General features: G+C 62.3%; 105 protein-coding genes, 1 tRNA gene and 3 rRNA genes (2 of these 109 cut by a window edge). 26 read left to right on the top strand and 83 right to left on the bottom strand.

The annotated features are described in order from the left end of the window. Positions 1–677, top strand: partial view of a ParA family protein gene (locus ACNAOT_RS08570; RefSeq protein WP_420180733.1) — the 3' portion only. Its footprint begins 133 nt before the window's first position; only the last 677 of its 810 coding nucleotides appear in the window; the start codon falls outside the window, past its left edge; the stop codon is at positions 675–677. 90 nt (positions 678–767) lie between these two features. Here ACNAOT_RS08570 and ACNAOT_RS08565 read toward each other — a convergent pair whose 3' ends face one another. The 5 genes from ACNAOT_RS08565 to gcvH form a co-directional block, all read right to left on the bottom strand. Then, on the bottom strand, positions 768–1361 hold the full coding sequence (locus ACNAOT_RS08565) for a MerR family transcriptional regulator (RefSeq protein WP_017200818.1): 594 nt from the start codon (positions 1359–1361) through the stop codon (positions 768–770). Positions 1362–1596: 235 nt separating this feature from the next. After that, positions 1597–2100: a bifunctional nuclease family protein gene (locus tag ACNAOT_RS08560; RefSeq protein ID WP_017200817.1), complete on the bottom strand. Its 504-nt coding sequence runs from the start codon at positions 2098–2100 to the stop codon at positions 1597–1599. Then, positions 2100–2816, bottom strand: coding sequence for a MerR family transcriptional regulator (locus ACNAOT_RS08555; RefSeq protein WP_420180732.1), 717 nt, complete (start codon positions 2814–2816; stop codon positions 2100–2102). Before ACNAOT_RS08555 ends, ACNAOT_RS08560 begins: the two co-directional genes overlap by 1 nt. Before the next feature lie 20 nt (positions 2817–2836). Further along, the gene (locus ACNAOT_RS08550) at positions 2837–3313 is read right to left on the bottom strand and encodes an FHA domain-containing protein (protein WP_420180731.1); all 477 of its coding nucleotides are present in this window, start codon (positions 3311–3313) and stop codon (positions 2837–2839) included. 138 nt (positions 3314–3451) lie between these two features. Beyond that, on the bottom strand, positions 3452–3838 hold the full coding sequence (gene gcvH / locus ACNAOT_RS08545; protein ID WP_017200815.1) for a glycine cleavage system protein GcvH: 387 nt from the start codon (positions 3836–3838) through the stop codon (positions 3452–3454). A 185-nt stretch (positions 3839–4023) separates the two neighbouring features. On the opposite strand from gcvH, the gene ACNAOT_RS08540 reads away from it, so the two are divergent. Then, complete coding sequence (locus tag ACNAOT_RS08540) at positions 4024–4536, top strand: hypothetical protein (protein ID WP_420180730.1); 513 nt, start codon at positions 4024–4026, stop codon at positions 4534–4536. Between the two features lie 72 nt (positions 4537–4608). On the opposite strand, the gene ACNAOT_RS08535 is transcribed toward ACNAOT_RS08540, so the two are convergent. Next, positions 4609–5817 carry an MFS transporter gene (locus tag ACNAOT_RS08535; protein WP_420180729.1) on the bottom strand — a complete coding sequence of 403 codons (1209 nt, stop codon included), beginning with the start codon at positions 5815–5817 and terminating at the stop codon, positions 4609–4611. Between the two features lie 169 nt (positions 5818–5986). Here ACNAOT_RS08535 and ACNAOT_RS08530 point away from each other — a divergent pair, with 169 nt between their 5' ends. Further along, positions 5987–6433: a MarR family winged helix-turn-helix transcriptional regulator gene (locus tag ACNAOT_RS08530; protein ID WP_420180728.1), complete on the top strand. Its 447-nt coding sequence runs from the start codon at positions 5987–5989 to the stop codon at positions 6431–6433. 127 nt (positions 6434–6560) lie between these two features. Here ACNAOT_RS08530 and ACNAOT_RS08525 read toward each other — a convergent pair. From ACNAOT_RS08525 to ACNAOT_RS08480, 10 genes are all read right to left on the bottom strand, one after another. Then, a tRNA-Pro gene (locus ACNAOT_RS08525) sits at positions 6561–6637 on the bottom strand. A 141-nt stretch (positions 6638–6778) separates the two neighbouring features. After that, entirely contained in the window at positions 6779–8329 is a 1551-nt protein-coding gene (gene der, locus ACNAOT_RS08520) for a ribosome biogenesis GTPase Der (protein WP_091466594.1), read from the bottom strand. Between the two features lie 10 nt (positions 8330–8339). Then, positions 8340–9035, bottom strand: a complete 696-nt coding sequence (locus ACNAOT_RS08515; RefSeq protein ID WP_420181143.1) for a lysophospholipid acyltransferase family protein — start codon at positions 9033–9035, stop codon at positions 8340–8342. 28 nt (positions 9036–9063) lie between these two features. After that, the gene (cmk, locus tag ACNAOT_RS08510; protein WP_420180727.1) at positions 9064–9777 is read right to left on the bottom strand and encodes a (d)CMP kinase; all 714 of its coding nucleotides are present in this window, start codon (positions 9775–9777) and stop codon (positions 9064–9066) included. Then, positions 9777–10883, bottom strand: a complete 1107-nt coding sequence (locus ACNAOT_RS08505) for a prephenate dehydrogenase (protein ID WP_178995013.1) — start codon at positions 10881–10883, stop codon at positions 9777–9779. Before ACNAOT_RS08505 ends, cmk begins: the two co-directional genes overlap by 1 nt. 3 nt (positions 10884–10886) lie before the next feature. Further along, positions 10887–12098 carry a pseudouridine synthase gene (locus tag ACNAOT_RS08500; RefSeq protein WP_091466587.1) on the bottom strand — a complete coding sequence of 404 codons (1212 nt, stop codon included), beginning with the start codon at positions 12096–12098 and terminating at the stop codon, positions 10887–10889. A 151-nt stretch (positions 12099–12249) separates the two neighbouring features. Further along, positions 12250–12906: an SMC-Scp complex subunit ScpB gene (gene scpB / locus ACNAOT_RS08495; RefSeq protein ID WP_420180726.1), complete on the bottom strand. Its 657-nt coding sequence runs from the start codon at positions 12904–12906 to the stop codon at positions 12250–12252. Continuing rightward, positions 12899–13816: a segregation and condensation protein A gene (locus tag ACNAOT_RS08490; RefSeq protein WP_091466584.1), complete on the bottom strand. Its 918-nt coding sequence runs from the start codon at positions 13814–13816 to the stop codon at positions 12899–12901. Before ACNAOT_RS08490 ends, scpB begins: the two co-directional genes overlap by 8 nt. A 6-nt stretch (positions 13817–13822) precedes the next feature. After that, complete coding sequence (locus ACNAOT_RS08485; protein WP_024820433.1) at positions 13823–14722, bottom strand: ParA family protein; 900 nt, start codon at positions 14720–14722, stop codon at positions 13823–13825. 252 nt (positions 14723–14974) lie between these two features. Next, on the bottom strand, positions 14975–16321 hold the full coding sequence (locus ACNAOT_RS08480) for a cation:dicarboxylate symporter family transporter (RefSeq protein WP_420180725.1): 1347 nt from the start codon (positions 16319–16321) through the stop codon (positions 14975–14977). A 139-nt stretch (positions 16322–16460) separates the two neighbouring features. Between ACNAOT_RS08480 and ACNAOT_RS08475 the strand changes: the two genes are divergently transcribed. The 8 genes from ACNAOT_RS08475 (at position 16461) to ACNAOT_RS08440 (ending at position 26142) form a co-directional block, all read left to right on the top strand. Continuing rightward, complete coding sequence (locus ACNAOT_RS08475) at positions 16461–18107, top strand: ATP-binding protein (RefSeq protein ID WP_420180724.1); 1647 nt, start codon at positions 16461–16463, stop codon at positions 18105–18107. Beyond that, complete coding sequence (locus ACNAOT_RS08470) at positions 18104–18817, top strand: response regulator (protein WP_091466581.1); 714 nt, start codon at positions 18104–18106, stop codon at positions 18815–18817. The genes ACNAOT_RS08475 and ACNAOT_RS08470 overlap by 4 nt, the downstream gene beginning before the upstream one ends. 57 nt (positions 18818–18874) lie before the next feature. Further along, complete coding sequence (locus tag ACNAOT_RS08465) at positions 18875–20530, top strand: LuxR C-terminal-related transcriptional regulator (protein ID WP_420180723.1); 1656 nt, start codon at positions 18875–18877, stop codon at positions 20528–20530. Between the two features lie 134 nt (positions 20531–20664). Further along, positions 20665–21750 (top strand): class I SAM-dependent methyltransferase, encoded by a 1086-nt coding sequence (locus ACNAOT_RS08460; RefSeq protein WP_420180722.1) that lies wholly within the window; start codon positions 20665–20667, stop codon positions 21748–21750. Positions 21751–21819: 69 nt separating this feature from the next. Continuing rightward, on the top strand, positions 21820–22473 hold the full coding sequence (locus tag ACNAOT_RS08455) for a GntR family transcriptional regulator (RefSeq protein ID WP_420180721.1): 654 nt from the start codon (positions 21820–21822) through the stop codon (positions 22471–22473). A gap of 26 nt (positions 22474–22499) precedes the next feature. Beyond that, entirely contained in the window at positions 22500–24020 is a 1521-nt protein-coding gene (locus tag ACNAOT_RS08450; RefSeq protein WP_420180720.1) for an MmgE/PrpD family protein, read from the top strand. Next, positions 24021–24926, top strand: coding sequence for a methylisocitrate lyase (gene prpB, locus ACNAOT_RS08445; protein WP_420180719.1), 906 nt, complete (start codon positions 24021–24023; stop codon positions 24924–24926). A 76-nt stretch (positions 24927–25002) separates the two neighbouring features. Continuing rightward, positions 25003–26142 (top strand): bifunctional 2-methylcitrate synthase/citrate synthase, encoded by a 1140-nt coding sequence (locus ACNAOT_RS08440; RefSeq protein ID WP_420180718.1) that lies wholly within the window; start codon positions 25003–25005, stop codon positions 26140–26142. 85 nt (positions 26143–26227) lie between these two features. On the opposite strand, the gene ACNAOT_RS08435 is transcribed toward ACNAOT_RS08440, so the two are convergent. Continuing rightward, entirely contained in the window at positions 26228–26725 is a 498-nt protein-coding gene (locus ACNAOT_RS08435; protein ID WP_420180717.1) for an 8-oxo-dGTP diphosphatase, read from the bottom strand. A gap of 56 nt (positions 26726–26781) precedes the next feature. Between ACNAOT_RS08435 and ACNAOT_RS08430 the strand changes: the two genes are divergently transcribed. Next, positions 26782–27540, top strand: coding sequence for a hypothetical protein (locus ACNAOT_RS08430; protein WP_420180716.1), 759 nt, complete (start codon positions 26782–26784; stop codon positions 27538–27540). Between the two features lie 43 nt (positions 27541–27583). Here the strand turns inward: ACNAOT_RS08430 and xerD are convergent, their stop codons facing one another. The 15 genes from xerD to ACNAOT_RS08355 form a co-directional block, all read right to left on the bottom strand. Beyond that, positions 27584–28543, bottom strand: coding sequence for a site-specific tyrosine recombinase XerD (gene xerD / locus ACNAOT_RS08425; RefSeq protein WP_420181142.1), 960 nt, complete (start codon positions 28541–28543; stop codon positions 27584–27586). Positions 28544–28545: 2 nt separating this feature from the next. Continuing rightward, entirely contained in the window at positions 28546–29208 is a 663-nt protein-coding gene (locus ACNAOT_RS08420) for an NUDIX domain-containing protein (RefSeq protein ID WP_091466564.1), read from the bottom strand. A 27-nt stretch (positions 29209–29235) separates the two neighbouring features. Further along, positions 29236–30981, bottom strand: coding sequence for a CTP synthase (locus ACNAOT_RS08415; RefSeq protein WP_091466563.1), 1746 nt, complete (start codon positions 30979–30981; stop codon positions 29236–29238). A gap of 144 nt (positions 30982–31125) precedes the next feature. Beyond that, positions 31126–32865, bottom strand: coding sequence for a DNA repair protein RecN (gene recN, locus ACNAOT_RS08410; protein WP_420180715.1), 1740 nt, complete (start codon positions 32863–32865; stop codon positions 31126–31128). A gap of 3 nt (positions 32866–32868) precedes the next feature. Next, on the bottom strand, positions 32869–33909 hold the full coding sequence (locus ACNAOT_RS08405) for an NAD kinase (protein WP_091466559.1): 1041 nt from the start codon (positions 33907–33909) through the stop codon (positions 32869–32871). 12 nt (positions 33910–33921) lie between these two features. Continuing rightward, a complete protein-coding gene (locus tag ACNAOT_RS08400; RefSeq protein WP_054809331.1) occupies positions 33922–34734 on the bottom strand; it encodes a TlyA family RNA methyltransferase in 813 nt (270 codons plus the stop codon). Between the two features lie 3 nt (positions 34735–34737). Beyond that, positions 34738–35022, bottom strand: coding sequence for a hypothetical protein (locus ACNAOT_RS08395; RefSeq protein WP_420180714.1), 285 nt, complete (start codon positions 35020–35022; stop codon positions 34738–34740). A gap of 9 nt (positions 35023–35031) precedes the next feature. Then, entirely contained in the window at positions 35032–36018 is a 987-nt protein-coding gene (locus ACNAOT_RS08390; RefSeq protein WP_091466556.1) for an HAD-IIA family hydrolase, read from the bottom strand. Continuing rightward, positions 36011–37963, bottom strand: coding sequence for a hypothetical protein (locus ACNAOT_RS08385; RefSeq protein WP_420180713.1), 1953 nt, complete (start codon positions 37961–37963; stop codon positions 36011–36013). The genes ACNAOT_RS08390 and ACNAOT_RS08385 overlap by 8 nt, the downstream gene beginning before the upstream one ends. 332 nt (positions 37964–38295) lie before the next feature. Then, positions 38296–38412: ribosomal RNA gene (rrf, locus tag ACNAOT_RS08380) — 5S ribosomal RNA — on the bottom strand. Positions 38413–38576: 164 nt separating this feature from the next. After that, a 23S ribosomal RNA gene (locus tag ACNAOT_RS08375) occupies positions 38577–41719 on the bottom strand. A 530-nt stretch (positions 41720–42249) separates the two neighbouring features. After that, positions 42250–43770 (bottom strand): 16S ribosomal RNA (locus tag ACNAOT_RS08370). Together the 16S, 23S and 5S rRNA genes form the textbook arrangement of a ribosomal RNA operon. Before the next feature lie 701 nt (positions 43771–44471). Continuing rightward, entirely contained in the window at positions 44472–45782 is a 1311-nt protein-coding gene (gene tyrS / locus ACNAOT_RS08365; protein WP_420180712.1) for a tyrosine--tRNA ligase, read from the bottom strand. A 37-nt stretch (positions 45783–45819) separates the two neighbouring features. Further along, positions 45820–48048, bottom strand: a complete 2229-nt coding sequence (locus ACNAOT_RS08360; protein WP_420180711.1) for an ATP-binding domain-containing protein — start codon at positions 48046–48048, stop codon at positions 45820–45822. Positions 48049–48180: 132 nt separating this feature from the next. Next, a complete protein-coding gene (locus tag ACNAOT_RS08355) occupies positions 48181–48837 on the bottom strand; it encodes a DNA-3-methyladenine glycosylase (protein WP_420181141.1) in 657 nt (218 codons plus the stop codon). Between the two features lie 95 nt (positions 48838–48932). On the opposite strand from ACNAOT_RS08355, the gene ACNAOT_RS08350 reads away from it, so the two are divergent. Further along, on the top strand, positions 48933–50501 hold the full coding sequence (locus ACNAOT_RS08350; RefSeq protein WP_420180710.1) for an AlkA N-terminal domain-containing protein: 1569 nt from the start codon (positions 48933–48935) through the stop codon (positions 50499–50501). A gap of 79 nt (positions 50502–50580) precedes the next feature. On the opposite strand, the gene ACNAOT_RS08345 is transcribed toward ACNAOT_RS08350, so the two are convergent. The 9 genes from ACNAOT_RS08345 to argC form a co-directional block, all read right to left on the bottom strand. Next, positions 50581–51318 carry a maleylpyruvate isomerase family mycothiol-dependent enzyme gene (locus tag ACNAOT_RS08345; RefSeq protein WP_420180709.1) on the bottom strand — a complete coding sequence of 246 codons (738 nt, stop codon included), beginning with the start codon at positions 51316–51318 and terminating at the stop codon, positions 50581–50583. A gap of 82 nt (positions 51319–51400) precedes the next feature. Then, positions 51401–52816: an argininosuccinate lyase gene (gene argH / locus ACNAOT_RS08340; RefSeq protein ID WP_420180708.1), complete on the bottom strand. Its 1416-nt coding sequence runs from the start codon at positions 52814–52816 to the stop codon at positions 51401–51403. After that, on the bottom strand, positions 52816–54021 hold the full coding sequence (locus ACNAOT_RS08335) for an argininosuccinate synthase (RefSeq protein ID WP_091466547.1): 1206 nt from the start codon (positions 54019–54021) through the stop codon (positions 52816–52818). Before ACNAOT_RS08335 ends, argH begins: the two co-directional genes overlap by 1 nt. Positions 54022–54092: 71 nt before the next feature. Then, a complete protein-coding gene (locus tag ACNAOT_RS08330; protein ID WP_011774347.1) occupies positions 54093–54629 on the bottom strand; it encodes an arginine repressor in 537 nt (178 codons plus the stop codon). Next, positions 54629–55636 carry an ornithine carbamoyltransferase gene (gene argF, locus ACNAOT_RS08325; protein ID WP_420180707.1) on the bottom strand — a complete coding sequence of 336 codons (1008 nt, stop codon included), beginning with the start codon at positions 55634–55636 and terminating at the stop codon, positions 54629–54631. The genes ACNAOT_RS08330 and argF overlap by 1 nt, the downstream gene beginning before the upstream one ends. Continuing rightward, positions 55633–57024, bottom strand: coding sequence for an acetylornithine transaminase (locus ACNAOT_RS08320; RefSeq protein ID WP_420180706.1), 1392 nt, complete (start codon positions 57022–57024; stop codon positions 55633–55635). The genes argF and ACNAOT_RS08320 overlap by 4 nt, the downstream gene beginning before the upstream one ends. Then, positions 57021–57965, bottom strand: a complete 945-nt coding sequence (argB, locus tag ACNAOT_RS08315) for an acetylglutamate kinase (RefSeq protein WP_420180705.1) — start codon at positions 57963–57965, stop codon at positions 57021–57023. Before argB ends, ACNAOT_RS08320 begins: the two co-directional genes overlap by 4 nt. Before the next feature lie 10 nt (positions 57966–57975). Beyond that, entirely contained in the window at positions 57976–59142 is a 1167-nt protein-coding gene (gene argJ / locus ACNAOT_RS08310; protein WP_420180704.1) for a bifunctional glutamate N-acetyltransferase/amino-acid acetyltransferase ArgJ, read from the bottom strand. Continuing rightward, positions 59139–60182 (bottom strand): N-acetyl-gamma-glutamyl-phosphate reductase, encoded by a 1044-nt coding sequence (argC, locus tag ACNAOT_RS08305; protein ID WP_420180703.1) that lies wholly within the window; start codon positions 60180–60182, stop codon positions 59139–59141. Before argC ends, argJ begins: the two co-directional genes overlap by 4 nt. 167 nt (positions 60183–60349) lie before the next feature. Between argC and ACNAOT_RS08300 the strand changes: the two genes are divergently transcribed. The 4 genes from ACNAOT_RS08300 to ACNAOT_RS08285 all read left to right on the top strand — a co-directional run bounded on the left by ACNAOT_RS08300 (position 60350) and on the right by ACNAOT_RS08285 (position 67911). Further along, complete coding sequence (locus ACNAOT_RS08300) at positions 60350–61438, top strand: fatty acid desaturase family protein (RefSeq protein ID WP_091466541.1); 1089 nt, start codon at positions 60350–60352, stop codon at positions 61436–61438. An 85-nt stretch (positions 61439–61523) separates the two neighbouring features. After that, on the top strand, positions 61524–62489 hold the full coding sequence (locus ACNAOT_RS08295) for a quinone oxidoreductase family protein (RefSeq protein ID WP_420180702.1): 966 nt from the start codon (positions 61524–61526) through the stop codon (positions 62487–62489). 154 nt (positions 62490–62643) lie between these two features. Further along, entirely contained in the window at positions 62644–66555 is a 3912-nt protein-coding gene (locus ACNAOT_RS08290) for a Pls/PosA family non-ribosomal peptide synthetase (protein ID WP_420181140.1), read from the top strand. Between the two features lie 12 nt (positions 66556–66567). Continuing rightward, positions 66568–67911, top strand: a complete 1344-nt coding sequence (locus tag ACNAOT_RS08285) for a M1 family metallopeptidase (protein ID WP_420180701.1) — start codon at positions 66568–66570, stop codon at positions 67909–67911. Here the strand turns inward: ACNAOT_RS08285 and ACNAOT_RS08280 are convergent. The 6 genes from ACNAOT_RS08280 to ACNAOT_RS08255 all read right to left on the bottom strand — a co-directional run bounded on the left by ACNAOT_RS08280 (position 67908) and on the right by ACNAOT_RS08255 (position 75020). Further along, a complete protein-coding gene (locus ACNAOT_RS08280; RefSeq protein WP_420180700.1) occupies positions 67908–68546 on the bottom strand; it encodes a 4'-phosphopantetheinyl transferase family protein in 639 nt (212 codons plus the stop codon). The two genes, ACNAOT_RS08285 and ACNAOT_RS08280, sit on opposite strands and share 4 nt — an antisense overlap. Before the next feature lie 27 nt (positions 68547–68573). Then, the gene (locus tag ACNAOT_RS08275) at positions 68574–69233 is read right to left on the bottom strand and encodes a hypothetical protein (protein WP_420180699.1); all 660 of its coding nucleotides are present in this window, start codon (positions 69231–69233) and stop codon (positions 68574–68576) included. 138 nt (positions 69234–69371) lie between these two features. Beyond that, entirely contained in the window at positions 69372–70238 is an 867-nt protein-coding gene (locus ACNAOT_RS08270; protein ID WP_420180698.1) for a trypsin-like serine peptidase, read from the bottom strand. Between the two features lie 186 nt (positions 70239–70424). After that, positions 70425–72968 (bottom strand): phenylalanine--tRNA ligase subunit beta, encoded by a 2544-nt coding sequence (gene pheT, locus ACNAOT_RS08265; RefSeq protein WP_420180697.1) that lies wholly within the window; start codon positions 72966–72968, stop codon positions 70425–70427. A 2-nt stretch (positions 72969–72970) separates the two neighbouring features. Continuing rightward, entirely contained in the window at positions 72971–74032 is a 1062-nt protein-coding gene (gene pheS, locus ACNAOT_RS08260) for a phenylalanine--tRNA ligase subunit alpha (protein WP_420180696.1), read from the bottom strand. A 109-nt stretch (positions 74033–74141) separates the two neighbouring features. After that, the gene (locus tag ACNAOT_RS08255; protein ID WP_420180695.1) at positions 74142–75020 is read right to left on the bottom strand and encodes an LppM family (lipo)protein; all 879 of its coding nucleotides are present in this window, start codon (positions 75018–75020) and stop codon (positions 74142–74144) included. A gap of 98 nt (positions 75021–75118) precedes the next feature. Here ACNAOT_RS08255 and ACNAOT_RS08250 point away from each other — a divergent pair, with 98 nt between their 5' ends. Together ACNAOT_RS08250 and ACNAOT_RS08245 are read left to right on the top strand one after the other, a co-directional pair. Continuing rightward, on the top strand, positions 75119–75565 hold the full coding sequence (locus ACNAOT_RS08250) for a hypothetical protein (protein WP_420180694.1): 447 nt from the start codon (positions 75119–75121) through the stop codon (positions 75563–75565). A 2-nt stretch (positions 75566–75567) separates the two neighbouring features. Beyond that, a complete protein-coding gene (locus ACNAOT_RS08245) occupies positions 75568–76197 on the top strand; it encodes an SIMPL domain-containing protein (protein ID WP_420180693.1) in 630 nt (209 codons plus the stop codon). Here the strand turns inward: ACNAOT_RS08245 and pcp are convergent. After that, positions 76194–76835 carry a pyroglutamyl-peptidase I gene (gene pcp, locus ACNAOT_RS08240; RefSeq protein ID WP_420180692.1) on the bottom strand — a complete coding sequence of 214 codons (642 nt, stop codon included), beginning with the start codon at positions 76833–76835 and terminating at the stop codon, positions 76194–76196. The two genes, ACNAOT_RS08245 and pcp, sit on opposite strands and share 4 nt — an antisense overlap. Positions 76836–76926: 91 nt before the next feature. On the opposite strand from pcp, the gene ACNAOT_RS08235 reads away from it, so the two are divergent. Next, complete coding sequence (locus tag ACNAOT_RS08235) at positions 76927–78018, top strand: Rv2578c family radical SAM protein (RefSeq protein ID WP_420180691.1); 1092 nt, start codon at positions 76927–76929, stop codon at positions 78016–78018. Positions 78019–78074: 56 nt separating this feature from the next. Here the strand turns inward: ACNAOT_RS08235 and ACNAOT_RS08230 are convergent, their stop codons facing one another. Beyond that, positions 78075–78509 carry a (deoxy)nucleoside triphosphate pyrophosphohydrolase gene (locus ACNAOT_RS08230; RefSeq protein WP_420180690.1) on the bottom strand — a complete coding sequence of 145 codons (435 nt, stop codon included), beginning with the start codon at positions 78507–78509 and terminating at the stop codon, positions 78075–78077. A 133-nt stretch (positions 78510–78642) separates the two neighbouring features. Here ACNAOT_RS08230 and ACNAOT_RS08225 point away from each other — a divergent pair, with 133 nt between their 5' ends. After that, positions 78643–79851 (top strand): MFS transporter, encoded by a 1209-nt coding sequence (locus ACNAOT_RS08225; RefSeq protein ID WP_179018959.1) that lies wholly within the window; start codon positions 78643–78645, stop codon positions 79849–79851. A 126-nt stretch (positions 79852–79977) separates the two neighbouring features. Here the strand turns inward: ACNAOT_RS08225 and ACNAOT_RS08220 are convergent, their stop codons facing one another. From ACNAOT_RS08220 to infC, 5 genes are all read right to left on the bottom strand, one after another. Continuing rightward, positions 79978–80904: a cation diffusion facilitator family transporter gene (locus tag ACNAOT_RS08220; protein ID WP_420180689.1), complete on the bottom strand. Its 927-nt coding sequence runs from the start codon at positions 80902–80904 to the stop codon at positions 79978–79980. A 101-nt stretch (positions 80905–81005) separates the two neighbouring features. Beyond that, complete coding sequence (locus ACNAOT_RS08215; RefSeq protein WP_420180688.1) at positions 81006–81917, bottom strand: TrmH family RNA methyltransferase; 912 nt, start codon at positions 81915–81917, stop codon at positions 81006–81008. Between the two features lie 26 nt (positions 81918–81943). Then, on the bottom strand, positions 81944–82612 hold the full coding sequence (rplT, locus tag ACNAOT_RS08210; RefSeq protein ID WP_011774325.1) for a 50S ribosomal protein L20: 669 nt from the start codon (positions 82610–82612) through the stop codon (positions 81944–81946). A gap of 119 nt (positions 82613–82731) precedes the next feature. Then, the gene (gene rpmI / locus ACNAOT_RS08205) at positions 82732–82926 is read right to left on the bottom strand and encodes a 50S ribosomal protein L35 (RefSeq protein ID WP_011774324.1); all 195 of its coding nucleotides are present in this window, start codon (positions 82924–82926) and stop codon (positions 82732–82734) included. A gap of 116 nt (positions 82927–83042) precedes the next feature. Further along, positions 83043–84095, bottom strand: coding sequence for a translation initiation factor IF-3 (infC, locus tag ACNAOT_RS08200; RefSeq protein WP_420180687.1), 1053 nt, complete (start codon positions 84093–84095; stop codon positions 83043–83045). Between the two features lie 393 nt (positions 84096–84488). Here infC and ACNAOT_RS08195 point away from each other — a divergent pair, with 393 nt between their 5' ends. After that, positions 84489–84887 (top strand): DUF1844 domain-containing protein, encoded by a 399-nt coding sequence (locus ACNAOT_RS08195; protein WP_091467627.1) that lies wholly within the window; start codon positions 84489–84491, stop codon positions 84885–84887. Between the two features lie 101 nt (positions 84888–84988). Here ACNAOT_RS08195 and ACNAOT_RS08190 read toward each other — a convergent pair whose 3' ends face one another. The 8 genes from ACNAOT_RS08190 to ACNAOT_RS08155 form a co-directional block, all read right to left on the bottom strand. Beyond that, positions 84989–86293 (bottom strand): MFS transporter, encoded by a 1305-nt coding sequence (locus ACNAOT_RS08190; protein ID WP_420180686.1) that lies wholly within the window; start codon positions 86291–86293, stop codon positions 84989–84991. 51 nt (positions 86294–86344) lie between these two features. Then, the gene (locus tag ACNAOT_RS08185; RefSeq protein WP_420180685.1) at positions 86345–87274 is read right to left on the bottom strand and encodes an SseB family protein; all 930 of its coding nucleotides are present in this window, start codon (positions 87272–87274) and stop codon (positions 86345–86347) included. After that, the gene (gene priA / locus ACNAOT_RS08180; protein ID WP_091466508.1) at positions 87274–88017 is read right to left on the bottom strand and encodes a bifunctional 1-(5-phosphoribosyl)-5-((5-phosphoribosylamino)methylideneamino)imidazole-4-carboxamide isomerase/phosphoribosylanthranilate isomerase PriA; all 744 of its coding nucleotides are present in this window, start codon (positions 88015–88017) and stop codon (positions 87274–87276) included. Before priA ends, ACNAOT_RS08185 begins: the two co-directional genes overlap by 1 nt. A 47-nt stretch (positions 88018–88064) precedes the next feature. Then, positions 88065–88223: a hypothetical protein gene (locus ACNAOT_RS08175; RefSeq protein ID WP_420180684.1), complete on the bottom strand. Its 159-nt coding sequence runs from the start codon at positions 88221–88223 to the stop codon at positions 88065–88067. Further along, positions 88224–88967, bottom strand: a complete 744-nt coding sequence (gene hisH / locus ACNAOT_RS08170) for an imidazole glycerol phosphate synthase subunit HisH (protein WP_091466507.1) — start codon at positions 88965–88967, stop codon at positions 88224–88226. Continuing rightward, positions 88964–89590, bottom strand: coding sequence for an imidazoleglycerol-phosphate dehydratase HisB (gene hisB, locus ACNAOT_RS08165; protein ID WP_420180683.1), 627 nt, complete (start codon positions 89588–89590; stop codon positions 88964–88966). Before hisB ends, hisH begins: the two co-directional genes overlap by 4 nt. Positions 89591–89636: 46 nt before the next feature. After that, positions 89637–90755: a histidinol-phosphate transaminase gene (locus ACNAOT_RS08160; protein ID WP_420180682.1), complete on the bottom strand. Its 1119-nt coding sequence runs from the start codon at positions 90753–90755 to the stop codon at positions 89637–89639. Between the two features lie 78 nt (positions 90756–90833). Continuing rightward, positions 90834–91193: a LysM peptidoglycan-binding domain-containing protein gene (locus ACNAOT_RS08155; protein ID WP_420180681.1), complete on the bottom strand. Its 360-nt coding sequence runs from the start codon at positions 91191–91193 to the stop codon at positions 90834–90836. 348 nt (positions 91194–91541) lie between these two features. On the opposite strand from ACNAOT_RS08155, the gene lexA reads away from it, so the two are divergent. Next, positions 91542–92285 (top strand): transcriptional repressor LexA, encoded by a 744-nt coding sequence (gene lexA / locus ACNAOT_RS08150; RefSeq protein WP_026005367.1) that lies wholly within the window; start codon positions 91542–91544, stop codon positions 92283–92285. Between the two features lie 5 nt (positions 92286–92290). On the opposite strand, the gene ACNAOT_RS08145 is transcribed toward lexA, so the two are convergent. Both ACNAOT_RS08145 and hflX read right to left on the bottom strand, forming a co-directional pair. Next, complete coding sequence (locus tag ACNAOT_RS08145; protein WP_420180680.1) at positions 92291–94351, bottom strand: ATP-dependent DNA helicase; 2061 nt, start codon at positions 94349–94351, stop codon at positions 92291–92293. Then, on the bottom strand, positions 94344–95906 hold the full coding sequence (gene hflX / locus ACNAOT_RS08140; RefSeq protein ID WP_091466499.1) for a GTPase HflX: 1563 nt from the start codon (positions 95904–95906) through the stop codon (positions 94344–94346). Before hflX ends, ACNAOT_RS08145 begins: the two co-directional genes overlap by 8 nt. Positions 95907–96423: 517 nt before the next feature. On the opposite strand from hflX, the gene ACNAOT_RS08135 reads away from it, so the two are divergent. After that, complete coding sequence (locus tag ACNAOT_RS08135) at positions 96424–97038, top strand: class I SAM-dependent methyltransferase (RefSeq protein ID WP_178996291.1); 615 nt, start codon at positions 96424–96426, stop codon at positions 97036–97038. On the opposite strand, the gene dapF is transcribed toward ACNAOT_RS08135, so the two are convergent. From dapF to ACNAOT_RS08105, 6 genes are all read right to left on the bottom strand, one after another. Continuing rightward, positions 97019–97987 carry a diaminopimelate epimerase gene (gene dapF / locus ACNAOT_RS08130; protein WP_420180679.1) on the bottom strand — a complete coding sequence of 323 codons (969 nt, stop codon included), beginning with the start codon at positions 97985–97987 and terminating at the stop codon, positions 97019–97021. The two genes, ACNAOT_RS08135 and dapF, sit on opposite strands and share 20 nt — an antisense overlap. Positions 97988–98033: 46 nt before the next feature. Next, the gene (miaA, locus tag ACNAOT_RS08125; RefSeq protein WP_420181139.1) at positions 98034–98969 is read right to left on the bottom strand and encodes a tRNA (adenosine(37)-N6)-dimethylallyltransferase MiaA; all 936 of its coding nucleotides are present in this window, start codon (positions 98967–98969) and stop codon (positions 98034–98036) included. Between the two features lie 19 nt (positions 98970–98988). Continuing rightward, positions 98989–100518: a tRNA (N6-isopentenyl adenosine(37)-C2)-methylthiotransferase MiaB gene (gene miaB, locus ACNAOT_RS08120; protein ID WP_420180678.1), complete on the bottom strand. Its 1530-nt coding sequence runs from the start codon at positions 100516–100518 to the stop codon at positions 98989–98991. After that, the gene (locus ACNAOT_RS08115; RefSeq protein WP_091466491.1) at positions 100518–101060 is read right to left on the bottom strand and encodes a regulatory protein RecX; all 543 of its coding nucleotides are present in this window, start codon (positions 101058–101060) and stop codon (positions 100518–100520) included. Before ACNAOT_RS08115 ends, miaB begins: the two co-directional genes overlap by 1 nt. Continuing rightward, positions 101050–102093 (bottom strand): recombinase RecA, encoded by a 1044-nt coding sequence (gene recA, locus ACNAOT_RS08110; protein ID WP_011774305.1) that lies wholly within the window; start codon positions 102091–102093, stop codon positions 101050–101052. Before recA ends, ACNAOT_RS08115 begins: the two co-directional genes overlap by 11 nt. Before the next feature lie 259 nt (positions 102094–102352). Continuing rightward, entirely contained in the window at positions 102353–102577 is a 225-nt protein-coding gene (locus ACNAOT_RS08105) for a DUF3046 domain-containing protein (RefSeq protein WP_420180677.1), read from the bottom strand. A 41-nt stretch (positions 102578–102618) separates the two neighbouring features. On the opposite strand from ACNAOT_RS08105, the gene ACNAOT_RS08100 reads away from it, so the two are divergent. Further along, positions 102619–103158, top strand: coding sequence for a MarR family winged helix-turn-helix transcriptional regulator (locus ACNAOT_RS08100; protein ID WP_420180676.1), 540 nt, complete (start codon positions 102619–102621; stop codon positions 103156–103158). Positions 103159–103248: 90 nt separating this feature from the next. On the opposite strand, the gene ACNAOT_RS08095 is transcribed toward ACNAOT_RS08100, so the two are convergent. The 7 genes from ACNAOT_RS08095 to ACNAOT_RS08065 all read right to left on the bottom strand — a co-directional run bounded on the left by ACNAOT_RS08095 (position 103249) and on the right by ACNAOT_RS08065 (position 110991). Then, positions 103249–103683 (bottom strand): helix-turn-helix domain-containing protein, encoded by a 435-nt coding sequence (locus ACNAOT_RS08095; RefSeq protein ID WP_014921288.1) that lies wholly within the window; start codon positions 103681–103683, stop codon positions 103249–103251. Positions 103684–103820: 137 nt separating this feature from the next. Beyond that, a complete protein-coding gene (locus ACNAOT_RS08090) occupies positions 103821–104333 on the bottom strand; it encodes a CinA family protein (RefSeq protein ID WP_420180675.1) in 513 nt (170 codons plus the stop codon). After that, on the bottom strand, positions 104330–104932 hold the full coding sequence (gene pgsA, locus ACNAOT_RS08085; RefSeq protein ID WP_420180674.1) for a CDP-diacylglycerol--glycerol-3-phosphate 3-phosphatidyltransferase: 603 nt from the start codon (positions 104930–104932) through the stop codon (positions 104330–104332). Before pgsA ends, ACNAOT_RS08090 begins: the two co-directional genes overlap by 4 nt. A 23-nt stretch (positions 104933–104955) precedes the next feature. Further along, complete coding sequence (locus ACNAOT_RS08080) at positions 104956–107844, bottom strand: DNA translocase FtsK (protein WP_420180673.1); 2889 nt, start codon at positions 107842–107844, stop codon at positions 104956–104958. Between the two features lie 75 nt (positions 107845–107919). Then, positions 107920–109611 carry a ribonuclease J gene (locus tag ACNAOT_RS08075; RefSeq protein WP_091466481.1) on the bottom strand — a complete coding sequence of 564 codons (1692 nt, stop codon included), beginning with the start codon at positions 109609–109611 and terminating at the stop codon, positions 107920–107922. Positions 109612–109617: 6 nt separating this feature from the next. Further along, positions 109618–110550 carry a 4-hydroxy-tetrahydrodipicolinate synthase gene (gene dapA / locus ACNAOT_RS08070; RefSeq protein WP_091466479.1) on the bottom strand — a complete coding sequence of 311 codons (933 nt, stop codon included), beginning with the start codon at positions 110548–110550 and terminating at the stop codon, positions 109618–109620. 105 nt (positions 110551–110655) lie between these two features. Continuing rightward, positions 110656–110991 carry a hypothetical protein gene (locus tag ACNAOT_RS08065; RefSeq protein WP_420180672.1) on the bottom strand — a complete coding sequence of 112 codons (336 nt, stop codon included), beginning with the start codon at positions 110989–110991 and terminating at the stop codon, positions 110656–110658. Between the two features lie 89 nt (positions 110992–111080). On the opposite strand from ACNAOT_RS08065, the gene ACNAOT_RS08060 reads away from it, so the two are divergent. Continuing rightward, positions 111081–112316 carry a heparan-alpha-glucosaminide N-acetyltransferase domain-containing protein gene (locus ACNAOT_RS08060; protein WP_420180671.1) on the top strand — a complete coding sequence of 412 codons (1236 nt, stop codon included), beginning with the start codon at positions 111081–111083 and terminating at the stop codon, positions 112314–112316. Here ACNAOT_RS08060 and ACNAOT_RS08055 read toward each other — a convergent pair. The 6 genes in view from ACNAOT_RS08055 to glp are tightly spaced (at most 51 nt apart) and all read right to left on the bottom strand, a layout consistent with a single transcriptional unit that may run on beyond the window. Further along, positions 112292–112780 (bottom strand): hypothetical protein, encoded by a 489-nt coding sequence (locus tag ACNAOT_RS08055; RefSeq protein ID WP_178996311.1) that lies wholly within the window; start codon positions 112778–112780, stop codon positions 112292–112294. The two genes, ACNAOT_RS08060 and ACNAOT_RS08055, sit on opposite strands and share 25 nt — an antisense overlap. Positions 112781–112784: 4 nt before the next feature. Beyond that, the gene (gene dapB, locus ACNAOT_RS08050) at positions 112785–113543 is read right to left on the bottom strand and encodes a 4-hydroxy-tetrahydrodipicolinate reductase (RefSeq protein WP_091466475.1); all 759 of its coding nucleotides are present in this window, start codon (positions 113541–113543) and stop codon (positions 112785–112787) included. A 51-nt stretch (positions 113544–113594) separates the two neighbouring features. Further along, positions 113595–114050: a molybdenum cofactor biosynthesis protein MoaE gene (locus ACNAOT_RS08045; protein ID WP_364305542.1), complete on the bottom strand. Its 456-nt coding sequence runs from the start codon at positions 114048–114050 to the stop codon at positions 113595–113597. Beyond that, positions 114040–114537: a MogA/MoaB family molybdenum cofactor biosynthesis protein gene (locus ACNAOT_RS08040; protein WP_420180670.1), complete on the bottom strand. Its 498-nt coding sequence runs from the start codon at positions 114535–114537 to the stop codon at positions 114040–114042. The genes ACNAOT_RS08045 and ACNAOT_RS08040 overlap by 11 nt, the downstream gene beginning before the upstream one ends. Further along, complete coding sequence (gene moaC / locus ACNAOT_RS08035; protein WP_420180669.1) at positions 114534–115073, bottom strand: cyclic pyranopterin monophosphate synthase MoaC; 540 nt, start codon at positions 115071–115073, stop codon at positions 114534–114536. Before moaC ends, ACNAOT_RS08040 begins: the two co-directional genes overlap by 4 nt. Beyond that, a protein-coding gene (gene glp / locus ACNAOT_RS08030; protein WP_420180668.1) for a gephyrin-like molybdotransferase Glp crosses the window boundary here: on the bottom strand, positions 115061–115343 show its final stretch. The gene runs 944 nt beyond the window's last position; the window shows 283 of its 1227 coding nt (coding positions 945–1227); its start codon lies beyond the right edge, outside the window; its stop codon occupies positions 115061–115063. The genes moaC and glp overlap by 13 nt, the downstream gene beginning before the upstream one ends.

Raw genomic sequence — 115343 nt, 5'->3', positions numbered from 1 at the left:
CCACGGCACTTGGCGTCCAGCCGGGCGGGCAACTCGACATCGGCCGAATGCTGAAAAGCCCCCGAAAAGCCAACCTCGCCGGCAATGTGGCCGGCAGCTCCTGGGTATCCAATGGGTCCAGCAACGGCACCTTGGACGTCGCAGTGGGATCAGCCTTCACCGGAATCTATGATCGGCCGGATCTGGGCCGACGCGACCTTCGCAGGCTTTCAGCCGTACTGGCAGGCACCACTAACTACGAACTTGTCCTGGTGGACTGCCCCCCGTCCCTCAACGGCCTGACGCGCATGGCTTGGAGTGCAAGCGATCGCGTAGTCCTCGTTGCAGAGCCCGGGCTCTTCTCGGTGGCCGGCACGGAACGCACCATGCGTGCTATCCAGTTGTTCCGGCAGGAGTTCGCGCCCAACCTGGCCCCGGCAGGGATCGTGGCCAACCGGGTGCGCACCGGATCCGCGGAGCACACCTTCCGCTTGGCTGAAATGGAATCCATGTTCGGCGAGCTGCTCCTGACGCCCCATATTCCGGAGCAGGCCAATTGGCAGCAGATCCAGGGTGCAGCACACTCGGTCCACCACTGGCCCGGAGACTCTGCCAAGAACGCTGCCAAACTCTTTGATGACCTCCTCGGGAGCCTCCTGGCGGGACAGTCCCCGACGCGGGACCGCCGGCAGCGCTGAGCGCCTCCGCTTCAGCACGTTAGACACGAAGAAGGCCTCGTCCCCCTAGCGACGAGGCCTTCTTTTGGCTCGAGTTCAGTGGACCGGTGTTTAGCCGATGCGGCGCGCTACGCGCCTCTTGCTCAATTCGTCGTCGGGAAAGGACTGCTCCGCGGCATGCTCGCTCGGAAGCGCGGCCAAGCTTCCCTCAACTTCCCGCCATACGCGCCCAACGGCGATGCCGAAGACGCCCTGCCCGCCCTGCACGAGGTCGATGACCTCATCAGCGGAAGTACATTCGTAGACACTCGCACCGTCGCTCATCAGCGTGATCTGCGCCAGGTCCTCGACGCCCCGTTCGCGAAGGTGTTCCACGGCACTGCGGATCTGCTGGAGGGATACGCCAGTATCGAGGAGACGCTTGACTACCTTCAGGACAAGAATGTCCCGGAAGCCGTACAGACGCTGGGAACCGGAGCCCGCAGCGCCACGGACAGCAGGCTCAACCAAGCCTGTACGTGCCCAGTAGTCGAGCTGGCGGTACGTGATGCCTGCAGCTTTGCATGCGGTAGGACCGCGGTAACCCGCGTCCTCGTCCAGCACGGGAAGGTCCTCCGTGAAGAGCAAACCTTGGGCGCCGGATGCGGGCGCAGCAATACCGGCAGAGGACTGCTTCAGCTCGCCTGCTTCGCCTTTCGGACTCACGTGACCTCCTTGTTCTCAGTTCCCTTGGGGACGGTGCATACTCTGATACAACGGCGAAATGCAGCAGTGTAATTCCCGCAAGTCCGCACCTTCCAGTGTGACTTGCGCCGGCAGTGTATGCAACGGGAACTTGATAACTTCGACGTTAGGCCCGTGAGGCGTCGAGGTCAAAGACCTTGGCTCCAAAATCCCGTCGTGTCGAAAGTTTCACCCTCAACTTTAGGCTTAGGCTGAGTCAGCCTTCGAAATCTTCCGGTTCCACGTCGTCCAGGAACTCGCGGAATCGACGCATCTCGCGCTCTTCGTCCACTGCGGGATCCGGCTCCGAGTCTTCGCCTTCATCATGCTCGGTGATGCGGACACCGGCTTCTTCCATGACCGCATCGGCGCACCAGATGCGGCATTTGGCTCTCAGCGCCAGGGCCAATGCATCCGAGGCCCTCGAGCTTACTACCGTGCCGTCGTCGAACTGCAGCTGCCCGTAAAAGATGTTGTCCTCAACAGCCACAATGTTCACGCTGATGATGGAATGGCCCAGGGATTCAACAACATCAACCAGGAGATCGTGCGTCATAGGCCGGGGCGGGACAACGCCCTGCTGTGCCAACGCGATCGCGCTGGCTTCAGGAGTGCCGATCCAGATCGGAACATGCCTCTCACCGTTGATCTCCCGAAGGAGTACCAGCGGCTGATTAGACGGCAATTCGATCCGGACGCCGACGATTTCGACTTCGATCATCAGCTATCCATCCGGGAGATACGGTCATGCACCAGGGCCCTGTGCAGGGTGAGGCAGAGATCGCTGATCTCACGGGCAGCCTCGGCGGCACGAGCCTGCGAAGCAGCGTCCCGCCGCGACGTCAACGGGGCAACGGCGCGTTCCACCAGGCCGAACTCCCGCTCAGCTGCAGCTTGGAAGGGACGAAGGTGGCGGGGCTCGAGGCCGTGTCCTTCCAATTGGACACAAGCCCGGGCCACTTGGAGTGCGTGTTCGTCGAACTTGCCGCCCACATGGGTGATTAGGCCAAAGCTCAGGAGGGATTCAAGCAGGGAGACACTGGCGCCCGACTCGGCGCGTAATTGCTCTTCGGTGAGCGCGCGGGCCCGCCCTTGCACTTCGGCTGCCATTTCCGCCGAGACCACCCTGGGCGACACGGTGACACCCGGCGGGAGGTTCTCCGGCCTCTCACCGCGATCAATGGCATCGAGATAATCCTTGATGACCTTCAGTGGCAGGTACTGATCACGCTGAAGGGCGAGGACGAAACGGAGCCGCTCAACATCACTGTCCGAATACTGCCGGTAACCCGCAGGAGTCCTCTTCGGGTTAATGAGGCCTTTTTCCTCCAGGAAACGGATCTTGGACGCTGTCATACCGGGAAAGTCATCGCTCAGCTGGGCAAGGACTTCCCCGATATTCAGGACCTGCGGTCCGCGACGGTCCTGCTGGGCCATAGCCACAGGCAGATACCCCGTCAGACTTGGCCTGCTGCGCGAACAGGGCTCAGGTAGTAGGTCAACCGGAACTTGCCGATCTGAACCTCATTGCCGCTCTTCAGCTGCACGCGGTCCACGCGGTCGTGGTTGACGTACGTACCGTTGAGGCTTCCCATGTCCACCAGCTCGAAGCCGGACGCCGTCCGGATGAACTGAACATGCTTGCGGGAAACCGTGACGTCATCCAGGAAGATGTCGGCATCCGGGTGCCGGCCCGCCGTGGTGGTGTCCGCGTCCAGCAGGAAACGAGCGCCTGCGTTGGGACCACTGTGCGCAATGAGCAATGCCGAGTTCGGCGGAAGTGCGTCTACGGATGCACGCTCTTCAGGAGCCAACTTGGGCGCAATGCTCGGCTCGTCCCACGTTGGCGTGATGCTGATCGAGGTGGTCTCCGACGTCGGCTGTTCGTCCGCGCCGTTCCCGACATTGGCTTGATTCTGTTCGCCGCCAACCATGGAATTTCCTCCTCATCCGCCGGCAGTTCCAAACCCTGCCGGCCACTTCCGCCTCCCGGTACCGCCGGGCAAATCGGTTGCTGGCCCGCCGTCCCGCTTTCCCGGTTATGGGATTGCGGCCTGACGGGCCAGATAACTTTAGCCTACCTGTTGTTCGTACTCCGATGCACTGAGCAGGGAATCCACTGCATCAGCTTCTGCAAGCTTTACTTCAATTAACCATCCCTCGCCGTACGGGTCCGAGTTAATGAGGGCCGGATCAGTGTCCAGGGCGTCATTTCGATTGGTGACTTCACCAGTCACCGGGGCGTAGATATCACTGACACTTTTTGTGGACTCCACTTCGCCAACAACTTCATTGCCGGTGACTTTCGTGCCCGGCTCAGGCATCTGGGCGTAGACAACGTCACCCAAGGCGTCCTGCGCGAAGTCGGTGATGCCAATGCGCACTACGCCATCGGCATCCGGAGCGGTAACCCATTCGTGTTCTGCGGTGTAGGAAAGTTCTTCCGGAATATTGCTCACTGGTGGCCTTTCATCGGGACATTTACGAACCTCGACGGCGGCCTTGCTGATGGCCACCGCTGAAAGTATAGGCACATTTCCCCTGCACCTCATGGGGTCTCTGCCATGATTGACCCATGACCGAATAAGCACAAGTACCAGCTCAGAAAAAGCGCAATTGGGGCGTAAAAATAATCCTGATCCTGGTGGCAGTACTTGTCGCTGTGGCGGCCTACTTCATCCTCGGGGCCATTCTTCCCCGCTGGTGGTCCGACGTCATCGCCGGACAGATCCGGCGCGACCTTGGAGCCAGCGTGCTGGTGGGAATGTTCTACGGTTTCGTTTTCACTTTCATTCCGCTCCTCGTAGCATGGCAGGCCACCCGTAAAGCGGTGTCCTGGCCCTGGAAAATTGCTATTGTCCTGGTGGCCGTCGCCATCGCCACGCCTAACCTGCTTACGGCCGGCATCGTCTTCGGCAGCACGGAGTCAGCCCACGCCGGCCAGCGGACCTTGAGCGTGGATGCAGGATTCTTCACAACCTGGACAGCCATTTCCGCTGTTGCCGCCGTGGTGGTCTTCGCTGCAGTCACAATTCTCTGGGCGCTGTGGCGCCGTAGGGGCAAGCAAATGAAAGTGCTCAAGCAAGCAGAGAACCACCGCATCAGGGCTGCGAAAAATGCCGAAGCACAAGCGCAGGACACCACACCCAGCGCCTAGGACGCAGGAAGCCCGCCATGGGATATCAATGGCGGGCTTCTTCGTGTTGCGGCCTTGCTTTGTAGTCCAGCGTCAGGCGACGGTGGCCTCACGTGGTTCGCGTTCGACGTCGGGAGTTACAGCAGGCGCCGCCACTCCCCTGCGCTTTGCTGCTGCCGCTGCCGCCAGCATCACCAGCAGCGCGGCAACGGTAATTCCGGCTCCAGCCCAGATGGGCGAGGTGTAGCCGAGGCCGGCGGTGATGGTAACGCCACCGAGCCAGGCCCCGAGTGCGTTGCCGAGGTTGAACGCGCCGATGTTCGCACCGGATGCGAGCGTTGGTGCTGTGGAGGCAAAGTGCATCACGCGCATCTGGAGGCCCGGTACGGTGGCGAATCCGAAGCCGCCCATGAGCGCCAGTGACACCAGGGTGGCGATGCTGTTGGACGCGGTGAGGGCGAAGAAGACCAGCACCGCCACCAGTCCGGCAAGGATGACAATGAGGGACTTGTCCAGGGCTTTGTCGGCAGCCTTGCCTCCCAGGAAGTTCCCAACAAACAGGCCGGCACCGAAGAGCACCAGGAGCCACGGCACGGCGCCGGACTCGAATCCGGACACCTCGGTGAGAGTGAAGGCGATATAGGTGAAGGCGCCGAACATGCCGCCGAACCCAAGGATGGTCACCATGATGGAAAGCCATACCTGACCGGACTTGAACGCGCCCAGCTCGCTGCGGAGGCCCTTGGTTGGTTCCGTGCTGGCCTTAGGTACCATCAGGGCAATGCCGATCAGCGCCACGACGCCGATGGCGGTGATCGCCCAGAAAGTAGAGCGCCAACCGAAGTTCTGGCCCAGGAGCGTTCCAAAGGGAACACCCAGGACGTTGGCCGCAGTGAGGCCGGTGAACATGATGGCGATGGCACCGGCTTTCTTATGTGCCGGCACCAGGCTCGCGGCAACTACGGAACCGATGCCGAAGAATGCGCCATGGCAAAGCGCTGCGATGATGCGGCCGATCATCATGGCCGCGTAGCTGTCGGCTATCGCGGAAAGGAAGTTGCCGGCGATGAACAGGACGAGCAACCCAATAAGGACCGGTTTTCGCGGGAGCCTGGTGACTGCGGCCGTCACCAGGAGTGCGCCGACGGCAACGCTGAGGGCATAGCCGGAGATGAACCAACCGGCCGAAGCCTCACTGACCTGGAAGTCGGCGGCAACTTCGGGCAAGAGGCCCATGATCACGAATTCGGTCAGTCCGATGCCGAATCCGCCGAGGGCAAGGGCAATCAACCCTGCGGGCATGTGGAGCTCCTTAAAGTTCGGTTCCGATCAGAAGTGGAAGTGCGCCGCCGGGAACCGTAGAATAATAGTTGCAGACGCTCTATATATAGTTGCACACGCTAGATAGTTGCGCAAACAACTACTTTTTGATGCGTCGCGATCACTACATCGAGGCAGGAGCACAGCAGGCATGGGCATCAAGGACGACGCCGTAGAAGTACGGGCGCAGGGCTGGCGAACCCTGGCCGCCCTTCACGGAAGCATCGAAGCCGAACTGGAGAAGGCACTCCAGGCCTCGAGTGACCTGTCGGTAGTGGAGTACACGGTGCTGGATGCGCTGAGTCGCCAGGACGGCTGGCACATGCGGATGCAGCAGCTGGCCCGCGCCACTGCCCTATCCAGCAGCGCTACCACCCGCCTGGTCAACCGCCTCGAGGACCGCGGCCTGCTGACGCGCATCCTGTGCGCCGATGACCGTCGAGGCATTTACACCGAACTCACAGTGGACGGCCAGAAGCTTCTGGAGGAGGCCAAGCCCGTACATGACGAGACCCTGGCCTCCGCCCTGGAGACCGCCGAGTCCATCCCGGAGCTGGAACCGCTGGTGAGGGCGCTCGGCGCGTTGCAGAAGGTCTAGCCCGATCCCGGTCTTGTTTGTATCCCCCGGCGTTCAACGCAGGGGGATACAAACAAGACCGGGACTAAACGAAGCATTAACGACCAAAGGCCGGAATCACCGTGTTTCCACGTGATTCCGGCCTTTATGGTCGGGCTGACAGGATTTGAACCTGCGACCCCTTGACCCCCAGTCAAGTGCGCTACCAAGCTGCGCTACAGCCCGCTGGTTCCACCGTTCTCCGCCTAAGTTTTCCTCCGAAGAGTCCCACCTAAGCAGTCCGGCCGAACCACCTCCAAAAGCTTACACGAAGTTGGAGGTCGGAGACGCCATCACAGCCAAAGTGGGCTGTGATGCCCGTCTCACTTAGCGCTTCTTGCCACGCTTCTCGCGTACGCGCATGTTGACCTCGATGGGTGTGCCCTCGAAGCCGAACGTTTCGCGGAGGCGACGCGTGATGAAGCGACGGTATCCGGGGTCCAGGAAGCCGGTGGTGAACAGCACGAACTTCGGCGGACGGCTGGATGCCTGGGTGCCAAAGAGGATACGGGGCTGCTTTCCGCCACGAACCGGGTGCGGGTGGGCTGCCACGAGTTCGCCAAGGAACGCGTTGAGGCGTCCGGTGGGGATGCGGCGGTCCCAGCTTTCCAGCGCAATGTCCAGCGCGGGGACCAGGCGGTCCTTGTGCCAGCCGGTCTTGGCCGAGATGTTCACGCGGGGTGCCCATTCCACGTGGGCCAGGTCCTGCTCGATTTCACGCTCCAGGTAACGGCGGCGTTCGTCGTCCAGAAGGTCCCATTTGTTGAACGCGAGCACCAGCGCACGGCCCGACTCAATGGCCAGCTGCAGGATACGGACGTCCTGCTCGCTGAGGACCTCGTCGACGGCAAGAAGCACGACGGCGACCTCCGCCTTTTCGAGGGCGGCCTGCGTACGCAGGGAAGCGTAGAAGTCGGCGCCCTGTGCCATGTGCTGGCGGCGGCGGATACCTGCGGTGTCCACGAAGCGCCACGTGCGGTCGCCAAGTTCGATGAATTCGTCAACCGGGTCGCGGGTGGTGCCGGCCAGCGGATCCACCACAACGCGCTCGGAGCCTGCGAGCTTGTTCAGCAGGGAGGACTTACCCACGTTCGGGCGACCGATCAGGGCGATACGGCGGGGACCGCCGGAACGCTCAACGCCGTCCACCAGCGAGTACTCGGGCAGGGTGTCCATGACGTGGTCCAGGAGGTCGGCAACGCCACGGCCGTGCAGAGCCGAAACCGGGTACGGCTGGCCGAAGCCCAAGCCCCACAGGGCAGCGGAATCGGCTTCCTGTGCGAAGTCGTCCACCTTGTTGGCCACCATGATGACCGGCTTCTTGCTCTTGCGGAGCATCTTCATGACGCCCTCGTCAGTCGCGGTCGCGCCAACGGCGGAGTCAACGACGAAAAGCACGGCGTCTGCAAGCTCAACGGCCATTTCGGCCTGCTCGGCTACGCGGGCGTGGATGCCCTTGGCGTCGTGCTCCCAACCACCGGTATCCACCAGGGTGAAGTTGCGGCCGTTCCAGCGCGCCGAGTACATGACGCGGTCGCGGGTAACGCCCGGGGTGTCCTCCACAACAGCTTCGCGGCGGCCGAGGATGCGGTTGACCAAGGTGGACTTGCCCACGTTGGGGCGTCCGATGATGGCCAGAACCGGATCCAGCTTGAGGGGACCTTCGTCGCCTTCATCGCCGTATTCACCGCTGAGCAGCGCGGCATCTTCTTCGTCGAGTTCGTAGTCCTCCAGGCCTGCCCGGAGGGTGGCCGCGCGGAGCTCGGCTTCGTCGTCGTCGAGGGCCGCCAGGTTTTCCGCCACCTGGTCGGTGCCGGTGGGCGTGTATTCGTCGTCGCCGGCTCCGTGGAGGCCGGATTTTTGAGTCGTATCGCTCATTGCACTTTCCTTAGTGGTGTTCTGCCGGCGTCCCGGCTACTGCTGTATGGCGGTGCTGCGAAGTGGGTTCGCCGGGCGCAGGTTCCAGGGGAAGGCCCTGGCCTGTGGCCCGGATGGCGTCCTGGACGTGTTCGGCCAGGGCTTCACGGATCTCCGCAGCCGCCCTGTCCATTGAAACACGCCCGGGTTCGCCCTTCCGGCGCTTCACCGTGATGGGTTCACCGAAGCTGACATGCAGCTTGCGGCGGGGTTTGGGGATATGGTCTCGATGCTCGTCACCCTGGCGGGTTCCGAGTATGGCCACAGGGATGACGGTAGCTCCCGAGTTGAGGGCGAGCCATGCAACTCCACTACTGATGCTGTCGGCAGAGCCGCTCCCCCGGGTTCCTTCGGGGAGAATCCCTACGCAACGACCGGCGTCGAGCAGTCTCCTGCCGACATGCAGGGCGGTGCGGTCACCGGCGCGGTCTACTGGAATCTGTCCGGATCCCCTCAGGACAGAGCCCAGGAAGCCTTTGAACATCTCCTTTTTAACGAGGATATGCATAGGGCGCGGCGACGCACCGTACATCACGGGCCCATCCAGGAAGCTGATGTGGTTCGCGGCAAATATCACGGGTCCGGCAGCGGGAACGTTGCTTTTGCCCGCCACGACGGTCCGGTAGATGACGTGATTCAGGAACCAACCAACCGGTCGGCTCCACATCTTGCTCCCAACAGAGGGGAGCTGATTCTCAGTCACCATAGATAACCTTGCTCACGATCGCCAAGGCGGTCTGGACGGTTTCCTCAAAGTTCAGTTCCGAAGAATCGAGTGTCACCACGCCGTCGGCCGCCTGGGTGAAGTTCACTACCGTTGAGTCCTTGGCGTCACGCTGGATTACCTGGGCATTGAGCTGTTCTTTGGTCTGCGTGCCGCCCAACTGGATCCCACGACGCCGCATCCTGGCTTCCTCGCTGGCGGTCAAGAGCATGCGGACCTCGGCATTGGGGACGACGACGGTGGTGATGTCGCGCCCCTCCACCACCATGCGGCGGTGGTGCTGATCGATCAGCTCGCGCTGGCGACGGATCAGCTCGGTGCGGGCACCGAGCGTCGTGGCGACAGCACTGACCGACGACGAGATCAAAGGATCCCGGATTTCGTCCGTGATGTCCGTTCCATCAACCGCCACATACTCCGTGGCAGTCGTGGTGCTGATCTCCAGCGGCATGCTTTTGGAAGCCTGTTCCACCGCAGCGCCATCCTGGAGGTCAACGCCGGTCTTGAGGCAGTACCACGTCAGCGCCCGGTACATTGCGCCGGTATCCAGGTATGCCAGTTTCAAGCGCCGGGCAACTTCCTTGCTGACGCTGGACTTGCCGGACCCCGAAGGGCCGTCTATTGCGATCACGAGCGGCTTGCCGGGACGGGCAACTGTTTCCGGGCCAAAAAATTCACGCGTCATTACTGAAGTACCCGCCATCCACGGTCAGTCAAAGCTTCAACAAGGAGGTCATGCTTGCTGGGAAGCACGGAAAGCTCCACCATGCCCACGTTCTGTCCCGACGAATGGTCGAGCCGAAGGTCTTCGAGGTTCACCCCGATCTCGCCGATCTCCGTGAGGAGTTGCGCGATCTGGCCGGGCTTGTCATCCACCAGGATGGTGAGCCACGAGTACGCCTGGGGAGGTCCGCCGTGCTTGCCCGGGATCCGGGCCTGGCCTGCATTCCCCTCGCTGATGAGCTGGGCAAGGTCAAGCCGCGCACCCGGTGCAAGCGGTTCCTCCAAGGTGCCGATCAAACGGTTCAGGTCCTCGCGCACACCGTGCAGGATGGACACCACCTTTTCCGCGTTGCCGCCCAGGATCTGTACCCAGAGGGTGGGATCGCTTGCTGCAATGCGGGTAGTGTCCCTGAGTCCGTTGCCCGCCAAGGAGAGGGCATGCAGCGGCGTGCCTTGCAAACGGCTCGCCAGAAGCGACGACATGATCTGCGGCAGATGCGACACCAACGCCACGGCTTCATCATGCTCGTCCGCGGTGAACTGGGAAACGATCGCTCCCAGATCCCCCGCAAGTGAACGTGCAGCCTGGAGTGCAGCATCCGACGTTTCTTCGGAGGGGCAAAGCACCCAGGGCATGGAGGTGAAAAGCTCTCCCCTGGCCGCAACCGGGCCGGACTTCTCCCTGCCTGCCATGGGGTGGGTACCCACATAGCGGGCAAGGTCCACGCCGCGTTCGCGCAGCTGCGCCTGGATGGTGGCTTTGACGCTGGCAATATCAGCCACGACGGCGGACGGGTAGTCCGCCAGGGCCTTCTGCACGACGTCTGCTGTAACATCCGGCGGAGCCGCGACAACTACCAGCTGGGGTTCTTCATCCAGCTCCCCCAACGGACGTCCCGCACCGATATCCACCGCGACCGCCTGGTTGGTGGGCGAAGGATCGAAAAGGAAAACCGGGACCCCGCGTCCGCGCAGGCCCAGGCCGATGCTGGCTCCAAGCAAGCCTGTACCGAGGACGACGACCGGGCCATCAAGATGACCCCTGCCGTGCGTACCGAATGCCGACATGCCCTAGAGTCCCACCGATGCCAGGAGGTGTCCGACTTCCTGCCTGCCGAGGTTGCGGATGCTGCCCTGGCGCTGGTCGCCCAAGCCAATGGGACCCACCTTGACGCGGACAAGACGCTCCACAGGGAACCCGACGGCGTCGAACATGCGACGCACAATACGGTTCTTGCCCGAGTGCAGGACAACCTCAATCAGGACGTGGCCCGGAGTGGAGTCCACCAAGCGGAAGGAATCCACTGCAGCAACGCCGTCTTCAAGCTCGACGCCGTTCTTCAGCTTCGCGCCCACACCTTGCGGGAACGGGCCACGCACCTGGACCAGGTACGTCTTGGGTACCTCATACGAAGGGTGCGTCAAGCGGTTGGCTAGTTCGCCGTCGTTGGTCAGCAGCAGCAGTCCCTCAGTGGCGACATCGAGGCGGCCGACGTGGAAGAGGCGTTCGCCCTTGTTCTTGTTGTTCTTGAGGAAGTCGCTGATGCAGGGACGACCCTCGGGGTCTTCCATGGTGGAAACGACGCCCTTGGGCTTGTTGAAGACCATGTAGACGAGGGTTTCGTCCAGCTGGATCCGGATGCCATCGACGTGGATCACGGCAGACGTTGGGTCCACCCGCATACCAAGTTCGGTGGTAACCACTCCATCAACTTCGACGCGTCCTTCGAGGATCATTTCCTCGCACACACGGCGTGAAGCCACACCAGCCTGTGCCATGACCTTCTGCAGGCGGACGCCGTCAACGTCGTGAAGGTCGGACTGCGGGACTTCCTGGCGCGGACCGCGGTTGCGACCCGGCTTCCGGATGGGGCCCAGGTTCTGGCCGAAGCGTTCGCTGCCGAAGGCCTTGGAGCCGTACTGCCGTGCAGGTTTCGCCTTGGGCTTCAGGGCGCCCGGAGTGCCCGGGGCTTTGCCGAAGCCGGGCTTGTTGGAGCCTGGCTTGCGGAAGGGCTTTGCCGGCCTGGCTGCCTGGCCGCGATCGTAATCGCCCGCAGTTGTGGGGTTGTCAGGATCGAAAGGGGCCGCTTCGCGCGGCTTCGATGCCTTGAAGGGGCGTCCCTCGCCCTGGGTGAAGTTGCGCTTTCCAGCGCCGGCGCTGCCGCCGCGGCCCGAGAAGCCTCCGGCGTTGGAGCGGCCGGTGCCGCCCTTGGCCTCATTGCGTCCGGAGCTGTTGCGTCCCGAACTGTTACGTGGTGAACTCTGGCGTCCCGCCTGTGTCATGACCCGTCCTTGTGTAGTAATGGCCGGCAATTGGTGTTGGAATCAACACTAGCCAGCCGGGCAGACATCGTCTGCCCCTTGTCGCTGTGCACCTTGGTCAGGTGCCGTGAATCAGTATGAAGTTGTCTTGCAGTGCCGGTGTGGGCCGTGGCTACATCCGGCTTGCGTCGTAGTACTCGTCGATCCCTTCCAAACCCGGAAGGTGCGGCGAGAGCTGTGGCAGTTCAGCCACTGAACCGATGCCCATCCGTTCCAGGAAGTACGAGGTTGTCCGGTAAAGGACAGCTCCCGATTCGGGATCGTTTCCGGAGTCCTCGATCAAACCCCTTTGGGTAAGCGTCCGGACTACGGAATCGACGTTGACGCCGCGAATGGCAGACACCCGGGCCCTAGAGACCGGCTGCCGGTAAGCAATCACCGCCAGGGTCTCAAGCGCTGCCTGAGTAAGCCTGGTGGTCTGGCCCTCGAGGACGAACCTGCCCACGATGTCGGCAAATTCCGACCGTGAATAGATCCGCCACCCACCGGCGACGTTCCGCAATTCAAAACCCCGGGGTGCAGTACTGGCAGCGGCAAAGCCGACAGCATCCACGTCCGGGGCTTTAACAGTATAGCCGCTATACTCCCGCTGCAGGTCCTGCAGCAAATCCTCGACGACGGCCACCGTCACGTTGAGTCCGGCGGCCAGCTCTTCCGAGGTGGCCGGCTCATCAATGACCATAAGGACCGCCTCCAATGCCGCCCGCGCACCGCCGGGCAGGGCATCCAGTTCAGCCAAGCCATCCTCGACTGCTTCCTGCTCACTCACTGGTGCCACCCCCGCTTCGATCCGCTTCTGTTCCTGATTCGTACTCCTCGCTCAGGCTGGAACCGTCCCAGCCGGCATCATCACCTGTCCACCGAACCGTCAGCTCAGCCAACGGGCCGGGCTGTTCAAACGCAACCACGCGGTCGCGGAACATTTCCAGCAACGCGAGGAAACGTGCCACCACCACCAAAGTAGTCTCGGCGTCGGCAATCAGCGACTGGAAGGATAACGGCGCGCCCAGCTTCAAGCGGTAGCCCATGATTTCGGCCTGTTCCTTGACGCTTACCGGCGGAGCATGAAGATGGTCCAAGCCCACCTCGGCAGGGGCGGAATCCTTGGGTTTAAGTGCTTTGGCGGCAAGTTCCGCGAACTGCTCCGGCGTGTGCCGCCACACCAGCTCCGGAAGCAGCGCAGCGAAATGGCCTTCCAAGGCAACCTGCCGCGGATACCTCCGACCTTCCTGTTCCAGTGTCCCGCCCAGGATCCCGGCGATCTGCTTGAAGGCCTTGTACTGGAGCAGACGGGCGAACAGCAGGTCCCTTGCCTCCAGGAGCGCGATGTCCTCGGCGTCCTCCACCTCACCGGCAGGCAGGAGGCGCGCCGCCTTCAAATCCAGCAGCGTTGCAGCGATCACCAGGAACTCACTGGCTTCATCCAGCGCCCAGTCCTCCCCCAGCTCCTGGAGACGCCTGATGTACTTGATGAATTCATCGGTGACCGTGGCCAACGCCACCTCGGTGATATCCAGCTTGTGCTTGGAAATGAGGCCGAGCAAGAGGTCAAAGGGGCCCGTGAAGTTAGCGAGGCGTACCTCAAAGCCGACCTTACGGGCTTCGGAGGTACCGGCGTCGGGCGTTTCCGCTTCAGCGGCTGTTTCCGCTACGGCGGTGGGGGCGATTGACGGTCCCACCGTCCGCTAGGGCGCGCCGCCGCGCGAGATCAGTTCCTTGGCAAGGCGGCGATAAGCGTCGGCGCCGATGTGGTTTCCGGCGTAGCTGGTGATGGGTTCCGCGGCCACGGTGGCATCTGCAAACTTGATGGAACGCTTGATGACAGTCTCGAAGACCTTGTCCCCGAACGCCTCCACCAGGCGCGAAATCACTTCACGGCTGTGCAGGGTGCGGGCGTCATACATGGTGGCCAGGACACCGTCCACCTGCAGGCGCGGGTTGAGGCGGTCCTGCACCTTCTCGATGGTCTCCACCAGAAGCGCAACGGCGCGCAAGGCGAAGAATTCACAGATCAAAGGGATGATGACGCCGTGGGCTGCAGTCAGCGCGTTCACTGTCAGCAAGCCCAGCGACGGCTGGCAGTCGATCAATACGACGTCGTAGTCATCCTCAACGCTTTTGAGTGCGCGGTCCAGGACTTGCTCACGGGCAACCTCGTTGACCAGCTGCACTTCGGCAGCAGAGAGATCAATGTTGGCGGGCAGGAGGTCAACGCCTTCAACACCGGTCTGCTGGATGGCATCGCGGATGTTCACCTTGCGGTCCATCAGGACGTTATAGACGGTGAGGTCGAGCTCGTGCGGGTTGGCCCCAAGGCCGGCGGACAGAGCGCCTTGCGGATCAAAATCCACCAACAGGACGCGACGGCCGTACTCGGCGAGCGCAGCCGCCAAGTTGATGGTGGAGGTGGTTTTACCCACGCCACCCTTTTGATTGACCATGGCGATGACTCTCGCCGGACCATGGGAGGCCAGTGGAGCAGGTTCCGGGAATTCGCGGTAAGGGCGGCCCGTGGGCCCCATGATGGCGTCTTCCAGATCGAGCTCGGTGCCTTCCAGCGTAGCTGTTCCCCGTTCGATGCTCACGTATCTAACCATTCTTTCGACGACGATCTTCCCTGCCGCTGCGCCCCCGGACGACAGCGCTGCTACCCCTTTAGGCTACAGCGCCCGACACGGTTATTTGGGGAACTTGACTTTGGCCGATTGTTGAGCCTTGACCCTCTGGTTGAGGTCGAAGGTTGAGGCGCGTGCCTGGGCTGCCGCGGGAACAGCGAAGGCCGGCACCTGGTGGGGTGCCGGCCTTCGCCAAACTATCTTGCGTTGACGCTGATCCTGCTAGACCGTGGCCTTCTCGCGGTTTTCAGCCTCGGGTGCAGCCTCTTCTTCGCCGCCGTGGGCGATCATGGTCTGCTCATCGAAGGGCTCGCTGCCGGAGAGGACACGCTCTACCTGGCCGTTGTCGATTTCCTTCACCCAGGTGCCGATGAGGACTGTGGCGACTGCGTTGCCGGTGAAGTTGGTCAATGCACGTGCCTCGGACATGAAGCGGTCGATTCCAACGATCATGCCCACGCCGCCCAAGAGCTCAGGCTTGTGTGCCTGGAGGCCGGCCGCAAGGGTGGCAAGTCCGGCACCCGTGACGCCTGCAGCACCCTTGGAAGCGATGATCATGAAGACCAGCAGGGAGATCTGCGCGCCGAGATCCAACGGCGTGCCCATGGCGTTGGCTACGAACAGCGATGCCATGGTCAGGTAGATGGCCGTGCCGTCCAGGTTGAAGGAGTAGCCGGTGGGAACCGTGACGCCGACAACCGGCTTGGAGACTCCCAAGTGCTCCATCTTGGCGATCAGGCGGGGCAGGGCTGCCTCGGAGGAAGAGGTGGAGAAGATCAGGAGGTACTCGCGGGCCAGGTACTTCATGAGCTTGAAGATGTTCACGCCGGCCACTGCGCGGAGCAGCGTACCGAGGATGGCCACGATGAACAGTGCGCACGTTACGTAGAAGGCAAGCATCAGGGTGAACATGCTGAGGATCGCCTGGGCGCCGGTGGCACCAACGACGGCGGCGATGGCACCGAATGCTCCAACCGGGGCCAGCCACATGATCATGATGAGGATGCGGAACACGAGGCGCTGTCCGTGACCGATGGCGGTGAGGATGGGTGCACCCTGCTTTCCCATCTTCTGCAGTGCGAAACCGACCAGAATGGCAGCCAGAAGGGTGGGCAGGACAGGGATGTCGCCGGGGATGATGCCCAGGAGGAAGTCCACTGTGCTGTTGGTATCGGCCTTCTTGGTGGGATCGTACGGGGTCAGCTTGAGCCCCTCGCCCGGGTGGATCAGGTTGCCCACCACCAAGCCGATGGCGAGGGCAAACGTGGACATTGCCACGAAGTAGCCCAGGGCGAGTCCCCCGACCTTGCCAACGGTTGCGGCTTTGGCGATGGAGCCGATGCCCAGGACGATGGTGCAGAAAATGACCGGGGCAATCATCATCTTGATGAGCTTGATGAAGCCGTCACCGAGCGGCTTGAGGGACTTGCCAACCTCGGGGAACATCAGGCCGACCACGGCGCCGAGCACTACGGCCAGGATGACCGCGATGTACAGGTAGTGCGACTTGTCGAGCCCCTTGCGTCCACCTTTGGCGGCTACTGCCGACTCTCCTCGTTGAGAGGTCATGGGATTCTCCTTCTGGATACTGTGTAAGGCGCTGCGGTCCTGCACTGATGTCCAATCCGCTGCCCTTGTGTGATATCCATCATTGAGCCGTTGGTGACACACATCACCGTTGCGGTCATATTGGTCATGGGAGGCCCACGTGTTTCACAGCTGGAGCATCGCCCGCCGCTTGTTCGTGGCGAACCTGTTGTTCGTCCTGGTCCTGACGGCGGTCTTCGGCGCGTTCTCCGTGGTGGAGGCCAGGGACAGGGCCTACGACGAAGCCGGCGGAAGGATGCAGGCGATCGCCACGTCCCTGGCCAACAATCCCCTTGTCCTGGAGGCCTCATCCACGGCAGATCCTTCAGCCATCCTCCAGCCCTACGCGCGGGAAGTCATGGACGACGCCGATGCTGATTTCATCACCATCATGGCTCCGGACAGGACACGCTGGACCCACCCCCGTACAGAGGAACTGGGCAAGCCATATATCGGGACGATTGAGCCGGCCCTCGGCGGTGAAACCTTCACCGAAGTTACTGCAGGAACCTTGGGCCCCTCGGTCCGAACCATCGCTCCCGTCAAGGACGCCGGTGGAAGCGTCAAAGCCTTGGTCGCTGCCGGCATCACGGTCCGCACAGTGGACACCGACGTTGCCGAGAGGCTGGGAGTGATTGGCGTCATCGCGTTGGTGGTCTTGTTCTTCGGATCAGTGGCCTCCTGGCTCTTGGGCCGCTATCTGCGCTCGGTCACAAGGGGATGGGGACCAGAGCAGCTGGCACAACTGTTCGCGTACTACGAGTCCGTCCTCCACTCCGTCCGCGAAGGCGTGATCCTGATTGACACCCACGGCAAGGCGGTGATGTACAACGACCAAGCCGCAGAGCTTCTGGGCCTGGAGCCGTCCGACGCCGACCGGTCCCCTGACGACGCCCCCAAACTCGCCGATCTTCCCTTCGATGGCAGCCTGCGGGCGCTTTTCGAATCGGGTAGGCCCGCACATGACGAAATCCATCTGACTGGTTCGCGGATCCTGGTGGTCAACCAGGCCCCGGCGGTAGGGCAGGTGCCTGAGCGGAGCCGGCAGAAACCCGCCGTCTACGGGACGGTGGCCACTATCCGCGACCGTACCGAAATCGAATCCCTGGGCACGGAGCTCCAGACGATGAAGACCCTCTCCGATGCCCTGCGCGCCCAGACACATGAGCATGCAAACCGGCTCCATATGATCGTTTCCCTGTTGGAGTTGGGCCGCACGCCCCAGGCTTTGGACTTTGCCACCAAGGATCTTGAACTCAGCCAGCAACTCACCGATGACATGGTGGCCTCCGTGGACGAGCCCGTCATGAGCGCCTTGGTGATGGGCAAGGCGGCGGAAGCCCACGAACGCGGGGTGGAATTGGTGGTCCGAACCTCAGGGCGCTCCGGCGTGCGTGGCCTCGAGATCCAGGACCTGGTGACCATTCTCGGGAACCTGCTGGACAACGCGATTGACGCTGCCGCTGCCGGCGACTTTCCCCGGAAGGTGGAGCTGGACGTGGAAGCCGGACCTGCCGCCGTCGAATTTACGGTGCGTGACTCCGGCAGCGGCATCAATCCGGGCTCCATCGACGACGTCCTGCAGTACGGCTTCAGCACCAAGTCTCCGGAAGGAAACCCGCAAGGTGCCCACGGTCGGGGCGTTGGCCTGGCCTTGGTCCGTCAGGCAGTGGAGCGGCTCAACGGTACGATGACCATCAGCAATCCCGGCGGAGCACAGTTCCACGTCATGCTCCCCGCGCCGGTTCCCGAGGAAGAGAAGGCATGACAGAGATCCGTGTCCTGGTGGTGGAGGACGAGCCAATAGCCTCGGACGCCCACTCTGTCTACATTGGCCGCTTGGACGGCTTCACTTTGGTGGGGACGGCACCCGATGGCCAGTCGGCCTTGCGCATCCTCGGAGAATTTGCGGCGTCCGGCTCCCCTGTGGACCTCGTCCTGCTGGACATGAACCTCCCTGACCTCCACGGCCTGGACGTGGCCCGGCGGATGCGTTCCGCGGGAGTCTTTGCCGACATCATCGCCATCACTGCCGTCCGTGAACTGAACATCGTCCGCAGCGCCGTGTCCATCGGCGTCGTGCAGTACCTCATCAAACCCTTCACGTACGCCACCTTTGCCGACAAACTCAGCAGCTACCGGACCTTCCGCGAACAGTTGGCGGGCTCGATGTCCGGCATTTCCAAAGCAGGGGCCTCGCAGAGTGACGTTGACCAGGCTTTCGCGAGTCTTCGCGCACCCACGGAACTGCCGCTGCCCAAGGGACTCTCCGGGTCAACGCTGGAGTCAGTGAAGGACCTGGTGAGGGCGGGGCAGCGGCCGGTGTCCGCAAGTGAGGTCATGGACGCACTGGGGATGTCCCGAGTGACCGCCCGCCGCTATCTGGAATACCTTGCCGACGCCGGAACGGTCACCCGGGCGCCCAGGTATGGCACCCCTGGCCGGCCGGAGAACGAGTACGGCTGGAACCGGGCCTAGGGATCCTCCCGTTACCCGTGCCTCCGCAGTAAGCTGGTGGCGACCCATGGAGAGCCCATGTCCGCACAGCCGCCGCTCCGACAACCAGAATCGCCAGCGCTACCGCAGCTGATGGAAGCCCGCGAGGCGTACGCCCGTGGAGAGTGGGACGCTGCGCTTCGGACCATGGAGAGTGCCGGTGAAGAATCTCCGCTGAGCCTGGAGGACCTGGAAATCCTGGCGCGCTCCAAATGGTGGCTCGGCGACGTTCAGGGTTCCATGGCATTATCCGAGGAAGTATTTCGCGGATTGGTCGCCCGTACACAGTTCCAGGCCGCCGCTAAGGCTGCGCTGACCTTGTCCTTGCAGTGGGGTGTCCGCGGGAACATCGCTGTGTCATCGGCATGGCTGAACCGGGCGCGACGACTCTTGGACAGGCTTCCCGAGTCTCCGGAACACGGATATTTGCTGTATCTGGAGGGCAACGACGCAATCTACCTCGAAGGTGACGCGGACTCTGCCCTTGCTGCTTCCCTGCAGCTGACCGCCATGAATCGTAGGCAGAAAGCTCCCGAGCTGGAGAGTTTCGCGCTCATGTTGTCGGGTCTCGCCGCCGTCCGGAGAGGCCAGGCAGCCCGCGGCTTCGAGGACCTGGATCAAGCACTGCTCCCCGTCATGGCCGGCCAGGTCCCGGCGGAGTGGGGTGGCGATATCTACTGCTCCGTCATCCACCTCTGCTACGAACTGGCCGACTACTCGCGCATGAGGTGGTGGACTGACGCTTTGGCCGCATGGTGCGTCAGCCTGTCCACGTCCTTCATGTACTCGGGGATCGTCCGGGTCCATGAACTGCAGCTGATCAGTGCCGAAGGGGGCTGGAAGCAGGCAGAGGCGGAACTGGCGCACCTCGGCGAGCGTCTTCGGAATGCCCATGCTTGGATCGCGGCCGACTGTTTCAACGAAATGGGCGATATTCGCCGACGGCAGGGAAACAGATCGGGCGCCGCGGCCGCGTATGCCATGGCGCGTGGACTCGGCGTTGATGCCCAGCCCGGCTCGGCCTTGCTTCTTGCTGATGCCGGAAAGGACGAGGAAGCGCTCACGGATCTCCGCGCCGCGTTGGCAGACCGCGGGCGCCTTGGACGGGCCTGGCTGCTGCTGCCGCTCGTGGAGTTGCTTGCACGCCGGGACGCTGACAGTGCTGAGGTGTTTTGCAGCGAGCTGGAAGGAACTGCTGCCTATTACGGGACAGCGGGATTGATTGCGTGGGCGCATCATGCCAGGGGCGCTTTGTTTATGGCCCAAGGCCGCTGGCTCCAGTCGCTGCCCGAGTTCGAAGCGGCTGCACTGGGCTACCGTTCCCAGCATTTACGTTATGAGCTGGCACGGATCCATGAGCGACTATCGTCAGTCCGGGCGGCGCTGGGCGAGGCCGGTGCGGCCGACGCGGAACGCGCCACCGCTGCCGCCATCCGTACACAGCTAGGAGCTGCACCGTTCTCCTTGCCAAATGTTGATGACGCCCTGGGTGGGCTGACGGCCAGGGAAATGGAAGTACTGGGCTGCGTGTTGTCCGGCTCAAGCAACAGGCAGATAGCTCAGACCCTCACCATCTCCGAGAAAACAGCCAGCCGTCACTTGGCGAACATCTTCACCAAGATCGGCGTTAACTCCAGGACTGCTGCGGCCGCTTGGGCGCGTCATCACGGAATAGCAGAGCACCACCGGACTTGAGCCTGCATGATTTGACCCATGGTGCGCCAAAAGATGCAGGTTTTCGCGGACGCGCTGCAAGGCTCCGCGGCCTTACCTTGAAGCTACGGATAACGGGCCGGGCAGGCCGGCCCCCGCATTATTAAGGACCCGCGATGAACAGCTCCCAGGCCGGGCAACGGGAAGCTTCCACGGCGGCGGAAGCCGTCCAGCAGGCCACGGGACGATTGATCGGAATCCTCAACGATTCTTCCATCGCCCTCTTGGTGGTTGTAGGCCACCAAACTGGCCTTTTCGAGACACTGTCGGCCCTCCCTGCGGCCTCTTGCAGGCTTATTGCCGATGCGTCGGGCCTCAATGAGCGCTACGTCAGGGAATGGCTGGGCGGCATGACCTCGGCTGGCTTCGTGGACTACCAACCGGACAGTGGAACGTATCTCCTGCGCCCGGAATTCGTTCCTGTCGTAACAGGTGCAGGTACCGAAAATCTCGCGCGAACACTGCAGTACGTGCCGCTCATGGGCGAGGTGGCCCCGAAGATCGTCCACGCGTTCCGGACGGGCGGCGGAACTAGCTACGAGGATTACCCGCGATTCCATCACATCATGGCTTCTGAAAGCGCTGCAGTGAACGATGCATCACTCCTGGAGACCATCCTTCCCCTGACAGATTGTCTGGAGGCGCTGCGCAGCGGTATCTCCGTCGCTGACATCGGATGCGGCGAGGGCCATGCCTTGAACCTGTTGGGGTCCACCTTCCCTGCCAGCACTTTTACCGGCTACGACTTCTCCGCCGAAGCATTGGCAACCGCCGCTGCCGAGGCCTCCGGCCTGGGACTTTCCAACGTCCGATTCGAACTTCAGGATGTGAGCCGGCTGGACATCTCCGAGGCGTTCGACTTGGTGACAGCGTTTGACGCCATCCACGATCAAGCCCACCCGGCTCAGGTGCTCAAGAACATCCATGCTGCGCTCAAGCCCGGCGGCACCTTCCTGATGGTGGACATCAATGCTTCAAGCCGGTTGGAGGAGAACTTGGACCTCCCGTGGGCCGCCTTCCTGTACACCATTTCCACATTCCACTGCATGGCTGTTTCCTTGGGGCAAGGCGGCGATGGCCTGGGCACGGTATGGGGGAAGGAACGGGCCACGGACATGCTCCGTGAAGCGGGTTTCCGGACCTTGGAGGTGAAGGAAATGGAGGAGGACCCGTTCAATGCGTACTTCATCGCCCGCGCTTGAATGTATACATTATGGGAATATTACCCCTAATTAGCGCTGTAATTGACGATTCGTGTATACACTGAGGGCATGCGTGCTAGTGATCGGGCTTACTCTTCCCTTCGGGAAGACATCATTGAGTGGCGCCTGCGGCCGGGTACTGTCTTGGCGGAAGTGGAGCAGTCCGAACGTCTCGGGGTGTCCCGGACGCCGGTCCGGGAGGCGCTGGGCCGGCTCACCGCGGAGGGATTGACGGCGGCAGGCGGCCGCGGCGTCGTCGTCACCGACATCTCGCTGGAGAGCATCGACGAGTTGTTCGAGTTGCGCGAAACCCTTGAAGTCAGGGCCGCGGCGTTGGCTGCCCAGCGCGGGGAACCCGGGATCTTCGCCGAGTTGCATACCCAGCTGCTGCAAGCCCCCGAACTGCTCAGCGAAAACGACCCCGCACGCCACGAGTATTACGCCTTGGTGAGCCGGCTGGATGACGCCATCGACGCTGCGGTCTCCAATTCCTACCTGGCCCAGGCGATGCGGAGCCTGCGCGTCCATCTGGTCCGGGTCCGCCGCCTGGCCGCCGATGACACTGCCCGGCTCCACGCGGCAGCCGCCGAGCACGCCGCGATTGCTGAGGCCATCGCCGCGGGCAACCCCCGTCTGGCGGAGGCCGCCACCACAGTCCACCTGCACCGCAGCCTCACCCACGTCAAAGCCACCCACACCCCTGCCCTGAAACACCCTGCCTAGCCAAACGCCTCACGAGAAGGAGCACCATGGTCAAGAACCATCACGTCCGCGTCTACAAGTCCGAAGAGAACCTCCCCCGCGAGGAGCAGTTGGCGCATAAGATCGCCGTGGTCGCCGCCGACCCCGTCGAAGTCACCCCCGAGGTCACTGACATGGTGATCAACCGGATCATCGATAACGCCTCGGTGGCCATCGCCTCGTTGAACCGGGCACCGATCGTGGCCGCCCGGGCGCAGGCACTGACCCACGCACCCTCGGCCAATGGCAAGGGCGCCCGCGTGTTCGGCATCGAAGAGCAGGTCTCCCCGGAATGGGCCGCCTGGGCCAACGGCGTGGCCGTAAGGGAACTCGATTACCACGACACGTTCCTGGCTGCGGACTACTCCCACCCCGGGGATAACATCCCGCCGATCCTGGCCGTCGCCCAACACGTTGGCTCCAACGGTGCGGACCTGGTCCGTGCCATCGCCACCGGCTATGAGATCCAGGTGAACCTGGTCAAGGCCATCTGCCTGCACAAACACAAGATCGACCACGTGGCCCACCTCGGCCCCTCCGCTGCGGCCGGTATCGGCACGTTGTTGGGTCTGGATGTTGAGACGATCTTCCAGTCCGTGGGCCAGGCCCTGCACACCACCACCGCCACCCGGCAGTCCCGCAAGGGTGAAATCTCCACGTGGAAGGCCCACGCCCCGGCCTTCGCAGGCAAAATGGCCGTCGAAGCCGTGGACCGCTCCATGCGCGGCCAGACCTCACCCGTGCCGATCTACGAAGGCGAAGACGGCGTGATCGCCTGGATGCTGGACGGCCCGGACGCCTCCTACGAGGTCCCGTTGCCGCTGCCCGGTGAAGCCAAGCGCGCCATCCTGGACACCTACACCAAGGAACACTCCGCCGAGTACCAGGCCCAGGCGTGGATCGACCTCGCCCGCAAACTCCACAAAGAGCACCCCGAAACCACGGACCCGGCCAACGTGGCGTCCGTGCTGATCAAGACCAGCCACCACACCCACTACGTGATCGGCTCCGGCGCGAACGATCCCCAGAAGTACTCCCCCACCGCGTCCCGCGAAACACTGGACCACTCCATCCCGTACATCTTCACCGTCGCGTTGCAGGACGGTGCGTGGCACCACGTGGACTCCTACGCCTCCGAACGCGCCGCCCGTCCGGACACGGTGGAACTCTGGCACAAGGTGACCACCGTGGAAGACCCGGAATGGACCCGCCGGTACCACTCCCTGGACATCGCCGAGAAAGCCTTCGGCGGATCCGTGGAAATCACCCTGACCGACGGCACTGTGATTACCGATGAGATCGCGGTGGCCGACGCCCACCCGCTCGGAGCCCGGCCCTTCGCCCGCGAGCAATACATCAACAAGTTCCGCACCCTCGCAGCAGGACTCGTGGAGGAAGCCGAAATCGACAGGTTCCTCACCGCCGTCGAACGCGTCACCGAACTCGGCGCAGGCGAACTGGACCAGCTGAACATCACCGCAGCACCCGGCGTGATCGACCTCGCCGCAGCACCCAAGGGACTGTTCTAAATGCTGTACTCCAAAGTCACCCCCGAACAGAAACGCCTCAAGCTACGGGAGCTGCTGGCCTCCGGGACCGTTCATCAGTTCCCGGGCGCGTTCAACCCGCTCTCGGCCCGGCTGATCGAGGAAAAAGGCTTCGCCGGCGTCTACATCTCCGGCGCCGTCCTGGCCAACGACCTCGGACTCCCGGACATCGGCTTGACCACCCTCACCGAGGTAGCCACCCGGGCCGGACAGATCGCCCGCATGACGGACCTGCCCTCCCTGGTGGACGCCGACACAGGCTTCGGCGAACCCATGAACGTGGCCCGCACCATCCAGGAACTCGAGAACGCCGGCCTGGCCGGCTGCCACATCGAGGACCAATTCAACCCCAAACGATGCGGCCACCTGGACGGCAAAAACGTCGTCGACATCGACACCGCCACCAAACGCATCCGCGCCGCAGCAGACGCACGCCGCGACCCGAACTTCCTCATAATGGCCCGCACCGACATCCGCGCCGTCGAAGGAATCCAAGCCGCACAAGACCGCGCCAAAGCACTGGTAGACGCCGGCGCCGACGCGATCTTCCCCGAAGCCATGCGTGACTTGAGCGAGTTCCAAGCCATCCGCGACGCCGTGGACGTGCCCATCCTGGCCAACATGACCGAATTCGGCAAAAGCGAACTCTTCACCACCGAGCAGCTCCAAGAAGTCGGCGTGAACATGGTCATCTACCCCGTCACCCTCCTCCGCATTGCCATGGGCGCTGCAGAGCGTACTCTGGAATCGATTAAGGCTGCGGGGACCCAAGAAGCGCAAGTGGAAAACATGCTCACGCGTGCGCGCCTCTACGAACTCGTCGACTACGAGGCATACAACCAATTCGATACCGGCGTTTTCAACTTCCAGGTACCTGGCGTCCGCTAGGTTCCGGATTCATCAAGGGGAACGCAGGCACTCTGGCCTACTCGGAGCGCCTGCACTATGAACGAAGGAGTTCAGCATGGCTGCTGAAGACATCAAAAAAGGCCTTGCCGGCGTCGTGGTGGACTACACCGCGGTCTCAAAGGTCAACCCGGACACCAACTCGCTGCTGTACCGCGGGTATCCGGTCCAGGAACTGGCCGCAAAATGCAGCTTCGAAGAAGTCGCCTACCTGCTGTGGAACGGCGAACTGCCCAACGAAACAGAACTCTCGGCATTCACGGCCCGCGAGCGCGCAGGACGTGCTCTGGACCCCGTGGTGAAGTCAGTGGTGGATACACTGCCCACCACGGCGCACCCTATGGACGTGTGCCGCACGGCAGCGTCGGTGCTGGGCGCCAGGCACGAGCTGGCGGAGGATTCCTCACCTGAAGCGAACATGAAGAAGGCAATTGATCTCTGGGCCGCCATGCCCGCCGTCGTGGCCTATGACCAGCGCCGCCGTCGCGGACAGGAACCCGTTGAACCGCGTGAGGACCTGGACTACTCGGCCAACTTCTTGTGGATGACGTTCGGCGAAGAACAGGTTCCGGAGGTGGTGGAGGCGTTCAACGTCTCCATGATCCTGTACGCCGAGCACTCCTTCAACGCCTCCACCTTCACCGCCCGCGTGGTCACCTCCACGCTCGCTGACCTGCACTCGGCGGTTACCGCCGCGATCGGCGCTCTCAAGGGTCCACTGCACGGCGGAGCGAACGAGGCCGTGATGCACACCTTCGATGAGATCGGCATCCGCAGCGAAGAGTCCCTCGAGGAAGCCGCCACCCGGGCCCGGGCCTGGATGGAAGACGCCCTGGCCCGGAAGAAGAAGGTCATGGGCTTCGGACACCGCGTCTACAAACACGGCGACTCCCGCGTGCCCACCATGAAAGCCGCCCTGGACAAGATGATCGCCCACTACGGCAGGCCTGAGCTCCTGGGCCTCTATAACGGACTCGAGCAGGCCATGGACGAGGCCAAAGCCATCAAGCCCAACCTCGACTACCCCGCCGGCCCCACCTACCACTTGATGGGCTTCGACACCCAGACGTTCACCCCGTTGTTCGTCGCCAGCCGCATCACGGGCTGGACCGCCCACATCATGGAACAGGTAGCATCCAACTCACTGATCCGTCCGCTGAGTGAATACAACGGGCCGGAAGAGCGGCACGTCCCCTAACGCGTCCCGAAATTTGGCGAACTCTACGACGACGGGCCGGTCACCGAAAGGTGACCGGCCCGTCGTCGTACTTGTTTCGGTACTGCTACCGCTGAGGATCCACCCAATCAATGGTGTGGACGTCGGCCACATTCTCGTTGTCTGCCGCCAAGGCCACCCTCACGGCGATGCGCTGGCCGGAAATCATGGCCGGCAGCCAGTGTTCCGCGTCAGCCCACATCCGCTCTACTGGAAGTTGCGCCACTGGGAACCATTCAGGGGCGATTTCGTCGCTTTCCGATGGCTCCCCCTCCCACGCGCGGGTCAGGAACACGGTGGTGGCCATGTTCCACTCCGGCCTCGCAGGGAAAACGAAATCAACTGTACCCGCCGAAATCAGGTCCTTCGCGTGCACCACCACGTTGATCTCTTCCATGACCTCACGGCACGCAGCCTGTGAGGCGGTCTCCCCCAACTCAACGTGCCCGCCGACGCCCACCACCTTGCCCCGACCGAAACCTGTCTTCTTGGTCCCGAGCAGGACATGTTCTCCGTCCGCGCCGTCGCGGAGGAGGAAGCACAAAGTCACATGGGCTGCAGTCATGCTGCCTACCTTAACCTGATCTCCCCTGCCGCTGCCGCCATTGCTACAGTGAGCCCATGACTGAAGGTGGGGGCAACCGGCAAGCCCAGGTGGCAGCCGTCGAATGCGTTGGCGAACCGCCGCCCAACGACGGTTCGGGTGCAGGAGAAACAGTCCCCAAGGCTAAAGCCGAACGGGACGCCTGGTTGCCAGGCTGGCTCGTGGCACACCCGCTCTATGCAGGGTGGGCCTGGACAGTGGTTTGGGCAGGACTGATCGTTTTGGACGAAGTGGTGGACCTGGCCGGATGGACCTGGTACCTGCTGGTCCTCGTGGCCGCGCTACCCACCTTGATCTCTACGCTGGTGGTTCTGCATGCCACGCCGCGAAGCCACCTCAGGGCAGTCGACGCAACCGTCTTGGGCCACTTCTTCGTCCGATTCCTTGCACTGGTAGCAGCCTTCATGGTGTGGGCAGGCTCAGTGGTGATGAGTGCTTCCATCTCCACCACCATCCAGTCCGTGATTGGCGATTCCGAAAAGGAAGTCACGGCTCTGGGTTTCAATCTCATGCTGGCAGCAGTTCCGCTGGTGCTCTCCATCCTGTGGATGGCGTTCATCGTCCGCTGTGCGTGGTTTCTGCGGCGGCTGCGGGGCTGGCGTCAGATACCACTGAAGACACGCGTACCAAAGAAGTTCCTCCGCGGACGCCCCCGGCTCAAGCGCGTGGTGGTAGGGCTGGCACACCCCGGCCTCTTGCTGGTAGCTGGCTTGGGGACCTCGCTGCTGGCATTGTTCGTGGACGCCGTGGAGCTAACGCTTAATGTGCTCGAGTAACCCGGGCGTTATCTTAGTGTCTGGATTTATCCCGGCGCCCTGGCTATCCGAGCGCCCTTGGATGCGCTGCTGCGTAGACCTCACGCAAAGTATCCGCGGTGACCAGCGTATAGACCTGGGTGGTGGTCACGGACGCGTGTCCCAGCAGCTCTTGAACCACCCTGACGTCCGCCCCACCCTCCAAGAGGTGGGTGGCGAAGGAATGGCGCAGCGTGTGTGGAGAGACATCTTTGGTGATATTCGCCTTCTCGGCGGCGGCCTTAAGGATGGTCCACGCACTCTGCCTGCTGATCCGGCCACCCCGGGCGTTGAGGAACAGCGCCGGGGAGCCCTTGCCCTTGGACGCCAGCAACGGCCTGCCGCGAACAACATAGGCCCCGACGGCGCGGGCACCGTAAGAGCCCAGGGGTACCAGGCGTTCCTTGGAACCTTTGCCGAACAGCCGCACGATGGCAGGGTCACCGCCGGTGTCTTCGAGGGAGACGTCATCGACGTCCAACCCCACGGCCTCGCCGATGCGGGCTCCCGTGGAGTACAGGAATTCAAGCAATGCGCGGTCTCGCAGACCGGTAGCACTGTCTGAGCCGGCAGCTTCCAGGATGCGCGTCACTTCGCCAACGCTGATGGCTTTTGGCAGCCGCTTGCCCGGCATTGGTGGGTGCACATCGCTGGCTGGGTCCGCCGTCGTGGTTCCTTCCAGCGCCCAAAACTTGTGGAGGCCACGCACAGCTACCACTGTGCGTGCAGCAGAGCGCACCCCCAGGGCGGCGGCGCCGTCCGAACCGTCAGACAAGGCCTGCACGAAGGCGGTCACGTGATGCCGTGTGATGTTTCCCGGCTGATCCACGCCTTGCGCGGCAAGGAAGTTCGAATACCGGGCGAGGTCCCTTCGGTACGCGGACAGCGTGTTCGCCGCCAAGCCGCGCTCCACGCCGACGTGCTGCAGATAGTCGGTTACTGCACGGTCAACGCCATTGACGGTTCGAGTGGCGGCCTCGGCCATGCTCAGCGCTGGCTCGGGTGAGCCGGCCAAGGCGCGTTGGCTGGACGAAGGCTGGTGAAGCCATCAGCTTTCGCGGCAGCGGCTGCGAGGATCCCCAGCACTGCCGACGGATTATGCAGCCGGCCTTCCAGCACTGCTTGCACGGCGTCCTCGAGCGGCACCCAGTGAAGTTCAATTTCAGCTTCTTCATCGGTGCGGACATGCCGGTCCGCCAACGGTACGTCGCTGAGGCCCCGTGCCAGGTAGATCCGGACTGCCTCGCTGGAGGAACCCGGCGAGTTAAAGAAGTCCACAAGGACGTTCCAGGTAGCCGCTACCAGGTCGGCTTCCTCCGCCAGTTCCCGGGCCGCGCCCACCACGAAGTCCTCGCCTTCAACGTCCAGCAGGCCGGCGGGGATCTCCCACAGATCCATGGCGACCGGATGCCGGTACTGCTTCAGCAACAGAATCTCACCGTCCACGTTCATGGGCAGCACCGCTACTGCGCCGGGGTGGTCGATGTAGTCACGAACCAGGGTGTCCGTGCCGTCGCTGAGTTGGAACGAGTCGCTGACGACGTCCCAAATGCGGCCTTCATATACCTTGCTGGTAGACAAAAGACGGCGCGGGCTCGGCATGTCCGAAACCTGCCTTGATGTGCGGGGGGTTTCAGAAATACCGGGCATCGCGCCGTCCTTCGTTAGTACTTGCGTTTACTTGGCAGCTACCGTGCGGGCACCGGTCTTGGTGGCCACGGGCGCACCTTCACGACGCTCCAAGGCAGCCTTGACCAAACCTGCGAACAGCGGGTGGGGGCGGGTGGGGCGGGAGCTGAGCTCCGGGTGCGCCTGCGTTGCCACGTAGTACGGGTGGACTTCGCGGGGAAGCTCCACATATTCCACGAGCTTGCCGTCCGGGGAAGTACCCGAGAACACCAGGCCCTCGGCAGCGATCTGGTCGCGGTACTTGTTGTTGACCTCGTAGCGGTGGCGGTGCCGTTCGCTGACAGTGGTGGTGCCGTAGGTCTCGGCAATGACCGAACCTTCGTCCAGCTTGGCTTCGTAGAGGCCCAGGCGCATGGTGCCGCCGAGGTCTCCCTTGCCTTCCACGATGTCCAACTGTTCTTCCATGGTGGCAATAACCGGGTACTTCGAGTCGGGCTCGAACTCGCTGGAGGAAGCACCTTCAAGGCCAACCACGTTGCGGGCGTACTCGATCACCATGCACTGCAGGCCCAAGCACAAGCCCAGGACCGGGAGCTTGGTTTCGCGGGCGAACTTCAAAGCGCCAAGCTTGCCTTCGAGGCCACGGATACCGAAGCCGCCGGGAACGCATATGGCGTCCACACCGGCCAAGGACTTGGTGGCACCTGCCAGGGTTTCGCACTCGTCCGAGGGGACCCAGCGGATCTTGACCTTGGCTTCGTTGGCAAAACCTCCGGCGCGGAGAGCCTCAGTGACCGAGAGGTAGGCGTCCGGGAGGTCGATGTACTTGCCCACAAGGGCAACCTCGACCTCGTGCTTGGGGTTGTGGACAGCTTCAAGCAGCTTGTCCCACTTGGTCCAGTCAACATCCTTGAACGGGAGATCCAATGCACGGACGATGTAGGAGTCCAAGCCCTGCGAGTGAAGGGTCTTGGGGATGTCGTAGATGCTGGGTGCGTCAGCGGCGTTAACCACGGCGTCGATGTCGACGTCGCACATGCGGCCGATCTTTTCGCGCATGGCATCGGGCACTTCGCGGTCCGAGCGGATCACGATGGCTTCAGGCTGGATGCCAATGGAGCGGAGGGCAGCCACGGAGTGCTGGGTGGGCTTGGTCTTCAGCTCCTGGGAAGGGCCAATGTACGGCACCAATGAAACGTGCAGGAAGAAGACGTTGTTGCGGCCCACATCCTGGCGGACCTGGCGTGCGGACTCAAGGAACGGCTGCGACTCGATGTCGCCCACCGTGCCACCGATTTCGGTGATGATGACGTCCGGAGCGTTTTTGCCTTCGGCAGGCAGGCGCATACGGCGCTTGATTTCATCCGTGATGTGGGGAATAACCTGAACGGTGTCTCCAAGGTATTCGCCGCGACGTTCCTTGGCGATGACGGTGGAGTAGATCTGGCCCGTTGTGACGTTGGCCGAACCTTCAAGGTTCTCATCGAGGAAGCGCTCGTAGTGTCCGATGTCGAGATCGGTTTCGGCACCGTCATCCGTCACGAATACTTCGCCGTGCTGGAAGGGGTTCATCGTGCCCGGATCCACGTTCAGATAGGGATCGAGCTTCTGCATAGTTACAGACAAACCACGTGCCCGCAGCAGGTGACCGAGGCTTGAAGCCGTCAGACCCTTACCGAGCGAGGACGCCACACCACCGGTGACGAAGATGTGTTTGGTCGTCTTGGACGAGCCCGGGAACCGGGAATTTACACGGGAATTTGATCGCTGCACCACGGAATTCGAGCTTATCATCAATTACGCCTTCCAAGCGTCTGTTCGGATTCCCCAAATGGTCAATAGTTGCTCACCACCGCATTCCAAGCAAGACCTGGGCGGGAAGAAGGGCACCAATGTGATTGTGCTCGCACTAGCCCGCGGCAGCTAAGCCCGGCAACTCTACGCGCGCTGCGGCAGGAGCTTCGCGTCGTCCAGCAATTCCTGGGCATGCGCCTGCGCGCTCTCGGAATCCTCTTGACCGGCCAACATGCGGGCAAGCTCCTTGACCCGCTCGTCGTCGCCAAGAAGCTGAACGTCACTGGACGTGAACCCCGTGGTTGTCTTCCCATCAGCGCCACGCACGGAAGTTTTCGTCACGCGGATATGTTGATCTGCGAAGGCCGCTACCTGTGGCAGGTGTGTGACCACAAGGACCTGGACGTGCCGGGCGAGCATGGCCAGCCTTCGGCCGATTTCGACGGCGGCACGCCCACCCACGCCGGCGTCCACTTCATCGAAGACGAACGTGGGGACGGGATCCACTGCGGCAAGAACTACCTCGATTGCCAACATGACCCTGGACAGTTCACCGCCGGAGGCACCCTTGCCCAGTGGCCTCGCCGGAGCACCGGAGTGAGGCCTGAGGAGGAAGGCGATCTCATCGGTGCCCCACGGCCCCAGCACGCCGCTGCCATCAACCTCGATGACCAACGTGGCGTCGGCCATAGCCAAGGCCTTCAGCTCGGCGCTGACCCGCGCTGAGAGGTCCTTGGCAGCTTTGAGGCGGGCTTTGGTGATGCCCGCGGCCAGCTTGCGCAGGGTTGCCTCCGCGGAACCCACCTCGGCGTCCAAGGCCTCGATGCGGCTGGAGTCATCCTGCAACTCGTCGAGGCGTGTCCTGGCCGCAGCAGCCCACTCAAGCACTTCGTCAATGCTGGGGGCGTACTTTCGAATCAGCTTGGCGAGGGCAGCGCGGCGTTCCTCGATTTCGGAGAGCCGTTCGGGGCCTTCCGTGTCCAGCGCTGCCTGGTAACTGGACAACTCGGCGGCGATGTCATTGAGGAGGAAGCCGACCTCCGCCAGCCGCGTTGCTGCGGAACGAAGTTCCTCGTCGTGCTCCGCCACGTGCTCCAGTGTCCGTTTGGCGGCATCCACCATGGTGGTTGCGTCGCCGGCGTCTCCGAATTCTTCGGCAATGAGGGACTCATGGGCCGCAGCTGCCGCCAAACGCAGTTCTTCCACATTGGCCAGTTTTACGGCCTCGGCCTTGAGGGTTTCGTCTTCACCAGGCTGGGGATCCACCTCATCGATTTCCTTGAGGGCCGCGTCCAGGGATTCAGCCTCCCGCAAACGCTCGCGGGCTTCGCTGCGCAGTGTTTCGAGTTCGGACTGGATGGCCCTCCAGTGGTTGAACAGATCCTGGTACTCCCCCAGCGTCTTGGCGAGGGGTGCTCCGGCAAACCTGTCCAAGGCGTGCCGCTGTGCGGTGGCGCTCTTGAGCCGGATCTGGTCTGACTGGCCGTGGACCACCACCAGGCTCTCGCCCAATTCAGCCAACACACCCACCGGTGCCGCACGTCCGCCAACATAAGCCCGGCTACGCCCGTCGGCACCCACGGTTCGGGCCAGCAGGAGCTCAGCAACGCCGTCGAACTCTTCCGCCTCCCCGCCGGCCTCCTTGGCGCGTTCCACCGCACTGTGCGCTGGATCGAGCTTCAGCACAGCTTCCGCCGACGCAGATTTGGCGCCGCTTCGAACGGCGCCGGCATCCGAACGGGCACCAAGAAGAAGTCCGACGGCGGTCACCACCATGGTCTTGCCTGCACCGGTTTCGCCGGTGACGACGCTGAGGCCGGGGCCCAGCGGCAGGGCGGCGTCGGTTATGACGCCGAGGTCACGGATTCGGAGTTCTTCGAGCATGTTTCACTTCGCATTCGTGGGGTCTGATGGCTCACCGTGCCCCGGGTCCGGGGACGTTCCGGAGTCCCGGGGGCTGGGCAACGGTGCCGGTGACAGTGTGCGGATGACAGGGATGGGTCCGGTGTGCACTTCGCCGCTCCGGGGCGCCGGGCCGCGCCAGCCATGGATGGGAAGTTGGAACTTCCGGACAAGCCGGGCCGAGAACGGTGTCTTGTGCGTCCGGGCCAGCCGCACCGGGGTTGCCGAGCGCGTTACTTCAACGCGTGCTCCAGGCGGGAGATCCACCGAACGACGGCCGTCGCACCAGAGGACCCCCACGGCGTCGGTACGGTTCATGATTTCGACGGCCAACTTGGAACGGGGCGACACCACCAAGGGTTTTGCAAAAAGTGCGTGTGCACTGATCGGGACGATGACCAAAGCCTCAACCTCAGGCCACACGACGGGCCCACCTGAAGAAAAAGCGTAGGCCGTGGAACCCGTGGGCGTCGCGAGGACAACACCATCACAGCCGAACGACGTCAAAGGACGCTCGTCAACTTCGGTGACAACTTCCAACATGCGTTCACGGTTGGCCTTCTCAATGGCAGCCTCGTTCAAAGCCCACGTGTGCCAAATCTTCTGGCCCTTGACCCACACTTGGACATCGATGGTCATGCGTTCTTCCACCGTGTATTGACGGCTGGCTATCCACTCCACTGTTTGGGCCAGATCGGCGCGTTCACTTTCCGCGAGGAAACCCACGTGACCCAGGTTGACGCCCAGCAGCGGGACATCGACTTCACGGACCAGCTCAGCCGCGCGGAGTATGGTGCCATCGCCGCCCAGGACCATCACGAGTTCCACGTCCTCCAGATTGACGTGATCGTTGAGGATCTCGATGGGTGTATCGAGGGCACCGAAGAACCGTTCGATATCTGCAAGTTCGGACTTCTGCAGCACGGGAACCAGACCAGAGGCATGCAGTTGCGTACAGGCATCCCACGCTGCGCGGAGCGATTCCTCCCGCCCGGTGTGGGCAAGGACAAGTACACGCCTGCTCATCGAATCTGCTTTCTAGTGGTTCGGCCAGAGTTTCCTGATCAATGCAGCAACGTCCTCGTCCCGCTCTTCGATCTTAGGCAACACCGAGGACATCCTGCGCGTCATCCACAGGAAGTATTCAACATTTCCGTCCTGCCCGGGAAGCGGACTGGCTGCCAGGTCCTGAAGTTCAAGGCCTGCATCCACTGCTGCGCGGGCCACTTGGGCGACCGCCCGCCGTCGTTCATTCTCTGAGGACACCACGCCGGTTCGGCTCAGACGCTCCTTGCCAACCTCAAACTGCGGTTTGACCATAAGGACTAAATCGCCGCCCGGCTCGGTGCACTGCGCAAGCGGCCACAGGACCAGCGTCAACGAGATAAAGGACAAATCAGCCACCGTCAGCTGTGCCGGACCGCCGATCTGCTCCGCCGTCATATACCTGACGTTCAGGCCTTCGTGGACCTCCACCTTGGGATCCTCCCGGAGGTGCGTGACCAGCTGGCCGTGCCCCACGTCCACGGCCACTACTTCGGCGGCACCTTGCCGCAGAAGGACGTCAGTGAAACCGCCAGTGGAGGCACCGGCGTCGAGGCACCTCTTCCCGGAAACTACGACGGCGGGAAACGCCTTCAGCGCGCCGGCCAGCTTATGCCCGGCGCGGCTGACGTAGATGTCCTCCAGGTGGGACTCGACATCCAACCCGGTCGTAGCATCCACTTGGTGCGAGGCTTTGACGAGGACGTTGCCGCCCGAGCTGACCTTGCCGTCACTAATGAGCTTGGCGGCATGGGTACGGGACCTCGCCAGCCCGCGGGTGACGAGTTCCTGATCAAGTCTTGGCATACGTTAGCTGTCGCCTTCCGGGCGGGGATCGCTGGGGGTGCTTTTCGGGACTGCCGGAAGCCCGGGTTCGGCATCCAAGGCTTCCAACAAGCCGTCATGGATGCCGGCGTACAGGTCCCCGTGGTCCGGCACGGGCAATTTAGCGACGTCCTCCAGCGGGCCTAGTGCCCTGTCCACCAGCGGATCACCTGTGGGGTTTGCGGCGTCAGGCCACTGGACCGCGGGTCGCTCCGGTTCAGGATGTTCCGCCTCTGAGTGTTGAGGCTCTGAGTGTTGGGGCTCGGTCATCGCACCAGTCTAGTGATTTCGCCATTCCAGCTGCGGCGCCTGCGCCACGTCCGTGTCGGGAACCGCTGCCCACCATGCCGCGCACGCCGCGCGCCATGCATCGAGGTCACCCTCAAGGCCAGTCACCGTGACGGTCCCGTCCCCTGCAACTGCAGTGGCTGCACCGCAGCGGAACGTGCCGGCGTCGCTGACAACCTCCGGATACGGCGCATAAAGGCCTTCCAGGTCTGCCAGCAGGTAATCCGGACGTTCGTCAGTCCGCGCCGCAATGATGGTGTGGGTGGTGTCCACACCGGTGAGGACTGCCGCCGTCGCAAATCCTGCGCGGTTACCACCCAGGATGTCCGTGTCCAAACGGTCGCCCACAACCAGCGGACGATCAGCATTTAGCCGTTTGGCTGCCGCGTGGAAAAGGGGCGCTTCGGGCTTGCCTGCCACCAACGGCGTCTTACCCGTGGCAGCCGCCACCGCGGCAACCAGCGTTCCATTACCCGGTGCCATGCCGCGGGCCTGCGGGATGGACATGTCCGTGTTGGTGGCAAACCACATGGCACCCCCGGCTACGACATATGATGCCTCCGCCAGATCCTTCCACCCAATCTCCGGGTTGAATCCCTGGACGACCGCAACCGGTGATTCGGCGGCGCTGTGCACCGGTTTGAGTCCCACCAGTTCGATCTCATGGGCCAATGCTGCGCTGCCAGTGATGAGGACATGCGCCCCCGCAGGCAGCATGGAAGCCAGAAGCTCCCCTGCCGCCTGGGAGGAACTAACCACTTGATGGTCCTCGGCCGGCGCACCGAGCTCACGCAGATGCGCCGCGACCTGGGCAGGGGTGCGGGAGGCATTGTTTGTCACGTAACCCAGGCCGACGCCTACGGTTTCGAGACGCTGCAATGACTCCACAGCCCCCGGAATGGCGTGCGGTCCTGCATAAACCACTCCATCCAGATCCGAAAGGACAGCATCAAACGATGAGATCAGTGAATCAGCCATGCTGGGAGTCGGAGCCCTCGTTCTCGGTGTCTTCGTCTTTTGTTTCTGCTTCTTCGTCCGCGGAATCGATGTCAGATTCAGCGTCATCGGATTCGAAGTAATCAGACTCGACGTCATCAAGCTCAACGTCATCATGCTCAACATCAGCGGCTGCGGCCTCAACGATGACCGTCTCCGTTTGCGGCTTCACGACGTCGGCATCCGGGGCCGGCTTCTCGAAGCGCGGCTTACGCGCAGCTGCTTCTTCCTGCTCGTCCCAGCCCAGGTCCAGAATTTCGGGTTCAGCGAAGTCGCCCACGCCCAAAGCGTTCTCAGCCACGAGCGCCTGCCGGGCCCATTTGTCCGCTTCTTCGGTACGACCCACAGCACTCAGAGCTTCAGCGTATGCGCGGAAGAGGCGGGGGCTATATGAAAAGGCCCGGTTGATGTCCAGCTGCGGGATCTCAAGCTCGCTAACCGCAGCATCCAATTGCTTGAGGTCCGCACGTGCACCTGAGGCCACGATGGCAAGCTCAACCTTGCCAGGAGCGTCAAGATCCTGGGCTTCGGGAGAACGGACCATGTCAAGGGCGCGATCCGGACGTCCCAAGCCACGCTCGCAGTCAGCCATCACCGGCAAATGCACGTTGGAGCCACTGATGCGGCGGTACGTACGGAATTCGCGCAGTGCCTCACCGTAGTGACCGGCAGCGTAAGCAGTAAGGCCAACCGCCTCACGCACGGCCGAGAGGCGCCCGCCGCGGCGGCTCGCGGCGAGGGCGTGCTGGAATGCGAGCTCCGGCTCAATGTCGATCAGGCGGCCAGCCATGACCAGGTGCTTCGCGACCCAGCCCGCGCTTTGCTCCTCGAGGGTCTTGATCTGGTGACCCGTGGCGCGGTCGAGTTCCTTGCCCGTGACGTCCTCGTCAATCTCAGGAGAACGTTCGCGGTCAGGACGGTTGGCGCTGCGGATGTCCTTGGCGTTGGGGACCCGGGCCGGACGCTCTTCCCACGAACCGCCACGGTCGTTGCGGTCACCGCCGAAGTTCCGCGGTCCGCGCTCGGGACGATCACCGAACGGCTTACGGTCGCCGCGGTCGTTGTTGAAGGGGCGACGCTCACCATCGCGTGCCGGGCGGTCACCACGGTCACCGAACGGCTTACGGTCACGGTCGCCGCCGAAGGGGCGACGGTCATCGTTATCGCGACGGGGGCCATCGAAATTACGCGGTCCGCGCTCGGGACGATCACCGAACGGCTTACGGTCACCACGATCGTTGTTGAAGGGGCGACGCTCACCATCGCGTGCCGGACGATCACCACGGTCACCGAATGAACGACGCTCACCGTCTCGTGCCGGACGATCGTTACGGTCACCGAACGGCTTACGGTCACGGTCGCCGCCGAAGGAGCGACGCTCATCGTTATCGCGACGGGGGCCATCGAAATTACGCGGTCCGCGCTCGGGACGATCACCGAACGGCTTACGGTCTCCACGATCGTTGTTGAAGGGGCGACGCTCACCATCGCGTGCCGGACGATCACCACGGTCACCGAACGGCTTACGGTCTCCACGATCGTTGTTGAAGGAGCGACGCTCACCATCGCGTGCCGGACGATCACCACGGTCACCGAACGGCTTACGGTCACGGTCGCCGCCGAAGGAGCGACGCTCACCATCGCGAGCCGGACGATCACCACGGTCACCGAACGGCTTACGGTCACGATCGCCGCCGAAGGAGCGACGCTCACCGTCGCGAGCCGGACGATCGTTACGGTCATTGTTGAAGGGGCGACGCTCACCATCGCGAGCCGGACGGTCGTTGCCATCCCTGTTCTCCCTGGAACGGAAGCCACGGGGGTCTCCGCCGGAATTGTTGTTGGCGCGGTACGAACCGCGATCATCCCGGTTCCCTCCGAAGTTTCCGCGATTGGCGCCGCGATTACCGCCGTTGTGCTCAGCCATGGTGGATTCCTCCTGTTGCGAGCCGACCACTGGCGCGTGCGTAGTCGCTCATAACCCTTATTTCGTTGTCACGCCGCCGGCAGCACTCGTCTGCCGACTCGTATATCTTGTTCAATTCTATTCGACACCGCCACAGCGACCGAACGCCGAGGCCATCTCTGGGGCGTCCCGTGGCAAGTCTCACAAGTGCCGAACACCTGAAGTACCACATAGCAATAGCTGCGTTCGGGTGTGGGCTTAGCCACTACTGGCAGTCAAGTGAGTGTGAAGGGTTGTTAAATGCGGGAGACCCCCCAACCCGTGGTGGGTTGGGGGGTCTCTACCTAATGGTTGTCCGGCGGTGTCCTACTCTCCCACACCCTCCCGGGTGCAGTACCATCGGCGCTGTGGGTCTTAGCTTCCGGGTTCGGAATGGGACCGGGCGTTTCCCCCACGCTATGACCGCCGTAACCTTGTTACCCGTCCCCGTGGTTTGCCTGGTGTGGGCGTTTTTTCGGGGTGGGAAATCTGTGGTGGTTACAACTGTGGTGTTGTTATTTAGTTGTGTTTTGTTCCTGGAACAAGCGGGTTGTTGTTCGGGAACCACATAGTGGACGCGTGCAGTGTGTTGTGTGTGGTGTAAGTTGTTGGCCTATTAGTACCGGTCAGCTTCACGAGTCTTTAGTCCTCGCTTCCACATCCGGCCTATCAACCCAGTGGTCTGGCTGGGGGCCTCTCACACATAATGTGTATGGAAATCTCATCTTGAAGCGAGCTTCCCGCTTAGATGCTTTCAGCGGTTATCCCATCCGAACGTAGCTAATCAGCGATGCACTTGGCAGTACAACTGACACACCAGAGGTTCGTCCGTCCCGGTCCTCTCGTACTAAGGACAGCCCTTCTCAAATTTCCTGCGCGCGCAGCGGATAGGGACCGAACTGTCTCACGACGTTCTAAACCCAGCTCGCGTACCGCTTTAATGGGCGAACAGCCCAACCCTTGGGACCTACTCCAGCCCCAGGATGCGACGAGCCGACATCGAGGTGCCAAACCATGCCGTCGATATGGACTCTTGGGCAAGATCAGCCTGTTATCCCCGAGGTACCTTTTATCCGTTGAGCGACGGCCATTCCACAATGTACCGCCGGATCACTAGTCCCGACTTTCGTCCCTGCTTGAGATGTCTCTCTCACAGTCAAGCTCCCTTGTGCACTTACACTCGACACCTGATTGCCAACCAGGCTGAGGGAACCTTTGGGCGCCTCCGTTACTTTTTAGGAGGCAACCGCCCCAGTTAAACTACCCATCAGGCACTGTCCCTGACCCGGATCACGGGCCGAAGTTAGATGTCCAAAGTGACCAGAGTGGTATTTCAACGATGACTCCACCCGAACTGGCGTCCGGGTTTCAACGTCTCCCACCTATCCTACACAAGCCACTCCGAACACCAATACCAAACTATAGTAAAGGTCTCGGGGTCTTTCCGTCCTGCTGCGCGTAACGAGCATCTTTACTCGTACTGCAATTTCGCCGAGTTTATGGTTGAGACAGCGGGGAAGTCGTTACTCCATTCGTGCAGGTCGGAACTTACCCGACAAGGAATTTCGCTACCTTAGGATGGTTATAGTTACCACCGCCGTTTACTGGGGCTTAAATTCTCAGCTTCGCCACAAGTGGCTAACCGGTCCTCTTAACCTTCCAGCACCGGGCAGGAGTCAGTCCGTATACATCGTCTTGCGACTTCGCACGGACCTGTGTTTTTAGTAAACAGTCGCTTCCCCCTGGTCTCTGCGGCCCACACCCGCTCACGGAGAGCAAGTCTCCATCACGGGGCAGGCCCCCCTTCTCCCGAAGTTACGGGGGCATTTTGCCGAGTTCCTTAACCATAATTCTCTCGATCGCCTTGGTATTCTCTACCTGATCACCTGTGTCGGTTTGGGGTACGGGCGGCTAAAACCTCGCGTCGATGCTTTTCTTGGCAGCATAGGATCACCGGATCCCCCCATACGGGGGTCCCATCAGATCTCAGGATCGTGCTCGAAACACACAGGAACGGATTTGCCTATCCCTGACCCTACATCCTTAGACCGGGGCAACCATCGCCCGGCCCGGCTACCTTCCTGCGTCACACCTGTTAATACGCTTACCTCCCGGGATCAGGTCCCGCGCTCGGCCAAAACCCACAACACCACAAGGGTGAGCGGGCAGGCTCCGGGCGGTTAGTATCCCCCGCTTGGCATGGGCGGTTTTTCGCCGGTACGGGAATATCAACCCGTTGTCCATCGACTACGCCTGTCGGCCTCGCCTTAGGTCCCGACTTACCCAGGGCAGATTAGCTTGACCCTGGAACCCTTGATCATTCGGCGGACGGGTTTCTCACCCGTCTTTCGCTACTCATGCCTGCATTCTCACTCGTGTAGGCTCCACCGCTGGTTTCCACCGCGACTTCACTGCCCACACGACGCTCCCCTACCACTCCACACCCCTGAACCACGAAGGCTAGGGCATTATGTGAAATCCACAACTTCGGCGGTGTACTTGAGCCCCGCTACATTGTCGGCGCGGAATCACTTGACCAGTGAGCTATTACGCACTCTTTCAAGGATGGCTGCTTCTAAGCCAACCTCCTGGTTGTCTTCGCAACTCCACATCCTTTCCCACTTAGCACACGCTTAGGGGCCTTAGTTGGTGGTCTGGGCTGTTTCCCTCTCGACTATGAAGCTTATCCCCCACAGTCTCACTGCTGCGCTCTGACTTACCGGCATTCGGAGTTTGGCTGACGTCAGTAACCTTGTAGGGCCCATCGGCCATCCAGTAGCTCTACCTCCGGCAAGAAACACGCAACGCTGCACCTAAATGCATTTCGGGGAGAACCAGCTATCACGGAGTTTGATTGGCCTTTCACCCCTACCCACAGCTCATCCCCTCCATTTTCAACTGAAGTGGGTTCGGTCCTCCACGACGTCTTACCGTCGCTTCAACCTGGCCATGGGTAGATCACTCCGCTTCGGGTCTAGATCACGCCACTACACTCGCCCTATTCAGACTCGCTTTCGCTACGGCTACCCCACACGGGTTAACCTCGCGACGTAACACTAACTCGCAGGCTCATTCTTCAAAAGGCACGCCGTCACCAGAATCAGACTGGCTCCGACGGATTGTAAGCACACGGTTTCAGGTACTGTTTCACTCCCCTCCCGGGGTACTTTTCACCTTTCCCTCACGGTACTGGTCCGCTATCGGTCATTAGGAAGTATTTAGGCTTATCAGGTGGTCCTGACAGATTCGCACGGGATTTCTCGGGCCCCGTGCTACTTGGGATACTCCCCAGGCCGTGCACAACATTACGGTTACGGGGCTCACACCCTCTCTGGCCGGCCTTTCAAGACCGTTCACCTATGCCTGCACCTCACCTCACTGGTCCGGCAGAACCAGAACGGAAAGTCCCACAACCCCGCCCATGCAACGCCCGCCGGCTATCACACATGGAAACGGTTTAGCCTGATCCGCGTTCGCTCGCCACTACTAACGGAATCACTATTGTTTTCTCTTCCTGCGGGTACTGAGATGTTTCACTTCCCCGCGTTCCCCCCACGCACCCTATGTGTTCAGATGCGGGTCACACAATCACCTCACAGCGTTGTGCGGGGTTTCCCCATTCGGACATCCTGGGATCAACGCTCGGTTATCAACTCCCCCAGGCTTATCGCAGATTCCTACGTCCTTCTTCGGCTCCTAATGCCAAGGCATCCACCGTGTGCCCTTAAAAACTTGACCACACAAGATCAATAAACTTACTCGAGAGAACCATGACCACAAGGGCCAGGTTCATTCATAAGAAATTGCTGTAAGAACACACACCCACACGAAGGCGTGTGTGTGTTCTAGATGCTCGCGTCCACTATGTAGTTCTCAAACAACAACCCCGTCAACCAGACCACCACCACCCCACGAACGGGGACACGATGGTAAGTACCGGAAGCAGGAACAAAAGAAACACCAGAAGATGCTCTCCGCATTGCTGCAAAAAGGTCCTGTTGCCTCAGGACCCAACAGTGCGCCAAACACAACCCCACACACACCACGCCCCGACGCGTTCCACACAACACCACACCCCCCAAAAGGGGACACGGGTTGCCGTACTGGCACCAGGACACAACCGGTGAAGGCCATGCCAAACAAGTTTGATTCGTTGATATTCCACCCATGAGCACCCACCGCAGAACAGACGCCTGCGCAATGGGCAACACTGACAACCACCACCACACCCATGCAGGCACAGCAACCAGTTGTTAGCAGCTCCTTAGAAAGGAGGTGATCCAGCCGCACCTTCCGGTACGGCTACCTTGTTACGACTTAGTCCCAATCGCCGGTCCCACCTTCGACGGCTCCCCCCACAAGGGTTAGGCCACCGGCTTCGGGTGTTACCAACTTTCGTGACTTGACGGGCGGTGTGTACAAGGCCCGGGAACGTATTCACCGCAGCGTTGCTGATCTGCGATTACTAGCGACTCCGACTTCATGGGGTCGAGTTGCAGACCCCAATCCGAACTGAGACCGGCTTTTTGGGATTAGCTCCACCTCACAGTATCGCAACCCTTTGTACCGGCCATTGTAGCATGCGTGAAGCCCAAGACATAAGGGGCATGATGATTTGACGTCGTCCCCACCTTCCTCCGAGTTGACCCCGGCAGTCTCCTATGAGTCCCCGCCATAACGCGCTGGCAACATAGAACGAGGGTTGCGCTCGTTGCGGGACTTAACCCAACATCTCACGACACGAGCTGACGACAACCATGCACCACCTGTAAACCGACCGCAAGCGGGGCACCTGTTTCCAGGTCTTTCCGGTTCATGTCAAGCCTTGGTAAGGTTCTTCGCGTTGCATCGAATTAATCCGCATGCTCCGCCGCTTGTGCGGGCCCCCGTCAATTCCTTTGAGTTTTAGCCTTGCGGCCGTACTCCCCAGGCGGGGCACTTAATGCGTTAGCTACGGCGCGGAAAACGTGGAATGTCCCCCACACCTAGTGCCCAACGTTTACGGCATGGACTACCAGGGTATCTAATCCTGTTCGCTCCCCATGCTTTCGCTCCTCAGCGTCAGTTACAGCCCAGAGACCTGCCTTCGCCATCGGTGTTCCTCCTGATATCTGCGCATTTCACCGCTACACCAGGAATTCCAGTCTCCCCTACTGCACTCTAGTCTGCCCGTACCCACTGCAGAACCGGAGTTGAGCCCCGGTCTTTCACAGCAGACGCGACAAACCGCCTACGAGCTCTTTACGCCCAATAATTCCGGATAACGCTTGCGCCCTACGTATTACCGCGGCTGCTGGCACGTAGTTAGCCGGCGCTTCTTCTGCAGGTACCGTCACTTACGCTTCTTCCCTACTGAAAGAGGTTTACAACCCGAAGGCCGTCATCCCTCACGCGGCGTCGCTGCATCAGGCTTGCGCCCATTGTGCAATATTCCCCACTGCTGCCTCCCGTAGGAGTCTGGGCCGTGTCTCAGTCCCAGTGTGGCCGGTCACCCTCTCAGGCCGGCTACCCGTCGTCGCCTTGGTAGGCCATTACCCCACCAACAAGCTGATAGGCCGCGAGTCCATCCAAAACCACAAAAGCTTTCCACCACCATGACATGCGCCAGATGGTCGTATCCGGTATTAGACCCAGTTTCCCAGGCTTATCCCAGAGTCAAGGGCAGGTTACTCACGTGTTACTCACCCGTTCGCCACTAATCCCCCAGCAAGCTGGGATCATCGTTCGACTTGCATGTGTTAAGCACGCCGCCAGCGTTCATCCTGAGCCAGGATCAAACTCTCCGTTGAAGTAAAACAAAACCAAACAGACACAACCACACCCACCGGAAATAACGGCGAACACGGCTGCACAAAATTCGAAACCAGCTGAAAACCAGACCACCACACACGGGGGTGCGCAATGATCCAGCCATAATTTCAACCAATTGATAAAACAATCGGTATCAACAAACTTGGCACACTATTGAGTTCTCAAACAACAGACACACCCGGCACCACCAAACCCCACACAAGGGGCCAGGATCGCTCCGGAGCAACTTTTCAAACTTACCCGAACCAGCCGCACAAAGCAAACCAGAACCCGGGCCTCCCCCACCAACCAGAAGCACACAAAAGCGCTACCAGAACCGGTAATTTGAAGGGAGTCGGTCGCTATCTTTCCGCATCAGCGGCGGCGACTCGAATAACTTTACACGCACCCAACCCCCACACCAAATCCACCCCAACACCACCCAAAAACCCCGCAAACACAAGGAAAACACGCCCAAAAGCGCTCCAATCAGCTCAAAGAGACATTTGTGAAGCGCGTCACCCGGACGAACCCGCGGGATGTGAGAGAGCCATGCCCCCCAAACCCGCGGGATGTGGGAGAGCGTCGGGAGGAGGCGGCACCCAGCCATCCCAGCACTTCCCCAACCACGTTCAAACGCAGAAAGGGCCGGCAACCATAACGGTTGCCGGCCTTTTCGGAACTGGACTACTGATGAAACCTAGGCCGAAACCTTGATGGTTGCCAGGTTCTTCTTGCCGCGGCGGATCAGCAAATAGCGGCCGTGAAGCAGTTCGTCGCGGGCAATGACAGCGTCGGGATCGGACACCTTGGTGTTGTTCACGTACGCACCGCCCTCGCCAACAGTTCGACGAGCAGCAGACTTGCTGTCCGAGAGCCCCGAAGCGACCAAGAGGTCGATGATGCCAAGTCCGTCGGCGCCAATGGTGGTGGAGGGAAGTTCCGCAGTGGCTGCTTCAAGGGTGCGCTCATCCAGTACCGTGAGGTCGCCGTTGCCGAAAAGCGCAGCCGAAGCGGCGATGACTTTCTCGGTTGCGTCGACGCCGTGCACCAAGGAGGTCACTTCGAAGGCAAGCTTCTTCTGGCCTTCCCGGGCAAACGGGCGCTCCTCCACAGACTGACCAAGCGCCTCGATCTCGGCGCGCGACAGGAAGGTGAATACCTTCAGTCGATCAACCACATCAGCATCGGCGGTGTTGAGCCAGAACTGGTAGAACGTGTACGGGCTGCACATGTCCGGGTCCAGCCAAATGGCGTTGCCTTCGCTCTTGCCGAACTTGGTGCCGTCAGAGTTGGTGATGAGCGGCGTGCCCAGGGCATGGACGCTCTTGCCTTCCACTTTGCGGATGAGTTCGGTACCGCTGGTGAGGTTTCCCCACTGGTCCGAGCCGCCGGTCTGCAGGGCGCAGCCGTAGTCACGGAAGAGCTGGAGGTAGTCCATGCCCTGCAGGATCTGGTAGCTGAACTCTGTGTAGCTGATGCCTTCGTCTGAGTTCAGACGTGACGCCACGGCATCCTTGCGGAGCATGGTGCCTACGCGGAAGTGCTTGCCGATCTCCCGGAGGAAATCGATGGCACTGAGCGGTGCTGTCCAGTCCAGGTTGTTGACCATGCGGGCCGGGTTCCCGCCCTCGAAGCTGAGGAAGCGTCGCACCTGGCCCTGAAGGTAGCCAACCCACTCCGCGACGGTGTCCTTGGTGTTCAAGGTGCGCTCCGCCGTCGGACGGGGGTCACCGATCAGGCCGGTGGAACCGCCCACCAAACCGAGCGGTTTGTGGCCGGCCAACTGCAGGCGACGCATCACCAGCAACTGCACCAGGTTGCCCAGGTGCAGCGATGGCGCAGTGGGATCGAAGCCACAGTAATACGTGATCGGGTCCCCGGCGAGCAGCTTTTCCAGTTCAGTTTCATCAGTGGAAACGTGGACAAGGCCGCGCCATTTGAGCTCCTGCCATACGTTGGCAAAGGCGGGATCGTTGTGCTGGGACTCGAGGTTGTTTACGTGTGACACGAGATCTAAGTTAGCAGGATTGCAGGGTCCGTTTTTCCTAGCGCTCGATGCCGGCGGGTACCGGCGCGGCCGCGATGAGGCGCAGGCGTTGCGTGGCACGGGTCATGGCGACGTAGAGGTCGCCTACCTTGCCGTGCTCATGGTTCAGCATGGCGGCCGGTTCCAGGACCACAACACCGTCGAATTCCAGGCCCTTGGCTTCCTTGGGACTGATCACCACGATGTCTTGCTGGTAGCTGCCTGCGCCGCTGCCGATGCGGCGTCCGTAGACCTCACGCAGCGCGGCGGTGGCCTGCGGCAGCAGCGGTCCGTCGGCGATGACAGCCAGCAGGCCGCCGTCGATCGCTTCCACTTCCTCCGGCAGGACCTCTACCAAGCGCTTGACGATGCCGTCCGCCTCCACATGGTCCACGATGGGCGACCATTTGCCTTCGCGTACGGCCTTGGGGGCCGAGACAACCAGGCCTGCGCGGTTGGCCATGCGGACAGCCGCCTCGGCAATCTGCGACGGCGTGCGGTAGTTCACGGTAAGTTCTTCCAGCGTCCAGCGGTCACCGAACGACGGCGCCAGCGCACTTTGCCACGAATTGGCACCGGCCGCTGCACTCGTTTGTGCAATGTCACCCACGATGGTGAAGGACTTCAGCGGGCAACGCCGTACCAGGAGCCGCCATTGCATGGGCGAGAGTTCCTGGGCCTCGTCAACCACGATGTGGCCGAAGGCCCACGACCTATCACTCGTAGCGCGTTCGGCAGCGGTCAGCCGACCTTCACGTTCCTGGTTCTGCTCGGCAAGCTCTTCAGCAGTCACCAGTACGTCCACGCCCATCGCTTCCATGTTGGCGAGGGTCTGCTTGGCGTTGGCGAGATCGCGGGCACGGTCGGCTTCCTGTTGTGCCAATCCCCTCCCGGCGGCGGGATCCAGTTCACCCAGCAACTCTGCAGCCTCATCCAGCAACGGAACATCCGCTTCCGTCCAAGGAGCATCCACCGGCCGTTGCAGCAGAGTGCGCTGCGCAGGCGTCAGGTGCGGTGTGCAGGCTTCAAGGATGGCCGGCTTGCTGAAAAGCTCTGAGATGAGCTTCTCTGGGGTCATCGGCATCCAGCAAAGGTTCAGCGCGATGCGAACATCGCGGGCTGACCGGACGTCTTCGGCCAAATAGGCGCGATCGGCGTTGTTGCCAATGTTGCCTTCCTCCACGAGGTCCGTGAGTTGTTCCGTAAGCTCGCGCAGGAGGATTTTGACGAACGTGAGTCGGGCTTCGTTGTGGGGCTTTCCTGTGGCGCGGGCTTTCTCCCGGGCACGGCGCACCTGGCGGACCGTCAGCGTCAGCTTCCGCGAATCGACTTCGAGGATGCGGTCTTCGGCGGGCGTCCGCTGCCGGTTGGCCACGGCATTTGCCACCACGGTTGCCATGTCCAGCTTGCCTTTCAGGGCGGCAACATCCGCATCTTCCTCGGGAATAGCGTGGATCCCGGGCATGAGGCGTCCCAGGCTGGCCATGACCACACCCGTCTCGCCGAGCGATGGCAACACTCGTTCGATGTAGTGCATGAAGGACGACGACGGGCCCACGAGTAGGACGCCGGCGCTCTTGAGCCGCTCACGGTGCGTGTACAGCAGGTAGGCGGCACGGTGCAGGGCCACGGCGGTCTTGCCTGTTCCGGGACCGCCCTGAACTACCAGCGCTCCGGAGATGGAGGAACGGATGATCCGGTCCTGCTCGGACTGGATGGTGCCCACGATGTCCGACATGCGGCCCGTGCGCTTGGAATTGAGCGCAGCCAGCAGGGCGCCTTCGCCCTGAAGCGAGTCGTTGTCCGCGAGCATCCCTGCGTCCAGGACGTCGTCTTCAATCGCTTTTACGTCCCGCCCCTGAAGGATCAGGTGGCGACGACGACGCACGCCTTGACGGTCGAACGCGGTGGCCTGATAGAAGTGGCCTGCTTCCGGCGCACGCCAGTCGACCATAAGGCGCTGCAGATCGGCGGTGGACAGCCCGATGCGGCCAATGTACTGAGCCTCACCGGAGTCGAGGTCAAGGCGGCCAAAGACCAGGCGATCGTCGACGGCGTCGAGCTGGGCCAGACGGTCTTCGTACAGTGCCGCGAACGCGTCACGTTCTGAGACGTTCTGCATGGTTCCCACCGCGCCGGCCTTGCGCACCTGCGCCAGCTGGGCGCGCTTTTCGGCGCGCAGCTCATCAAGCCGGGCATACAGCCCGGCCACATATTCCTGCTCGTGGACCAAATCAGCGTCGTGCATCGAACCGTAACCCCTATCGCAAAAGACAGACCGTCCATTCTACAGCGATTTTGGTAAACGTGGGGGGTCCACGTCATACGGCGGACTGCGTCACAAAAAGTTCATGTTTCACTGATCCACCAACGTCGAAATTCACCCGGCAGCGCTACGGGTCCGGGGCCGGGCAGCCTTGTACCTGGACACGGTGGGATCGTCCTCAATCCAAAACCGCCAAGGATATTCGGTGCTTCCACCTGGACCCGCTACGCCCACCCGCGGTCCACTGGCGACGGCGGCTGCGGGCGTCGTCGGCAACCACAGGCTGAACGGTGAGGCGAGGGCGTCACGGCCAGTATCCGCCGTCGTGAGTCCCAGCGCGGAAGCGAGCCTGGCAGGTCCACTAGCCAGTTCCTTGTGCGACTTGGAGGCCGGCCTGCGAAGGGCAGCGAGCTCATCCCCGTCAACAATCTCTCCTGCCCGCAGAAGCAGCGCAGACGCGGAGCCGTCAGGACCGCAGACGATGTTGGCGCAATAGTGCATGCCGTAGGTGAAGTAGACGTACAGGAAACCCGGCGGCCCGAACATTGGTGCATTCCGGGCGGTAGGACCACCGAAGGTATGGGAACCGGGGTCGGGATGCTCTGAATCGCGCGGGCCCATATAGGCCTCCACCTCTGTGAGCCTGACCGAGACTGGACCGGCTTCTGAGTTGTGGGTAAGTACCGCGCCAAGTATCAGCGGGGCGATGACACGTGGATCACCCCCAAGAAACTTGCGCACTTGGGACGGGCTGCTGACTCCGTTGTCCATGGACGGGCTCATGAGCAGACCCTAGCAAAATTTCCTGCCACGGCTATGTCCGATTTCCGCTAGCGAGGGCTTCGGACGACTGGCAGGATGAAGCCATGGACTTCTGGCAGCGATACCGGGCAATCGACGCCCGCGACACCCGGTTTGATGGTCAATTCTTCACTGCCGTCAGCTCCACAGGCATTTACTGCCGGCCGTCGTGCCCTGCCCGAACGCCCAAGGCTGAGAACGTCACCTTCTACGAAACCTCCGCGGCCGCCCATGAGGCCGGGTATCGCGCCTGCAAGCGTTGCCTGCCCGAAGCTGTGCCCGGAACGCCCGCGTGGAACATCCGTTCGGATATAGCTGGCAGGGCCATGCGGCTGATCAACGACGGCGTGATCACTCGCGAAGGCGTCGACGGCCTGGCGCACCGCCTGGGCTATTCCGCACGGCAACTCAACCGCATCCTCAGCAACGAACTCGGCGCGGGTCCCCTCTCACTGGCACGGGCAAGCAGGGCGCAGACCGCCAGGACCTTGCTGGTCTCCACCGACATGCTCCTGGCCGACGTTGCGTTCGCCTCGGGGTTCAACAGCGTGCGGCAATTCAACGACACCATTGGCGAGGTGTTCGCAATGACCCCGACGGCGGTGCGTGCCACCGGGGCGAAGTCCGCTTCTCGCCGACGTACCGGGGCACTTGGGCCGGCGCCATCCGCGCTGACTCTGAACCTGCCTTACAGGGACCCCTTCGATTTGGGCATTTTCGACTTCCTGGCAGTTCGTGCGATACCAGGCATCGAAAAAGCAACGACTGACAGCGACGGAAGCAGGAGCTACGCCCGCATGCTGCGGCTCCCCCGGGGCAGCGCATCCTTTTCGGTTACCTACAGCCCCTCAACACCCGGCAAACCCTTGCAACTCACAGCCACGGCCGTGGACCTGCACGACCTCCCGGCACTGTTGAGCCGGGTCCGCAGGCTATTCGACCTGGACGCCGATCCGCAGGCGATAGATGACGCCCTGGCAGCGGATCCGAGGCTTACGGCTAGCATCGCCGCGCTCCCGGGGATGCGCGTGCCGGGTGCTGTGGATCCCCAGGAATTGCTCATCCGGGCAATGATCGGACAGCAGATCACCGTCGCTGCTGCCCGAACTGCCCTTACCCAGTTGTCTGCGGCCGGATCCGCCGTCGATGGCTTTGCGCCAGACCTTGATCGACTATTTCCTACAGCAGCAGAACTCGCCGAGCACGGGCGTGCCTTACTCCGAGGACCACAGCGCCGCATCGACTCCATCGTGGCCGCCTCCGAGGCCATGGCCAGCGGGGAACTCGACTTCGGCTACGGCGACGATCCGGCCAGCCTCGGCAGCAAACTGCTTCCGTTACCAGGCGTTGGGCCGTGGACCGTGGGGTACGTTGCCATGCGGGTGCTTGGCGCTCCGGATGTGTTCCTGGCCAACGACGCAGCAATTAGGAACGGCGTGAAGGCGCTGCCCGCGGGCCCGGGACTCAGCTCAGACTTCAGGGAGGTCAGCCCGTGGCGTTCGTACGCCACCATGCACCTGTGGAGGGCAGCGGCCGTGAAGACCAAGAGCAAATTGCTCCCTGAAGGTGAGCGAGCATCCAGCTCGAGCCCGAGGGAAGTGAGCGAGCGACCGGCTCAAGCCCGAGGGACGTGAGCGAGCGACCGGCTCAAGCCCGAGGGACATGAGAGAGCATCCAGCTCAAACCCGCGGGACGTGAGCGAGCGACCGTGTGTCAGCGGGCCGCCCGCTGCGCGGCCGGCCAAGGCAGCAGCTCCGGCAGGTCCACTCCGTCAGCGGCTGCAGTAGCCCTGAGGCTCCCAAGGCTTGGCTCGCGGCCCGCTAGCCACGCGGCGATGTCCGTCAGCATGCCGGTAATGGCGATGGAGGTGCCGCCGCTGCCGATCGTCCTCTGAGGCAGACCAGTGGGCTGCAGAACGAATTTGTACGAGTCAGGAACGCGAGCGGCCAGGAAGCCGATCAGGTGTTCGCAGAAAGGCCTGTTCCACGTCTCCGGACCGTAACCCAAGCCAAGGTCGGCAGCATGAATGGTGAGTTCGCGCCACAGGGCCAGGCCGCCGTCGAACACTGTGCCGTCCCGGTACGCGATCCGCGCCTGCCAGTCCTCCGGGCCCAAGGCATCGAACGCGGCAATCGCCGCATCCAAGGCGGTGGTGACGGCCTCCGTGTGCTGCGCGAGGCTGTGCCCTGCAGCGAGTGCGATGGCCTTGTTACGGCCGTCCATGCCGCCGTCGTACAGTTCCCCGGTTTCGCCGCGGCGCGCGTACTCAAGTTGCCGAGCCATGGCGTTCGCGATTCCGGCAAGGTGGGCCAGGACGTGACCCCGGGTCCAGCCTGGAAGCTCTGACGGTTCAGCGACGGATGAGTCGTCCAGTTTGGCGAGGAGGCGGGTGACGGTGCCGGCGGCTTTGTGAAGCTCTGCGGGCAACATCTCGGGGGTGATCTGAGTCATAGCGCCATGTTAACGCACCGCGGGACGGCACCTCGCGTTGCCCTGCCCGAAGGCATGGCCGCGACGTGCCGTCCCGAGTGGTCTAGCTGGCGTAGGAACGCGCTGCGTCCAGTTCCGCTTGGAGCGCCGTCAGTTGGCGTTCGACGGCGGCCGGTGCTGTGCCGCCCTGCGAGTTGCGGCTGTTGAGCGAACCTTCGGTGCTCAGAACGCTGCGGACCTCGGGAGTGAGGTGTCCCGAGATTGCTGCGTATTCCTCGTCCGTCAGGTCCCACAGCTCCACGCCGCGGCCTTCGGCTTGCTTGACGGCAGCACCGGACAGCTCATGGGCCTCACGGAACGGAACGCCCTGGCGGACAAGCCATTCAGCAATGTCCGTGGCCAACGCGAAGCCCTGGGGAGCCAGGGATTCCATGCGCTCGGTGTTGAACTTCAGCGTGGCGATCATGCCGGACACGGCCGGAAGCAGCAGCTCCAGGGTGTCCGCGGCGTCGAAGACCGGTTCCTTGTCCTCCTGCAGGTCGCGGTTGTACGCGAGCGGCAGGCCCTTGAGCGTCGCCAGCAGGCCAGTCAGGTTGCCGATGAGGCGACCTGCCTTGCCGCGTGCGAGCTCGGCGACGTCCGGGTTCTTCTTCTGCGGCATGATCGAGGACCCCGTGGAGTACGAATCATGCAGCGTCACGAAGGAGAACTCCTTGGTTGCCCAGAAGATGACTTCCTCGGAGATCCGGGAGAGGTCCACGCCAATCATGGAACACACCCAGGCGAACTCGGCGAAAACATCGCGTGAGGCGGTGCCATCGATCGAGTTGTGGACCGCCGAGAAGAAACCAAGGTCCGCGGCAACAGCCTCGGGGTCCAGTCCCAGGGAGGAACCGGCCAGCGCACCCGAACCATAGGGCGAAACACCGGCGCGCTTGTCCCAGTCCTGGAGTCGCTGCACGTCGCGAAGCAGTGCCCAGGCATGCGCCAGAAGGTGGTGGCTCAGCAACACCGGCTGAGCATGCTGCAAGTGTGTCCGGCCCGGCATGGCAACGCCCTGGTGGGCCTTGGCCTGCTCAACCAGGGCGTCGATGGTGGCAAGGACACCGCTGGCGATAATCCGGGCGTGGTCGCGGAGGAACATACGGCCCAAGGTGGCAACCTGATCGTTGCGGGAACGGCCAGCGCGGAGCTTGCCGCCCAAATGGGTTCCTGCGCGCTCAATCAGTCCACGTTCCAGGGAACCGTGGACGTCCTCGTCGCTCTCGGCCGGCAGGTAGGCGCCGCTCGCGACGTCCTCGTCCAGCTGGGTGAGGGCGGCAAGCATGCCTTCGAGCTCGGCGTCGTCCAACAGTCCGGCCTTGGCCAGCACGCGGGCGTGCGCCTTGGAACCGGCTATGTCGTAGCGGGCCAGCCGCCAGTCAAAGTGCGTGGACTTGCTCAGTGCGGCCAGCGCATCCGCGGGGCCGCCGGCGAACCGGCCGCCCCACAGTGCACCTTCGTTAGTTGCCGACGTCATTACTCGCCTGCGACGCGCAGGTCGCGGCCGGAGGCAACCTTGGAGGACATGCCCCACAGCTCGATGAAACCGCGTGCCATGGACTGGTCGAAGGTATCGCCGGTGTCGTAGGTGGCGAGGTCGAAGTCGTACAGCGAGGTCTCGGAGCGGCGACCGTTGACGATTGCCTGGCCACCGTGGAGGACCATGCGGATGTCGCCGGAAACGTACTGCTGCGTGTCTTCGATGAAGGCGTCCAGGGAGCGCTTGAGCGGGGAGAACCACTGTCCGTCGTAGACCAGCTCTGCCCAGCGCTGGCCAACAGTTGCCTTGAAGCGGGCCTGTTCGCGCTCGATAGTGATGTCCTCGAGGTGCTTGTGCGCGGTGATCAGCGCCATGGCACCCGGGGCTTCATAGATTTCGCGGGACTTGATGCCGACGAGGCGGTCTTCAACGACGTCGATGCGGCCAACGCCCTGGGCGCCTGCACGGCGGTTCAGCTCCTGGATGGCCTGCAGCGGGGTGACCTTTACGCCGTCGATCGCTACCGGAACACCGGCCTGGAAGGAGATGGTGACCTCATCGGGCGCCGGCGGGAATTCCGGGGTGGCGGTGTAGTCGTAGATGTCCTTGGTAGGAGCGTTCCAGATGTCCTCAAGGTAACCGGTCTCGACGGCGCGTCCCCAGACGTTCTGGTCGATCGAGTACGGGTTCTTCTTAGTGGTCTCGATCGGCAGTCCCTTTTCCTCGGCGAAGGCGATGGCCTTGTCGCGGGTCAGGGCGAGGTCGCGGACGGGTGCAATGCACTTCAGGTCCGGGCCGAGGGTCTGGATGCCAACTTCGAAACGGACCTGGTCGTTGCCCTTGCCGGTGCAGCCGTGGGCAACGGTGGTGGCACCGAATTCGCGGGCAGCCTTCACGAGGTGCTTCACGATGACCGGACGGGAGATAGCCGAAACCAACGGGTAGTGGCCCTGGTAGAGGGCGTTGGCCTTCAGGGTGGGCATGGCGTACTCGTTGGCGAACTCGTCACGGGCGTCGGCCACGTAAGCCTCAACCGCGCCGCAACCGAGAGCGCGCTGGCGAATGGTCTCCAGCGACTCGCCGCCCTGTCCGACGTCGACGGCCACGGCGATGACCTCGGCGCCGGTGGCTTCACCGATCCAGCCGATGGCTACGGAAGTATCAAGGCCACCGGAGTAGGCCAGAACAATGCGCTCAGTCACGAGAGTGCTCCTTTGTTATTGCTTGGTTCATTCGAATCAATGCTGTGTGAATCAATGCTGAAAAAGATCAATTAGTTGCCAGGCCCGGCTTCTTCGGCCATGCGCAGGAAACGCGCTGCCAGTTCCGCCCCGCCATCGGGATCCCGTGCGACCAGCAGCAAAGTGTCGTCGCCTGCGATCGTACCCAATACCGACGGCATCACCGAGTGATCAACGGCCAGGGCCAGGAAGTTGGCTGCTCCCGGTGGGGTGCGGAGGACCACGATGTTGCCCGATGCCTCAGCTGTCACCAGGAGTTCGCCGCAAAGCCGCGTCAGCCGCGCATCCAGGATTTCCTGGGTGACGCCGCTCTTGGCATTGCGGTCCCCACCCTCCCCCGGGACAGCGTAAACAAGTGCGCCTTCCTTGCCCCGGACCCGTACGGCGCCCAGTTCCACGAGGTCGCGGGACAGGGTGGCCTGGGTGACCTGGACGCCGTCGTCCGCCAGCAGGGCTGCAAGCTCTGCTTGTGAACGCACGGACTCACCCGTCAGGATCGCGGTGATACGCGCCTGGCGGGCAGTCTTTGTGGCTGGGCTGGCGCCCGGCACGGAAGGATTGGTGGACACTAGAACGTGCTCTCCCCGGTTCCCTCGACGGGAGAAAGACCATCCACGAAAGCAAGCCCGGAGCGGTGCATCAGCCAGGCCATCAGTGCCTTCTGAGCGTGCAGGCGGTTCTCCGCCTCGTCCCAGACAATCGACTGCGGGCCGTCGATCACTCCGGCGGAAATTTCGTAGCCGCGGTAGGCCGGGAGGCAGTGAAGCACGACGGCGTCCGGCGCGGCGTGCGCCATGGCGGCCTCATCCACGGAGTAGTCGCGGAAGAGCTGCAGCCGGGCTTCCTTTTCGGCTTCCTGGCCCATGGATACCCACGTGTCCGTTGCTACGACGTCGGCGCCCTTGAGGGCTTCTGCAGCATCGCTGGTGATGAGCACTGAGCCGCCTGTCTCGGCCGCACGCTCCTCGGCAGCCGCCACGATCTCCGGCGCCGGAAGATAGCCTTCGGGACCGGAAATGCGCACATGCATTCCGGCCGTCACACCGGCAAGGAGGTAGGAATTGGCCATGTTGTTGGCGGAGTCACCCAGATAGGCCATGCTCAAGCCGGCCAGTTCACCCTTGTGCTCCTTGACGGCCAGGAGGTCGGCCAGGAGCTGGCAGGGGTGGTAGTCGTCGCACAAGGCGTTGATGACGGGGACCTTGGAGTTTTCCGCCATGGCCACCAGGCCCGAGTGGGCACCTGTCCGCCAGACGATGGTGGACACCATGCGCTCCAGGACCTTCGCCGTATCCTCCACGGATTCCTTGTGGCCGATCTGGGCTTCACCCGGGTTGATGATCAGTGCGTTGCCGCCCATGTCCGCGATGCCGGTGGCGAAAGAAACACGCGTGCGGGTGGAGGTCTTGTCAAAGATCACGGCCACCGTCTTACGGCCGTTGCCCTCGGCGGCGAAGGGCTGCACGCTGTACGGCGCTGCCTTCATCCGTGCGGCGAGTTCCAAAACCTCAGCTTGCTCGGCGGGACTCAGGTCCGTGTCCTTGAGGAAGTGACGGGTGGTGTTGGTAGTAGTCACTGTGCGTCCTTAGCGGTGTTGGCTGTAGCCGTAGCGATCAGGGTGGGTAATGCATCCAGGAAGCGGTCCGCTTGATCGATGGTCAGGATCAGCGGCGGCGCAAGGCGGATAGTCCTCGGGCCCGGGCTGTTGATGATGAAGCCGGCATCCAAAGCTGCGGTAACCATGGCAGGTGCGATGTCGGCATTCACATCGAAGCCAATCAACAGACCCTCGCCGCGGACTTCAGTGACAGCCTCGATGGCGGCCAGTCCCTCACGAAGGTGGTTGCCGACAGTGAACACGTTCTGCAGCACACCTTGGCTTTCGATGGCGTGCAGCGTGGCCAAAGCGGCGGCCGTAGCCACGGGGTTCCCACCGAAAGTGGTGCCGTGCTGCCCGGCGGTGAGCAGGGCCGACGTCGTACTTCCGAACGTGACCAAGGCACCCACAGGAAAACCGCCGCCGAGCCCCTTGGCGAGGGTCACGGCGTCGGGAACAATTCCGGCGTCCTCGCTGGCGAGCCATTTACCGGTCCGGCCGATGCCGGTTTGTACCTCGTCCAAGATCAGCAGGGCTCCCGCTGCGGTGGTCACCTCGCGGGCTGCCTGCAGGTATTCGGCGCTAAGTGGGCGGACGCCCGCTTCGCCCTGGATGGGTTCAAGGAACACGGCCGCTGTGGAATCGTCGACGGCGGCACGCAAGGCTTCGATGTCGCCGAACGGGATGTGAACCACACCACCGGGCAATGGTTCGAAGGGAGCACGGTAGGCCTCCTTGGCCGTGAGCGCCAAGGCACCCATGGTCCGGCCGTGGAAGGCGCCCTCCAGGGCGATGACCTTGGTGCGATTTCCATCGGAGTTGTTACGTCGTGCCAGCTTGAACGCTGCCTCGTTGGCCTCAGTACCGGAGTTGGCAAAGAAGACCTTGGACCCCGCCGGAGCATTGGTGAGGGCGAGGAGCTTTTCAGCCAAAGCAATCTGCGTGGGGCTCGTGAAGAAGTTCGAGACGTGCCCGAGCGTGGCCAACTGGCTGGAGATCACTGACGTGACGAAGGGGTGCGCGTGACCCAGTGCGTTCACAGCGATGCCACCCAGGAGGTCCAGGTATTCCTTGCCGTCGGCGTCCCAAACGAGGCAGCCGGCGCCACGCACCAGGACGCGCTGCGGAGTGCCGAAGACACCCATCAGCGAGGACGAGTAACGGGCAAGCCAGTCAGCGCCATTACTCACTCCAGTAATGACGGAAGCTTTGGCCTCCGATCCGGCGATGGACCCCCAGGTGTGGTCGGGCACCGCGATGGGCCCACTGCCGCCGGGGCCCCCGTCCGAGCTTGCGAGGATGGGGAGCGGCTGGGGACGGGCGGGGGGTCCATCGCCGGTCGGGTTGAGGCCAACAGTTTCGCTCATGTGTTCACTTCCTCGTCAGGTACTACTTGTGTGCCGATGCCTGCGGTGGTGAAAGTTTCCAGCAGCATCGAGTGCGGGAGGCGGCCGTCAACGATGTGTGCGCGTTCCACGCCTTCGTCGATGGCTTTGAGGCAAGCGGCCATCTTTGGGATCATCCCCGACTCGAGCTTGGGCAGCATCTCGCGGAGTTCCGATGCGGTGAGCGAAGAGATCAGCGACGATTTGTCCGGCCAGTTGGCGTACAGGCCCTCGACGTCGGTCAGGATGACAAGCTTGGTGGCGCCCAAAGCGGATGCGACGGCGGCAGCTGCAGTGTCCGCGTTGACGTTGAGGACCTGTCCCGTCGTAGGACCGGAACCGTTGCCGTCGTCGAGAATTTCCGGGGCGACCGTTGAGATGACCGGGATGCGGCCGGCGTCGAGAATGTCCTTGATTCCGGCGGGATCCACGCCCACCACTTCTCCCACCAGGCCGAGGTCCACCTCTTCGCCGTCAACAACAGTGCCCGTGCGGACGGCACGCAACAAGCCGCCATCTTCGCCGGACATGCCCACGGCATAGGGACCGTGGGAGTTGATGAGGCCGACGAGTTCGCGACCGACTTGGCCCGTGAGGACCATGCGCACCACGTCCATGGCTTCAGGGGTGGTGACGCGAAGGCCGCCCTTGAACTCGGACTCGATGCCGAGACGACCGAGCATGGAGTTGATCTGGGGGCCACCGCCGTGGACCACTACGGGGTGGATGCCAACGTGGTGGAGGAACACAATGTCCTCCGCGAAGGCACGACGAAGGTCATCGTTGACCATCGCGTTGCCGCCGTACTTGATCACCATGGTGGTACCGGCGAAACGCTGGATCCACGGGAGGGCCTCGATCAGTGTCCCGGCTTTGTCCTGGGCGTCACTCATGGAGGTGGTTTCGCGGGTGTGCGCAGTCATGGTCATCCGCTCAGCTCGAGTATGCGCTGTTCTCGTGCACGTAATCGTGCGTGAGGTCGTTGGTCCAAATGGTGGCCTCGGCATCGCCGGCCTGCAGGTCGATTTCGACCAACACTTCGCGCGGCTCCAGGTCCACCAGGTTGCGGTCCTCGCCGATTGCGCCGTTGCGGCAGATTTGCACACCGTTCATTGCGACGTTGAGTTGGTCCGCCTCGAATACGGCGTCAGTTGTTCCCACAGCCGAGAGCACGCGGCCCCAGTTAGGGTCCTTGCCGAAGATGGCGGCTTTGAACAGGTTGGAGCGGGCAACACTGCGGCTGACGATTTCGGCGTCGCGTTCGCTGGCGGCGTTGAACGTCCGGATAGCGATGTCGTGGCTGGCGCCCTCGGCGTCACCGATGAGCTTGCGTGCCAGTTCGGCGCAGACCTGGGTGACCGCTTCGCTCAACTGTTCGGCAGACGGCAACGCCTCGGACGCCCCTGATGCCAACAGCACCACGGTGTCGTTGGTGGACATGCAGCCGTCCGAGTCCGCCCGATCAAAGGTCACGCGAGTGGCGTCCCGGAGGACGACGTCGAGCTCATCCGCAGGAACCTCGGCGTCGGTGGTAAGGACCACAAGCATCGTTGCCAGGCCCGGCGCCAACATGCCGGCACCCTTGGCGATGCCACCGACGGTGAACTGCTTGCCCTCGGCGTCGGTGCCTGTGAAGACCGCTTCCTTGGACACGCTGTCAGTGGTCATGATCGCTGTGGCTGCAGCGGAGCCGCCATCTTCCGACAGTTGACGGAAGGCGGACTCGACGCCGGGAAGAATCTTGTCCATGGGCAGCTGCTCGCCGATCAGGCCGGTTGAGCAGACCACGACGTCGGAAGCAGAGACTCCCAGCACGTCTGCCACTTTCTCGGCCGTGGCGTGCGTGTTCTGGAAGCCCTGTGGACCGGTGCAGGCGTTGGCTCCACCGGAGTTCAGGACCACGGCATCCACTCGACCGTCGCTGACCACCTGACGCGACCAGTGGACCGGTGCAGCAGCCACGCGGTTGGAGGTAAAGACGGCGGCGGCGGACTTTTGCGGTCCGTCGTTGACTACAAGGGCCAGGTCCGGGTTGCCCGAAGCCTTGATGCCGGCTTTGATGCCTGCGGCGCGGAATCCCTTGGGGGCGGTAATGGTCACGGTGCAACTCCCTGCAGGTTCAGGCCGGCGGTTTCATCCAGGCCGAGGGCAATGTTCATGGACTGCACGGCTCCGCCGGCGGTCCCCTTGGTGAGGTTGTCGATAGCGCACGTCACGATCACGCGGCCCGTGTGGGCGTCGAAAGCCAACTGCATTACGGCGTGGTTGGAGCCCTGGACCGACTTGGTGGTGGGCCACTGGCCCTCCGGAAGGAGGTGCACGAACGGTTCGTCGTCGTAGGCGTCTGTCCAGGCTTGGCGCAGTTCGGCTTCAGTAACACTGCGTCCTGCCTGCGGCCGCACCTTGGCCGTCGCCGTCGTCAGGATGCCGCGGCTCATCGGAACCAGTGTTGGCGTGAAGGAGACTGTTACCGGCTCGCCGGCAGCGTTGGCCAGTCCCTGTTCGATCTCAGGCGTGTGCCGGTGTCCGCCGCCGACGCCGTAAGGGCTCATGGAACCCATGACTTCAGCGCCAATCAAATTGACTTTGGCAGCCTTGCCCGCGCCTGAGGTCCCCGATGCAGAGACAATCACGACGTCGTCCGTCAGGAGGAGGTTGCTGGCGAACCCGGGCGTCAAGGCGAGCAGGGCCGACGTCGGGTAGCACCCGGGAACGGCGATGCGCGTGGCACCTTTGAGGGCTTCGCGCTGACCAGGGAGCTCCGGAAGACCGTAAGGCCAGGTGCCCGCGTGGGCGGAGCCGTAAAACTTTTCCCATGCCGCGGCGTCCTGCAAACGGTGGTCAGCACCGGCGTCGATGACTACGGTGCCTTCAGGCAACTGCGCAGCGATCTCGGCTGAGGCACCGTGCGGCAGGGCAAGGAACACGACGTCATGGCCCGACAGGTTCTCCACGGTGGTGTCTTCCAGAATCCGGCTGGCCAGACCGTGGAGATGCGGCTGCAACTCCCCTAGTCTGGAACCGGCGTTGCTGTGCGCGGTGATGGCACCGATGGTGACGTTTGGATGGCCTGCCAGCAAGCGCAGCACTTCTCCCCCGGCGTAGCCGCTGGCACCGGAGACGGCAACTGAAATAGTCATGACCCTACTGTACAGCAAGAATATTCATGCTGTCCGATATTTATGCATGCAGTTGTGAGCAGTCTCATTTTTTAGGGGATTGCACGTATGCTTAGTGGAGGGTGATCCAGACCGTGCAGTCCGAACGTCGGCTGCAGCGTTGCCCGTTAGCGATACGGGGCACATTTATGTCACCCACGTCCACCGCTGAGCGCCCCAAAGCTCGCGCAATTCAACCAAATCCCGTCGTCCAGAGCTACTCAGAGCTCCTAAAGAGCGTCAAGGCTGCAGGACTCCTCGAACGCCGTAGCGGCTTCTACATCTGGGTCTTCGTGGCCTTGGTACTGCTCATGGCCGGCACCTGGCTCGGCTTCGCACTCATAGGCGATTCCTGGTACCAGCTCCTGATCGCTGCGGCCGTGGGCATCCTGTGCACGCAGCTTAGCTTCCTTGCCCACGAGGCAGGTCATAAGCAGATTTTCGCTTCACGGCGCGCCAACGACTGGTCCGCCCGCCTCCTGGCCACCGGCGTGGCCGGCATCAGCTACTCCTGGTGGGAGCAGAAGCACGGAGCCCACCACAACCACCCCAACGTCATTTCCAAGGACCCGGACATCCGGAACAACGCCTTGGTCTTCCACGAAGAGGCAGCAGCAGAGCGTAAGGGCCGCCTCGCGTTCCTCACACGCAGGCAGGGCTGGTTCTTCTTCCCGCTCCTGATGCTCCTTGGCATCAGTCTGCAGTTCGACTCCCTACGCTTCGTTTTCGGCAAGCAGAACGTGCGCCACCGCTGGGTTGAGACCCCCATCCTCGTGACCAGGCTGGCCGCCCTCCCGATTCTGGCTTTCACGTTCCTGCCCATCGGTATGGCGTTCGCCTTCCTGGGCGTACAGATCATGGTTTATGGCTTCTACATGGGCGCCTCGTTCGCCCCGAACCACAAGGGCATGCCGGTCCTTCCCAAGGACAGCCGCGTGGACTTCCTCAACCGCCAGATCCTGACCTCGCGCAACATCTCCGGTGGCATCTTCATGGACTTCCTCCTGGGTGGGTTAAACCGTCAGGTTGAGCACCACCTGTTCCCGGACATGGCTCGCCCCCATTTGTACAAGGCCACAAAAATCGTGCGCGAGTTCTGCGCCAAACACTCCATCCCTTACACCGAAACCACGCTGATGCAGTCATACGGCATCGTGGTCAGGTACCTCAATGAAGTAGGCCTGGCAGCAGGCCGTGGCTTCGACTGCCCCGTCGCGTCGACGCACGGACGCCGCTAGGCGTTCGACACCGGAGGCCCCAACCTCCCTAGGATGGATTCTGAAACCGGGCACCGGAAGGACCGCCCCGGATTAAGGAGCCACCATGACGCACGCCATCGTTGCCAAGCAGTCCGGAGGACCTGAGGTCCTCGAGTACGTTTCCGTGGAAACGCCGTCGCCTGGCCCCGGCCAGCTGTTGATCAAGGTCGCAGCTGCCGGGGTCAATTTCATTGAAACTTACCAACGCAGCGGCACTTACAAGGTGGACTACCCCTTCACGCCAGGAGCTGAGGCAGCCGGCACCGTGGAGGCCGTCGGAGCGGGGGTTGAGGAATTTTCCGTGGGCGATCGTATTGCCACGGCCGAGGGAACCAGGACCTACGCGGAGTATGCCCTCGTTGACGCGAGCAAGGCGCTTCCGGTTCCTGCCGGCGTCGATGACCACACCGCCGCAGCCCTGCCGCTGCAGGGAATCACCGCCCACTACCTGATGAATTCATCCTTCCGGGTAGAGCCGGGCCACACCGTTCTGCTTCACGCGGGCGCAGGTGGCGTTGGTCTGCTGTTGACACAACTGCTGAAGGCCCGCGGCGCCCGCGTCATCACCACCGTCTCCTCCGACGAGAAGGCGGACCTCTCCACGCTGGCGGGCGCCGATGAAGTGCTCCGGTACGAGGACTTCGCTGACAAGGTCCGTGAACTCACCGATGGCGAGGGCGTCAACGTGGTGTACGACGGCGTAGGCAAGGACACGTTCGACGACTCCCTTAAGAGCCTGCGCATCCGCGGTGCCATGGTGCTCTTCGGCGCAGCCTCCGGCCCGGTGCCGCCGTTCGATCCCCAGCGTCTAAACGCCGCAGGTTCACTGACGCTGACCAGGCCCACCATGGCGCACTTTGTCCAGAACGCCCAGGAACGCCGCTGGCGCTCAGCAGAGATTTTCGACGCCGCCGCCAACGGCACCCTCGCTGTCAGGGTGGGCGCAACGTACCCCCTCGCGGAAGCCGCCCAGGCTCACAGGGACCTTGAGGGTCGCCGCACAACCGGGAAAGTCCTGCTGGTTCCCTGAACCCTTTTTGAACTCCACATGTGCAAAAAGCGAACAACGGTGCAACAAAGTGTGACGAGTGGGAAACGTCAGACACCTTTTGTTCATCTTTCTGCGGAAAGCTGAGGTTGTGAGCACAGAACATCCCGCTGGGGCCGGCACTACGCCTGCCCTGATGACGTACCGTCCCCAGCTACCGGGAGGCGCTGCCGCCCCCGCCGAGCGTACTCTCGTCGACATCTTGGAAGAGACCGCGTCATCGTTCCCCGAGGCCTCGGCCTTGGATGATGGCCAAAAGTCCTTGAGCTACACCGAGTTACTCAAGGCCGTTCGCGCTTTTGCCACACAGTTGAACCGTGCGGGGCTTGGCCGGGGAGACAAAATCGGCGTCCGGATCCCGTCAGGCACCAATGAGCTCTATATCGCCATCCTGGGAATTCTCGTGGCCGGCGCTGCCTACGTGCCCGTGGATGCGGACGACCCCGATGAGCGGGCCCGTTTGGTATTCGGCGAAGCCAAGGTGGGGGCCGTCATCGCTGGAGGCCTGGACATTCAGCTCTCAGGTCCGGCTCGGGAAGCTGTCTCCACGCCAGCCATCCCCGGATTGGACGACGACTCCTGGATCATCTTTACCTCCGGGTCCACCGGGACGCCCAAGGGCGTTGCAGTCAAGCATCGTTCATCAGCAGCGTTCGTCGACGCTGAGGCCCGAATCTTCCTTCAGGCTGAGCCCATCGGCCCTCAGGACCGGGTACTTGCCGGCCTTTCTGTGGCCTTCGATGCTTCCTGCGAGGAAATGTGGTTGGCCTGGCGGCACGGAGCTTGCCTGGTACCGGCACCACGGGCGCTTGTTCGCACCGGCATGGACCTCGGCCCTTGGCTCATCAACCACGGCATTACTGTGGTTTCAACTGTGCCCACCCTTGCCGCGCTGTGGCCGGCTGAGGCCTTGGAAAATGTTCGCTTGCTCATCTTCGGCGGGGAAGCATGCCCGCCTGAGTTGGCCGAGCGCCTCGCCGTGGACGGTCGTGAAGTGTGGAACACCTACGGGCCTACGGAGGCAACCGTCGTTGCCTGTGCCGCTCCGCTGGGCGGACCCGGCCCCGTACGGATCGGCCTGCCGCTGGATGGGTGGGACCTCGCCGTCGTCGATTCCACCGGGGTTCCGGTCGCAGAAGGTGAGATCGGTGAACTGATCATCGGCGGCGTGGGGCTGGCCCGCTACCTCGATCCCGCCAAGGACGCCGAGAAATATGCCCCTATGACAACGCTTGGATGGGAACGCGCATACCGTTCAGGTGACCTGGTGCGATTTGAAGCCGAGGGCCTGATCTTCATGGGTCGCGCAGATGAACAGGTCAAGCTGGGTGGACGCCGGATCGAACTGGGCGAAGTGGATTCGGCACTGCAGTCCTTGCCTGGCGTCGCCGGCGCTGCTGCTGCGGTGCAAACGACGGCGGCAGGCAACCAAATCCTGGTAGGTTACCTGGCTCCCGTTGACGGTCACGAGTTGAACATGGACGAGGCCCGCAAGCTGCTTGGCGAAAGCCTCCCGGCGGCCCTGATCCCCCTGCTGACCACCGTTGATTCCCTCCCCACCAAAACCAGCGGCAAAGTGGATCGGCACGCACTCCCCTGGCCTCTGGCAGGAGCCGGCGCCACCGAGGCCGGCAACGCACCGCTGAACCTGCCCGACGACGCCCGATGGGTGGTGGACCAGTGGGAGTCCGTGCTGGGCAGCCCCGTCAGTTCGCTCGACGCCGATTTCTTCGCCTATGGCGGCGGGTCCTTGGCCGCGGCCCAACTTGTTTCTGCCCTTCGCGTCCGTTACCCCACCATCACCGTCGCTGATATCTATGCAACTCCCCGCGTGGGGGCGCTGATTGACACTGCAAGGCAGTCAATTCCCGACGGCGGATCGCCGGGGCCCGCTGCTGAGCGCACCGTCCGCCCTACCGCCTTGAAGTCGCAAGTCTTCCAGGTCCTCATGGGCGTGCCGTTGCACATACTCGTGGGAATGCGCTGGCTGACCTACCTCATGGCCGCCAACAAACTCCTGGCAGACTTCGCCGGATTCGCGGCGGCCCCCGTGATCTCCTGGTGGTGGATCGCAGCGTCGTGGCTGGTCTTCGTCAGCCCCTTGGGCCGGATGGCGATCTCCGTGGTTGCAGCCAGGGTACTGCTTGGCAGGATTCAGCCCGGTACCTATCCGCGGTCCGGCAAAACACACCTGCGATTGTGGTTGGCCGAGCAAATACAAGACCTGTCGGGTGCCATCGGCCTGGCCAGCGCCCCGTTCGTCCCGTACTACGCCCGGGCCCTCGGAGCCAAGATCGGCAAGGATGTCCACCTGCATTCGTTGCCCCCGGTTACCGGCCTCCTGTCGCTGGGCAGCGGAGCAAACATCGAGCCCGAAGTGGACCTTTCCGGTTGGTGGGTGGACGGCGATTCAGTCCACATCGGCCAAATCCATGTGGGAGCCGGTGCAGTAGTAGGCGCCAGAAGCACCCTGATGCCGGGTGCCACCATCGGCGCGGGTGCCCACGTCGACGCTGGATCCGCCGTGCTGGGCAAAGTGAAAGCCGGACACCTCGTGGCCGGCTCCCCCGCGGAGCGCCGCGGGAAAGCCAAGCACGAATGGCCGGATACCAGCAGCCGACAGCCAGTGGTTGACCGACTCTGGTTCTCAGCGTTTGCCAGCGCTTCGGCCCTGCTGGCCCTGATCCCCTATATTTCGGCGTTCGCCGGAGCCCTGGTGGTCCTGGCTTTCATCCAGGGTCATGAGTCGTTGGAAACAGCTCTTCCGCAGATCGCCCTGGCCGTTCCGCTCGCGGCCCTGGTGTGGTTCTTCGGCAATCTGGTGCTCATCCTGATCGTTGCAAGGCTCTTGGGCCTGGGCCTGAAAGAGGGCTATTACCGCGTGCGCAGCCGCATAGGCTGGCAGGTCTGGGCCACGGAGCGCCTCTTGGACATGGCTCGAGACCTCCTCTTCCCCGTATACGCGAGCCTCTTCACTCCGCTCTGGTTGCGCCTCCTGGGCGCCAAAGTGGGGAAGAACGTGGAAGCGTCAACGGTGCTGCTGGTTCCCAAAATGACCACCATCGGCGATGGCGCCTTCCTAGCCGACGACACCATGGTAGCCTCCTACGAACTCGGTGGGGGCTGGATGAAAATCGCTCCGGCCAAAATCGGGAAGCGTTCCTTCCTGGGCAATTCGGGAATGACCGCTGCGGGACGAAACGTGCCCAAGAACTCCCTCGTCGCTGTTCTGTCTGCCACCCCTGCCAAGGCGAAATCCGGCACGTCATGGCTGGGCAGTCCGCCCGTCAGATTGCGCCGCACCGCCGTCGATGCCGACCAAACCCGGACGTTCCGCCCGGCCCTGAAGCTGAAAATCGCAAGGGCGCTCTGGGAACTGTGCCGCCTGTTCCCTGTCATCCTCACAGTGGCCATCGCCGTGAGCGTGATGCTTGTGCTGGACTGGATGGCGCGCGGATGGGGCTATTGGATAGCTGCAGTCCTGGGCGGTGTTGTCATGTTGGCAGCAGGGGCTGTGGCCGCGCTCAGCTCCATCGTGGCCAAGTGGGTTCTGGTGGGGACCATCCGCTCCGGCGAACACCCGCTGTGGAGTTCGTTCATTTGGCGCAATGAGGTTGTGGACACGTTCATTGAAATGGTCAGTGCTCCGTGGTTTGCCCGGTCGGCTGCCGGAACTCCTGCCCTGGTGTGGTGGTTGCGCGGACTCGGAGCCAAGATCGGACGCGGAACGTGGTGCGAAAGCTACTGGCTGCCCGAAGCCGACCTCGTGACCTTGGGCGAGAACTCCACGGTCAACCGTGGTTGCGTGGTCCAGACGCACCTCTTCCACGACCGTGTCATGAGCCTGGACACCGTGACGCTAGGCAACGGTGCCACGATGGGTCCGCACGGCGTCATCCTTCCCGCGGCGAGCATCGGCGACGGCGGTACTGTTGGGCCGGCGTCGTTGGTCATGCGTGGCGAAACTGTCCCTGCCGGGACGTACTGGATGGGCAATCCGGTGAGCCCGTGGGTGGGTCCGTCTGCACAAGCGCCGCGCCTCAAGTAGATTGGACGGATCATGACCGCACCAATCACTCCCCCCCTGACCGAAGCCGATCCCTACGCCTTGAACCACGGCAGCAGCAGCTACCGCGTGGACAGGTACGAGTTGGATCTCGACGTCAGGCTGGGCAGCAACAAGCTGATGGGCAAGGCGGTCCTGCGGTGCACGGCTTTGGAGCCGTCCACTCAGATAGTCCTTGACTTAGTGGGCCTACGGGCAAGCAAGGTTCAGCTGGACGGCAAGAAGCTGCAGAAGTTCAGCCACAGGGCCGAACACCTCGTCCTGACGCCGGCATCCCCGCTTAAGCCCGGCCAGCAGTTCTCTCTCGAGATCCGCTACGACGGAAATCCCCAGCCGCGCCGCGGCCTTTGGGGCGATGTCGGCTGGGAGGAACTGAACGACGGCGTATTAGTCGCCGGACAGCCCAACGGTGCGGCGTCCTGGTTCCCCTGCAATGATCATCCACGATACAAGTCGACGTTCCGCATCTCGGTGACCACTGACGATAATTACCGGCCAGTGTGCAACGGGAGCCTCGTCTCGCACTCCCGCAAGTCCAGCCGGGAAACGTGGGGCTACGAACAGGCTGAACCCATGGCCACCTACCTCGCCACTGTGCAGATCGGGCGCTACGCCAAGGTTCCCCTGCACGTGGACGACACCCACCAGAGGGTCCCCCAGTTCGTGGCAGTCACAGCCGAAATGGCAGTGGACGCCCTCCAGGGCCTGAGGCGGCAGCCGGACATGATGCGCACCTTCGAGGACTGCTTCGGCCCCTACCCTTTCGCCGACTACACCTCGGTTGTCACTGAGGATGAGCTGGAAATTCCCCTTGAGGCCCAGACCGTGTCCATTTTCGGCCGAAACCATATGCGCGAGTCCTGGGAAGCGCAGCGTCTGATCGCGCACGAGCTTTCCCACCAATGGTTTGGTAATTCGCTGACGGTGAGCAGCTGGAAGGACATCTGGCTGCACGAAGGCTTCGCTTGCTATGCAGAGTGGTTGTGGTCCGAGGAATCCCGCACCATGACGGTCGCCGCCCGGGCAACGGCTGCGTGGAAAAGGCTCGACGCCGGGCCGCAGGACCTTCTGGTGGGAGACCCCGGCCCTGAGCTGATGTTCGACGATCGCGTCTACAAACGCGGTGCGCTTGCTGTTCATGCAGTCCGAATGGCGGCCGGCGATGAGGCGTTCTTCGGTTTCCTTCAGCATTGGACGGCGGCTAACCGTCACGGGTCGGTTTCAACGGCGACGTTCGTTGAGGCTGCGGATTCGTACATTCATGGATTCGATGCCGCGGGAATCCTCCGGCCGTGGCTCTACGAGGCCGCGTTGCCGGCGCTGCCTTCCGCGCGTTAGCCGAGGGCCAGAGCGGCGACTAATCCGTCAGGCAGTTTCGTGGGGGTGATGTCGCGCAGACCTTTGATGTCCAAAACATCCAGTTGCGCAGGGTCATGGCGCAGGCCTTCACCAGTCATCTTCAGCCACGCTTCTTTGCGCGCCCAGAGTCGGGCGCGCTGTCTGGTCTGCTCCCTCTCCGGAACTGACGCCAGGAAACGCTGCTCGTTTGAGGTCAATGCGACGTCGTCGAAGCCGCCAAAGCCAACCCTGTCAACCGATTCAAGGTCCACACCCAGCCGGAGGCCATCCGTAGGATGCACGACGGCGGCCAGCAGCACCCAGCCCGACGCCCGGGACGCGCTGAGCGCCAGAGGTGCCGGAACGCCGTCGAGCATGAAGCCGGGACGGCCGTGGTCTTGTCCCGGGCCGCATTGCGGGCAGCGATAGTCGGGCACGAGGCGGGCGGAGTCAACCTCCAGGAGTGAGGCGGCGAAGCGCAGCAAAGCTAGCCGGCCGGCAATGAACTCATCCGGGTACGCCGGGTTATCGAACTTGCCTGCACGATCCAGGGCTGGCCGGCCGAGGGTTTCGACGCGGATGTCCGGAACCAGCAAGTCGTCGAGCTTCCACAGCTCAACTATTGGGCTGTCCATCACGACTTCCAAGCCACGTGTCGTCTTCTAGAGCGGACCATACCCGGCATTTCCATACGGGTCCTGCCACGTAGCCAGATCCTCCTCGACTGCCTTCCGGAAAGCAGGATCCTCTTGCACCTTTTGCCGGAAGGATTGACGAGCCCTGCTTATGACTGCCGAGGGTATGAGGATGCAGACCACCAACAGAGCCACCATTAAGACGTAACAACCGGCGAGGGTGATGACGGCAATACCACCCCGGGCAGTGGCCCCAGGCATTACCGTGGCCATGATGGCGCCTTGCACTGCGGCAATCAGCGCCACCGTCCAAAGGGCGCTTCGAACAGAACCAGGGCCGCGCGAAATGAGGAGCCGGTTAGTATCGGGCAGCGAAGCACGCACCCTATTCCAGGAAAAGAGGCCCAAAATCGTCAGAGCGGCTCCCAACGGACCAAGAGTCAAGGTGACTACCAGGTTGCCTGTTATCGCCGAGAAGAAGACACCCGTAAGGACCATGAGGATGCCGCCGCTGACCGCGCTGCTCCAAGCTGCAGCGCGGGAGCCCTGGGCATCGGCTAATTGCCGTAAGCGGGAAGGGGCTCCAGACGGGCTGATCCGGGCCAGCTCCGGGGAGAGCCAGTAGTCCAGGGGATGCAAGGGCCCGGCGACCGGGAAGGGACGTGGACCAGGACTAGGACTTGTCATTCAGTTTCTCTCGCAGATGTTGCCGGTTTGCCTCAAGCAAAACTCTATCTGCTCAGCGCCTATGGCTCCGGTCAGCAGTGTTCCCCGCAGCTAAGGTAACGCTGCGGGGAACACTTTAGGCGGCTTAACCCAGCCGGGCTACTTCACCGAGGTCAGGTAATTCGCCAGCGTGGGTGTGATGCGCGTGCCTGAGTTGGAGCTGCCACCGTTGGTGTGGATGGCCATGATCGTGTTGGAGCTGTTGTAGACGGGCGCTCCACTCTGGCCGCCGTAGGTGTCCATTTTGTAGTAGACCTTTTCAGTCGTCGTGCTCTCAATGGGGCCGGTCATGGACCACATGGTGCCAAACGCTTTGTCCCCCGGGTAGCCACGGACCGTCGTGCTGGTTCCGTTCAGGCTGGCCGTGGTGCCGGTGTAGTTGAGCCAGCCGGTGGTGTTTCCGATGGTGCAGTCGAGTTTTATGACACCCCAGTCGGCGTTGGTGTTTGCGGAGTCGATCCAGCGCTGATCCGTGAAGATCTTTGTTGCTCCGCAAGTGCCGTAAGGGTCGGTTGATCCGTTGCGCCCCGGAGCCACTTTGACGCCCCAGGAGTAGTCGGCTTCCGATCCGGTGCCGCCTTCGTGCACGCAATGGCCTGCGGTCAACACGGTGTCGTCGGAAATCAGGGCGCCGGAGCAAATGTATCCACCATTGAATTCGATCTGCACGATGGAGCGGTTGGGGGCAGCCGTGGTGTTGGTGATCCGAACCCGGCCATCCGCGCCGATGACTGAGTCCGTGGAAGCCCCTCCAGCCTTGGACGGCGCGGCGATGGTGTATTTGTCCGCTAACGGCGATGCTGGGGAACCGGAAACCTGCGACTGGTCGACGGTGTGCGACACGGGCTGGACCTCTGCTGCAGCCACTTGTGGCGTCGACTCTGACGCTACTGCGGCTCCGCCAAACGAGGACGTCAAAGCCATTACTGCAGCCCCGACAAGCAAAGCAACGTTCTGCTTCTTCATGGGTACCTTTCAAGGGACGGCTCTCAGCGAACCGTGCGAGGGATGTGATACACATGCTTCACATGTGTATGACAAAACTGTCATACACATGTGAATAGTCTGTCAAGATGCTGGGAGTGCAATCTCGTTAAATAAAAATCCCCGGGACCAACAGGTCCCGGGGATCTTGATCAGTTGCGGCAGGGATCAGCGCTGGACTGCACCGAAGCGCTCAGTAGCCACAGCCACCGCTGCTGCCCGTGCCTCAGACGCCTCGTCCGCCGTCAGCGTGCGGTCGTCTGCACGGAAGCGGAGGCCGAAAGCCAGCGACTTCTTGCCATCCTCGATGCCCGGACCAACGTAGACGTCGAACAACGAGACATCCTCAAGAAGTACTCCAGCTCCTTCGCGGAGGGCGGCCAGGACCTGGTCTGCCGGGACATCCTGCGGGACAACCAAGGCAACATCCTGTGTCGCCACGGGGTACCCGGAGATGTGTTTGGCCACGATCACGTCAGCGGCCGCCTCAAACAACGCTTCCACGTTGACCTCAACGGCTACAGAACGCGCAGGCATATCGTGGGCAGCGAGGAGCTTCGGGTGAAGTTCCCCGGCGTAACCCACAACGTCGCCATTGCGCAGCGCAAGCTGAGCCGCGCGTCCCGGGTGGAACGCCTGGTGGCTACCCTGGCTAACGACCAGTTCCACACCCAGGACATCCGCCATGAGGCGTGCCACATCCAGGGCGTCAGCCCAGTCCCAAGCACGCGGGCTATGCGTAGCGGCGGCCGGAGAATCGTGGCCGGTCATAACAGCGGCGATGTGCAGCGGCTGGTGCGGGACGCCGTCGTACAGTGCATCCAGTACCTCGTCGGCCGGCTTGACGCCCAGCGGCGGAATGGAATCCGTGCCCAGCTTGTCGCCAGGGAGGAAGACCGAACCGGCTTCGTACAATGCCAGATCGCGGAAGCCGCGTGAGTGATTGCGGCGGGCAACCTCGATCAGGCCCGGCAGGATGGACGTACGGAGGAAGCCTTGTTCTTCGCTGATCGGGTTCGCCAGTTTCAACGCCGGACGCGGTTCGCCTTCACCAGCAACACCGAAAGTGTCATTGGCAGCTTTGGAGACGAACGGGTAGGACAATACCTCGGTGAGCCCCGCATCTGCCAGCGCCTGGACAACCCGGCGCTTCTGCTGTTGGCTCCGGCTGAGCCCACGACCCGGAGGCGCAACCGGAAGAGTGGCAGGGATGTTGTCGTAGCCAACAAGCCGGGCGATTTCCTCGGACAGGTCTTCCTTGGTTTCGAGGTCGTTGCGCCAGCTCGGAGCAGTAACCCGGTAACCGGTGGTTGTCTTCTCCACCGCAGCGCCAAGGTCCTTAAGCGAAGTGGTGATCTGCTCTTCCGTGAAGTCAATGCCGATACGGGCGGCAGCGAACTCAGCAGGCAAGTCGATAGTCACGGCATCAGGTGCGGTTCCGACGTCGGTCCCTGCCTCGTCCGCCGTGCCACCGGCGAGCTCTACCAACAGATCCACTACGCGCTGGGCAGCAATGTGGGCCACATGCCAGTCCACGCCACGCTCGAAGCGCTTGGAAGCTTCGGAGGGCAGCTTATGGCGGCGACGGGAACGCGCGATTGAGACCTCATCGAAGTGCGCCGCTTCCACCAGGATGTTCGTGGTGGAGTCGGAAACCTCGGTGTGGGCACCGCCCATTACACCGGCAATGCCAATGGCACCGGAATCATCGGTAATCAGCAGGTCCTCGACGTCGAGCGTGCGCTCTTTGTCGTCCAGGGTGGTGATCTTCTCCCCCGCCACTGCGCGACGCACCACGATGTCGCCCGCGAGCTTGTCGAGGTCGTAGCAGTGGTTCGGCTGTCCGAGCTCAAGCATGACGTAGTTGGAGATATCAACCGGCAACGAGATGGACCGAACGCCAGCCAAACGAAGGCGCGCGGACATCCACGGCGGGGTGGGACGGGAAGCATCCACGCCACGAACTGTGCGGGCCACAAAACGGTCGCAGCCAGGCTTGCCGTAAATGGGAGCGTCGTCGTTGAGCTTGACGCCGTGGCCGCCCTGCAGGGTGGCCGGAGCCGTGACCTTTGAAGCCGGGTCCACGAAGGCTGTTCCGGTGGCGTGGGCGTACTCGCGTGCCACACCACGGATGGAGAAGGCATAACCGCGGTCCGGCGTGACGTTGATTTCCGCTGCTTGGTCGTACAGGCCCAGCAGTTCCATCGCATCAGTGCCGATTTCCGGATCCAGGCCGATGCGTGAGAGCACCAGAATGCCGTCGTGGTCATCGCCGATGCCGAGCTCACGGACGGAGGCGATCATGCCCGCGGAAAGGTGACCGTAGGTCTTCCGTGCGGAGATCTGGAAGTTTCCAGGCAGCACGGCACCGGGGAGGGTGACAACAACTTTGTCGCCCTCCACAAAGTTGTGCGCACCGCAAATGATGCCTTGCACACCCGAAGGATCGATACCCTTGCCGGTGAGGGTCTGCTCCTGGCCTTCCGGAACAACGCGAACCTGGCACCAGTTGATGGTCTTGCCATTGGTCTGCGGTTCCTTGACCAAGCTCAGTACCTGGCCCACCACAACGGGACCGGTGAGCTCGTCCGTGGGACGGTGGACTTCCTCTTCTTCGAAACCGACCTTGACCAGGTCAGCCATGACGTCTTCGGCCGTAGCATCGGCCGGAACCTGCGCGAATTCACGCAGCCAGGAAAGTGGGATACGCACTGTTAGATCTCCATCCCGAAGTGCTCGCTGAAACGTACGTCGCCTTCGATCATGTCGCGCATGTCGCCGACCTCGTTGCGGAACATGAGCGTGCGCTCAATGCCCATGCCGAAGGCGAAACCTGAATAGATGTCCGGATCGATGCCGGCTGCCCGGAGGACGTTGGGGTTGACCATGCCGCAGCCGCCCCACTCAATCCAGCGGGGACCACCCTTGGCACCCGGGTGCCAGATGTCCAGCTCAGCGGAAGGCTCCGTGAACGGGAAATAATTGGGGCGCAGGCGAATGGAAGCTTCGTCGCCGAACATCTGGCGGGCGAAGTGCTCCAACGTTCCACGAAGGTCCGCCATGCTCAGGTCCTTGTCGATCGCCAGTCCCTCGAACTGGTGGAAGACAGGGGTGTGCGTAGCGTCCAGTTCATCCGTGCGGAAGACCTTGCCGGGGCACAGCACATAGATGGGCACTTCGCGTTCCAGCATGGAACGGACCTGCACCGGGGACGTGTGCGTCCGCATGAGCAGGTGCGCTTCGGGAGGCTCCACAAAGAACGTGTCCTGCATTTCGCGTGCGGGGTGGTCAGGCTTGAAGTTCAGGGCATCGAAGTTGAACCATTCGGACTCCACCTCGGGGCCTTCGGCGATTTCCCAGCCCATGCCAACAAAAATGTCCGAGACGCGGTCCTGCAACGTGGACAGCGGGTGGCGGGCACCGGCGCGACGACGACGCGGAGCGGCCGTAACGTCGACGGTTTCTTCCACCAGGATGCGGGCGTCATTCTCGGCCTCGAGAACTTCGGTCCGGGCTGCGAGCGCCTTGTTGACCTGGCCACGGGAGGAACCCATGAGCTTGCCGGCGGCAGCCTTGTGCTCCTTCGCCAAGCCACCGATTTCACGGTTGGCCAGGCTCAGAGGCGACTTCTCGCCGGTGTGGGCGAGGCGGACAGCCTTGAGTTCTTCGAGGGAGGAAGCAGCCGAAATGGCGGCAATGGCGTCCTCGACGGCGGCGGTGATGGCGGCTTCATCCAGCGGATTCGGGATGGCAGCGCCTGGCAAAGTGTCAGTCATCTACTGTTCTTAGCTACGAGTAGGGAGCGGCCCGGCTAGGCGGACCTGCAAAACGAAAGGGTAGTGCTCGCCGCGGACGGCAGGCACTACCCTTCAGTCTAGTTGAACCTCACAGGCCATCGTCGCGCGTCTGGCCCGGCTGCTGAACCGGCGGCTGCTGAACCGGTGGCTGCGGCGAGTACGGCGGCTGCTGCGGTGCGTACGGTTGCTGCGGGTTGTAAGCCGGCTGCTGTTGAGGAGCGTAACCTGCCTGCCCCGGCTGAGGCGCGTCACCCGGCTGGCCATAAGGAGTGGCACCTGCGAGCGCCGGCTCCTGCCGGGCAGACCTCTTGCGCAGCAGAACGAACAGCAGGACCAGCGCACCGGCAATGACCAGCACAGCTACGAGGATCCAGATGATCCACATCGGAATTCCAGAGTTGGCCTCGGCCTTGGCTTGGACCACTGTCCCGTTGAGGGCCAGCATGTCAAACGTGGCCGTGTTGCCATCCACGGTGGCGCCATTGGCCTCCACCACCTTGCCCGGGAACGTGAACTTGACGGAGGCTTCGTCGAACATGGACTTCGCCATGGCCGACGACGATGCGTCACTGCTTTCAGCACCGGTCACTCCACCCATGGAGATGATATAGAAGTCCCCTTCCTTCTTCAGTTCGAAGGGGTTCTCGGAGCTGGACGAGTCAGCAAGCTTTGCAGGGGTGAGGTTGGCGGCGGTGATCCGCTTGCCTTTGTACTTCTCGTCCTCGTAGTCCACCACGGTAGCGCCGTCGGGGATGTCCATCCCCTGGCTTCCGGTACCGTTCGACTCCATGAATTCGTCGAAGGACTTCTCGCCCAGCACGGATTTCTGGATGGCATAGACAACCTCGTAGTCCACGCTCTTTTCGTTGTTGACCTTCACGGACATGTTGAGCTTGACGCAACCCGTCAATGCCAGCATGAGTGCGATCAGTACACCGACTACGCCCAAGGCGCGTTTCGAGTTCATATCCCTCGTCCCCCAATTTTTATTTTTGGCACCTGCGGGTGCTCGAACAGCGTATCGCTACTAACGCCGGGCACACACTACGGCGCTAGCATGGCATCATGACTCCGGCGCAACGCTTTCGGCAGATCGCAAACGTCCTGAACCTGTCCACCCCGCTGGGGCTGGCGGTAGCAGCCGCGTCCCGTTCCACCGTTTCCCACGGCCCGCGAGGGCTTCTGATCGCTGCCGGGTACAACTGGAAGCTCCCCCATGCAGGCGCGTTTACGCTGGGGAACGTAGTCCTGTACCGGGCACCGCATGGTGTCGCTGGAACCAACGCAGTGCTCCTGGGGCATGAGGAGCGGCACAGCACCCAGTACGCGTACTGCCTGGGGCTTCCTTTCCTGGTCTTTTACGGCGTCGCCGCCGGCTGGTCCATGCTTCGCAGCGGGAACCCGGCGTCGCGGAATTTCTTCGAACGGCAGGCCGGCCTCGTGGCCGGCGGTTATATTGACACTCATCCCCGCCGGCAGGACAGCTCTGCAGGCAAGCGAATCGAGGCCTGAACATGAACCGAACCATCACTGTTACCGGGACCGCGAGCGCGAAGGCCGTCCCGGACCTGGTGACATTAACGCTCGGCGTGGAAACGCGTCGGGATACAGCCGCGAAAGCCTACGACGACGCCGGCAAAGCAGCTAACGCTGTCGCAGCCAGTTTGCGGGCAGCGGGTGTGTCCGACGTAGACCTCCGGACCAGCGGACTGAACCTTCGTGCCGATCTGGTCTGGGTGGAAGGGCAAGGGCAGAAGGTGACTGCATACGTGGCATCCACCAACCTGCAGGTGGGAATCCGTTCCCAGGCGGGTGCTCCTGCTGCTATCGCTGCGGCTGTTGCGGCTGGCGGAGACGACATCCGGGTCAACGGGATCGAACAAGGATTTGCGGATGGCGCTGCGGTCACAGCCCGGGCTCAGGAGGCTGCGTGGCAGGACGCCGTGGCCCGGGCCGAACAGTACGCTTCGTTGGCATCTGCCCGGCTTGGGCAGGTGGTGTCCATATCCCAGGAGCCCCTGCACGGCGGACCCATTCCCCTGGGTGGCATGGTGAGGGCATCCTTCACTGCGGAGGCGTTGCCCGTGGAAGCTGGAGAGTCCTCAGTCTCGGCCAGCATCAAAGTGGAATGGGAACTCGTTTAGCGAATAGTTCCGGCTGACATTTTTACGTCTGTTTGTGTGTGCAGCGTCGTCCGGACAATGACGGCAAGACCCTCCGCCATTAATTCCAAAGGCATGGACGGAGTTGGGCTGCCATCGGGCAGCTGTTCCGGCAAATAGGGAACATGGACGAACCCGCCACGAATATCCGGCCTGGATGCGAGGGCATGCATCAAGGCATAAAAGACGTGGTTGCACACGTAGGTTCCCGCGGACTGCGAAACCTCTCCCCTGATTCCCGCGACTTGGAGGGCCCTCAGCGCGGCCTTAATAGGCAGGCTTGAGAAGTATGCTGCAGGCCCGCCACGGATGACTTCCTCATCGATGGGGCGCTGGCCTTTGTTGTCCGGTATCCGGGCGTCATCGCAATTGATGGCGACGCGTTCCAAGGAGATCCGCCCACGGCCTCCCGCCACGCCGGCACAGAGAACTATGTCCGGGTTCACGCGGGTTATGGCGTCGGTGAGGACTGTCCCCGACTCACCAAAGACGCACGGGAGCTGCACGGCTTCAACGGCGATGCCTTCCGAGTCGAGCAACCCTGCCGCCCGCCGCGCTGCAAGCCAGGAAGGATTCACATCGTCCTCGCCAAACGCTTCGAAGCCAGTCAGCAGAATCATGGCCCAACCTTAGCAACGCTCCAGTCCCGGTATCCGCAGCTTGCCTTCCGGGACCTTGACATTCGTTCGAACATACATTCGAATAGAGTCCATGAGATGGGACGCACAAGCACTTTCACCTACACGTGGACCGGCGTCAGAACCCAGTGGTTTCGAGGCGCCAGGCCCTGCCCCGGCCTTGGACGCCTTGCTGCCGCTTGCCGGGCTTGTGCGTTCCATCTCGACACCCGAATTCTCCGGAGTCACCTTCCATGAGGTCACCGCAAAGTCAGTGCTCAACAAGGTGCCTTCGGGTTCCAATATGCCGTTTGAGTGGACCGTAAACCCGTATCGCGGATGCAGCCATGCCTGCGTGTACTGTTTCGCGCGGAAGAGCCACACGTATTTAGAGTTCGACGCCGGGCGGGACTTCGATTCGCAAGTGGTGGTCAAGATCAATGCCGCCGAAGTTCTCCGAAAGGAATTGGCCAAGCCTTCTTGGGAACGGCCCCAAGTCGCCCTCGGCACCAACACGGATCCCTATCAACGCGCAGAGGGCCGCTACATGCTCATGCCCGGAATCATCCGGGCCCTCGCAGATTCCGGCACGCCTTTCTCCATCTTGACCAAGGGCACGCTGCTGTCCAGGGACATTCCCCTCCTCAAGCACGCCGCCACCCAGGTCCCCGTGGACCTTGGCATCTCCCTGGCGATGACCAACCAGGACCTCGCAGAACTCATAGAGCCTGGCACGCCTTCACCCAAGGCCCGGCTCAAGCTCATCGCCCGGCTCCGCGACGCCGGCCTGGGGTGCGGCGTTATGGCCATGCCCATCCTGCCATGGCTGACGGACTCGGACGAAGCCCTCGATTCCCTGTTCGCGGAACTGACCAAAGCGGGCGCCACAGGAGTCACCGCCGGCGCCCTGTACCTTAAGCCCGGAACCCGTGAGTGGTACATGAAATGGCTGGCCACCCAACACCCGGAGTTGGTGGGCAAGTACCGGCGACTCTATGGACAAGGCTCCTATGCTTCCAAGGAGTATCGCGTGTGGCTCACCGGCAGGATCACCTACTTCAAGGCGAAGTACGGCTTCACCGGAACATCCGGATTCAGCCACCGGAATGCTCGCACTGCCTCTGGGTCGGCGGCGGCAACCGTGGACGCCTCAGCTCCCCTTCCTGGACAGCAGCCGCTTTTCTAGGTTGAAGGCCACCGGCTACGCGAAGCACCCATCTTTTCCATCCAAGCGCCCGGTTCTCACGCGGGAGCGGCCGCCCGGCTAAGCAACGCCCGGACTATTGGAAGGTCCGCCGGAATCCACGGAAGGCTGAGAGCTTCGTCACGATCAGCCAACGATACCCAACGCAATTCGTCGTGATCCTCCAGCGGCCGCGGCTCTCCCGACGTCAGCTCGGCGAACCACACACGCATGGAGGCACGCTCATTGAGCGTCCACCCAGTGGTGTCGCCCGAGTCCAGCTCGGGCCCGAGTTGCACTTCAATGCCCAGTTCTTCCGCGAGTTCACGGTGCAGGGCAGCCTCCGCAGTCTCACCGGCTTCCACCTTGCCGCCCGGAAATTCCCACATGCCAGCGAACTGGGGCGGCGCAGTGCGGCGCGCAACAAGAAGGCGGGCGGGGGCTTCCAAGGAGTCGACGACGGCGGCGCCCACGACGTTGATCAGTGCAGTCACCGAAACAGTCTATGGGGCCCGATGAACGGGCATCGTCACATAGCTGCGACAAGTCACGGGGCCCCGGACTAAACTTGTTATCGGATTTTCTCCAATTTCTCCAGCCCACAAGGCACCCTTAAGAAGCAGGCTTATGACTACCACCGTGTCCACCCCCGCCACCGCCAAAGCAGCAAGGAAACACCTTGGCTTGGCCATCCTGGCCTTGGCCATGGGCGGGTTCGCCATCGGTACCACCGAATTCGCCATGATGGGCCTGCTGAAGGAAATCGAGGAGGGGCTGGGCATCAGCACCCCCGAAGCGGGCAACCTCATCTCGGCTTACGCATTGGGCGTCGTTATCGGCGCTCCCCTCTTCGCTGCGTTCGGGGCAAAGCTTCCCAGAAAGCACCTTGCGTTGGGGCTCATGCTGTTCCTGTCCTTGGCAAACCTGACGTCCTTCATCGCACCGGATTACGGCTTCATGCTGCTCTCCCGTTTTGCTTCCGGACTTCCCCACGGAGCTTTCTTCGGAGTGGCAGCCGTCATCGCAGCCGGACTCGTCGCCCCTACCAAACGGGGCTGGGCAATCTCCATGGTGATGGCAGGACTCACGGTCTCCAACGTCATCGGAGTTCCTTTGGCCACATGGGTTGGGCAGACCTTCGGGTGGCGGCTCCTCTTCGTCATTGTGGGCGCCATCGGATTGTTGACCGTCGCCATGGTGTGGAAATTCGTCCCCTTCGAGGCAGCCCACCCCGAGGCCAGCATCCGTCGCGAACTTGGAGCCCTCAAACGGCTCCAAGTTTGGCTGGCGCTCCTGATCGGCATCATTGGGTTTGGTGGCTTCTTCGCCGTTTACACCTACATTGCACACACCATGACCTCTGTGGCTGGTATACCGGAGAACCTGATCCCCGCGGTTGTGGCCCTCTACGGACTGGGCATGGTGGTGGGAAACATCTTCGGAGGACGCCTTGCCGACAAGTCCGTGATGGGCACCATCTACTGGGTCATGCCGGGAATCGCCGTGGCCCTGGTGGTCTACGCCATTGCTGCGCACTGGGCCTGGGCCGCCTTCATCATGGCGTTCGTGGTGGGCGGTGTGGGCTCCATGCTCACTCCCGCGCTGCAAACCCGCCTCCTGGACGCTGCCCCGGGCGCCGCATCGCTGGCATCCTCGCTGAACCACTCCGCCCTCAATATCGCCAACGCGCTCGGCGCCTTCCTGGGCGGCACAGTTATTGCCTGGGGTTGGGGATATGTGGCTCCCGCATTGGTTGGCGCGGTCCTTGCCATTCTGGGCCTCGGAGTGGCCCTGGTCAGTGGTCTGCTGGAGCGAAAAAAGCCGCTGTCCTCCTGATCCACCAGAAGAGCGCTGGTTGGCCAGAAAACCACACACAACAAGCATGGGCTCCGCCACGGCGGAGCCCATGCTTGTTAAGCACATATCGAACTTACTAATCCGGAAGGAACATTTCCGGAACGGCTAACCCTGCGGCGCCTGGACGCGTTCGATGTCAGGTTCGAGGTAGATGACCCGCGCAATGGGGACTGCCGCACGGATACGCTGCTCGGCGGCGTCGATCCCCTTCGCAATCTCTTCGCCCGTCTTAGAGGCCTCCATGGAGATCTTCGCAGCTACAAGCAGCTCTTCCGGACCCAGGTGCAGGGTTTTGAGGTGGATGATGCGGGTGCCGTCAGCTTCCAGTGCCTCCGTGATGCGCTGGACATCTTCCTTGGTGGCAGACTCCCCCAGCAGCAGGGACTTGGTTTCCAGAGCAAGGACCACTGCGATGGCCACCAGCAGGAGGCCAATCATCGCTGTGCCGAGTGCATCCCAGACCCCGTCACCGGTGACCAGCGTCATTCCTACACCGAAGAGCGCGAAAATCAGGCCAAGCAAAGCGCCAAAGTCCTCCAGCAGGATCACTGGCAGTTCCGGCTGCTTGGCGTTGCGGACAAACTTGACCCATGATTGCTTGCCGCGGATGTGGTTCGACTCAATGATGGCCGTGCGGAACGAGAACGACTCAGCAATGATGGCACCGACCAAGACGGCCAACGGGACCCACCAGAAAGCCCCCTCGATACCGTGTGGGTGCTGGAACTTCTCCCAGGCCTCGTACAGGGCAAACAGGCCACCCACACTGAACAGCACGATGGAGACGATGAACGCGTAGATGTACCGCTCACGGCCATAGCCGAACGGATGCTCGGGGCTGGCGGCCCGCTTGGCCCGTTTGCCTCCCACAAGCAGCAGGATCTGGTTTCCGGAGTCCGCCACCGAGTGGATGGCTTCAGCCAGCATGGACGATGACGCCGTCAGGAAGAATGCAATGAACTTCAATACGGCAATAGTCAGATTGGCGGCCAGGGCCGCCACAATCGCTTTGGTACCGCCACCTGCAGCCACGAAAGCTTCACCTCTTTGGGTTCGGGGAAAGAATGGGATGTACCAAGAAGAGTCGTCATCGTCCGATCTTGCATCCAATACCGTACCCGGCGATGCGCTGTTTACACATTCTCCAGTCGGGCGCCCTGCTGGGAACGCGCGCTGGCGTAAAGACACACAGTGGCGGCGGTACCCAGGTTCAGGCTTTCGGCTGCCCCGTAGACAGGAACCGCCACGCGATGATCAGCCAGCGCAAGCTCGGTCTCCGACAAACCCTGTGCTTCGTTGCCGAACATCCAGGCCGTAGGTGCCTCAAGCGCATAGTCCGACGCTACAGATTCATTCCCAAGTCTCCGCGCCGCATTCTCATCCTGCAGTTTGTCCAAGTTGACGGTTCCATATCCGTCAGCAGCCAGGACACCGATACCGCGATCCCGGCAGCGTGCCACCAACTCCTCGACATCGGCGCCCAGCACCACCGGCAAGTGGAAAAGGGAGCCAGCTGTCGACCGGACAGCCTTGGGGTTGTAGATGTCCACGCTCGAACCAGTAAGGACAACTGCGTCGGCGCCGGCAGCATCCGCAGCGCGGAGAACAGTCCCGGCGTTACCGGGATCGCGCACCTGGCACATGACGGCGATCAGGCGTGGACCGGCGTCGAGCACCGACTCCAAGCTGACATCCACAAAACTGCACACAGCCACAATCCCCTGCGGATTGACGGTATCCGCCATGGCGGCAAGGACTTCGTCACTTGCAAGCCGGAGCTGCGTTGCCTGCGCCAGGTCGGCAAGCTCAGGGAGGCGCGCAAGGCACGCTTCGCTGGCAAAAACTTCATGCACGACGGCGGGTCCTCCTGCCGCAGTGCGCTCACGGTGCAGGGCCAAAGCCTCACGCACCGCCTGCGGACCTTCAGCAAGGAAGCGTCCGCGTTTTAAACGCGCCGGGCGCCCGGCAAGCCTGGCGACGTCCCTCACCCGATCAGCTCGGGGGTTGGTCATCGGAAAGTCTTGCGGGCGCCCGGTTTCGTTCATATAAAGAACTTTAGTGGCAGTTGCGACTAGTTCTTGATCTGCTGGCGGGCTTCGCCACCTGCAGGCTCAAAGCCAGCGGCCTTTGCAGCCTCAACGGTGGAGAACCAGTACTCAGCAGCAGTGGTGTTGTACCAGGTGGAACCCGGAACGTGGTACTTCTTGGACTCGGCGTTGCCCTTGATGGCGTAGCCTTCCGGAGCTTCGTCGCCATCAGCAGCAACTGCGCCGTCGATAGCCGGCTTCTCGGAAACAACAGCCTTGACAGCCGTTGCGGTGGCAGCAGCCGGAGCAACCTTGGCGGCCTTGGGAGCAGCAGCAGCGGCCGGCGCGGAGGTGTCAGCCGGAAGTGCAGCCTTGGCAATGTTCACCAGGGCGGCGAAAGCGTTGGCGTCAGAGACAGCCAGCTCGGCCAGCATGCGGCGGTCAACCTCAACCTCAGCGGCCTTGAGGCCCTGGATCAAGCGGTTGTAGGTGAGGCCATTGGCGCGGGATGCAGCATTGATGCGCTGGATCCAGAGGCGACGGAAGTCACCCTTCTTCTTGCGGCGGTCGCCGTAGCTGTACACAAACGAGTGCAGCAGCTGCTCTTTGGCCTTGCGGTACAGGCGCGAACGCTGTCCGCGGTAACCCTTTGCGCGTTCGAGGACAACCCGGCGCTTCTTGTGGGCGTTTACCGCCCGCTTCACACGTGCCACGTGCGTACTCCTTCAGAAATCTTTATCCCAAGCTGCTACTGCCGGAAACCCGGCCGGCCTGAGAAGGCTTTTGGTGTAGTCGGTCCCTGCCGGATGGCAGTAACCAAAGAACTTGGAACTTAGACGCCGAGCATCTTCTTGATGACCTTGGCATCGCCCTTGAAGACGAGCTTGTCGCCGGCGAGGCGACGGGTCAGCCTTGAGGACTTGTGCTCAAGGTAGTGACGGCGGTTGGCCTGCTGACGCTTCAGCTTGCCGGTGCCGGTCAGCTTGAAGCGCTTCTTAGCACCGCTGTGGGTCTTCATCTTCGGCATGGGAACCGATCTCCTTACGTATCCACGGACGAGTCCGCGATTCTTTCGCGCAGCCGGCCTACGAGGGCCGGCGTGCTGGTTGCTTGCCGTTGGAGGCGGGCCTCCGAGGCGTTGAACTAGTTGGTCTTGCGTGATGCAGGCTTGGGCGCAGCCTTGGGGGCCGCGGGCCGAGCTGCCGGCTTGGGAGCTGCCGGCTTGGCGACGGGCTTCGGAGCCGACGGAACTGCAGGCTTCGGGGCGGCTGCCGGAACAACTGGCTTCGGAGCCGCTTCTGCCGGTGCTGCCTTGGCGGCCGGTGCAGTTTTCGCCGGCGCAGGCGCTGCCTTTGCCGGAGCTGCCTTGGCTGCAGGAGCCTCGACCACGGGTGCTTTTTCAACAACCGGAGCAGGAGCTTCCTCAGCAGCAGGAGCTTCTTCAACAACCGGAGCCTCTTCAACAACCGGAGCCTCTTCAACAACCGGAGCTTCCTCAGCAACGGGAGCTTCCTCAGCAACCGCTGCCTGGGCCTCGGGGGCTTCGACAGTGTCCTGCTTGGTCTCCTCTTCGGTGACCTTGAAGCCCTCGGGAAGAAGGTCGGCGAGGCTCTGGGTCAGCGGAGCCTGTTCGCCCGTGGTGTCTACACGTCCGGATGCCTTGGCCTCATTCTGAGCCTTGGCTTCAGCACGCTGCGTAGCGCGACGGGCTTCGGCCTTCGCTTCAGCCTTGTTCTTCAGCGGTCCGATCACCATGACCATGTTGCGGCCATCGATGCGCGGGCTGGACTCGATGATGCCAACCTCGGCAACGTCTTCAGCAAAACGCTGCAGCAGGCGGATACCCATCTCGGGACGCTGCTGCTCACGGCCGCGGAACTGGATCATGGCCTTGACCTTGTCACCGGCGCCCAGGAACCGAAGTGCGTGACCGCGCTTGGTTTCGTAGTCGTGCTTGTCGATCTTAAGGCGGAAGCGAATTTCCTTCAGAACCGTGTTGGTCTGGTTCTTGCGGGCCTCGCGGGCCTTCACGGCAGCTTCGTACTTGTACTTGCCGAAGTCCATCAACTTGCAAACAGGAGGCTTAGCCTGCGGGGCAACTTCAACGAGATCGAGATCGGACTCGGCAGCAAGACGCAGGGCGTCCTCAATGCGGACAATTCCTACCTGTTCGCCGGCAGGACCGACCAACCGCACCTCGGGGACGCGGATACGCTCATTGATTCTTGGCTCGCTAATGTTAAAGCTCCTGTGGTTGTGGTGATGTCACCGGCAAAAAGAGAAGGCCCCCAATTGCTGGTGCAATCGAAGGCCTCGAAGATCGGCTGCACCTCCCCGCGGGAAGTACGCACCCCCGGAAGCAATGCCTCCGGAAGTGTCCGACCAGGTACCCGGCAACCTCTTGTCCCGAAAGGGATCCTGTCCCCGAAGGGAACGGTTGACGCGGGTGGGAGAGAACTCCGCTTGCAAACTGAAAGTCAATTCTACAGAAACAACCCGCCAAGCGCACATTGCGGAAGGCGGGAGCAAGAACTGCAGATGTTGACTGTGAATAACGACTTCCAGTCGGTCTGTGACAAGCTTACCAGTATGAGCACTGAAGACAGCAATTCCCGTAACTCCTATGGGGAAGACGCCTCCCCCGCCGTTGATGCCGGAGTGTCCCAGCAGATCCGTGACATCGCTGAAGTTCCCGCAGTGGAAGTCATTACCACGGGCGCCGTTCACCTCATGAGCGCGGCCGCCGTCAAGGTGGGCCTGGCCGATGATCCCAATGCCGAGGACCTCAAGGACTTGGACGAAGCCCGCAAGCTCATCACGGCCCTCGCCGGCCTGGTGTCAGCAGCCGCCCCGGAAATCGGTTCACAGCACGCCGGCCCGTTGCGCGATGGCTTGCGTTCACTGCAGCTGGCATTCCGCGAGGCTTCCCTCATTCCTGACGCCCCGGGCAAGGGTCCGGGCGAAAAGTTCACCGGACCGGTGAACTAGCCCCAACTTCCGCAATAGTCAACGACGGCGGGTCGACCACGTGTGGTCGACCCGCCGTCGTTGTTTGTTTGTTTGTTGTTGAGGTTCAGCGCGTCAGGGTTTCAGACGCGGGCGGCCCGGCGGCGCAAGGACATCAGGATGAGTCCCGTAGCACAGAGAGCGACGCCAGCAATGCCCACGGCGGCAAAGCCACCCGACGGACCTACGGTGTCGATAAAGACCCCGGCCAGAGGCGCGCCCAAGGCAACACCTGCAGTCAGTGCCGAGCCGTACCAGCCCATCGCTTCACCCCGGCGCTCCTCGTCCACAAGGTCAGCCACCTTCTCTGACGACGCCGACAAAACCGGTGCGCACAAAAGGCCGGGCAGGAGCGAGAGGAACGCGAGGGTCCAGGTGTCTTGGGCAAAGCCCATCGGAATGGTGAGCGCGGCCATGCCCAGGAGCAAGAGCATTGGCGAAACGGTCCGCTTCATTGACCCGTAGATGAGTCCACCAACCACGGACGCTGCGCACCAGAAGAAGAACACGATGCCGATTTCATTCTCGTGTCCACCGCGTTCCAGCAGCCCGACGATGCTGACATCCGAACCACTGAGCACCATCCCGGATCCCGCGGCTACGACGAAGAGTGCCGCAACGGAAACCGTGAACCAGGTGAAGTTCCTGGCGACGCGACTCCGGAAGGCTGATGTGCGCGAAGTTGCCGACGCCATTTCAGAGGCCGCCTCCTGGACGTGGGCAGGCGCTGAGGCCACCATGGCAGCCTCCGCAGCAGCGAGGTCAGCCGCCGCCCTGTCCGCGGTCTCCTGCGGGGTGCAGACCACTTCGCTCCGGGTTGGCGGGTTGAACCACATAAGGAACAGCCCGGCAACGGAGACCGAAATTCCTACTGCCGTCAGTCCGATCGCCGAGAAGCCACTGGTTGCCACGATGGCGCCGACAGCCGGGCCGATCATGAACACCAGCTCGGTGGCGATGGAATCGAGGGCGAAGGCCGATCGCCGCTGCTCGCCATCCACCATGACACCCAGCGACTGGCGGACAACACTGAAAATCGGCAGGGTGAAAAGACCGCCGACAAACACCAATGGCAGCAGCCATTCATACGAAACGTGCGGGACTATCGACCAGATGACGGTTTCGGACACAACCGAAGGGATCAGGGCCTTCCTCAGCCCCACCATGTCCACCCGGCGACCACGCCAGGGTGCACCCAGCGCAATGCCGATGGTCATGACAGCGGCCGCTGCACCGGCGGCGGCGTAGCCCTGGCCCAGCGTCAGCACGATGTGCAGAGTGAGGAGCACGCCCGCCGCCGAGTGTGGAATGCGCGCAATCATGCCCACAACCAACAGACGCCGGACAGGGCGGATGGACAGCATCTCCTTATAGAGAGCGAAGTTCACTGGCTAAATCCTCTTGTTCCCCAGGGCAGCCCCGGGGAACCGGCACTGCCATTAATGCCGCGCGGGCTCCTGTGCTGCGCGCTGCAGTTTTACTTCCATGGAATCAACGCCCTCGGCAAAAGAATCCATCCTTGCCCACGCATCGTTCAGTTGGGCAAGGAGCGTCTGCACAGCCACGGCGTCGAGCCCATCTTCGAGGAAGAGCACCACACGCAGTTCCGGCCCTGCACCGCCGCCATGTACACGTCGACCGTCGGCCGTCAGGGACGCAACACCGCCACCGGGTTGCGTCTCCAAGCGACGGACGGTCCGAAATGCCGAGACCGTTGAAACGAGAGCAGCCTCCAGTTGATCATCAAGGTATGACGGCGTCCAGTCCTTCTGCTGGGCAAGGGCCCACATCGCCGGGCGCCGAACAACAAATGTGAAGTTGGAGCCTGGGTCCATCACCAACAGCTGCGCGCCCTCGGATACTGCAGAAAGCGCTGCGCGCGCAGCGTATACGGCTACGGGCCGCGCCTCCGAATGCCATGCCTCGAGGGCAGCTGCCGAGGTGAAGACCGGCATGGCCGTGCGTCCATCGGGGGCCTTCAGTGTGACCAAAGCCATATCGGCCTGCTTGTCAGCGTGGAGGCCATCGTCGCCTTCTGCTTCCTCAGCCAACTGGGCAACTACCGGAACGAAAACCCTTGCCGTCGCCAAGGAGGCAACAACGTCTTCCTCGCTGCCGGTTCCGTTGATCAGTGCCGCGATGGCGGCTACATAACCGGCGTCCGCCGAGCCGTCGTCGTCCTCAAAATTGTGAATTTTGGCGTCGTCACCACTGAGGCTCCTTCCGGACCAAGGCTGGCCGGCAGAGTCGGTAGCTCCACCGGCACCGGCCAAGGCGGCCGCTATGTGGCCGGGAAGCTCACGCCGGCCGTGGCCCTGATCGTCGTGCTGATGTCCGGCGTCGTGCTGATGTCCTGCGTTGTGGGGCATCAGCGGCGGCCGGCAACGTCCAGCGCCTCGGGCAGCGTGAAGGCACCGGCGTAGAGAGCCTTGCCTACGATCGCGCCTTCAACACCCAGCGGTACCAGTTCGCGCAGAACGCGCAGGTCTTCCAAGCTGGAAATACCGCCCGAAGCGACAACGGGCTTGCCGGTCTTCTCCACCATCTGGCGAAGGAGTTCCACGTTCGGGCCCTGAAGGGTTCCGTCCTTGGTGACGTCTGTGACAACGTAGCGGGCGCACCCAGCGTCCTCAAGGCGTGCCAGAACCTCCCAAAGGTCACCGCCCTCCTTGGTCCAACCGCGTCCGGCAAGAGTTGTCCCGCGGACGTCAAGCCCGACGGCGATCTTGTCACCAAAGCGGTCGATTGCCTTTCGGGTCCACTCCGGGTTCTCCAACGCTGCCGTTCCGAGATTCACGCGCGCGACGCCCAGCTCCAGCGCGCGCTCCAGGGATTCGTCGTCCCGCAAACCGCCGGAGAGTTCCACCTTGACGTTGAGCTGCGATACGACATCGCTGATCAGCGCGGCGTTGTTTCCGCGGCCGAAAGCAGCGTCCAGGTCAACCATGTGCACCCATTCGGCACCGGCGTCCTGCCAGTTCAAGGCTGCTTCCAGGGGCGTACCGTAGCTGGTTTCCGAGCCGGCTTCTCCCTGCAGGAGGCGGACTGCCTGGCCGTCAACGATGTCGACGGCGGGCAGGAGTTCCAGAACGGACTGGGCGGAGGTGGTCATGTGTGTCCTTGGAGTTCGAAGGTGACGCGGTTTGTTGAGCGACTGGTTTAGTTACCCAGCGTCAGGAGGTAGGCGGCCAACAGGGACATCCCGGCCAGCACATAGAAACAAATGGAAACCCAGCGCGGTTTTTTCTGCTGGTGGAAGGAGATACCCCCGCCAATCAGCAGGCCGGCGAGGGCCATCAGCAATACTGAGCCCCACATCTAGGCGGTATCGCTTCCGGATGCTTCCGGAGCGGGCTTACGGAGGCTGTCCACCCAGTTTCGCAGGAGCCGGGCTCCGGCATCGCCTGACTTCTCCGGGTGGAATTGGGTAGCGCAGAGTGGGCCGTTCTCGACAGCAGCAATGAAACGCGCACCATGTTCGGACCACGTGACCATGGGAGGAGCCATGCGGGGCTGGACGACGTCGAAGTTCCACTCCTGGACACCGTAGGAGTGCACAAAGTAGAAACGTTCCTGCTCAACGCCGGCGAACAGCTTTGAGCCCTCAGGTACGTCCACGGTGTTCCAGCCCATGTGCGGCACCACGGGAGCGGGAAGGAGTTCAACCTTGCCCGGCCACTCGGCCATACCCTCGGATTCGGTGCCGTGCTCTACACCGGCTTCGAAGAGGACCTGCAAGCCGACGCAGATGGCCAGCACAGGGCGGCCACCAGCAACCCGGCGTCCAATCATGCGGATGGCATCGACGGACTTGAGCTCCTTCATCACCGTCTCGTAGGCACCAACCCCGGGCACCACCAAGCCGTCAGCGTTAAGCACGTCCTCAGGCTTGGAGCTCAGAACAACGTGGGCGCCGGCGCGCTCAAGCGCACGGACGGCGGACCGTACGTTGCCCGATCCGTAGTCCAGCACAGTTACGGTGGGCTTGCCTTCGGGCGACTCCGGCTTCACGGATGCAGTGGCGTCAGCCACCGCTCCATTCTTCAGAAACTGGCCGCTCATAGTGCGCCCTTGGTGGAAGGGATGCCCTCCACGCGGGGATCGGATTCCACGGCTGCACGTAAAGCGCGGGCAAAAGCTTTGAACTGGGCCTCAACGATGTGGTGCGGGTCCCGGCCAGCCAAGACACTCATGTGCAGGCAGATTCCGGCATGCAACGTGATGGCTTCAAAAACGTGGCGTGTCAGCGAGCCCGTGAAGTGTCCACCGATCAGGTGGTACTCCTGCCCGGCCGGCTCACCACCGTGCACCAGGTAAGGACGCCCGGAAACATCCACGACGGCGTGCGCCAGCGCTTCATCCAAAGGAACAGTTGCTTCGCCGAAGCGACGGATGCCGGCCTTGTTGCCCAATGCCGTCCGCAGGACCTCGCCAAAAGTGATGGCGACATCTTCCACGGTGTGGTGCGCGTCGATGTGGGTGTCGCCCGTGGCCTTCACCGTCATGTCGATCAGGGAGTGCTTGCAGAGTGCCGTCAGCATGTGGTCGTAGAACGGAACCGAGGTACTGATGTCCGAGACACCGGAACCGTCCAGGTTGATCTCCACCAGGACTGAAGACTCGCTGGTGGTGCGCTCCATGCGCGCGGTGCGGGCAGCGGTCGGCGTGGCGCCGGTTTCGCTCATTGGGACGTCCTTATACACGGAGGGTGGATTGGGTCTATGGACAAGTTTAGGCGCGCTGCGGCGCCGTGCCGTCCAGAAGTGCTTCCAAGGCCTCAAGGAAGGCGGTGGTTTCCGGTTCGGTTCCGGCGGTAACACGCAAGTGCCCGGGGATGCCGACGTCGCGAATCAGCACACCGGCATCGAGCAGGCCCTGCCAAATCTTGTGCGGCTCCTCGAGGCCGCCAAAGAAGACGTAGTTGGAGTCGGAGGCCGAGGGCTTGAGGCCCATGCGAAGGAGCTCAGTCACAATCCGGTCGCGTTGTACCTTGATGTCCTCGACGTCGGCCATCAGGGCTTCGCGGTGGTTGAGCGCAGCCAGGGCCGTTGCCTGAGTGACGGCAGACAAGTGGTACGGAAGGCGGACCAGCCTGATGGCGTCTGTGACTTCCGGGGCTGCCGCCATGTAGCCGAGCCGGGCACCTGCAAGGGCGAACGCTTTGCTCATGGTGCGCGAGACGATCAACCGCTCGCGTCCTGGCAACAACGTCAAGGCGCTCGGAGTATTGTCGTGCGCGAACTCGTGATACGCCTCGTCCACGATCACGATGGCCTGGCTCGCTTCTCCGGCCTCGTAGACGGCTTCGACAACGTCCAAGCCCAACCCTGTACCGGTTGGGTTGTTCGGTGAGCACAGGAACACGATGTTGGCGCCCGTTTCCCGAACCTGCGCGGCGGCCGATTCGGCGTCCAGCCCGTAGTCGTCAGCACGCACTCCGCGGACATACTCCGTGTCCGTGCCACTCGCCAGAAGGGGGTACATGGAGTACGTGGGCGGGAAACCGAGCGCTTTGCGTCCCGGTCCACCAAATGCCTGGAGGATTTGCTGCAGGACTTCATTGGATCCGTTGGCGGCCCAGATGTTGTCCGGAGAAAGTTCGTGGCCAAGGTACTCGGCCAGCGCTTCCCGTAGTTCAGTGAACTCGCGGTCCGGATAGCGGTTCAGTCCTGTGGCCGCCGCGGCGACAGCCTCGGTGATGGCGGCCTGGACATCCGCGGGGACGCCATGAGTGTTTTCGTTGACGTTGAGCAGGATGGGGACGTCAAGCTGCGGTGCGCCATAGGGGCTCAGTCCACGCAGGTTGGTCCGGAGGGGAAGTCTGTCAAGTCGCTCAAGCTGGTCACTCACCATCACAGTTTAAGGGGCGGCCCGGACTGCCGACTAACTGTGACGCCGGGCGATCGGTTCCTTCGGACTGTGGACGACTCAGTTTGCAGGGACGAACAGCTGCTGACCGGGCAGAATGCGGCCGCCGCGGAGGTCGTTCAGCTGGATGATCTCCGCGATGACATCACGCGGGTCCCGCTCCGGAGCGGCGGCGCCGGCGATGCCCCAGAGGGATTGCCCCGGCTGGACGGTGACAGTGACTGCAACGGGCGGACGCAATTGGGACTGGGAGTCCGACGCCTTGGCCGGGGAGTTGATAAAACCGGCGAGGGTCAGCAGCGCCGCCACCAACAGCATTGCCGGGATGCCGAAGAAGACAATCCGTCCCCGCCGGGTCAGACGCAGGCGAGCGGGCGCCTGAGTGGTGCGGAATTCAGCGAACGTAGTGACTGCGGACATGAGCTGAGCCCTTCTGAGCTATTGCCAGGTTCCGGGGTGCCCGGAGCTTGGCGGCCAATTCTTTGCGTTCCCGTCCTCTGATCCCGGATGTTCGAACACTCTGTTCGAACATTCGGCTCCAGCATCAGGTTTATAGAACACATATTCGAACCTTGCTATGACATTTTTAGCACTTATCAACGAACGGTGTCGAGACTCGCTAGAACAAATGTTTGATAAACGCCTGTGCCTGCCCTACGTTTGAGTGAAGAAACAGCACTGTTTCAGTGGAACAGGAGGGTCTGACATTTTTTGCAGACCCAACGACCCCGGGCTCGCCTCGGGCGGAATGGAAAGGCATTGGCGAACATGGCAGCGAAAGCCACAGGCGGCGGGGCACCCCTGCGGAGCCAGCAGCCTCAGAAGAGTCCCAAGAGCCTGACTGTCCGGCAGAAAAAGATTCTGGAGACCATCCAACGGTCGGTCAACGACAACGGATACCCGCCCAGCATGCGCGAGATCGGTGACACCGTGGGTCTGGCCAGTTTGTCGAGCGTCACTCATCAGTTGTCCCAATTGGAGAAGCTTGGCTACCTCCGCAGGGATCCCAAGCGTCCCCGCGCCATGGAAGTCCTGATGCCGCTGACCCTTGATGGTGGCACCATTCCGGGCGTGGAAGCGCCCACCACCCTTCGCAGCGCGGGGGGCCTTGCCGTAACAGAGCTAGCCAGTGCCAGTGATACCGCCATGGTCCCGCTGGTGGGCCGGATCGCGGCCGGCGGACCGATCCTGGCTGACCAGACGGTGGAAGACGTGCTGGCGCTCCCCCGCCAGCTCGTGGGGCATGGCGAATTATTCATGCTGAAGGTGGCTGGCGATTCCATGATTGACGCCGCCATCTGTGACGGTGACTGGGTTGTGGTCCGCCGCCAGAATGACGCCATCAACGGCGACATCGTGGCAGCCCTGCTGGATGACGAAGCAACCGTAAAGACCTTCCGTCAGAGGGATGGCCATACGTGGCTGCTTCCGCAGAACACGCAGTACGAACCCATTCTGGGCGATCAAGCCACCATCATGGGCAAGGTAGTTTCGGTACTGCGCTCCCTTTAGGAGCCCTACGGGGCTTTAGCCGAGCCCAGGCGCTCCAGGACGCCACGGACCACTGCCCGGTCCGTCGTTGCCCAGAACGGCGGCAGGGCGGCACGCAGGAAGCCTCCGTAGCGTTCCGTCGAGAGCCGCGAGTCGAGCACTGCAACTACTCCTTTGTCTCCTGTTGAACGGATCAGGCGGCCAGCACCCTGCGCCAGTCGGATGGCAGCATGCGTAGCCGATACGGCCATAAAGCCATTTCCACCTGATTGCGCCACCGCACGTGAGCGCGCAGTCATGAGGGGATCATCGGGCCGCGGGAAGGGAATGCGGTCAATGACCACCAAGCGGCACGAGCCACCCGGAACATCTACGCCCTGCCACAGTGACATGGTCCCGAAGAGGCATGTGTCAGGCTCATCCGCGAACTGCTTCACGAGGGCCGCCATGGTGGATTCGCCTTGGCAGAGGATATCCACGTCCAGCCGGAGCCGCATGGCGTCGGCTGCTTCTTCGGCCGCACGCCGTGAGGAGAACAAACACAAGGCTCCCCCGCCGGAGGCACGGATGAGGTCTTCCAATTCGTCGAGCGCCTCGGGGGAAGTACCACGACCGGGTTTTGGGAGGTGCTTGGCCACATACAGGACACCCTGTTTGGGATAATCAAAGGGCGAACCCACATCGATCCCGGTCCAGCTCGGGGCACCGTCGCCGATGAGGCCGAGGCCACCTGCTGCCGGTTCGAAAGCCGAGCCGATGGCCAGCGTGGCGGAGGTCAGCACCACCGTGTGGCCGGCGAAGAGACCCTCGCGAAGCCGCCCGGCAACGCTGAGCGGGGCGATGTTGAGCAAGGCGGGAGCAGTCTCGTCCGGTTGGGAATAGCCCTGGTGCGGGTCGAACGTGCTGTTCCTGGAGAACCATACAACTTCGCGGTTCTCCTTGGCGGCCAGCATGCGTTCGCACAATTCCAGGATCAGCATGAGCCGTGAACGCGCCAACTGCCGTCCGCCGTCGACTGCGTTTGATGAATCTGTCTTCGAATCCGAGAGCGCAGCGCGCGTGGCCTCCCGCAACTGGTCCAGACAGTCGAGCTGTTCGTCGTTAAGGCCGTTGGGCAACAGCCCGTTGGGCACGCCGGCGATGGCCATATCCAAGCGCTCCGCGGCAGCGTTGAGCGCGTCCACTGTAATGGCCGTGTGTTTGCGTGCACTTGATGCCGCCGCGTGAACCATGGCCACCGACAACTGGCCTGAAACAGCACCGGTCACGCGGTCCTGAAGTTCATGCGCCTCGTCAACCACCACGACATCGTACTCAGGCAGCACGGCCAGGCCTTCAAAGGCACTGACGGCCAGCATTGCGTGGTTGGTGACCACAACGTCGGCTTCACCCGCCCGTGAGCGTGCCAGCTCGCTGAAGCACTCTTCTGCTACGGGACACTTCTGGGCGCCCAAGCACTCCATGGACGTCACGGATACCTGACGCCAGGCCCTGTCGGTGACCCCTGGCATGAGTTCATCGCGGTCTCCGGTAGCGGTCTTCTCAGCCCATTCCCGAAGACGGACTACTTCCTTACCCAGCTGTGATTGCGGACCGCCCATGGAAGCAGCAAAGTGGGGCACGCTGGTGTCCTCGCCGAGGGAGAACAGCTGCCCTTCGGAGGGCTCTTCGCTGGGGAACCCGCCTTCGAGCTTCTGCAGGCACACATAATTTGCCCTGCCCTTGACGAGCGCCACATTGACCGGGCGCTCAAGGGCAGGGTTGATGGTCTCCAGCAGCCTGGGAAGGTCCCGCCCAACGATTTGGGTTTGGAGTGCCAGGGTGGCGGTGGACACGAGAGTCGGTTTATCGCTGTCCATGGAATGGGCGATCAACGGAATCAGGTAAGCCAACGACTTACCTGTTCCCGTTCCCGCCTGGACCAGCAGGTGCTCCCCGGTCTCGATGGCCCGGGTGACGTGCTTGGCCATTTCGTGCTGGCCGGCACGGCTTTGTCCGCCCATGCCGGCAACAGCCCGATCCAACAGTTCGAGGGTGGTCTTCTCCCCCACCGATTCGACGGCGTCCGCCGCCACCTTCTCAACCATTACTGACGAATGACTCCAGTTCAGCGGCCAGGCCTTCGCGCACCATGACAACTACCCGGGTCCCGTTCTCCTCATGCTCAGTGCTGAGGATTTCCGAGTCGGAACTGTGCAATTTGCTGATCATTTCCCCGCGGTCGTAGGGAATGAGCAGTTCAAGGCGCACGCCGGGCCGGGGAATGGACCGGCTGATGTCTTCCAGCAGCTCCGCGATGCCCTGGCCCGTCCGGGTGGACACAACAGCATGGCGGGGCTCTTTCTGCTTGAGGCGCTCCACCACGAAGGGATCCGCGACGTCCACCTTGTTGAGGACGATGATCTCGGGAACCTTGCGGGCATCAACCTCGGTGAAAACGGCCCTTACCGCTGCAATCTGTCCCTCAGGATCGGGGTGCGATGCATCCACCACATGGAGGATCAAGTCCGCATCCGCAACTTCCTCCAGCGTGGAGCGGAAAGCCTCAATGAGCTGGGTTGGGAGTGAACGAACGAACCCAACGGTGTCTGCGAGTGTATAGCCGATGCCGTCCGGGGTTTGCGCCTTACGGACTGTGGGATCCAGGGTGGCGAACAGGGCGTTCTCCACCAGGACACCTGCGTCAGTCAGGCGGTTCAGCAGGGACGACTTCCCAGCGTTCGTGTACCCGGCGATGGCAACAGACGGAACCGCATTACGACGGCGGTTGGCACGCTTGGTCTCACGCGCAGGCTTCATCGCAGCGATTTCGCGACGCAACTTGGCCATGCGGGTGCGGATTCGGCGCCTATCAAGTTCGATCTTGGTTTCACCAGGACCACGCGAACCCATTCCAGCGCCTGCTCCACCCACCTGGCCACCGGCCTGGCGGGACATGGAGTCGCCCCAACCGCGAAGCCTCGGGAGCAGGTACTCGAGCTGTGCGAGCTCCACCTGCGCCTTGCCTTCGCGGCTCTTTGCGTGCTGGGCAAAGATATCCAGGATCAGCGTGGTGCGGTCAACTACCTTGACCTTCACAATGTCCTCCAGGCCGCGTCGCTGCGAGGGCGCGAGCTCAGTGTCCACAACCACAGTATCTGCGCCCGTGGCAGCGACGATGTCCTTGAGCTCCTGGGCCTTACCGGAACCAAGGAAGGTCCCGGGGTCCGGCTTCTGCCGGCGCTGAACCAAACCGTCCAACACCTCGGATCCGGCGGTCTCTGCAAGTGCCGCCAGCTCGCGGAGGGAGTTCTCAGCGTCCGCGAGAGTCCCCTCAGTCCACAGACCGGCCAGTACGACGCGCTCCAGGCGCAACTGCCGGTATTCGACCTCAGTGACGTCTTCAAGTTCGGTTGACAGTCCTGCGGTACGGCGAAGGGCGCGGCGTTCGGCCAAATCTTCCTGGTCGCCGTCGTAGATACTGTGTTCACGGTCCAGCGTGGAAATCGCCTGCGCCTTGCCGAACACACCGTTGGCGTCGTTGTCGTCGGATGCCTGCGCAGGTACATCCTTGGAAAGAATCCGGTCGATGACGGCCTGGATTTGTTCAGGACTCATGTCCTGGGCGTCGGAATCGGATCCGGAGTGCTTCTGGGTGGTCATGGTCTCCTTAGACTGTTCGGCAATTCCAGAATAGTGCGGTTTCGTGCTCGATGGGGCGCTATTCGCGCTGGGCTGACGGACATCGGCCAAAAGGGCCTCCTGTGTACTGGGCAGTCGGTGCCTTTCGGAGGCAGGGGCTGCTGGAATGTGGCGTGATTGACTCCGCGGGGAGGATCCTTTGGCCAACGTGAGGATGCTCTGCCCGCCCTACGCGTTTAGCCGGATGGATACAGCTGTCCACTAGGGTGCGGAGCGGAATCTTCAGAGCGTCCGGCTCCAAATTCTGGAGTTGCCGGACTGAGCCAGTGGGACCTGCCGGGCGGAAAAGCCGGCCGGGCTGAAATGCCAAGCGGGCCTGCGTCGCGGGCGGTACCGTCAAACGCCGGATGACTCCGGTGTTTGTGGGCTGATTACTCGAAGATCAAGAACATGCGTTCCACTTTAGCAGCCATTGTCAAACCTGCTGCGGAACGAGGCAGTTTCCCAAGCCGACGATAGCCAACTAATCTGGCAAATTATGGAGTCTGCACACTATTTCACTGCCCAACCTGCCGGACCATTCACCCGCAAGCCACTCACTGTGGAACTCGCAGGAGCCACACGCCAGCTGCAGACCTCGTCGGGAATCTTCAGTCCCGACGGCGTGGACAAAGGCACGGCAGTACTTTTCTCCGAGGTTCCACCGCCGTCACCGAAGGGCCACCTGCTGGACATCGGCTGCGGCTGGGGTCCGATTGCCCTCACCTTGGGGCTGATGGCACCACATGCCAAGGTCCATGCGGTGGATGTGAATGAGCGTTGCATCACGCTGACCAACGAGAATGCGGCGGCGCTCGGACTCACCAACGTCACTGCCAGCCTCCCGCACGAGGTAGACCCCGCCGTCGAGTTCGACACCATCTGGTCCAACCCGCCCATCCGCATCGGAAAAGACGAATTGCATACCCTCCTGCTGACGTGGCTGCCCCGGCTGGCGCCGGGCGGTAACGCCTGGTTGGTTGTCCAGAAGAACCTGGGCTCCGATTCCCTCCAGCGGTGGCTGGCCACCGAGCTGGACAGCTCCTACACGGTCTCCCGTGAGAGCACATCCAAGACGTTCAGGATCATCCGTGTCAGGAAAGCGTCCCAGTAGCCACGATGACGGCTGGGCCACTAAGTTCAACGTGCTCGCGGCCTCCCGCACCAGGGAAGAACTTCACACCTACGACGCCGCCCGGTACCTTCACGTGCCAGTCGTTGGGAGCCGTATCACCCGCCCAGTGACGAATCGCGACGGCGGCGGCGCAGGCGCCTGTGCCGCAGGATTGTGTCTCCCCCACGCCGCGCTCGTGAACGCGCATGGTGATGGTTCCTACGCCGTCCTCCACCAGGGGCTCGGCGGGAACCACGAACTCAACATTGGTTCCGTTTGCGGGCTTGGGATCCACCACGGGGGCCTTGAACAATTGTGTGGCTGAAAGCTCGCTGACTTCTGCGAGGGCAACTACCGTGTGGGGGTTGCCCATACTGACTGACAGACCGGGCCTTGCCACTTCCAGGCCGTCGGCGCTTACCAGCGCATCCATGGCCTTGCTGGTGGCCTCCTGGGGGAAGATGAACTCCCATGGGCCCATATCCACGGCATAACCGTTGACTGTTCTTACAACCTTTTTGACGCCGCCACGAGTGCCGATGGTGAGCGTCTGACCGGGCCCCAGGTTCACCAGGTTCTCCGCAATCAGGAAATGGACGAAAACGCGTACGCCATTGCCGCACATTTCGGACAGCGAACCATCTCCGTTGCGATAATCCATGAACCACTCGGCTTCGGGATCCTGCTCAAGGGCGACACGACCTTCAGGGAGAAAACGGGAAGGAACTGCCCGGATGAGGCCGTCACCCCCGATGCCCACATGGCGGTCGCACAACTGCGCGACCTGCTCGGCCGTGATCTCGTGGGCGTCACCGGGATCAGCGATGAGGACAAAATCATTGCCCGTTCCGTGACCCTTGGAGAACTCCAGCCCGGCGAGGCTGGAAAGTGGCACTGGAGCACCGGCAGTTGCGGGCTGCGGGGCGGGAACTGCGGCGGTTTCGTCCATGGATCTAGGCTACCTGCCACGGCTCTTTGGCCAGAAATTGCAGCGGTTAGGTCGTGGGCGCGCTGGCCCCATTGACAGCATTGGCTGCCTTAGCCACAAGCTCCGGATCCTGCCAGTCGAGCCAAGTGATTCGTGGATCGGCCCGGAACCATGTCAGCTGGCGCCGCGCAAATTGCCTGGTTGCCACGATGGTTTCCTCGGCGGCGGCATCCGCAGTCATCCCGCCGTCCAGGACCTTCAGGAATTGGGCGTATCCTAAAGCGCGCGAAGCTGTCTTGCCGCTCCTCAAACCGACGGCGTCGAGTCGTTCGACTTCCTGTTGGAGTCCTGCATCTACCATCCGATGCACCCTCAGTCCCAGACGTTCCCGCAGTTGCTCCCGATCGACCTCGAGACCGATCTGAAGTGCTGGCTGGAAATACTCGCGCTGTGGCATGAACGAGCTGAAAGGGCGGCCAGTGAGACCGTGCACTTCCAATGCCCGGATCACTCGTCGTGCGTCTCCAAGGCGGGCAGCCGAGACGGGATCGACTTCCTCGAGGCGGGCCCGCAACGGCGCAAGCCCTTTGGTTTCGCATTCTTCTTCCAGCTGCCTGCGGAGCACGGGATCGGTACCCGGGAATTCCAGCACATCCAGTGCCGCCCGCACATATAGCCCGGATCCGCCCACAAGGATGGCGCGCTTTCCCCGTGAATGGATATCATGGATGGCCGCGCGGCATTCATTTTGGAAGTCGGCCACACTGGCTTCCTGCGTGACGTCCATGGTGTCCAACAAATGGTGTGGCACACCTCTGCGCTCTTCCACTGTGATCTTGGCAGTTCCAATATCCATGCCACGGTAGAACTGCAAGGCGTCGGCGTTGATCACCTCGCCGTTCAGGGCCAGAGCGAGGTTGACGCCCAGATCCGACTTACCGGAACCTGTGGGACCAACAACGGCGATGACAGGCTGGCGGGGTTCCGAACTGGCAAACGACATGCTGTCCTGGCTCACGGGCCTAGGCGCGGCGAACCGGCAAGGCCGGCATGCCCAACGCCACGCCCGTCTTGCCTGACGCCGATCCTGCAGCCGGGACGCCGCACGAATCAGCCTGCGAGCGATCCCAGGCATCGCCTGCACGGGAGCGGCGCAAGAGGTAATCCTCTGTTGTTGCCGGGTCAGCTACAAGATGGAAGGCAGCGGCCTCGGTAATGGTCACGGTGACGAAGTCACCCGGCCGCGGGGTCTCAGCTCCGACCGGCACGGAGAAGTGCACCAGCCTTTGGTCCTTCGAACGGCCGGACAACCGGTGTGTTTCGCCGGCTTTCCGCCCTGACTGCGCTGTAACCAGGACTTCAACTTTCCGCCTCAGCTGCTTGGCGTTCTCTTCTGCGGCAATACGGTCCTGTAGGGCCGTGAGGCGTTCGTAGCGCTCCTGCACCACGGCCTTGGGGAGTTGCTCTGGAAGGTCTGCAGCCGGCGTGCCGGGCCGCTTGGAGTACTGGAACGTGAAGGCGGAGGCAAACCGCGACTTCTCCACGACATCCAAGGTCGCTTGGAAGTCTTCTTCGGTTTCACCGGGGAACCCGACGATGATGTCGGTAGTGATGGCAGCATGCGGGATGCGTTCCCGCACTTTGTCCAGAATTCCCAGGAATTTGCTGGAACGGTACGAACGGCGCATGTCTTTCAGTACCTTGTCCGAGCCGGACTGCAGTGGCATATGCAACTGGGGCATGGCGTTGTGTGTTTCGGCCATGGCGTCAATGACATCATCCGTGAATGCGGCCGGGTGGGGGCTGGTGAAACGAACACGTTCCAGGCCTTCGATTTCACCGCATGCGCGGAGGAGTTTGGAGAACGCCTGGCGGTCACCAAATTCCACACCGTAGGAATTCACATTCTGGCCAAGCAACGTGACTTCCACAGCCCCGTCATCCACGAGAGCCTGAATTTCCGCCAGAATCTCGCCGGGACGCCGGTCTTTCTCCTTGCCACGAAGCGAGGGCACGATGCAGAACGTGCAGGTGTTGTTGCAACCCACGGAGATTGACACCCAACCTGCATACACCGAGTCTCGCTTGGTGGGGAGCGTTGACGGGAACACATCCAAGGATTCGAGAATCTCGAGTTGCGCCTCATTGTTGTGCCGGGCGCGGTTCAGCAGGGCCGGCAGCGCTCCCACGTTGTGCGTTCCAAACACGGCGTCCACCCACGGCGCCTTCTTCACAATGGTTTCCCGGTCCTTCTGGGCCAGGCAGCCACCAACAGCAATCTGCATTCCGGGGTTTGCTTCCTTGACCTGCCGAAGCTGGCCAAGGTTTCCATAGAGTTTGTTGTCTGCGTTCTCCCGGACAGCGCATGTGTTGAAGACCACGACGTCGGCCACTTCACCTTCAGCGGCCACATAACCGGCTTCTTCGAGGAGTCCCGCCATGCGCTCTGAATCATGGACGTTCATCTGGCAGCCGAAAGTACGAACCTGATAGGTCCTGGGCTCGGCAGAAGGAGTGGCGGCAGCTGTTGGGGAGGGAATGGTCAAACTCACTACTCAAGGGTACCGGCTTCTGCCAAAACCTCACCGACGATCCTGAACGCCATGGAGGGGGCGTACCCCTTGCGGGCCAACATTGATGCAAGCCGGCGCGTGTACTTGTCCCGCTCTGCCCGATCTGACAGATCCATGCTGGGCCGCAGTTTGCGCTGAACGAGCTCCCGGGCAGCCGATTCCTCGTCCTGGTCGCTGAGTTGCGACAGGGCTTCCTCTGCCGCATCCAGCTCTATGCCTTTGTCTGCCAGTTCCCGACGAATGGCGCCTTTGGCAAGCTTCTTGCTCTGCGAACGGCTGCGGACCCACATCCTGGCGAACTCAGCATCATCGATCAACTGAACTTCTTCGAAGCGGTCCAGAACTGCCTCCGCCACGTGCTCGGGAACGTTCCGTTCAGCGAGTTTCCGGGACAGTTGCAGCCGGCTCCGCGGCGCCATCGTCAACTGCCTCAGGACGATGGCACGCGCCACGGATTCGGGATCAGGTTCGGGATCGGCCGCAACGGAAGAATCCGGCTCCGGCCCTCTCCTAGCCGTCAACGGCCTTCAGCTTCGGGGAATCTTCTTCAGTCTTTACAACGCCCACGCCAAGCTTTTCCTTGATGAGGCGCTCCAGTTCCTGGGCGAGCTCAGGGTTGTCACGCAGGAATCGACGCGAGTTCTCCATGCCCTGGCCCAGCTGATCGCCGTCATACGTGAACCACGAGCCCGACTTCTTGATGATGCCGTGCTCCACACCCATGTCAATGATGCCTCCCTCACGGGAGATGCCCTGACCGTAGATGATGTCGAACTCGGCGATCTTGAACGGCGGAGCCATCTTGTTCTTGACGATCTTTGCCTTGGTGCGGTTACCGACGGAGTCAGCACCCTCCTTGAGGGTCTGGATGCGTCGAACGTCGATTCGCACTGAGGCGTAGAACTTCAAGGCCTTGCCACCGGTGGTTGTTTCCGGGGATCCAAAGAACACACCGATCTTTTCACGCAACTGGTTGATGAAAATGGCGGTGGTCTTGGTTTGACTCAGGCGGCCCGTGATCTTACGCAGGGCCTGGCTCATGAGTCGAGCCTGGAGGCCAACGTGGGAATCGCCCATTTCGCCTTCGATTTCGGCACGGGGTACCAAGGCAGCTACGGAGTCAATGACCACGATGTCCAGCGAGCCGGAGCCCACCAGCATGTCCATGATCTCCAATGCCTGCTCACCGGTGTCCGGCTGGGAAACCAAGAGTGCATCCGTGTCCACGCCAAGCTTGGCGGCGTAGTCCGGGTCAAGTGCATGCTCGGCGTCAATGAACGCTGCGATGCCACCTGCGCGCTGTGCGTTGGCAACAGCATGAAGGGCCACGGTGGTCTTACCCGAGGATTCCGGACCATAGATTTCCACCACGCGCCCCCGGGGCAGGCCGCCAATGCCAAGGGCGACATCCAATGCAATGGAGCCTGTCGGAATGACCTCAATCGGGGCGCGGGTGTCATCACCCAGGCGCATGATGGAGCCTTTGCCGAACTGCTTGTCGATCTGGGCAAGCGCTGCTTCGAGCGCCTTTTCACGATCCGGGGTTGCCGCCATGGTTCACACCTCTGATGCTTTCTCGCTGTGGAGTGGCCCGAAAGGCCGCTTTCCTGTCATGTCTGACGCTATTACGGTGCTCTGACATTTTTAGTAGCCGGCACCGGCTATGTGGATAACCCGGGCTGCCGGAAGCTCTGGAATGCGTCTTTCGAGATCAATTTTCCTCTCACAGGAGCATATCCCCATCCGAACAGATATTCGAACAATGTTCCGGCGTGTCCCACCTCGGACGGCAGTCCGCATCGCATGCCGGAGTTCAGTTGGAAGCCGGCTTGATGTCCTTGCCCAGCCTGCGTTCGGGGGGAACGTCCTGGACCTCGCACACGGCCAACCAGACTTCGCGGGGTTGGTGGCCGGAGGCCAAAGCCTCTACGGCAGTTCGCCCGCCAACGCCGGCGAGTACCAGGGAGTTGGCCAGGACCCGGGAGTAGCCTGCCCCGAATTCGTCGTCCATTAATCGCCAAAAGTCACTTGCCCTCACGGATAGAGTCTCTCATGGCGCCGGACTCTAGAATGGTTGCCATGAGCAATCCTCTCCAGAGCACGCCAAGTCCGGCCGTGCCAGGCGACGCCGCGGACGACGCCCTCCAGCAGGTGGAACACCAGCTGAGCCTGCTCTGGCGCCGCGCCCGTTCCATCTCGCATCAGTTGTCACGCCAGGTACATCCGGACATGGAACCGGCCGCCTATGGGCTCCTCACGGTCATCCGCAGGGAAGGTCCCATCCGACTCACCGACCTCGCCACCTGCATCGGAGTGGGCAAGCCTTCCGTGAGCCGCCAGATTGCCTTCCTGGAAAGCATCGGCCTCGTCTACAAGGAAGCCGATCCCCAGGACGGCAGGGCGCAGTCCATCCGTTTGACGGAAAAGGGCGAAGAGAAGATGCACCAGGTTCAAGATGCCCGCAGGCAGGTCTTCCGTGAACGGCTCGGCGAATGGCCCCTCGAGGATGTCCAGACACTTGCTGACTACATGGGCCGCCTCAACGCCATTTACGGGGACGGCGTGCTTAACGTGAAGGAACCGGAGATCGACGTCGAGGACAAGCCCGCAGGCGTTTGAGCAGCACCCGCCGCAACCGACACCCCAAATTCAACGAAAAAGGTCCCCAGCCTGAGGCTGGGGACCTTTTCCATGGTTTTGCTGGAACGCTTACCGGGCTCCGGAGAGCATTCCTTGCGGGAAATCATCCGTGAGGTCCAGATCGCGACCGTAACGCTGGGAGAATTCCTGCGGAACGGTGTCCGGAACTGCAACACCTTCTGCGACGGCCACGCGATCGCTGACTTCGCGAAGCATGTGGGACAACGGAACATCCAGGGCTGTGCAGATAGAGGACAGGAGCTCGGAAGAAGCCTCCTTCTGGCCGCGTTCAACTTCACTCAAGTAACCAAGTGAGACGCGGGCGCTGTGCGAAACCTCGCGGAGGGTACGGCCCTGACGCTGGCGGACATCGCGCAGTACATCACCGATCTCGTGGCGTAGTACAACCATTTTGCGCTCCTTCTGTTCGCTCTGTGCCTGATCAGCCAAGCCCACATCCTTCCAGCGGACAACGCCGTTCACGGATACGGGCTGCTTTACCATCTGTATCGCCTTGCTCCCTCATTCATCCGGTTCGCTGGCTGGCGGACCGGGTTGGTTTTTACATCCTAGGCGCCCCGGCTCTTCCGAAGCGACACAATGACACAACTATTGGCAATCAGTTTTTGTTCCCGACTACTTTACGAACGGTAACCAACGTCACTCAGTGCAGCAAGCAGACGCGCCAAGGCGGCCTCACAGGCCTGCTCCCTGATGGACTGCCTGTCCCCCGAAAAACTGTACTCAAACGATTCGGTTCCGGATCTGCCGGCTATTCCGATGAACACGGTTCCTACTGCTTTGCCGTCGTGGGGCTCGGGTCCCGCCACACCCGTGGTGGAAATCCCGAGATCGGCGCCGCAGACGCGCCGGGCGCCGTCGGCCATTGCCTCGGCCACCTGCCCGTCCACTGAGCCGGCGTCCGCAAGTAGTTCCTGCGGAACTCCCAGCACACCGGCCTTCACTGAGTTCTGGTAGGCAATCACGCCGCCTTGCAGCATCCCTGATGCTCCCGGTGTGTTGGCCAGCGTTGCCGCCACCATCCCGGCTGTCAGTGACTCGGCTGTAGCCACAGTGAGCTTGTTACCGATGGCAATAGCGACTGCCGCCGTCGCCGTTTGCGCGGCGGCGGAAGCGCCGTCATTCAGCGTCATGCACGCCGCCCGGCCGCGCGAAGCTTCAGCGCTTGGATGACATATTCGACGCCGGTCCACAAGGTGATGGCCAGCGCCACCATCATCACCCAGAAGGCGACGTCGCCCAGCCAGGGAACGATCGCCTTCAGCGGCAGGATGTAGAGGAATATGGCTACGGTCTGGATTACTGTCTTCAGCTTGCCACCGCGGGAAGCCGGCATGACGCCGTACTTGATAACGACGAACCGAAGAGCGGTAATCCCCCACTCCCGCACCAGGATGAGGATGGTGACCCACCAGGGCAACTCTCCCAGGATGGATAGGAGAACCAGCGCGGAACCGATAAGCAGCTTGTCGGCGATGGGATCGGCAATCTTGCCGAAATTGGTGATCAGGCCCCGCGCCCTGGCGATGTCGCCGTCGAGCTTGTCCGTATAGATGGCCACCGCGAAGGCGACAACAGCCGCCCAGCGCCAGATCCCGTACTCGCCGTCGTCGGCCACAAGGAACCATACGAAGAACGGAACCAGGACGATGCGGAGCATCGTCAGGATGTTGGGCAGGTTCCAGACGTCGGAGCTGCTGGAAGTCGCGTTATCACCCTCGGCTGTAGTCACCCCACAAGGCTACCTTCTTTAGGCTACCTTCCCGTGAGCGACCAGGCGTCTTCTCCGCCCTCTTCGTCGTCGTTCGGGCCGTCCGCGCCGTCGTAGTATTCGATGGCTTGCGTCCGGTTGTCCAGGTCCGCCTGGACAAGGTCTTCGGCATAACCTCCGACGGCGATGTTCGAGTTCGCGTTGTCGCTCAGGGCCGCAGTGTGCGCGTCGGGCGCCGCGGGTGACTCCTGCCCCTTCATCGCGGCAAGCACCGCACCGAGGTCATCGGGCTTGACCAGGACGTCGCGCGCCTTGGAGCCCTCCGAAGGACCAACAACGCCACGGGACTCGAGGAGGTCCATAAGGCGGCCGGCCTTGGCGAATCCCACACGAAGCTTTCGCTGGAGCATGGACGTTGAGCCGAACTGCGTGGTCACCACAAGCTCTGTTGCCTGGAGCAGGACCTCGAGGTCGTCCCCAATGTCGTCGTCGATCTGCTTCTTGGGTGCCTCGGCAGCGACGTCGTCGCGGTAGACGGCCTGCAGCTGTCCCTTGACGTGCTCCACGACCTTATGGATCTCGGATTCGGTAACCCAGGCACCTTGGACACGCATGGCCTTGGAAGCACCCATCGGAAGGAACAGGGCGTCACCCTGTCCAATGAGCTTTTCAGCGCCAGGCTGGTCCAGCACAACACGGGAGTCAGTTACGGAAGACGTAGCAAACGCCATACGGGACGGGACGTTCGCCTTGATCAGACCGGTCACAACGTCCACGGACGGGCGCTGCGTTGCAAGTACCAGGTGGATACCGGCGGCACGTGCCAGCTGGGTGATGCGGACAATCGAGTCTTCAACATCCCGCGGGGCCACCATCATGAGATCGGCGAGCTCGTCAACGATCACCAGCAGGTACGGGTATGGCTTCATGACGCGCTTGGAATCCAACGGCGGGACAACCTTGCCTGCCCTGACCGCTTTGTTGAAGTCGTCGATGTGCTTATAGCCGTAGTTTGCGAGGTCGTCGTAGCGGGCATCCATCTCGCGAACCACCCATTGCAAGGCTTCGGCGGCCTTCTTGGGGTTGGTGATGATGGGCGTAATGAGGTGCGGTACGCCCTCGTAAGCCGTGAGTTCCACGCGTTTGGGGTCCACCATGACCATGCGCACTTCATCCGGTGTGGCGCGCATGAGGATGGAGGTGATCATGGAGTTCACGAAGCTCGACTTACCAGCACCGGTGGCACCGGCGACGAGCAAGTGGGGCATCTTGGCGAGGTTGGCCACCACGTAGCCACCCTCAACGTCCTTGCCGACACCCATGACCATGGGGTGGTCGGTCCGGCGTGCGTTCTGGCTGCGCAGCACATCGCCCAGCGACACGGTCTCGCGGTCTGTGTTGGGAATCTCGATGCCGATGGCGGACTTGCCGGGAATCGGGCTCAGGATGCGGACATCACTGGACGCCACGGCGTAAGAGATGTTCTTGGACAGGGCGGTGACGCGCTCCACCTTGGTACCCGGAGACAACTCGATCTCATAGCGGGTCACAGTGGGACCGCGGCTGAAGCCCGTCACAGCTGCCTCGACGTTGAACTGCGTGAGGGTGTCCGTCAGTGCGGCGACGACGGCGTCGTTGGCTTCCGTGCGCTCCTTCGGAATGGATCCGGGCGTCAGGTAGTCCGATGCCGGCAGGGTGTAGGTGACATCGCCTGCCAGGGACAGTTGCTCCGTGCGCTGCGGGATGGGTGTCTGTGGGAGGGGCGCCCCTGCGGGCTTCGCCGGAACGTGGACTACGGGAGCCGCGGGTTCGGTCATCTCCGGAGTAAGGATCGGAATGGCTTCGGTGGGGTTCTCGATCCCAGGCGTGGCGCCCAGGCCTTGGGCGGCCTTGATCTTCCCGACGGCGATCTCTGCCTGCGTTGGACGACGTACACCCGGCGGAACGCGCGGTGCGGACGCACCTGGAGTTTCGTCGTCGTCGACTATTGCATGCTCGAAGGCCTCGTCCCCGACGTAACCCTCCAAGCTCGTATCTGTTTCCTCATCCTTGCCAAAGAAGCGCATACGCTTCTTCTTCCTGGGCTTGGCGGCAGCGTCGTTTTCATACAGGTAGCTGCGGTCGTGGGCGTCCTTGCCGGACTCGTCCATAAGGTCAACGCCCATAAGGTGTTCATAGGCACCCCTGATCCGGGACGGAATGGCACCAAACGGCGTGGCCGTGACGATCAACACGGACACGAACGCCAACAGCCCATAGAGGACTACGGGAACAGCCACGTGGATTGCAGCCAGAGGTGCGGCTGCGAGGAAGCCCAGCATTCCACCGGCCTTGCGCAGGCCGTCGAAGCCTTCTGCAACGGTGGGGAGGCCACCAATGACATGGGCCAGGCCCGAACCGGCCAGGGTCATGATCATGAAGCCGATGCCTACGCGGTTGTTCCCACGGCCGTCCTGTGGCTTTCGGAAAAGCCGGAAAGCACAGACGAACAGCATGAAGGGCAGGATCAGGGACATCCAACCGAACGTGCCGTTGACCACGCTGTAAACCATGTCCGGGAGCCACCCGGTAAGACCCCACCAGGCGAAGGTGGCGATCGCGATGCCCAACACCAAATTGAACAGGGCTGCACCATCCCGGCGATCGTCGGGGTGGAGATCGCTGACGTCATAACCGATTCGCCGGACCCCGGCGCCTACCACATGGCCGATCCCCTGCCAGAAACCTGAGAGCATCCGCAGCGGCAGCGGAGCCTGGGGCTCGACGGCGGCCGTTTGCTTGGTACGGGCAGTGCTGCCACGACCGCTCTTGGTCGCGGCTGCGCTGCTTTTCGAAGCAGCTCCGCTGGTTTTGGATGCGGCTGTGCTCCGGCCTGTGCCGCCGGATTTACTGCTGGAGCTGCCTCGTGGCGTGGAGGTAGTACGGGTCGCCATAAGTGCCACGCTACCCCAAGGGGGCCCGAAATCCGCGGATTTCAGGCCCCCTTGGGCATGCATGTTGCTGGCTGGCTACGCTTCCAGGACTACCGGGATGATCATGGGACGGCGGCGAAGCTTGCGGTTCACCCACGTGCCGATAATCCTGCGGACCACCTGCTGCAACTGGTGGTTGGTGTGATCAGTGTGGTTAAGAACAGCTTCTTCGAGCGCGGCGTTGATCTTGGGAATGATCTCGTCAAAGACGGAGTCATCCTCGGCCACACCACGGGCGTGGATCTCCGGGCCGGACACGATCTTGCCGGTGGTGCGGCTGATGACCGTAATGACGGAAATGAAGCCCTCATCCCCCAGGACGCGACGATCCTTGAGGTCGGCATCGGTGATTTCGCCCACGCTGGAACCGTCGACGTAGACGAAACCGACTTCCACCTGGCCGACGACATTCGCTTTGTGGTCCTTGAGGTCGATAACTGTGCCGTTGTCGCTCAGGATGATGCCCTCGGACGGAACGCCCGATTCGAGCGCGATGTTGCCATTGGCAATCAGATGGCGGGTTTCGCCGTGGACGGGCATCGCGTTCAGGGGCTCGAGGATGTTGTAGCAATAGAGCAGTTCACCGGCCGCTGCGTGCCCGGACACGTGAACCTTTGCAGTGCCCTTGTGGATCACATCGGCACCGAGCTTGAGCAGGCCGTTGATGATACGGAAAACGGCGTTCTCGTTGCCCGGGATGAGGCTGGAGGCAAGGATCACCGTATCGCCCTTGCCCACGATCACACGGTGGTCACCGTTGGCCATGCGGGAAAGTGCAGCCATTGGCTCACCCTGCGAACCGGTGGACATGAGGACCACGCGGTCATCAGGCATGTTATCGATGTTCTTGATATCCACCAGGATGCCTTCGGGGACATCGAGGTATCCGAGCTTGGCTGCGATGGCCATGTTGCGGACCATGGAACGGCCTACGAATGCCACCTTGCGGCCATGCTTGGCTGCCGCATCCAGAACCTGCTGGACGCGGTGCACGTGTGACGAGAAGGAAGCCACGATGATGCGCTTCCGAGCCTGTCCGAACAATCGGTCCAAGGTGGGGCCGATTTCCTTCTCGGCAGTGGTGAAGCCCGGTACGTCCGCGTTGGTGGAGTCTGCCATGAACAGGTCCACGCCTTCTTCACCCAAGCGGGCGAAGTGCCGGAGGTCCGTGATACGGCCGTCAAGCGGCAGCTGATCCATCTTGAAGTCGCCTGTGTGAAGGACATTTCCACCCTCTGTGCGGATGAAGACGGCCAGCGCATCCGGAATGGAATGGTTGACGGCAACGAACTCGCACTCGAAAGGGCCGAACTGCTCCACCTGCCCCTCCGTCACTGTCAGCGTGTACGGCTTGATCCGGTGTTCCTGAAGCTTGGCTTCCACCAGGGCAAGGGTCAGCTGGGATCCGATCAGGGGAATGTCAGCCTTAAGGCGCAGGAGGTAGGGAACAGCGCCAATGTGGTCCTCGTGGCCGTGGGTCAACACGACGCCAACGATGTCCTGCAGGCGGTCCTCAATGTAGGAGAAATCAGGCAGGATCAAGTCAACGCCGGGCTGGGTCTCCTCGGGGAAGAGCACGCCACAGTCAACCACCAGCAGTTTGCCGTCGATTTCGAAGACCGCCATGTTGCGGCCAATCTCTCCCAGTCCACCGAGCGGGACAATCCGCAGCGTGCCTTTCGGCAGTTTCGGCGGAGTAACCAGTCCGGGAAGGGCGGTTTGGGTCATGTTTTGCTACTTTCCGGCGGAACCGTCCTGGACGTCGAAGTCCATTCCGGCTTCTGCCAAATCCCCGCGGATGATTTCGATCTCGGCCGCGTCCGGCTCCACGAGGGGCAAACGGACAACCGAGTTGGGCAGGACTCCCTGCCACTTGAGAATCTGCTTGGCGGCTACAGCGCCTTGGACCCGCGTCATGGTTGCGCGAATGACGGGTTCCAGTTCAAAGTTGATGGCCCTTGCCTTGGTGAGGTCGCTGGCGTTGACGGCATCGATAAGCTCACGGAAGCGGCGTGTTGCGACGTGGGTGGTAACGCCCACCAGGCCGACGGCGCCCAGCGCCATCCACTGCAGCGTCAATCCGTCATCACCGGAGTAGAAGAGCAGGTCCGTCTCAGCCATGACCCGCGTTGCGGCAGCGAAGTCCGCTTTGGCGTCCTTGACGGCCACGATGTTCTGGTGTTTCGCAAGCGCAATCATGGTCTCGGGAGCGATCGCAATGGAGGAACGGCCCGGAATGTCGTAGAGCATAACGGGCAGGTCCGTGGCCGACGCAATCGTCTCGAAGTGCGCGCGAACGCCTGCCTGGCTGGGCTTGTTGTAGTACGGGGTGACGATCAGCAGACCATCGACGCCCAGTTCTGCCGCACGCTGTGAGAGGTGCACGGAGTGGGCGGTGTCGTTAGTGCCGGTCCCGGCGATGATGGCAGCTTTGCCGCCAACGGCCTCTTTGACAGCCCGGAACATACCGAGGTTCTCATCGTCCGTGAGGGTTGAGGTCTCTCCAGTGGTACCGGTGACCACGAGTCCATCGCAACCGTCCTGAACGAGCTTTTCCGCCAGGGCTGCAGCCTGGTCATAGTCCACCTTGCCGTCCTCAGTGAACGGGGTGACCATGGCGGTCAGCAGGGTACCAAGGGCGGGAACGGGGGCGCGCAAGTCAGACATACGAAAAACGTTACCCTGTGAGAGGCGTGTTGGAAGAATGGGTCCCGCGTGATGGTCCTCATTCACCGGCGGTGGACCTCACCCTGCCATCCTATTCGGCGGATATCACGCGGGTTTCGGTGCCGTCGCGGGCTCCTCCGCACAGTAGCGCGCCACAGCCCGGTCCTTGAGTTGCTCCGCCCACGCCACCAGACGCTGCGAGGCCCGGACGTATTCGAAGAGTTCAAGGGGCGTCAACGATCCCAGGTCCGTCTCGGATAACCGGCGGGCCAGCTCGGCTCCCGGAGTCTGCTCAGCCAGGGCGGTACCTTCGCGGCGCCACTGGGTGTCTTCCGGAGGCTCGCCGGCCACGAGCTGACTGAACAGGAAATCGACGACGCCGGGGCTCATCGCTTTCATGGGTCCTTGAAGGCCTTCCGGCGGCTTTGGAACATCGTTCATGCGGCAATGCTATTCGAACATATATTCGAATTCAAGGGGTTTGTGTCACATCACAGATGCCGCACAGAGCCTTATGAGACGATCGCTGCATGACTTCGCAAGAGACGGCCCCGATGCGAAAAGCACCCGGCGGCCGACCGATCTCCTCCCGGCTTACCGGGATAGATGCTGCCAGGGGTGCGGCATTGTTGGGAATGATGGCCACTCACGTGATGCCGACGTTCGGACCTTCCCCACAATGGGAGCCAACGTTTGTGGGGCTGATGTTCTCAGGCCGATCCGCCGCCCTTTTCGCCGTGCTTGCCGGTATTGGGCTGGCGCTAAGCACAGGCAAGCAGGAGCCCAGGAACGGCACCGAACTGTGGGCGGCACGAGGTGGTGTTGCCATGCGCGCCTTGGTGATCGCCGTCGTCGGGCTCATGCTGGGCGGCCTGGATGTGAACATCGCCATCATCCTGGTTCACTACGCCGTCCTGTTCCTGTGCATCCTGCCGTTCCTTGGACTCCGACTCAAGGCGCTCTGCTGTTGGGCGCTTGGCTGGGTCCTGCTGTCCCCGTTGTTGGCGTATCTGGTACGGCCTCTACTACTGGAAGCGAACCCTCCCTTGACATTGGGTCACAACCCCAACTGGGAGGATTTCGGGACGCCTGGACGCCTCGTCGCCGACCTCTTCTTCACCGGGTATTACCCCGTCTTCCAGTGGATCTCGTACCTGCTGATCGGATTGGTGATCGGACGGTTGGCGCTGACGACGGCGAGGATTCAGGTTCTGTTGCTCACTTGCGGAATAGCGGTGGCCGGCTTGGCAAAGGTCGTCGGGATCCTGGCCATGGAGGCGTGGGGCGGGCGGGCTGCATTGTCAGCCCTCCCGGTCACCAGGGGCTACCCCTTGGAGAGCATGCTTGAAGTCAATGTCACCGGCCTGGAACAGACCGGTTCCTGGTGGTGGCTGGCGACGGCAGCCCCGCATGCCGGGACCAGCCTGGACCTGCTGCATAGTGGTGGCGTGGCTGCGGCCGTGGTCGGCTTGTTCCTGCTGCTCGGCACCCTGGCGGAGCGGATCAAGGTCAACTTCCTGATCCTGCTGAGCGGGCCCGGGGCCATGACGTTGAGCCTCTACTCAGCCCATGTCTGGGTAGTGTCCGGGTTCACCAACCAGCCGTTGCCCCCCGGGTGGACGGACGAAGGCATGTACTGGGCCCAAGCACTCACTGCGGTTGTCATTGGCGTCTGTTTCGCCGTTCTCCGACGCCGTGGACCACTGGAATGGGTCGCCCACACCGCATCAAGCCTGGGCAGTCACCGGCCCGCTGCAGTGGGTTGAGAGCGGAAAAGCTTCACGGCATCGCGCATGGAGGCACGGGCACGTTTGCGGTCGCCTGAGGCATCGTAGGCGCAGCTCAGGCGGAACCAGGAGCGCCAGTCCTCCGGAGCGGCCTCGGCCTCTGCCCGGTACTTCTCAAACTCGGCGTCAGCGGCAGCCCGGACTATTCGCCCGCCCGGAGTGCGCGGAAGGTCATCAACCGGCAAGCCGCCCTCGGCCTCCAGGACCTTGGCCATCTGCTCGGTACGGGCACCAAAAAGCAGCTCACGGATGAGTGCCCAGGCTCCAACCACGGGCAGGACCAGGTAGGCCGCACCGATCCCCTTGGCTACCAGGTTGGGGTCGGCGAGCAAGAGGAACGAGCGCTGCACGGAAACCACCAGGTAAAGCACCAACAGCAGGGTGATGGCTCCTACCCAGATTTTGGTGCGGTTCTTCTTCAAGGAAGTCCAGAAATTCCCCATGGTCCTAGAGCCCCAAGTCCAAGTAGCCGTCCAGACCCACGGTGAGGCCTGGGTTGGCTGCAACTTTCCGAAGCCCCAGCAGGACGCCGGGCATGAAAGAGGCGCGGTCGAACGAATCATGGCGCAGCGTCAGCTGCTCGCCTGGACCGCCAAAAAGCACCTCCTGATGAGCCACCAGGCCACGGAGGCGAACGCTGTGGACACGAACCCCGTCCACGTCGCAGCCCCGGGCACCGTCCAACGATGTTTCCGTGGCGTCCGGGCTCGCCGGGACGCCGGCTTCCTGACGCGCTTCGGCGATCAGCTGTGCCGTCCGCACTGCGGTGCCGGATGGAGCATCCACTTTGTTGGGGTGGTGCAGTTCGATGATCTCCACGGACTCGAAATATTGCGACGCCTTCGCAGCGAACGCGGACGCAAGAACCGATCCAAGGGCGAAGTTCGGGGCGATCAAGACGCCAGTGTCCGGCTTCTGCTCCAAGAGGCTCCGCAAGGAATCAAGGCGGTGGGCATCCCAACCAGTGGTACCTACAACGGCGTGGATGCCATGCTCCACGGCGAACCGGACGTTGGTCTCCGTGATGTCGGGAACGGTCAGGTCGACAACGTACTGCGCACCGGCGTCGAGCAGTTTCTCCAGGGAATCGCCGCGGCCGAGAGCGGCTACGAGCGTCATGTCGTCGGCTGCGTCAACAGCCTTAACGGCTTCAATTCCCATACGCCCGTGGGCGCCCAGCACTGCAACAGCAAGTTGTTCGGTCATGCCGTTAACCCTACCGCCGGGCCGGAGCCCGGCAGGAACCGTTACTCCTGCCTACTCCCCTGCTCCAACCCACTCCACGGTGCCGTCAGTGAAGAACTGTTCCTTCCAAATGGGGACTTGCTCCTTGACGCGGTCCACGAGCTCAGCGCACACAGCGAACGCCTGGCCGCGGTGCGCAGCAGCCACAGCACATACCAGCGCGGGGTCACCGATCTCCAGCATGCCGATCCGGTGGGCAGCCCAGATCCGAACGGGCTGCGCAGCTTCACCGGAGTGCTCGGAGACCAACTGCGCAACGACATCTGACATCACCTGGTGTGCCGTGGGATGCGCGCTGTAGCTTAGGCGGTCCACCGCCTTACCGCCGTCGTGATTTCGAACAACGCCGCTGAAGCTGACCACTGCCCCGGCGGTATCGGATTCGACCGCCCTGATGGCTTGGTCCACGGAAATGGGTTCGGCGCTAAGGACAGCGCTGACCACCTCAAAGTTTGTTTCAGTGCCCATGGCTTCCTTCCAATTGCTCGCAGAGGTGCCCGATCACAGGGTCCAGGACAGCTAACCCGTCCATGACGCCCTTCGGGGATCCGGGCAGGTTGATGACGAACGTCTTCCCCGCTGCCCCGGCGTGGCCACGGCTCAGCATGGCCATGGGGGTTTTGGCGGCGCCGGCACGCCGGATTCCCTCCATGATGCCCGGAATCTCACGTTCAAGCAGCGGCAGCGTCATTTCGGGTGTGCGGTCATCCGGACTAAGACCCGTTCCACCGCTGGTGATGACCACTGCGGGTTCCTGCGTCAGGAGGGCCCTCAGGGCAGCACCAACCGGCTCACCGTCCGGCACCACCATGGTGGGGAAGGTATCGAAGCCGTGCTCGCTGAGCCAGTCGAGAATAACCGGACCCGTTTCGTCGGCATACACGCCTGCGGCTGCACGGGTGGATGCTATGACGACGCCGGCCTTCCGCGGAGCGTTCGGCTCGCACGCGCTCATGCGCCGGTCCCCTCTACGGTTGATTCTTTGGAAATGTCCCAGTCGCCGCTTTTGCCGCCGCTCTTAGCCAGCACGCGGATATCGGTCAGCACTGCGTGCTTGTCCACGGCTTTGATCATGTCGTAGACGCTCAAGGCCGCTACGGAAGCCGCCGTCAGTGCTTCCATCTCAACGCCGGTCACACCCCGGGTTTTGACGGTGGCCAGAATTTCAACCGAGTCAGTGCCCAGCTCGAAGTCCACTGTGACCTTGGAGATCGGCAACGGATGGCACAGCGGAATCAGCTCAGGAGTCTTCTTCGCCGCCATGATCCCTGCAACGCGAGCCACGGCGAGCGCATCGCCCTTGGGCAATTCGCCGGCACCAAGGAGGGCCAGTACGTTGGGGGTGCTGCGGACAGTGGCTGTAGCAGTTGCAACACGGGTAGTGACTGCTTTTTCGGAGACATCCACCATCTGTGCAGTGCCGTCCTGCCTGAGGTGGGTCAGTCCGCCGGAGTGTTCTGTAGTCGCGGGAGTTTGCTTCACAGCATCCATACTTCCACTTCGTCTCCGTCGGTGAGTTCCGTGACGTCGCCGGGTATCTGAACCAGGGCGTTCGCCCGGGCCAAGGCATGGACGAGGTGCGAACCCGCACCACCTTCCATCCGGACCGTTCCGTCCGCGTCCACGGTCCCCCGACGGACCTGGTGTTTGCCTTCCGGCGAGGCCAGGGGTTCGGCCAAGCGGGCCTTCAGCACCGGCCTCGGTGCGGGCGTTCCCAGTACCTGAGAAAGGGCCGGCCTGAGAAACATCTCAAATGACACC

It is taken from the genome of Paenarthrobacter sp. TA1.8 (assembly GCF_048595705.1).
GTDB lineage: Bacteria > Actinomycetota > Actinomycetes > Actinomycetales > Micrococcaceae > Arthrobacter > Arthrobacter nitroguajacolicus.
Note: the sequence above shows the minus strand (reverse complement) of the source record. Positions and strands in the feature narration are given on the sequence as shown.

Bases quoted from the DNA above. Each gene is read 5' to 3' on its own strand.
- ACNAOT_RS08560 (WP_017200817.1), bottom strand. From the start codon at position 2,100: ATGATCGAAGTCGAAATCGTCGGCGTCCGGATCGAATTGCCGTCTAAT.
- ACNAOT_RS08555 (WP_420180732.1), bottom strand. From the start codon at position 2,816: ATGGCCCAGCAGGACCGTCGCGGACCGCAGGTCCTGAATATCGGGGAA.
- ACNAOT_RS08550 (WP_420180731.1), bottom strand. From the start codon at position 3,313: ATGGTTGGCGGCGAACAGAATCAAGCCAATGTCGGGAACGGCGCGGAC.
- ACNAOT_RS08535 (WP_420180729.1), bottom strand. From the start codon at position 5,817: ATGCCCGCAGGGTTGATTGCCCTTGCCCTCGGCGGATTCGGCATCGGA.
- ACNAOT_RS08530 (WP_420180728.1), top strand. From the start codon at position 5,987: ATGGGCATCAAGGACGACGCCGTAGAAGTACGGGCGCAGGGCTGGCGA.
- der (WP_091466594.1), bottom strand. From the start codon at position 8,329: ATGAGCGATACGACTCAAAAATCCGGCCTCCACGGAGCCGGCGACGAC.
- ACNAOT_RS08515 (WP_420181143.1), bottom strand. From the start codon at position 9,035: ATGTGGAGCCGACCGGTTGGTTGGTTCCTGAATCACGTCATCTACCGG.
- cmk (WP_420180727.1), bottom strand. From the start codon at position 9,777: ATGACGCGTGAATTTTTTGGCCCGGAAACAGTTGCCCGTCCCGGCAAG.
- ACNAOT_RS08505 (WP_178995013.1), bottom strand. From the start codon at position 10,883: ATGTCGGCATTCGGTACGCACGGCAGGGGTCATCTTGATGGCCCGGTC.
- ACNAOT_RS08500 (WP_091466587.1), bottom strand. From the start codon at position 12,098: ATGACACAGGCGGGACGCCAGAGTTCACCACGTAACAGTTCGGGACGC.
- ACNAOT_RS08480 (WP_420180725.1), bottom strand. From the start codon at position 16,321: ATGACCTCTCAACGAGGAGAGTCGGCAGTAGCCGCCAAAGGTGGACGC.
- ACNAOT_RS08470 (WP_091466581.1), top strand. From the start codon at position 18,104: ATGACAGAGATCCGTGTCCTGGTGGTGGAGGACGAGCCAATAGCCTCG.
- ACNAOT_RS08465 (WP_420180723.1), top strand. From the start codon at position 18,875: ATGTCCGCACAGCCGCCGCTCCGACAACCAGAATCGCCAGCGCTACCG.
- ACNAOT_RS08460 (WP_420180722.1), top strand. From the start codon at position 20,665: ATGAACAGCTCCCAGGCCGGGCAACGGGAAGCTTCCACGGCGGCGGAA.
- ACNAOT_RS08455 (WP_420180721.1), top strand. From the start codon at position 21,820: ATGCGTGCTAGTGATCGGGCTTACTCTTCCCTTCGGGAAGACATCATT.
- ACNAOT_RS08450 (WP_420180720.1), top strand. From the start codon at position 22,500: ATGGTCAAGAACCATCACGTCCGCGTCTACAAGTCCGAAGAGAACCTC.
- prpB (WP_420180719.1), top strand. From the start codon at position 24,021: ATGCTGTACTCCAAAGTCACCCCCGAACAGAAACGCCTCAAGCTACGG.
- ACNAOT_RS08440 (WP_420180718.1), top strand. From the start codon at position 25,003: ATGGCTGCTGAAGACATCAAAAAAGGCCTTGCCGGCGTCGTGGTGGAC.
- ACNAOT_RS08435 (WP_420180717.1), bottom strand. From the start codon at position 26,725: ATGACTGCAGCCCATGTGACTTTGTGCTTCCTCCTCCGCGACGGCGCG.
- ACNAOT_RS08430 (WP_420180716.1), top strand. From the start codon at position 26,782: ATGACTGAAGGTGGGGGCAACCGGCAAGCCCAGGTGGCAGCCGTCGAA.
- xerD (WP_420181142.1), bottom strand. From the start codon at position 28,543: ATGGCCGAGGCCGCCACTCGAACCGTCAATGGCGTTGACCGTGCAGTA.
- ACNAOT_RS08420 (WP_091466564.1), bottom strand. From the start codon at position 29,208: ATGCCCGGTATTTCTGAAACCCCCCGCACATCAAGGCAGGTTTCGGAC.
- ACNAOT_RS08415 (WP_091466563.1), bottom strand. From the start codon at position 30,981: ATGATAAGCTCGAATTCCGTGGTGCAGCGATCAAATTCCCGTGTAAAT.
- recN (WP_420180715.1), bottom strand. From the start codon at position 32,865: ATGCTCGAAGAACTCCGAATCCGTGACCTCGGCGTCATAACCGACGCC.
- ACNAOT_RS08405 (WP_091466559.1), bottom strand. From the start codon at position 33,909: ATGAGCAGGCGTGTACTTGTCCTTGCCCACACCGGGCGGGAGGAATCG.
- ACNAOT_RS08400 (WP_054809331.1), bottom strand. From the start codon at position 34,734: ATGCCAAGACTTGATCAGGAACTCGTCACCCGCGGGCTGGCGAGGTCC.
- ACNAOT_RS08395 (WP_420180714.1), bottom strand. From the start codon at position 35,022: ATGACCGAGCCCCAACACTCAGAGCCTCAACACTCAGAGGCGGAACAT.
- ACNAOT_RS08390 (WP_091466556.1), bottom strand. From the start codon at position 36,018: ATGGCTGATTCACTGATCTCATCGTTTGATGCTGTCCTTTCGGATCTG.
- ACNAOT_RS08385 (WP_420180713.1), bottom strand. From the start codon at position 37,963: ATGGCTGAGCACAACGGCGGTAATCGCGGCGCCAATCGCGGAAACTTC.
- ACNAOT_RS08360 (WP_420180711.1), bottom strand. From the start codon at position 48,048: ATGCACGACGCTGATTTGGTCCACGAGCAGGAATATGTGGCCGGGCTG.
- ACNAOT_RS08355 (WP_420181141.1), bottom strand. From the start codon at position 48,837: ATGGACAACGGAGTCAGCAGCCCGTCCCAAGTGCGCAAGTTTCTTGGG.
- ACNAOT_RS08350 (WP_420180710.1), top strand. From the start codon at position 48,933: ATGGACTTCTGGCAGCGATACCGGGCAATCGACGCCCGCGACACCCGG.
- ACNAOT_RS08345 (WP_420180709.1), bottom strand. From the start codon at position 51,318: ATGACTCAGATCACCCCCGAGATGTTGCCCGCAGAGCTTCACAAAGCC.
- argH (WP_420180708.1), bottom strand. From the start codon at position 52,816: ATGACGTCGGCAACTAACGAAGGTGCACTGTGGGGCGGCCGGTTCGCC.
- ACNAOT_RS08320 (WP_420180706.1), bottom strand. From the start codon at position 57,024: ATGAGCGAAACTGTTGGCCTCAACCCGACCGGCGATGGACCCCCCGCC.
- argB (WP_420180705.1), bottom strand. From the start codon at position 57,965: ATGACTGCGCACACCCGCGAAACCACCTCCATGAGTGACGCCCAGGAC.
- argC (WP_420180703.1), bottom strand. From the start codon at position 60,182: ATGACTATTTCAGTTGCCGTCTCCGGTGCCAGCGGCTACGCCGGGGGA.
- ACNAOT_RS08300 (WP_091466541.1), top strand. From the start codon at position 60,350: ATGTCACCCACGTCCACCGCTGAGCGCCCCAAAGCTCGCGCAATTCAA.
- ACNAOT_RS08295 (WP_420180702.1), top strand. From the start codon at position 61,524: ATGACGCACGCCATCGTTGCCAAGCAGTCCGGAGGACCTGAGGTCCTC.
- ACNAOT_RS08290 (WP_420181140.1), top strand. From the start codon at position 62,644: ATGACGTACCGTCCCCAGCTACCGGGAGGCGCTGCCGCCCCCGCCGAG.
- ACNAOT_RS08285 (WP_420180701.1), top strand. From the start codon at position 66,568: ATGACCGCACCAATCACTCCCCCCCTGACCGAAGCCGATCCCTACGCC.
- ACNAOT_RS08280 (WP_420180700.1), bottom strand. From the start codon at position 68,546: ATGGACAGCCCAATAGTTGAGCTGTGGAAGCTCGACGACTTGCTGGTT.
- ACNAOT_RS08275 (WP_420180699.1), bottom strand. From the start codon at position 69,233: ATGACAAGTCCTAGTCCTGGTCCACGTCCCTTCCCGGTCGCCGGGCCC.
- ACNAOT_RS08270 (WP_420180698.1), bottom strand. From the start codon at position 70,238: ATGAAGAAGCAGAACGTTGCTTTGCTTGTCGGGGCTGCAGTAATGGCT.
- pheS (WP_420180696.1), bottom strand. From the start codon at position 74,032: ATGACTGACACTTTGCCAGGCGCTGCCATCCCGAATCCGCTGGATGAA.
- ACNAOT_RS08255 (WP_420180695.1), bottom strand. From the start codon at position 75,020: ATGAACTCGAAACGCGCCTTGGGCGTAGTCGGTGTACTGATCGCACTC.
- ACNAOT_RS08250 (WP_420180694.1), top strand. From the start codon at position 75,119: ATGACTCCGGCGCAACGCTTTCGGCAGATCGCAAACGTCCTGAACCTG.
- ACNAOT_RS08245 (WP_420180693.1), top strand. From the start codon at position 75,568: ATGAACCGAACCATCACTGTTACCGGGACCGCGAGCGCGAAGGCCGTC.
- pcp (WP_420180692.1), bottom strand. From the start codon at position 76,835: ATGATTCTGCTGACTGGCTTCGAAGCGTTTGGCGAGGACGATGTGAAT.
- ACNAOT_RS08235 (WP_420180691.1), top strand. From the start codon at position 76,927: ATGAGATGGGACGCACAAGCACTTTCACCTACACGTGGACCGGCGTCA.
- ACNAOT_RS08225 (WP_179018959.1), top strand. From the start codon at position 78,643: ATGACTACCACCGTGTCCACCCCCGCCACCGCCAAAGCAGCAAGGAAA.
- ACNAOT_RS08215 (WP_420180688.1), bottom strand. From the start codon at position 81,917: ATGAACGAAACCGGGCGCCCGCAAGACTTTCCGATGACCAACCCCCGA.
- rpmI (WP_011774324.1), bottom strand. From the start codon at position 82,926: ATGCCGAAGATGAAGACCCACAGCGGTGCTAAGAAGCGCTTCAAGCTG.
- ACNAOT_RS08195 (WP_091467627.1), top strand. From the start codon at position 84,489: ATGAGCACTGAAGACAGCAATTCCCGTAACTCCTATGGGGAAGACGCC.
- ACNAOT_RS08185 (WP_420180685.1), bottom strand. From the start codon at position 87,274: ATGCCCCACAACGCAGGACATCAGCACGACGCCGGACATCAGCACGAC.
- priA (WP_091466508.1), bottom strand. From the start codon at position 88,017: ATGACCACCTCCGCCCAGTCCGTTCTGGAACTCCTGCCCGCCGTCGAC.
- ACNAOT_RS08175 (WP_420180684.1), bottom strand. From the start codon at position 88,223: ATGTGGGGCTCAGTATTGCTGATGGCCCTCGCCGGCCTGCTGATTGGC.
- hisH (WP_091466507.1), bottom strand. From the start codon at position 88,967: ATGAGCGGCCAGTTTCTGAAGAATGGAGCGGTGGCTGACGCCACTGCA.
- hisB (WP_420180683.1), bottom strand. From the start codon at position 89,590: ATGAGCGAAACCGGCGCCACGCCGACCGCTGCCCGCACCGCGCGCATG.
- ACNAOT_RS08155 (WP_420180681.1), bottom strand. From the start codon at position 91,193: ATGTCCGCAGTCACTACGTTCGCTGAATTCCGCACCACTCAGGCGCCC.
- lexA (WP_026005367.1), top strand. From the start codon at position 91,542: ATGGCAGCGAAAGCCACAGGCGGCGGGGCACCCCTGCGGAGCCAGCAG.
- ACNAOT_RS08145 (WP_420180680.1), bottom strand. From the start codon at position 94,351: ATGGTTGAGAAGGTGGCGGCGGACGCCGTCGAATCGGTGGGGGAGAAG.
- hflX (WP_091466499.1), bottom strand. From the start codon at position 95,906: ATGACCACCCAGAAGCACTCCGGATCCGATTCCGACGCCCAGGACATG.
- ACNAOT_RS08135 (WP_178996291.1), top strand. From the start codon at position 96,424: ATGGAGTCTGCACACTATTTCACTGCCCAACCTGCCGGACCATTCACC.
- dapF (WP_420180679.1), bottom strand. From the start codon at position 97,987: ATGGACGAAACCGCCGCAGTTCCCGCCCCGCAGCCCGCAACTGCCGGT.
- miaA (WP_420181139.1), bottom strand. From the start codon at position 98,969: ATGTCGTTTGCCAGTTCGGAACCCCGCCAGCCTGTCATCGCCGTTGTT.
- recA (WP_011774305.1), bottom strand. From the start codon at position 102,093: ATGGCGGCAACCCCGGATCGTGAAAAGGCGCTCGAAGCAGCGCTTGCC.
- ACNAOT_RS08100 (WP_420180676.1), top strand. From the start codon at position 102,619: ATGAGCAATCCTCTCCAGAGCACGCCAAGTCCGGCCGTGCCAGGCGAC.
- ACNAOT_RS08095 (WP_014921288.1), bottom strand. From the start codon at position 103,683: ATGGTAAAGCAGCCCGTATCCGTGAACGGCGTTGTCCGCTGGAAGGAT.
- ACNAOT_RS08090 (WP_420180675.1), bottom strand. From the start codon at position 104,333: ATGACGCTGAATGACGGCGCTTCCGCCGCCGCGCAAACGGCGACGGCG.
- ACNAOT_RS08080 (WP_420180673.1), bottom strand. From the start codon at position 107,844: ATGGCGACCCGTACTACCTCCACGCCACGAGGCAGCTCCAGCAGTAAA.
- ACNAOT_RS08075 (WP_091466481.1), bottom strand. From the start codon at position 109,611: ATGACCCAAACCGCCCTTCCCGGACTGGTTACTCCGCCGAAACTGCCG.
- dapA (WP_091466479.1), bottom strand. From the start codon at position 110,550: ATGTCTGACTTGCGCGCCCCCGTTCCCGCCCTTGGTACCCTGCTGACC.
- ACNAOT_RS08065 (WP_420180672.1), bottom strand. From the start codon at position 110,991: ATGAACGATGTTCCAAAGCCGCCGGAAGGCCTTCAAGGACCCATGAAA.
- ACNAOT_RS08060 (WP_420180671.1), top strand. From the start codon at position 111,081: ATGACTTCGCAAGAGACGGCCCCGATGCGAAAAGCACCCGGCGGCCGA.
- ACNAOT_RS08055 (WP_178996311.1), bottom strand. From the start codon at position 112,780: ATGGGGAATTTCTGGACTTCCTTGAAGAAGAACCGCACCAAAATCTGG.
- dapB (WP_091466475.1), bottom strand. From the start codon at position 113,543: ATGACCGAACAACTTGCTGTTGCAGTGCTGGGCGCCCACGGGCGTATG.
- ACNAOT_RS08045 (WP_364305542.1), bottom strand. From the start codon at position 114,050: ATGGGCACTGAAACAAACTTTGAGGTGGTCAGCGCTGTCCTTAGCGCC.
- ACNAOT_RS08040 (WP_420180670.1), bottom strand. From the start codon at position 114,537: ATGAGCGCGTGCGAGCCGAACGCTCCGCGGAAGGCCGGCGTCGTCATA.
- moaC (WP_420180669.1), bottom strand. From the start codon at position 115,073: ATGGATGCTGTGAAGCAAACTCCCGCGACTACAGAACACTCCGGCGGA.